The organism is Kosakonia sp. N21, assembly GCF_050587465.1.
Taxonomy (GTDB): domain Bacteria; phylum Pseudomonadota; class Gammaproteobacteria; order Enterobacterales; family Enterobacteriaceae.
On record NZ_JBOBHR010000001.1, the window covers coordinates 228,033 to 343,375 of the forward strand.

At 53.8% G+C, this 115,343-nt stretch carries 96 protein-coding genes, 3 tRNA genes and 3 pseudogenes (2 of these 102 cut by a window edge); 78 read left to right on the forward strand and 24 right to left on the reverse strand.

The genetic code is table 11. From position 1 onward, the window contains the following. Nucleotides 1-1,917 carry the 3' portion of a TonB-dependent receptor gene (locus ACQ3G7_RS01060; protein WP_430888531.1) on the forward strand. It extends 294 nt beyond the left edge of the window, so the window shows 1,917 of its 2,211 coding nt (coding positions 295-2,211); its start codon lies off the left edge, out of view; the stop codon is at nt 1,915-1,917. Nucleotides 1,918-1,988: 71 nt separating this feature from the next. Here the strand turns inward: ACQ3G7_RS01060 and ACQ3G7_RS01065 are convergent, their stop codons facing one another. Continuing rightward, nucleotides 1,989-2,843 carry a LysR family transcriptional regulator gene (locus tag ACQ3G7_RS01065; protein WP_430888532.1) on the reverse strand — a complete coding sequence of 285 codons (855 nt, stop codon included), beginning with the start codon at nt 2,841-2,843 and terminating at the stop codon, nt 1,989-1,991. Between the two features lie 96 nt (nt 2,844-2,939). Between ACQ3G7_RS01065 and ACQ3G7_RS01070 the strand changes: the two genes are divergently transcribed. Beyond that, nucleotides 2,940-3,464 (forward strand): GNAT family N-acetyltransferase, encoded by a 525-nt coding sequence (locus ACQ3G7_RS01070; RefSeq protein WP_430888533.1) that lies wholly within the window; start codon nt 2,940-2,942, stop codon nt 3,462-3,464. Here the strand turns inward: ACQ3G7_RS01070 and ACQ3G7_RS01075 are convergent. Continuing rightward, a complete protein-coding gene (locus ACQ3G7_RS01075) occupies nt 3,461-3,934 on the reverse strand; it encodes an NUDIX hydrolase (protein WP_430888534.1) in 474 nt (157 codons plus the stop codon). The genes ACQ3G7_RS01070 and ACQ3G7_RS01075 overlap by 4 nt on opposite strands. Before the next feature lie 159 nt (nt 3,935-4,093). Between ACQ3G7_RS01075 and ACQ3G7_RS01080 the strand changes: the two genes are divergently transcribed. After that, nucleotides 4,094-4,354 (forward strand): DUF2534 family protein, encoded by a 261-nt coding sequence (locus ACQ3G7_RS01080; RefSeq protein WP_263099934.1) that lies wholly within the window; start codon nt 4,094-4,096, stop codon nt 4,352-4,354. Between the two features lie 305 nt (nt 4,355-4,659). Beyond that, entirely contained in the window at nt 4,660-6,600 is a 1,941-nt protein-coding gene (locus ACQ3G7_RS01085; protein ID WP_430888535.1) for a methyl-accepting chemotaxis protein, read from the forward strand. Nucleotides 6,601-6,642: 42 nt separating this feature from the next. Here ACQ3G7_RS01085 and ACQ3G7_RS01090 read toward each other — a convergent pair whose 3' ends face one another. Then, complete coding sequence (locus ACQ3G7_RS01090) at nt 6,643-7,029, reverse strand: VOC family protein (RefSeq protein WP_430888536.1); 387 nt, start codon at nt 7,027-7,029, stop codon at nt 6,643-6,645. Nucleotides 7,030-7,324: 295 nt separating this feature from the next. Between ACQ3G7_RS01090 and pheP the strand changes: the two genes are divergently transcribed. Further along, entirely contained in the window at nt 7,325-8,722 is a 1,398-nt protein-coding gene (gene pheP / locus ACQ3G7_RS01095; protein ID WP_263099937.1) for a phenylalanine transporter, read from the forward strand. A gap of 124 nt (nt 8,723-8,846) precedes the next feature. Continuing rightward, nucleotides 8,847-9,716 (forward strand): DMT family transporter, encoded by an 870-nt coding sequence (locus ACQ3G7_RS01100; RefSeq protein ID WP_430888537.1) that lies wholly within the window; start codon nt 8,847-8,849, stop codon nt 9,714-9,716. 202 nt (nt 9,717-9,918) lie between these two features. On the opposite strand, the gene ACQ3G7_RS01105 is transcribed toward ACQ3G7_RS01100, so the two are convergent. Then, nucleotides 9,919-11,343 (reverse strand): MFS transporter, encoded by a 1,425-nt coding sequence (locus ACQ3G7_RS01105; protein ID WP_430888538.1) that lies wholly within the window; start codon nt 11,341-11,343, stop codon nt 9,919-9,921. 108 nt (nt 11,344-11,451) lie between these two features. On the opposite strand from ACQ3G7_RS01105, the gene ACQ3G7_RS01110 reads away from it, so the two are divergent. Beyond that, nucleotides 11,452-12,324, forward strand: coding sequence for a helix-turn-helix transcriptional regulator (locus ACQ3G7_RS01110; RefSeq protein ID WP_430888539.1), 873 nt, complete (start codon nt 11,452-11,454; stop codon nt 12,322-12,324). On the opposite strand, the gene ACQ3G7_RS01115 is transcribed toward ACQ3G7_RS01110, so the two are convergent. Next, nucleotides 12,321-12,686, reverse strand: coding sequence for an MmcQ/YjbR family DNA-binding protein (locus tag ACQ3G7_RS01115; RefSeq protein WP_430888540.1), 366 nt, complete (start codon nt 12,684-12,686; stop codon nt 12,321-12,323). The genes ACQ3G7_RS01110 and ACQ3G7_RS01115 overlap by 4 nt on opposite strands. Beyond that, nucleotides 12,676-13,266 (reverse strand): TetR/AcrR family transcriptional regulator, encoded by a 591-nt coding sequence (locus ACQ3G7_RS01120; RefSeq protein WP_430888541.1) that lies wholly within the window; start codon nt 13,264-13,266, stop codon nt 12,676-12,678. Before ACQ3G7_RS01120 ends, ACQ3G7_RS01115 begins: the two co-directional genes overlap by 11 nt. Nucleotides 13,267-13,442: 176 nt before the next feature. On the opposite strand from ACQ3G7_RS01120, the gene ACQ3G7_RS01125 reads away from it, so the two are divergent. Further along, complete coding sequence (locus ACQ3G7_RS01125) at nt 13,443-14,558, forward strand: MBL fold metallo-hydrolase (RefSeq protein WP_430888542.1); 1,116 nt, start codon at nt 13,443-13,445, stop codon at nt 14,556-14,558. Between the two features lie 38 nt (nt 14,559-14,596). Further along, entirely contained in the window at nt 14,597-14,938 is a 342-nt protein-coding gene (locus ACQ3G7_RS01130) for a RamA family antibiotic efflux transcriptional regulator (protein WP_263099944.1), read from the forward strand. 42 nt (nt 14,939-14,980) lie between these two features. Here ACQ3G7_RS01130 and ACQ3G7_RS01135 read toward each other — a convergent pair whose 3' ends face one another. Further along, entirely contained in the window at nt 14,981-15,376 is a 396-nt protein-coding gene (locus ACQ3G7_RS01135; protein WP_263099945.1) for a YfeC-like transcriptional regulator, read from the reverse strand. A gap of 1 nt (nt 15,377) precedes the next feature. Next, entirely contained in the window at nt 15,378-15,737 is a 360-nt protein-coding gene (locus tag ACQ3G7_RS01140) for a YfeC-like transcriptional regulator (protein ID WP_263099946.1), read from the reverse strand. A gap of 219 nt (nt 15,738-15,956) precedes the next feature. On the opposite strand from ACQ3G7_RS01140, the gene ACQ3G7_RS01145 reads away from it, so the two are divergent. The 3 genes from ACQ3G7_RS01145 (at nt 15,957) to ACQ3G7_RS01155 (ending at nt 18,542) form a co-directional block, all read left to right on the forward strand. Then, a tRNA-Ala gene (locus ACQ3G7_RS01145) sits at nt 15,957-16,032 on the forward strand. A gap of 41 nt (nt 16,033-16,073) precedes the next feature. Next, a tRNA-Ala gene (locus ACQ3G7_RS01150) sits at nt 16,074-16,149 on the forward strand. Nucleotides 16,150-16,355: 206 nt separating this feature from the next. Next, nucleotides 16,356-18,542, forward strand: coding sequence for an EAL domain-containing protein (locus ACQ3G7_RS01155; protein WP_430888543.1), 2,187 nt, complete (start codon nt 16,356-16,358; stop codon nt 18,540-18,542). A gap of 48 nt (nt 18,543-18,590) precedes the next feature. On the opposite strand, the gene ACQ3G7_RS01160 is transcribed toward ACQ3G7_RS01155, so the two are convergent. After that, the gene (locus ACQ3G7_RS01160; protein ID WP_263099948.1) at nt 18,591-19,778 is read right to left on the reverse strand and encodes a NupC/NupG family nucleoside CNT transporter; all 1,188 of its coding nucleotides are present in this window, start codon (nt 19,776-19,778) and stop codon (nt 18,591-18,593) included. 353 nt (nt 19,779-20,131) lie between these two features. On the opposite strand from ACQ3G7_RS01160, the gene ACQ3G7_RS01165 reads away from it, so the two are divergent. Next, the gene (locus ACQ3G7_RS01165) at nt 20,132-21,370 is read left to right on the forward strand and encodes an Nramp family divalent metal transporter (RefSeq protein WP_430888544.1); all 1,239 of its coding nucleotides are present in this window, start codon (nt 20,132-20,134) and stop codon (nt 21,368-21,370) included. 57 nt (nt 21,371-21,427) lie between these two features. On the opposite strand, the gene ACQ3G7_RS01170 is transcribed toward ACQ3G7_RS01165, so the two are convergent. Continuing rightward, complete coding sequence (locus ACQ3G7_RS01170) at nt 21,428-21,754, reverse strand: DUF2502 domain-containing protein (RefSeq protein ID WP_430888545.1); 327 nt, start codon at nt 21,752-21,754, stop codon at nt 21,428-21,430. A gap of 124 nt (nt 21,755-21,878) precedes the next feature. Next, nucleotides 21,879-22,877 carry an L-glyceraldehyde 3-phosphate reductase gene (gene mgrA, locus ACQ3G7_RS01175; protein WP_430888546.1) on the reverse strand — a complete coding sequence of 333 codons (999 nt, stop codon included), beginning with the start codon at nt 22,875-22,877 and terminating at the stop codon, nt 21,879-21,881. 181 nt (nt 22,878-23,058) lie between these two features. Here mgrA and ACQ3G7_RS01180 point away from each other — a divergent pair, with 181 nt between their 5' ends. Beyond that, nucleotides 23,059-24,717 (forward strand): alpha-keto acid decarboxylase family protein, encoded by a 1,659-nt coding sequence (locus ACQ3G7_RS01180; protein WP_430888547.1) that lies wholly within the window; start codon nt 23,059-23,061, stop codon nt 24,715-24,717. Here the strand turns inward: ACQ3G7_RS01180 and ACQ3G7_RS01185 are convergent, their stop codons facing one another. Next, nucleotides 24,718-25,953, reverse strand: coding sequence for an ion channel protein (locus ACQ3G7_RS01185; RefSeq protein WP_430888548.1), 1,236 nt, complete (start codon nt 25,951-25,953; stop codon nt 24,718-24,720). Between the two features lie 180 nt (nt 25,954-26,133). On the opposite strand from ACQ3G7_RS01185, the gene glk reads away from it, so the two are divergent. Next, nucleotides 26,134-27,099: a glucokinase gene (gene glk, locus ACQ3G7_RS01190; RefSeq protein ID WP_430888549.1), complete on the forward strand. Its 966-nt coding sequence runs from the start codon at nt 26,134-26,136 to the stop codon at nt 27,097-27,099. Here the strand turns inward: glk and ACQ3G7_RS01195 are convergent. Together ACQ3G7_RS01195 and ACQ3G7_RS01200 are read right to left on the reverse strand one after the other, a co-directional pair. Then, nucleotides 27,096-27,824 carry a LytR/AlgR family response regulator transcription factor gene (locus ACQ3G7_RS01195; protein WP_430888550.1) on the reverse strand — a complete coding sequence of 243 codons (729 nt, stop codon included), beginning with the start codon at nt 27,822-27,824 and terminating at the stop codon, nt 27,096-27,098. The genes glk and ACQ3G7_RS01195 overlap by 4 nt on opposite strands. Before the next feature lie 12 nt (nt 27,825-27,836). Further along, nucleotides 27,837-29,534, reverse strand: a complete 1,698-nt coding sequence (locus tag ACQ3G7_RS01200) for a sensor histidine kinase (RefSeq protein WP_263099956.1) — start codon at nt 29,532-29,534, stop codon at nt 27,837-27,839. A 389-nt stretch (nt 29,535-29,923) separates the two neighbouring features. On the opposite strand from ACQ3G7_RS01200, the gene alaC reads away from it, so the two are divergent. Further along, nucleotides 29,924-31,165, forward strand: coding sequence for an alanine transaminase (alaC, locus tag ACQ3G7_RS01205; protein WP_430888551.1), 1,242 nt, complete (start codon nt 29,924-29,926; stop codon nt 31,163-31,165). Nucleotides 31,166-31,229: 64 nt separating this feature from the next. Here alaC and ypdK read toward each other — a convergent pair whose 3' ends face one another. Further along, the gene (gene ypdK, locus ACQ3G7_RS01210; RefSeq protein WP_134318594.1) at nt 31,230-31,301 is read right to left on the reverse strand and encodes a membrane protein YpdK; all 72 of its coding nucleotides are present in this window, start codon (nt 31,299-31,301) and stop codon (nt 31,230-31,232) included. Nucleotides 31,302-31,949: 648 nt separating this feature from the next. Here ypdK and hutH point away from each other — a divergent pair. From hutH to ACQ3G7_RS01350, 29 genes and pseudogenes are all read left to right on the forward strand, one after another. Further along, nucleotides 31,950-33,482, forward strand: coding sequence for a histidine ammonia-lyase (gene hutH / locus ACQ3G7_RS01215; protein WP_430888552.1), 1,533 nt, complete (start codon nt 31,950-31,952; stop codon nt 33,480-33,482). A gap of 174 nt (nt 33,483-33,656) precedes the next feature. Continuing rightward, nucleotides 33,657-39,365: a hypothetical protein gene (locus ACQ3G7_RS01220; protein WP_430888553.1), complete on the forward strand. Its 5,709-nt coding sequence runs from the start codon at nt 33,657-33,659 to the stop codon at nt 39,363-39,365. Nucleotides 39,366-39,834: 469 nt separating this feature from the next. Then, a complete protein-coding gene (gene tssB, locus ACQ3G7_RS01225; protein ID WP_263099960.1) occupies nt 39,835-40,332 on the forward strand; it encodes a type VI secretion system contractile sheath small subunit in 498 nt (165 codons plus the stop codon). Between the two features lie 35 nt (nt 40,333-40,367). Next, nucleotides 40,368-41,918, forward strand: a complete 1,551-nt coding sequence (gene tssC, locus ACQ3G7_RS01230; protein WP_430888554.1) for a type VI secretion system contractile sheath large subunit — start codon at nt 40,368-40,370, stop codon at nt 41,916-41,918. An 18-nt stretch (nt 41,919-41,936) separates the two neighbouring features. Then, nucleotides 41,937-43,274, forward strand: coding sequence for a type VI secretion system baseplate subunit TssK (tssK, locus tag ACQ3G7_RS01235; RefSeq protein WP_430888555.1), 1,338 nt, complete (start codon nt 41,937-41,939; stop codon nt 43,272-43,274). Beyond that, the gene (gene tssL, locus ACQ3G7_RS01240; protein ID WP_430888556.1) at nt 43,271-43,924 is read left to right on the forward strand and encodes a type VI secretion system protein TssL, short form; all 654 of its coding nucleotides are present in this window, start codon (nt 43,271-43,273) and stop codon (nt 43,922-43,924) included. The genes tssK and tssL overlap by 4 nt, the downstream gene beginning before the upstream one ends. Nucleotides 43,925-43,927: 3 nt before the next feature. Next, a complete protein-coding gene (locus tag ACQ3G7_RS01245; protein ID WP_430888557.1) occupies nt 43,928-45,643 on the forward strand; it encodes an OmpA family protein in 1,716 nt (571 codons plus the stop codon). Between the two features lie 13 nt (nt 45,644-45,656). Continuing rightward, entirely contained in the window at nt 45,657-46,148 is a 492-nt protein-coding gene (gene hcp, locus ACQ3G7_RS01250; RefSeq protein WP_028019678.1) for a type VI secretion system effector Hcp, read from the forward strand. A 170-nt stretch (nt 46,149-46,318) separates the two neighbouring features. Beyond that, nucleotides 46,319-48,985: a type VI secretion system ATPase TssH gene (gene tssH / locus ACQ3G7_RS01255; RefSeq protein WP_430888558.1), complete on the forward strand. Its 2,667-nt coding sequence runs from the start codon at nt 46,319-46,321 to the stop codon at nt 48,983-48,985. Beyond that, complete coding sequence (locus ACQ3G7_RS01260; RefSeq protein ID WP_430888559.1) at nt 48,982-49,548, forward strand: type IV secretion protein Rhs; 567 nt, start codon at nt 48,982-48,984, stop codon at nt 49,546-49,548. Before tssH ends, ACQ3G7_RS01260 begins: the two co-directional genes overlap by 4 nt. Further along, nucleotides 49,542-50,006 (forward strand): putative T6SS immunity periplasmic lipoprotein, encoded by a 465-nt coding sequence (locus tag ACQ3G7_RS01265; protein WP_430888560.1) that lies wholly within the window; start codon nt 49,542-49,544, stop codon nt 50,004-50,006. The genes ACQ3G7_RS01260 and ACQ3G7_RS01265 overlap by 7 nt, the downstream gene beginning before the upstream one ends. A gap of 437 nt (nt 50,007-50,443) precedes the next feature. Next, a pseudogene (locus tag ACQ3G7_RS24770) lies at nt 50,444-52,057 on the forward strand (type VI secretion system Vgr family protein); the annotation flags it as partial. 171 nt (nt 52,058-52,228) lie between these two features. Next, a pseudogene (locus ACQ3G7_RS24775) lies at nt 52,229-52,951 on the forward strand (DUF2345 domain-containing protein); the annotation flags it as partial. A 1-nt stretch (nt 52,952) separates the two neighbouring features. Then, nucleotides 52,953-53,483, forward strand: coding sequence for a hypothetical protein (locus ACQ3G7_RS01275; protein WP_263099969.1), 531 nt, complete (start codon nt 52,953-52,955; stop codon nt 53,481-53,483). An 8-nt stretch (nt 53,484-53,491) separates the two neighbouring features. After that, nucleotides 53,492-55,396, forward strand: a complete 1,905-nt coding sequence (locus ACQ3G7_RS01280; RefSeq protein ID WP_430888562.1) for a LysM peptidoglycan-binding domain-containing protein — start codon at nt 53,492-53,494, stop codon at nt 55,394-55,396. Next, entirely contained in the window at nt 55,393-56,061 is a 669-nt protein-coding gene (locus ACQ3G7_RS01285) for a hypothetical protein (RefSeq protein WP_263099971.1), read from the forward strand. The genes ACQ3G7_RS01280 and ACQ3G7_RS01285 overlap by 4 nt, the downstream gene beginning before the upstream one ends. A gap of 50 nt (nt 56,062-56,111) precedes the next feature. Beyond that, a complete protein-coding gene (locus tag ACQ3G7_RS01290; RefSeq protein ID WP_430888563.1) occupies nt 56,112-56,795 on the forward strand; it encodes a hypothetical protein in 684 nt (227 codons plus the stop codon). Between the two features lie 29 nt (nt 56,796-56,824). Further along, nucleotides 56,825-57,091 (forward strand): PAAR domain-containing protein, encoded by a 267-nt coding sequence (locus tag ACQ3G7_RS01295; RefSeq protein WP_263099973.1) that lies wholly within the window; start codon nt 56,825-56,827, stop codon nt 57,089-57,091. Nucleotides 57,092-57,094: 3 nt separating this feature from the next. After that, nucleotides 57,095-58,255 carry a KPHS_23130 family T6SS system protein gene (locus ACQ3G7_RS01300; protein ID WP_430888564.1) on the forward strand — a complete coding sequence of 387 codons (1,161 nt, stop codon included), beginning with the start codon at nt 57,095-57,097 and terminating at the stop codon, nt 58,253-58,255. Next, nucleotides 58,242-61,661: an ImcF-related family protein gene (locus ACQ3G7_RS01305; protein ID WP_430888565.1), complete on the forward strand. Its 3,420-nt coding sequence runs from the start codon at nt 58,242-58,244 to the stop codon at nt 61,659-61,661. The genes ACQ3G7_RS01300 and ACQ3G7_RS01305 overlap by 14 nt, the downstream gene beginning before the upstream one ends. Then, a complete protein-coding gene (tssA, locus tag ACQ3G7_RS01310; RefSeq protein ID WP_430888566.1) occupies nt 61,661-63,256 on the forward strand; it encodes a type VI secretion system protein TssA in 1,596 nt (531 codons plus the stop codon). Before ACQ3G7_RS01305 ends, tssA begins: the two co-directional genes overlap by 1 nt. A 74-nt stretch (nt 63,257-63,330) precedes the next feature. Continuing rightward, the gene (locus tag ACQ3G7_RS01315; RefSeq protein ID WP_430888567.1) at nt 63,331-63,705 is read left to right on the forward strand and encodes a hypothetical protein; all 375 of its coding nucleotides are present in this window, start codon (nt 63,331-63,333) and stop codon (nt 63,703-63,705) included. A 51-nt stretch (nt 63,706-63,756) separates the two neighbouring features. Continuing rightward, a complete protein-coding gene (tssF, locus tag ACQ3G7_RS01320) occupies nt 63,757-65,520 on the forward strand; it encodes a type VI secretion system baseplate subunit TssF (RefSeq protein ID WP_430888568.1) in 1,764 nt (587 codons plus the stop codon). Continuing rightward, nucleotides 65,475-66,578, forward strand: a complete 1,104-nt coding sequence (tssG, locus tag ACQ3G7_RS01325) for a type VI secretion system baseplate subunit TssG (protein WP_430888569.1) — start codon at nt 65,475-65,477, stop codon at nt 66,576-66,578. Before tssF ends, tssG begins: the two co-directional genes overlap by 46 nt. Then, on the forward strand, nt 66,559-67,095 hold the full coding sequence (gene tssJ / locus ACQ3G7_RS01330) for a type VI secretion system lipoprotein TssJ (RefSeq protein ID WP_430888570.1): 537 nt from the start codon (nt 66,559-66,561) through the stop codon (nt 67,093-67,095). Before tssG ends, tssJ begins: the two co-directional genes overlap by 20 nt. Continuing rightward, nucleotides 67,088-67,540, forward strand: a complete 453-nt coding sequence (gene tssE, locus ACQ3G7_RS01335) for a type VI secretion system baseplate subunit TssE (RefSeq protein WP_430888884.1) — start codon at nt 67,088-67,090, stop codon at nt 67,538-67,540. The genes tssJ and tssE overlap by 8 nt, the downstream gene beginning before the upstream one ends. A gap of 384 nt (nt 67,541-67,924) precedes the next feature. Beyond that, nucleotides 67,925-69,169: pseudogene (locus tag ACQ3G7_RS01340) on the forward strand (GIY-YIG nuclease family protein). Nucleotides 69,170-69,216: 47 nt separating this feature from the next. Next, nucleotides 69,217-70,593 carry a VasL domain-containing protein gene (locus ACQ3G7_RS01345; RefSeq protein WP_430888571.1) on the forward strand — a complete coding sequence of 459 codons (1,377 nt, stop codon included), beginning with the start codon at nt 69,217-69,219 and terminating at the stop codon, nt 70,591-70,593. Between the two features lie 17 nt (nt 70,594-70,610). Next, on the forward strand, nt 70,611-70,751 hold the full coding sequence (locus ACQ3G7_RS01350; protein ID WP_430888572.1) for a hypothetical protein: 141 nt from the start codon (nt 70,611-70,613) through the stop codon (nt 70,749-70,751). 233 nt (nt 70,752-70,984) lie between these two features. On the opposite strand, the gene ACQ3G7_RS01355 is transcribed toward ACQ3G7_RS01350, so the two are convergent. Next, nucleotides 70,985-71,059, reverse strand: a tRNA-Arg gene (locus tag ACQ3G7_RS01355). A gap of 75 nt (nt 71,060-71,134) precedes the next feature. After that, entirely contained in the window at nt 71,135-72,070 is a 936-nt protein-coding gene (locus tag ACQ3G7_RS01360; RefSeq protein ID WP_430888573.1) for a formate/nitrite transporter family protein, read from the reverse strand. A gap of 316 nt (nt 72,071-72,386) precedes the next feature. Between ACQ3G7_RS01360 and mlaA the strand changes: the two genes are divergently transcribed. Next, the gene (gene mlaA / locus ACQ3G7_RS01365; protein WP_263099982.1) at nt 72,387-73,145 is read left to right on the forward strand and encodes a phospholipid-binding lipoprotein MlaA; all 759 of its coding nucleotides are present in this window, start codon (nt 72,387-72,389) and stop codon (nt 73,143-73,145) included. A gap of 58 nt (nt 73,146-73,203) precedes the next feature. Here mlaA and fadL read toward each other — a convergent pair whose 3' ends face one another. Next, nucleotides 73,204-74,532 (reverse strand): long-chain fatty acid transporter FadL, encoded by a 1,329-nt coding sequence (fadL, locus tag ACQ3G7_RS01370; RefSeq protein ID WP_496353070.1) that lies wholly within the window; start codon nt 74,530-74,532, stop codon nt 73,204-73,206. A gap of 371 nt (nt 74,533-74,903) precedes the next feature. Between fadL and ACQ3G7_RS01375 the strand changes: the two genes are divergently transcribed. The 4 genes from ACQ3G7_RS01375 to sixA all read left to right on the forward strand — a co-directional run bounded on the left by ACQ3G7_RS01375 (nt 74,904) and on the right by sixA (nt 79,503). Beyond that, nucleotides 74,904-75,188, forward strand: a complete 285-nt coding sequence (locus ACQ3G7_RS01375; protein WP_061493867.1) for a YfcZ/YiiS family protein — start codon at nt 74,904-74,906, stop codon at nt 75,186-75,188. Between the two features lie 162 nt (nt 75,189-75,350). Then, a complete protein-coding gene (gene fadI, locus ACQ3G7_RS01380) occupies nt 75,351-76,661 on the forward strand; it encodes an acetyl-CoA C-acyltransferase FadI (RefSeq protein ID WP_430888575.1) in 1,311 nt (436 codons plus the stop codon). Then, the gene (fadJ, locus tag ACQ3G7_RS01385) at nt 76,661-78,808 is read left to right on the forward strand and encodes a fatty acid oxidation complex subunit alpha FadJ (RefSeq protein ID WP_430888576.1); all 2,148 of its coding nucleotides are present in this window, start codon (nt 76,661-76,663) and stop codon (nt 78,806-78,808) included. The genes fadI and fadJ overlap by 1 nt, the downstream gene beginning before the upstream one ends. A 209-nt stretch (nt 78,809-79,017) precedes the next feature. Next, on the forward strand, nt 79,018-79,503 hold the full coding sequence (sixA, locus tag ACQ3G7_RS01390) for a phosphohistidine phosphatase SixA (protein ID WP_061493870.1): 486 nt from the start codon (nt 79,018-79,020) through the stop codon (nt 79,501-79,503). 56 nt (nt 79,504-79,559) lie between these two features. Here the strand turns inward: sixA and smrB are convergent, their stop codons facing one another. Beyond that, nucleotides 79,560-80,111: an endonuclease SmrB gene (gene smrB / locus ACQ3G7_RS01395; protein ID WP_263099986.1), complete on the reverse strand. Its 552-nt coding sequence runs from the start codon at nt 80,109-80,111 to the stop codon at nt 79,560-79,562. Nucleotides 80,112-80,277: 166 nt separating this feature from the next. On the opposite strand from smrB, the gene prmB reads away from it, so the two are divergent. The 7 genes from prmB to ACQ3G7_RS01430 all read left to right on the forward strand — a co-directional run bounded on the left by prmB (nt 80,278) and on the right by ACQ3G7_RS01430 (nt 87,092). Next, nucleotides 80,278-81,210 (forward strand): 50S ribosomal protein L3 N(5)-glutamine methyltransferase, encoded by a 933-nt coding sequence (gene prmB, locus ACQ3G7_RS01400; protein ID WP_430888577.1) that lies wholly within the window; start codon nt 80,278-80,280, stop codon nt 81,208-81,210. Between the two features lie 39 nt (nt 81,211-81,249). After that, nucleotides 81,250-82,335: a chorismate synthase gene (gene aroC / locus ACQ3G7_RS01405; protein ID WP_430888578.1), complete on the forward strand. Its 1,086-nt coding sequence runs from the start codon at nt 81,250-81,252 to the stop codon at nt 82,333-82,335. 3 nt (nt 82,336-82,338) lie between these two features. Further along, on the forward strand, nt 82,339-83,163 hold the full coding sequence (gene mepA, locus ACQ3G7_RS01410) for a penicillin-insensitive murein endopeptidase (RefSeq protein WP_430888579.1): 825 nt from the start codon (nt 82,339-82,341) through the stop codon (nt 83,161-83,163). Then, nucleotides 83,163-83,975, forward strand: coding sequence for a sulfite exporter TauE/SafE family protein (locus ACQ3G7_RS01415; protein WP_263099990.1), 813 nt, complete (start codon nt 83,163-83,165; stop codon nt 83,973-83,975). The genes mepA and ACQ3G7_RS01415 overlap by 1 nt, the downstream gene beginning before the upstream one ends. After that, a complete protein-coding gene (locus ACQ3G7_RS01420) occupies nt 83,972-84,511 on the forward strand; it encodes an elongation factor P hydroxylase (protein WP_430888580.1) in 540 nt (179 codons plus the stop codon). Before ACQ3G7_RS01415 ends, ACQ3G7_RS01420 begins: the two co-directional genes overlap by 4 nt. Nucleotides 84,512-84,538: 27 nt before the next feature. Further along, entirely contained in the window at nt 84,539-84,817 is a 279-nt protein-coding gene (locus ACQ3G7_RS01425) for a YfcL family protein (RefSeq protein ID WP_430888581.1), read from the forward strand. Between the two features lie 358 nt (nt 84,818-85,175). Then, nucleotides 85,176-87,092, forward strand: a complete 1,917-nt coding sequence (locus ACQ3G7_RS01430; RefSeq protein ID WP_430888582.1) for a hypothetical protein — start codon at nt 85,176-85,178, stop codon at nt 87,090-87,092. 52 nt (nt 87,093-87,144) lie between these two features. Here the strand turns inward: ACQ3G7_RS01430 and ACQ3G7_RS01435 are convergent, their stop codons facing one another. Then, complete coding sequence (locus ACQ3G7_RS01435; protein WP_430888583.1) at nt 87,145-87,894, reverse strand: GntR family transcriptional regulator; 750 nt, start codon at nt 87,892-87,894, stop codon at nt 87,145-87,147. 245 nt (nt 87,895-88,139) lie between these two features. Between ACQ3G7_RS01435 and nagE the strand changes: the two genes are divergently transcribed. From nagE to ACQ3G7_RS01450, 3 genes are all read left to right on the forward strand, one after another. Further along, the gene (gene nagE / locus ACQ3G7_RS01440; RefSeq protein WP_430888584.1) at nt 88,140-89,522 is read left to right on the forward strand and encodes an N-acetylglucosamine-specific PTS transporter subunit IIBC; all 1,383 of its coding nucleotides are present in this window, start codon (nt 88,140-88,142) and stop codon (nt 89,520-89,522) included. A 13-nt stretch (nt 89,523-89,535) separates the two neighbouring features. Next, a complete protein-coding gene (locus tag ACQ3G7_RS01445; protein ID WP_430888585.1) occupies nt 89,536-90,465 on the forward strand; it encodes a DUF7916 family protein in 930 nt (309 codons plus the stop codon). An 88-nt stretch (nt 90,466-90,553) separates the two neighbouring features. Next, on the forward strand, nt 90,554-92,635 hold the full coding sequence (locus ACQ3G7_RS01450) for an ATP-binding protein (RefSeq protein ID WP_430888586.1): 2,082 nt from the start codon (nt 90,554-90,556) through the stop codon (nt 92,633-92,635). A 2-nt stretch (nt 92,636-92,637) separates the two neighbouring features. On the opposite strand, the gene mnmC is transcribed toward ACQ3G7_RS01450, so the two are convergent. Beyond that, nucleotides 92,638-94,638 (reverse strand): bifunctional tRNA (5-methylaminomethyl-2-thiouridine)(34)-methyltransferase MnmC2/FAD-dependent 5-carboxymethylaminomethyl-2-thiouridine(34) oxidoreductase MnmC1, encoded by a 2,001-nt coding sequence (gene mnmC, locus ACQ3G7_RS01455; RefSeq protein WP_430888587.1) that lies wholly within the window; start codon nt 94,636-94,638, stop codon nt 92,638-92,640. A gap of 155 nt (nt 94,639-94,793) precedes the next feature. Here mnmC and fabB point away from each other — a divergent pair, with 155 nt between their 5' ends. The 3 genes from fabB (at nt 94,794) to ACQ3G7_RS01470 (ending at nt 98,952) form a co-directional block, all read left to right on the forward strand. Next, nucleotides 94,794-96,008 (forward strand): beta-ketoacyl-ACP synthase I, encoded by a 1,215-nt coding sequence (fabB, locus tag ACQ3G7_RS01460; RefSeq protein WP_430888588.1) that lies wholly within the window; start codon nt 94,794-94,796, stop codon nt 96,006-96,008. Nucleotides 96,009-96,218: 210 nt separating this feature from the next. Then, complete coding sequence (locus ACQ3G7_RS01465; protein WP_430888589.1) at nt 96,219-97,400, forward strand: MFS transporter; 1,182 nt, start codon at nt 96,219-96,221, stop codon at nt 97,398-97,400. A gap of 121 nt (nt 97,401-97,521) precedes the next feature. After that, nucleotides 97,522-98,952, forward strand: a complete 1,431-nt coding sequence (locus tag ACQ3G7_RS01470; RefSeq protein WP_263099996.1) for a 6-phospho-beta-glucosidase — start codon at nt 97,522-97,524, stop codon at nt 98,950-98,952. A 54-nt stretch (nt 98,953-99,006) separates the two neighbouring features. On the opposite strand, the gene flk is transcribed toward ACQ3G7_RS01470, so the two are convergent. Beyond that, nucleotides 99,007-100,014, reverse strand: coding sequence for a flagella biosynthesis regulator Flk (gene flk / locus ACQ3G7_RS01475; protein WP_430888885.1), 1,008 nt, complete (start codon nt 100,012-100,014; stop codon nt 99,007-99,009). Between the two features lie 110 nt (nt 100,015-100,124). On the opposite strand from flk, the gene pdxB reads away from it, so the two are divergent. The 15 genes from pdxB to hisP all read left to right on the forward strand — a co-directional run bounded on the left by pdxB (nt 100,125) and on the right by hisP (nt 114,239). Then, nucleotides 100,125-101,261: a 4-phosphoerythronate dehydrogenase PdxB gene (pdxB, locus tag ACQ3G7_RS01480; RefSeq protein WP_430888590.1), complete on the forward strand. Its 1,137-nt coding sequence runs from the start codon at nt 100,125-100,127 to the stop codon at nt 101,259-101,261. A gap of 64 nt (nt 101,262-101,325) precedes the next feature. Then, complete coding sequence (locus ACQ3G7_RS01485) at nt 101,326-102,339, forward strand: aspartate-semialdehyde dehydrogenase (protein WP_430888591.1); 1,014 nt, start codon at nt 101,326-101,328, stop codon at nt 102,337-102,339. Next, nucleotides 102,339-103,151, forward strand: coding sequence for a tRNA pseudouridine(38-40) synthase TruA (truA, locus tag ACQ3G7_RS01490; protein WP_430888592.1), 813 nt, complete (start codon nt 102,339-102,341; stop codon nt 103,149-103,151). The genes ACQ3G7_RS01485 and truA overlap by 1 nt, the downstream gene beginning before the upstream one ends. A 26-nt stretch (nt 103,152-103,177) precedes the next feature. Continuing rightward, nucleotides 103,178-103,837 (forward strand): DedA family protein, encoded by a 660-nt coding sequence (locus ACQ3G7_RS01495; RefSeq protein ID WP_430888593.1) that lies wholly within the window; start codon nt 103,178-103,180, stop codon nt 103,835-103,837. A 103-nt stretch (nt 103,838-103,940) separates the two neighbouring features. Next, a complete protein-coding gene (gene accD / locus ACQ3G7_RS01500) occupies nt 103,941-104,855 on the forward strand; it encodes an acetyl-CoA carboxylase, carboxyltransferase subunit beta (protein ID WP_263100001.1) in 915 nt (304 codons plus the stop codon). A 69-nt stretch (nt 104,856-104,924) separates the two neighbouring features. Beyond that, nucleotides 104,925-106,193: a bifunctional tetrahydrofolate synthase/dihydrofolate synthase gene (gene folC / locus ACQ3G7_RS01505; protein WP_430888594.1), complete on the forward strand. Its 1,269-nt coding sequence runs from the start codon at nt 104,925-104,927 to the stop codon at nt 106,191-106,193. Next, nucleotides 106,183-106,899 carry a cell division protein DedD gene (gene dedD, locus ACQ3G7_RS01510; RefSeq protein WP_430888595.1) on the forward strand — a complete coding sequence of 239 codons (717 nt, stop codon included), beginning with the start codon at nt 106,183-106,185 and terminating at the stop codon, nt 106,897-106,899. Before folC ends, dedD begins: the two co-directional genes overlap by 11 nt. Nucleotides 106,900-107,152: 253 nt before the next feature. Beyond that, nucleotides 107,153-107,641, forward strand: coding sequence for a colicin V production protein (cvpA, locus tag ACQ3G7_RS01515; protein WP_061493889.1), 489 nt, complete (start codon nt 107,153-107,155; stop codon nt 107,639-107,641). 33 nt (nt 107,642-107,674) lie between these two features. Beyond that, complete coding sequence (gene purF, locus ACQ3G7_RS01520; protein ID WP_430888596.1) at nt 107,675-109,192, forward strand: amidophosphoribosyltransferase; 1,518 nt, start codon at nt 107,675-107,677, stop codon at nt 109,190-109,192. A gap of 93 nt (nt 109,193-109,285) precedes the next feature. Continuing rightward, the gene (locus ACQ3G7_RS01525; RefSeq protein WP_263100004.1) at nt 109,286-109,867 is read left to right on the forward strand and encodes a UbiX family flavin prenyltransferase; all 582 of its coding nucleotides are present in this window, start codon (nt 109,286-109,288) and stop codon (nt 109,865-109,867) included. Between the two features lie 278 nt (nt 109,868-110,145). Continuing rightward, complete coding sequence (gene argT / locus ACQ3G7_RS01530; RefSeq protein ID WP_061493892.1) at nt 110,146-110,928, forward strand: lysine/arginine/ornithine ABC transporter substrate-binding protein ArgT; 783 nt, start codon at nt 110,146-110,148, stop codon at nt 110,926-110,928. Nucleotides 110,929-111,191: 263 nt separating this feature from the next. Beyond that, nucleotides 111,192-111,974, forward strand: coding sequence for a histidine ABC transporter substrate-binding protein HisJ (gene hisJ, locus ACQ3G7_RS01535; RefSeq protein ID WP_263100859.1), 783 nt, complete (start codon nt 111,192-111,194; stop codon nt 111,972-111,974). Between the two features lie 84 nt (nt 111,975-112,058). Beyond that, entirely contained in the window at nt 112,059-112,745 is a 687-nt protein-coding gene (locus ACQ3G7_RS01540; protein ID WP_430888597.1) for a histidine ABC transporter permease HisQ, read from the forward strand. Next, on the forward strand, nt 112,742-113,458 hold the full coding sequence (locus ACQ3G7_RS01545; protein ID WP_430888598.1) for an ABC transporter permease: 717 nt from the start codon (nt 112,742-112,744) through the stop codon (nt 113,456-113,458). Before ACQ3G7_RS01540 ends, ACQ3G7_RS01545 begins: the two co-directional genes overlap by 4 nt. Nucleotides 113,459-113,465: 7 nt before the next feature. Then, nucleotides 113,466-114,239, forward strand: a complete 774-nt coding sequence (gene hisP / locus ACQ3G7_RS01550; RefSeq protein WP_263100007.1) for a histidine ABC transporter ATP-binding protein HisP — start codon at nt 113,466-113,468, stop codon at nt 114,237-114,239. Nucleotides 114,240-114,323: 84 nt separating this feature from the next. Here hisP and ACQ3G7_RS01555 read toward each other — a convergent pair whose 3' ends face one another. Together ACQ3G7_RS01555 and ACQ3G7_RS01560 are read right to left on the reverse strand one after the other, a co-directional pair. Continuing rightward, nucleotides 114,324-114,905, reverse strand: coding sequence for a hypothetical protein (locus ACQ3G7_RS01555; RefSeq protein WP_430888599.1), 582 nt, complete (start codon nt 114,903-114,905; stop codon nt 114,324-114,326). Between the two features lie 40 nt (nt 114,906-114,945). Beyond that, nucleotides 114,946-115,343: the 3' portion of a GNAT family N-acetyltransferase gene (locus tag ACQ3G7_RS01560; protein ID WP_430888600.1), read on the reverse strand. 112 nt of this gene lie beyond the right edge of the window; 398 of the gene's 510 nt are visible here — the last part of the coding sequence; its start codon lies beyond the right edge, outside the window; the stop codon is at nt 114,946-114,948.

Sequence of the window (115,343 nt, forward strand, 5' to 3'; positions counted from 1 at the left end):
GTACAGGATCAGCAGGCGAAAACCGTTGCCGATGTGGTGAGCAACGATGCGGGCGTTCAGGTCGGACAGGGATACGGTAACTTTGCCGAAACCTACCGCATTCGCGGGTTCGAGCTGGATGGCGACGACATGATGATGGGCGGCCTGGCAGGGATTGTGCCGCGCCAGGTGGTGGACACCCAGATGCTGGAGCGTGTCGAAATCTTTAAAGGTTCGAATGCGCTGATGAACGGTTCAGCGTCATCCGGGGTCGGCGGGATGATCAACCTTGAGCCAAAACACGCGGAAGATACGCCGATAACCCGTGTCGGCGTGGATTATTCCACGCGTTCACAGCTGGGTGGTTCACTGGATCTCGGCCGTCGCTATGGTGATAACAACCAGTTTGGCGTGCGCATGAATCTGTTGCACCGCGAAGGCGATGCAACGGTAAAAGATGATCACCGTCGTACTACCGCCGCCTCGCTCGGTCTCGATTACCGTGGCGATCGTGTGCGCACATCGCTGGATCTTGGCTACCAGAAGAAGACCTTCCACGGTGGCGAAATGGGCGTCAACATCAGCGCGGTGGACTTTATTCCCTCTGTTCCGGACACGCGTAAAAATTACAGTCAGCAGTGGGCCTACAGCGATATCGAAAACGAATATGGCCTGGCCCGCGCGGAATACGACCTGACCAATGACTGGACGGCTTATGCCGCGTTTGGTGGTCAACATGCCCATGAAATGGGCACCTACGGCGCGCCGAAGTTATATAACGATCAAGGTGATGCGACCTTCAGCCGTCTCGATACTAACCGTATCAGCGACTCCTGGAGCGGCATGGGCGGCGTGCGCGGCACCTTTGACACCGGCTTCATCTCCCATAAAGTGAACCTGGGCTACTCTGCCAATATCAAACGGGAAAACATCGCCTGGCGGATGTCCGATTCGGCGACCAACCCGACGGTCAATCTTTACAACAGCTCAGCGGTGACAAAGCCGGATAACGCCTCGTTTGGCGGTAACTATTTTGATCCGCTCACCACCGCACGCTATCGTTCGCAGGGCTATACCCTGAGCGATACGCTGGGCGTACTGGATGACACCCTGCTGTTTACGGCAGGTACGCGTTACCAGAAATTGTGGGTGCGTAACTACAGCAATGCCACCGGGGCGGAAACCACCACCGCGCGTTACACCCAGCAACGCTGGATGCCAACTTACGGGATCGTCTATAAACCGTGGGAAACGGTGTCGTTCTACGCCAACCATACCGAAGCGCTGCAACCGGGCGGCGTGGCGCCGAAAACCGCTGCCAACAAGTATGAAAGTGTTGGCATCGCGCACTCGAAACAGAATGAAGTGGGGGTCAAAACGGACTTTGGTCGCATCGGCGGCACGCTGGCGCTGTTTGACATCAAAAAGCCGGTGGGTATCCAGGACAGCACCACCAATATTTATGCGCTGGATGGTGAACAGCGTAACCGTGGCGTCGAGCTGAATGTGTTCGGCGAGCCGGTGCTCGGGCTGCGTCTGAACGGCAGCGCTACCTGGCTGGATGCGGAACTGACCAAAACCAAAGATGGCACCAACCAGGGTAACCGGCCCATCGGTGTGGCGAAATTTTATGGCGTGCTCGGTGCGGAGTATGACATCAAACCGATTGACGGCCTGACCGCAACGGCGAAGGTGAACTATACCGGTTCGCAGTACGCCAACAATGCCAACACCAAAAAACTCGACAGCTATACTACGCTCGATCTGGGTATGCGTTACCGCATGCACCTGAATGAAGAGAAGAACGAAATGGTATGGCGCGTTGGCGTGGATAACGTCACCAACGAGAAATACTGGGCCAGCGTTGAAGACAACGGCACCTATATTTATCAGGGCGAAGCGCGGGCACTGAAAGTGTCGATGAGCTACGACTTCTAAGCCTGCGGGGTATTGCGCCGGATGGCGCTGCGCGTATCCGGCCTCGGCGGTCGCTGCATCAGGGGCGGGTGTTATACCCGCCTTTTTAAACTGTTGAGCACTTCCGTCATTCCTCGCGTGACCACTTTATCCTGGCGCATCACCAGCGCCAGTGTGCGCTGCAAAGGCGGCTGTAACGGCGTGACGCGTAAGCCCAGGCTGTCTTCCTCCGTTTGTACCGCGACGTCCGGCACGATGCTGTAACCCAGCCCGGCGCGCACCATGCGTTTGATGGCCTCAATACTGCCAAGCTCCATCACCGGCGCGGCATGCTCGCCATTGTCCACCAACCATTCATCAATCCGCTGGCGGGTGCTGCTGCCGGATTCAAACACAATAAGCGGTAATGCCTGCCGGGGCTGCCCCTCTGCGGTGATGGCGACAAAGGATTCGTTAAACAGCGGCGAAATGGCCAGGTTGCGACCGCTGGCTGGCATGGTCACCAGCCCGATATCCACCCGGTTCTCCTCAACCGCGCGGAGAATGTCGCTGGTGTTGCCGGTGCGAACGCCCACGGTCAGCAACGGAAAGTCTTCGCGCAACTGTTGCAGTACCGGAGGTAACAAGTGAATGCAGGTTGTTGCGCCTGTGCCAATCGTCACCTGACCGCTGATGGCCTGCTGGTAGACGGCAACGGACTGAACCGCCGTATTCACGGCATTCTCAATGTGCGCGCAGTGCGCAAGAAAGGTTTCGCCCGCCGCCGTCGGGCGGATACCGCGCCCGGAGCGCTCAATCAGGCGGGTTTGCAGCGCCTGCTCCAGTTGCCGTATTTGCAGGCTGACCGCCGGTTGCGAAATCCCCAGTACTTCCGCCGCACCGGTAAAACTTCCCCGGGCGATCACCAGCTTGTACGTGGCGAGTTGATCGAGGCTGAAATGGGACATCGCAAACTTTTCCTTATAGCGGTGATAAGTACGACCCGGTGCCTGTTTTGCCGCATTACAGGTAGCGTGGTGAACACGTCTGACGGGAGCTGGATTATGGACATTATTGAAGCACAAGAACACCACCTAAGCGCGATCACGCAAATTTACGCGCATCATGTGACCTTAGGCGTCGCCTCGTTTGAAACCGAGCCGCCGGCCAGGGCAGAAATGCGCCAACGGTTGGAGAAAATCCGTCATGCCGGGTTGCCGTGGTTTGTCGCCGTGCATGAAGGGCGTGTACGGGGCTATTGTTATCTTTCGCGCTACCGCGAACGCCATGCCTACCAGTACACGCTGGAAGATTCGGTCTATGTGGATGACACGTTCCGCCAGCAGGGTGCCGGGATTGCTTTACTGTCACAGGCGGTGGCGTGGGCGGAACAGCACGGTTACCGACAACTGATCGCCAACATTGGCAATAGCGAAAACGAAGGATCATTGCGGCTGCATGCGCGCGCCGGGTTTACCGTTATCGGCACGCTGAAAAGCGTGGGCATGAAGCACGGGCGCTGGCTGGATACGGTGTTGATGCAGCGCCCGTTAGGGGAGGGCGATAATACGTTGCCTCAGGCGGGCTAAGGCGAAACGGGCATTTTCAGTAACGCCGAGGGGGCGCGTTCGGCAAAATTTTCGCGTACCCAGTTAAGCGTTTTGCGCTGACCGGGAAACGCCAGCATCTGTTGCGCTTCGGCAAAAGTCGCCCAGTGGTATTCGCTGTGCTCATGGTTGAGGGTGATTTCACACCGCTCATCTACATAAGCGACAAAGACCGGAGCAAGGGTGATGGCATCCCGGTGGGCTTCATAAAATTGCTCGCAGCAGTCGGCGGAATAGAGCTCGGTAAGCTGCAAGCCGGTTTCTTCCTGTGCTTCGCGCAATGCGGTTTGCCAGGCGGTTTCATGGTGCTCAATGCCGCCGGCAATTTGACACCACTGGCCGTTGAGCATCTTGCCGCTGCGTTTTAGCAGCAGGACGCGCCATTCATCCGCGGATTTGCGCAGCACAAAAAGTGAAACGGAAAAAGAACGTATCGGGATTTCCTTACTCATTGTTTTCTCCTCATTGATGCCATAAAGCAGCAGTATATGCGGTGGCTAACCGGTTGTCGTTCCCCGGAATTTGCGCGCTTTATTTGAATGATTCACAACAATTAAACAGCAGATCGGTTACACTCGCGGCACAGAAATGCCACATGACAGGAGGTTTCTATGCTGGAAAAATTGCGTACCCGTGAGGGGAAAAAATTCATCGTTGCGGTCGTTATCGTCTTTCTGATTGCGGTGAGCGTCATTTCGAAAGTGACCTTCCAGGGGGTGGAAGATCAGTACAATCTGCCGATGGAGCAGTGGACGACCTCGATGTTTATTATGCAGGGCGCCTGGGTCGCCATTTACAGTCTGATGTTCACCATTATCGGTTCGCTGCCGTTTGGTTTTTACTTCCTTGGTCCAAAAGACGATCGCGGTTAAGTTTTCTTCAGCCCTGGCGATATGTCAGGGCTGTTTGCCCAATCACATTCGCTGAAAATAGTTATCCTCAGACAGGGCAGGATAAAATTCTGTTTTAACTCTCAGAGTCCGATAAGTTAACTCTCGCTACATTCTCCGTCGATATAGGATACATGCGGAACGCTGCCAGTACGCTTTTTTACGCCTTCATAACACTTAATTTAACAATTAAAGATCAAAAAATAAGCGCCGATAGAACTTCTATCAGGGAGATCGTGCTGAAAGGAACATTGATGACGTAAGAGGCTGACTCCAGGAGAGCCGTAATGGCCAGAGAATTCGTGACGAAAAAAATGAGCACCCGCGCACAAATGCTGCTGACGGGCGCCATCACCATCACACTTGGTTTTGTTGTAACCATTGGGGTTCTGAGCTGGCAGTCCAGCAGTGAACAAAAAAGTCTCGCCGAACACTATCTGCAACAGATTGCGCAAAGTGAAGCACTGAAAATCCAACAACAACTGAGCTATGCCCGCGATGTGGCGCATAACCTCGGTCACAGCATGATTGCCCTTCCGGAAGCAGGCATTACCGACCGTAAAGTGGCGGACAAACTGCTGGAATCCGCACTGCATGACAATCCTGACTACCTTTCTGTATCGGTTATTTTCGAAGAAAACGCCTACGACGGACGGGATGCGGAATTCGCCGATAAACCGGATCAGGCGCCAAAAGGGCGCTATGCCTTCTTTGTCGATCATGGCCAGTCCGGCAATTACAACTTGCATCCGCTGACCTCGATCTTTACGCCAGGCCAGGGAGATTACTACCTGCTGCCGCAGAAGAGTCAAAAAGATACGCTGATTGAACCCTATAGCTATGCCTATAACGGTGTGCCGACCCTGTTAACCTCTGTCGCCGCGCCGATCATCAGAGATGGCAAGCTGCATGCGGTGGTGACGTCCGATATTTCGCTGGCCTCTTTGCAGCAGAAAGTGAACGAGATTAAACCGTGGGAAGGGGGCGGCTATGCGGTGCTGCTCTCGACGGCCGGTAAAGTCATTTCCTATCCGGATAAGAAACTGACCAGTAAGCCATACCCCGGTAAGACCAATAACTACAGCAGCGAAGTGGTGGAACAGGACGATCCTGTCCTCGGGGAAAAAACGTTAATCACCTGGCAACCTGTTTCGCTGGGCGAGGGGACGGACAGCTGGTATCTGGGGGTGGTGGCGCCGGTCAGTCAGGTCATGGCGGCGGCGAACCGTCAACTGATGAATGCCATTATTCTCGGCGTGATCAGCATCCTGTTGGTCAGTGCGTTGCTGGGGCTGGTCTTTAGCCGCAAAGTGCTTAAACCGATCGGCGGTGAGCCGGTGGAAGGGGCCAACATTGCGCTGGCGGTTGCTGACGGCAAGCTTGATAACGTCATCGATGTTAAACCGGGCGACCGCAGCAGCCTGTTCTATGCGCTACATACCATGCAGGATCAACTGCGGAGTATTGTCGGGAAAATTAAAGACGCCAGCGATTCAGTGCGCCAGGGGGCGGGCGAGATTGTCAGCGGTAATATCAACCTCTCTTCACGCACCGAGCAGCAAGCTGCGGCGCTGGAGCAGACGGCAGCCAGCATGGAGCAGTTCAGCGCCACGGTGAAACATAACGCCGAAAACGCGCACAATGCGACGGCGCTCACCGCTAACGCCACGAAAATCGCCAGTCGCGGTGAAGCGCTGGTCGGTCAGGTGGTGGATACCATGGCGCAAATCGACGACAGTGCGAAGAAAATCGGCGACATCACAGCGATCATTAACAGCATTGCTTTCCAGACCAATATCCTGGCGCTTAACGCCGCCGTTGAAGCGGCGCGTGCCGGTGAGCAGGGCCGTGGGTTTGCGGTGGTGGCGTCCGAAGTGCGCAACCTGGCGCAGCGCAGCGCCGATGCGGTGAAAGATATCGGCGCGCTGATTGAGGAGTCCAGCAAGCGGGTGGAAACCGGGGTGCAACTGGTGAACGATGCCGGTAAAACCATGCAGGAGATGACGCAGGCGGTGAACTCCGTGCAGTCGATCATCAGCGAGATCGTGAGCGCCTCGGATGAGCAAGCAAAAGGCATCGGTCAGGTCACTATCGCGGTGAACGAGATGGATGGCGTAACGCAGCAGAACGCCTCCCTGGTTCAGCAGATGACCGCCGCGGCGACGTCGCTGGAAGAACAGGCCGAACAACTGGCGCAGAGCGTGCAGCAGTTCCGCTTGCAAGAGTAACGCCGTGCAGGGAGTCCGGATTACCGGGCTCCCTGTTGTTCATTATTCGGCGACCAGTTCGATCCTGTTGCCATCCGGGTCGGTGATCACCGCTTCATAGAACCCGTCGCCTGTCCAACGGGCCGGGCTTGCCAGTCGTCCCTGCTGATGGGCTTTTTGCGCCATCTTATCCACCTGTTCAACATTGCCCACGGCGATAGCGATATGCGCCCAGCCGACGCATTCCGGGTTGGCCGGGGCGTCCGCCAGTTCAGGCAGCGCCATCAGTTCGATGGTGGGCCCGTGCGCCAGCGAGATAAAGTAGGATTCGAAACCTGCCCGGTTTTTACTGACGTATTTCTCGTTACTGGCGGCGGAAAAAAAGTCGCGCCAGAATGTGCGCTGCGCTTCGATATGGCGCGTCCAGAGCGCCACGTGTGCAATGTTCAAGGTCTGCCTCCCAAACGTGATAACAACGGTGACAAAGGTTACGAGATGACCGCACTCTGTGTGCGCGGTTTTGCTCATTAATGTTCATTTATGGCTATTTATAGTAGATTTTTATTGCTCGGTTGTGCAGGTTTTATTGGCTGACACCGGCCTGAATCCCGCAGCGGTTCGCTTGCACGTTAACGTCAGGGGCGGATTTTCTCTGCCGCGTGAAGGGGCGGCTGCGCCATTTCTTGCCAGCCCTGACCTGAGATGTTAAAAGGTGCCCCTTCAATAAAAAACAAAGGGGAAGGACGTGAAAAACGCGTCTCAGGCAGCGGGGAATATCACCGATGCCGCGTCGGAAGCAGGGCCGACACTACAACGGGGTTTGAAGAATCGTCATATTCAGTTAATTGCGCTGGGCGGCGCGATTGGCACCGGGTTATTTCTTGGCATTGGCCCGGCTATTCAGATGGCCGGACCGGCAGTGTTGTTGGGCTATGGCATTGCCGGCATTATCGCTTTTCTGATTATGCGCCAGCTTGGCGAAATGGTGGTGGAAGAGCCGGTATCCGGTTCGTTTTCCCATTTTGCGTTCAAATATTGGGGTCCGTTCGCCGGTTTCCTTTCCGGCTGGAACTACTGGGCGATGTTTGTGCTGGTGGGCATGGCGGAGCTGACCGCCGCCGGGATCTATATGCAGTACTGGTTCCCGGATGTGCCGACCTGGATCTGGGCTGCGGCTTTCTTTGTCATCATCAATGCGGTTAACCTGGTTAACGTGCGCCTGTATGGCGAAACGGAGTTCTGGTTTGCGCTGATCAAAGTGCTGGCGATCATCGGCATGATCGGCTTTGGCCTGTGGATGCTGTTCTCCGGCCACGGCGGCGAGCGCGCCAGCGTTGATAACCTCTGGCGCTATAACGGCTTCTTTGCCACCGGCTGGCACGGTTTGATCCTGTCGCTGGCGGTGATTATGTTCTCCTTCGGCGGGCTTGAGCTGATCGGTATTACTGCCGCCGAAGCCAGCGAGCCGCATACCACCATTCCGAAAGCGGTCAACCAGGTGGTGTACCGTATTCTGCTGTTTTACATCGGTTCGCTGGTGGTGCTGCTGGCGCTCTATCCGTGGATTGACGTCAAAGCGAATAGTAGTCCATTTGTGATGATTTTTCACGATCTGGACAGCAATCTGGTGGCATCGGCGCTGAACTTTGTCATTCTTGTGGCATCGCTGTCGGTATATAACAGCGGTGTTTACTCCAACAGCCGCATGCTGTTTGGCCTCTCGGTGCAGGGGAATGCTCCTGCGTTTCTGACGCGCGTGAGCCGTCGCGGTGTGCCGGTGAATTCCCTGTTTCTCTCTGGCGCTATCACCTCATTAGTGGTGCTGGTGAACTACCTGCTGCCGCAGAAAGCGTTTGGTATGCTGATGGCGCTGGTGGTGGCGACGCTGCTGCTGAACTGGATCATGATCTCGCTGGCGCACCTGAAGTTCCGTGCCGCCATGCGGCGCAAAGGGCGCGACCCGCAGTTTAAAGCGCTGCTCTTTCCGGCGGGTAACTATCTGTGCATCGGTTTTATGCTGCTGATCCTGGTGCTGATGTACACCATAGACGATATGCGCTTGTCGGCGGTGCTGTTGCCGCTGTGGATCCTGTTTCTGTTCGCGGCCTTTAAACTGCTGCGTCGTTCAGGGCCTCGCGCGTAATCCTCTCCATTCCCGCCTCACCGGCGGGAATTTTCTACGCCAGCGCCTGACTTTTCAGGCATGATGCAGCAATGATGTCGCCAGCCGTTCGCGCTGGCGTTTTTATGGCTCCAGGAGTTTTGCCATGACCCGGCAACGACAAGCCGACCTGTTACTGGTTCTCACTACCCTTATCGCCGCCTGTGGCTGGATTTTTTCGCGCGAGGCGATTTCCGGCATGCCGGTGTTTGCTTTTCTCGGCCTGCGTTTTTTTGGCGCAGCGCTGGTGCTGCTGCCTTTCTGCCTCAGACAACGCATTCCGCTGGCGAAACTGCGCCAGGTGCTGATCAGCGGTTTCTGGATGGCGCTTAACCTCTGCTTGTGGATTTGGTCGGTGTCGACCACGCCATCGCTGGGCGAGGGGGCATTTATCATGAGCCTGTCAATGCTGTTTGTGCCGCTGGTGGCGTGGGCGATGATGAATACCCGTCCCGCGCGAGCGTACTGGGAGTGTTTGCCGGTGGCGATTATCGGCCTTGCGCTGCTTAGCTTGCATACACCGATTACGTTTCACCCCAGTCAGGGCTGGTTCCTGCTCACCGCGTTCGTGCAGTCAATTAACTTCTGTTACACCAGTCGCTGTGCCAGAGAAGTGCCGTTGCTGCCGCTGACCGCTGTGCAACTGGCGGTAACCGGCATCGCCGGGTTACTGATTTCTGCGCTGTTTGAGACGTGGACACAACCGTTTACTGCCACGACCGGGATGTGGCTGGTGGCGAGTATTTTTATTGCCACCAGTCTGCGTTTTGCCCTGCAATTGCAGGGGCAAAAATACGCTGCCGTCGCCAGCGCCGCCATCATTATGGTGCTGGAGCCGCTGTTGACGGTCATTGCCGCATCCTTGTGGTACGGCGAGCGCTTGCCGCTGCAAAAAATCGTCGGCGGGGTGTTGATCCTGTTGGCGCAAATTTGGTTCCGCTGGCGCATGGTCGCTCGGCTGCCGTCAAAGATGTAGTGTGCCCGTCAGGACGGTATGCGCTGCGCCAGTCATCAGCACGCGGCCATTCGCTGTCTGCTCCAGCGCCAGAACACTGCCGCCGGGTTGCCGGAAAAAGGACGCGCACTGAACGCGTCCACCTGGTAGATATCGAGTTTCACTGTGTGCTCCCTTTAATAACAACGAGATAACATTATCCTGTTTTCAGGGGAGCGGGTCGTTATGAGTTTGCCGGGCAGCGGGATGCTAACTGCTGACGCGCGCTAAACGCCGCCGCAGCAAGGAGTAGCATCATGACCACTTCGGTGGCCAGAAAACCGCTCAGCGCGGTGCTGTAATTGCCGTGCGACTGCCCGACAAGGTGCAAAAACAACCCACCGAGCAGCGCAGGCCCAAGCCCTAACGTCGCCTGCTGCAATGTGCTGAGCAGAGCGCTGCCTGCGCCGGCGTCACTGGCGGTGATATCGCGCATACCAATGCGATAGAAACTGTTCACAATCAGCGCCTGGCCATAACCAATCAACGCCGTGGAGGGGGCCAGTGCCAGTGCGCCCACCCGTTGGCCGGAAAGCTGCAAGGTTGCGATCAGCGCCAGTAACCCGGCGACCTGGATGGTTAACCCGGTGAGCAGAATCGTTCGCGTGCTGTAACGCGCAATCAGTTTGGGGGCATACCAGGCCGAGACAAAATAGGCGATGCCAAGGGCAACAAAACTGTTGCCGGATTGCGATGGCGTCATCCCCATGCCGGCCTGCAAGGTGAGCGCCATGCAAAACATAAACCCGGACCAGGCGCTAAAGAAGAGCAGGGCAATCAATAAACCAAAACGGATGCTGTGCAGCTTTAGCAGTCGCGGCGGCAGCAGCGGCGTCAGGCCTGCGCGTTGTTGTTGCAGTGCGCTGGCGCGCATCCACACAGCCAGCGGGAAAAGCGCCAGCAACGCTGCCTGCGTTGGCCACGGCCAGTGCAGCTCCGGACCGAGCGCCAGCGGGAACAGCAGACAGCAGAGGATCAGCGCAAGGGCGATCGTGCCATGCCAGTCGATACGCGTGCGCGTTTCACTGTGGGTTTCCGGAATATAATGACGGCTGAGCGCCAGCACCAACAGGCAAATCGGCACATTGATAAAAAAGGCGTTGCGCCAGCCCAGCCCGGCGATATCCGCCGAAACCAGCCAGCCGCCGCCCATCTGGCCGATAATAAAAGCGACGCCGCCAATGCCGCCGTACAGGCTGATGGCGCGGGCATGCGCGGTGCCTTTTAGCGTGACATGGAGGGTGGCGAGGATCTGCGGCACGATCAGCGCCGCGCCCATGCCTTGCAGCGTGCGTGCCGCCAGCAGCGCAGAGACGGAATTTGCCAGCCCGCATAACAGAGACGCAATGCCGAACAGCGTCACGCCCCACAAGAACACGCGCCTGCGCCCGAGGTTGTCGCCCAGTTTGCTCCCCATTGCCAGACAAACGGCAAAGGCTACGCCATACAGCGCCACAATCAGTGCTAACTGGGTGGCAGAGGTATGCAGCGACAGCGTAATGGAGTCGAGCGCCACGTTGGTGATGGAGGTATCGATAAGCGGCAGCATCTGCCCTGTTAACAACAGGATCAGGCCTGCCCGGCCAGGTGAAACAGCAGACGTATTCATGGTAACTCCATTGCGTCATTCATCAGATGGACGTAGCATCGCTGATTGAATAAACGGGTACCAGTTCTTGCCCATACTGGTACTGGCACTACCATGCTGGAGGTGTTTATGACGTTAATGGCGGAACGGCAACCCGTACTGACGGTTCAGGAAGAGAACCGTAAACAACTTGGTGCTTTTCTGCGTGCGCGCCGGGAAAGTCTGGATCCGCAGCGGCTGGGATTGCCGCGTAGCGGGCGTCGGCGCACGCCGGGCCTGCGTCGTGAAGAGGTGGCGTTACTGGCGGATGTGGGCGTGACCTGGTACACCTGGCTGGAGCAGGGCAGAGAGATGAACCCTTCCGCCGGTGTCTTGCAGGCGGTCGCCAGCGCCTTGCAGTGCTCGCCGACTGAAACGCGGCATCTGTTTTTACTGGCAGGACTGACGCCGGCAGAGACGCTCAATGCGCCACAGTGTGAAGGGATCAGCGAAGGGACGCGTCGTTTGCTGGACAGCCTGTTGCCACAGCCTGCCAGTATTCAGAAAACCAATTTTGATATTGTGGCGTGGAACGTCGCTTTTGAGCGCCTGATGGGCGTGAATTTTGGCGAGATGGCGGAAGAAGACCGCAACTGCATTTACCTCTATCTGACCCATCCGCAGTGGCGCAGCCGTCTGGGTCAGCATGAAAGCGTGTTACAAACCTTTGTCGCCTATTTTCGCGCAGCAATGGCGGAACACCGTGGCGACCCGGTGTGGGAAGCCAAACTGGCGCGCTATTGCGCCGCTTCCGCCGAGTTTGAATCCATGTGGCGCAACTATCTGGATGTACGCGGGGTGGAAAATAAAGTGAAGCAGTTTATTCATCCGCAGCTGGGTGAATTTACGCTACAGCAGATGTACTGGTTCTCTGCGCCGCGTAATGGCTCGCGCCTTCTGGTCTACCTGCCGGTGGATGAACAGGGCGAACACGCGTTGAAATGGCTGGCGGAAAACGCTTAAGGGCGCAGGCGTTTTTGATCTTTACGCGGTAGCCCGTCCACCACGCGATCCCACGAGGCCTGAATCAGCGAAGCGAGCAGCGATTCGTCGATCTCCTCGCCGGCAAACACCGAAATCCAGTGTTTCTTGTTCATGTGGTACCCCGGCTCGATGCTGGGGTAGATTTGCTGATTGAGCAGCGACATTTGCGGCTCCGCCTTCATGGTCACCATGGGTCTGCCATGGGCGGTGGTGGTCATCATAAAAATCTTACCGCACACTTTGAACACATCGTGCTCCGGGCCGAAAGGCCAGCAGTGCTCGGTAAAGGGCAACGCCAGCGCAAGACGATGGGCGCTGGCTTGCAGGGTTTTACTGTCCATCTTTTTCCTCTGACGCCAGTGCGCGCCACATGGCATCAAAACCGAGGCGTTTGATCTCTTTCATGCGGGAAGGATCGCGGCCGGCAAAGGTAATGGTGGTATCCGCCATCGACAGGAAGATGGCGTCGCCAAAGGGAGCAAATTCCCCGTCTAAAAAGATGGGCAGCACCGAGCGATGGCAAAGTTCATGGAGTTCCGGGAAGATGTCCGTCACCTGTTGTTTGGTTTCCGGGGTGAGTTTTTCGCTCACCGAGATCTGGCGTACCGCCTGGTGCCCGCAAGGGTGGCGAATGCCCCAGTCGATGTAACTGTTCCAGATAGAGTAGGTATGCTCTTTCGGATCGCTAATGGTGCGATCGAGGTTGTCGAGCATGGTGCCGCAGAGATCGGTTTTCAGGTGCAGGTAAAGCGCATTCAGCAAATCGTCCTTGGTGGCGAAGTAGCGAAACAGCGTGCCTTCAGCGACGCCCGCATTACGGGCTATTAACGCGGTTGAAGCCGCGATCCCTGACTCTGCAATCGCTTTGGTTGCCGCTTCCAGTAACGCCAGTTTTTTGTCTTCACTCTTTGGACGAGCCACTCCACTTTTCCTCACACGCTGTAAAAACCACGATTGAAACACGCCCTCTGTAACGCTGCAACGTCGAATGTCAAATAAAAAAATCATCTTGACGGTTTATTGCTCCTCTCTATAATGAGTGCTTACTCACTCATAATCAAGTTTAACCAGCGTCGTATCCAGGGAAAGGATCGATTTTGTCGGGTCAGGATATGAAGCGTCTTATTCTCAGCGTGGTTCTTGTTATGCTCGTTGCGTCCGCCGCAAGTTTACCGTTTGTTCTGAATGCCGGTTTTGGTCAGTTGCCGCAGGGTGAGCAACTGACGGAAGTCGAAAAATCACCGAACTACCACGATGGCAAATTCCAGAATACGTTGCCTACGCCGGGGTTTACCGGAAAGAAAAATATGCTGGCCGCGTGGTGGGACTTTTTAGTGACCAAACGCGAAAACGCGCGCCCGCAACAACCGTTGCCGATGGTGCACACCGATCTTGCCAGTCTGCCGTTGGCAGAAGATACCCTGGTGTGGATGGGGCACTCCTCCTGGTACCTGCAACTGGCGGGTAAACGCATTCTTATCGATCCGATTCTGAGCGACTATGCCGCACCGTTTTCATTCCTCAATAAAGCGTTTGCAGGCAATGAAGCATGGACGGCGCAAAGCATGCCGGAAATCGATCTGCTGATTATTTCTCATGACCATTACGACCATCTGGATTACGCCACCATCAAAGCGCTGATGCCCAAAATTAAGCGCGTGGTGACGCCGCTTGGCGTGGGTTCGCACCTGCGTTACTGGGGGATGGACCCGGCGATTATTGAGGAGGCGGACTGGCAGCAGAAAGTGGCCATCAGCGATGAACTCGCCGTGCATGTGCTGCCCGCGCGGCATTTTTCCGGACGCGGTCTGAAGCGTAACCAGACGCTGTGGGCGAGCTTTATGTTTGTGACGCCGGAACGCAAGGTCTACTACAGCGGTGATACCGGCTATGGCCCGCATTTTAAAGCCATAGGCGAACAATTTGGCGCAGTGGACGTCGCCATTATGGAAAACGGCCAGTATGACGAGGACTGGAAGTACATACATATGATGCCGGAAGAGGCTGCGCAAGCGGCGCAGGAGCTGAATGCACGTGCGGTTCTGCCGGGCCACGCGGGGCGTTTTGTGTTGGCAAAACATACCTGGGATGATCCTTACAAACGGCTGGCGGCAGCGAGCCTTGGCAAAAGTTATCGCTTACTGACACCGAGACTGGGCGAGCCTGTGTTTGCGGCTGACAGCGCGCAACGCTTCCGCGCCTGGTGGGAATAAACCCGTTTACTAATCGAAGAGCAGAGGGGGAGCGCAGTATGACTATTTCCGCTCAGGTTATCGACACTATCGTCGAGTGGATCGACGACAATCTCCATCAACCATTGCGTATTGATGATATTGCAGCGCATGCGGGCTATTCCAAATGGCATCTGCAGCGGCTTTTCTTGCAGTACAAAGGGGAGAGTTTGGGGCGCTATATCCGCGAGCGTAAACTTTCGCTCGCAGCGCGGGATCTCCGCGATACCGATCAGAGGGTTTACGACATTTGCCTGAAATATGGCTTTGATTCGCAGCAAACCTTCACGCGTATTTTTACCCGCACGTTCAATCAGCCGCCGGGAGCTTACCGGCGGGAGAATCATCAGCACACGCACTGATGGTCAGTGACATAAAAAACCGGCATTGTGAGCCGGTTTTTTTTACTCCTGCACGGTTTGTGCAATACCCAGCCGGTTTAAGAAACCGCAAATGCCTTCACGCGCCAGTAATAGCGCGAGCTGGTGCTGCTCGTCGGGGGTCATATTGTGCAAGACCTTCACAATTTCCTGCAGAGGAGTGCTCTCTGCTGCGCCATACGGCACGGAAGGCTCGGCGATGGAATAGGATGTGGTTCGCTGGCGCATGGTGGGTGTTTTCATAATAAAGCTGCGCACATCTTTGTTGATGTGAATAAGTCTGGCGCGTCCGCCTTTAACACCGGGTAAATTTTCGGTTTGCCAACCCTGTTCACGGATCCAGCGATTCACAGTCTGCTTTGCGACGCCGATAAAATCCGCTAACTCTTCGGTGGTCATTTTGCTGGCTAGTTTCATCATTTTATTTCTGATCGCGGATACCCAGGCGTTGCAATAACCCGGTAATGCCGTCACGTATTAACAGAGAGGAGAATTGCTTTTGCTCGGTGTCGGTCATCTCTTTCACCAGCGTGGTCAGCAACATTTCGAGGGATGTGTCGTGCGACATGGCGCTGGAAAGGGTGTGTTCTTCCGGGCGCTGGGCACTGAGAATAAAAGCGCGAACCTGTTCGTTCACATGGACCAGGCGGGCTTTTCCGCCTTGTACGCCGGGTTTGGGCGATGTTACCCATCCCTCTTTGCGCACCCATTTATTGATTGTCTGGCGGCTGTAGCCGGTGAGGCTTGCCAACTCGTCTGGGGTCATTCGTTCCTTGAGCATGTAATTCCCGAGTGGTTGTAAGGGTAATTAATGACTTATGTTATAGCACCATTTAACGTGAAAATGTGACAGGTTTAACTACTGGTTGCGACCATGCGCGCAATGTCTTTCATTTGCATGCTTTTTCAGCGATTGAATAAGGCGAAGAGATTTTGCCGTTGACACCTGGCAAGGGAATTCATATTATGCCGCCCGTCAACACGACACGCTTTACGCAATGGGGCTATAGCTCAGCTGGGAGAGCGCTTGCATGGCATGCAAGAGGTCAGCGGTTCGATCCCGCTTAGCTCCACCAAACTCCGCACCCAACGGATTTGGCGCGTAAAGAAACATTGTGGGGCTATAGCTCAGCTGGGAGAGCGCTTGCATGGCATGCAAGAGGTCAGCGGTTCGATCCCGCTTAGCTCCACCAAAATCTTAAACCCTCGCGTTTACGCGGGGGTTTTTCGTTTCTGACCGTCTGAAAATCGCATTCATACTGTGGTAACAAATCTTAGGTTGTTAACCTCAGAAAACACTAAGAGTGTTTATTAGCCAGGTAACTTGATTCATAAAAAGAATGAATCTATTATCCGGCTACTTACTATTTCCCCGGTCAGGAGTTTGCACATCATTTTAATGAAGAATAGAAATTACAGTTGTGTGCGAAAATTCCTGTTGGCATTAATCCTTTGTCTTATCGCCGTCCCTGTTTCCCGTATTATTTCGCCGCGAACGATGGTGAATGCCAGTGATATTTATCTGGCCTGGTTGCCATTAAGCGTTATGCTGGCCATTATTTTACTCTTTGGGCGGCACGGTATTGTGCCTGTTATTCTCGGTTTCGCATTGATAAACGAGAGCTTTCTGCATTTACCCGCTGTAGAGGCGGCAGTGCTGCTATTTTGCCAGATATTCTCTGTGCTGCTGGCCTGCGCGGTCGTCCGCTGGCGGCTCGGTTCGCGCTGGCGTCATGGCATTCCCAATAAAGATATGGGGATTCGTATTTTATGGCTGGGATTTATTGCCCCACTCGGCATAAAGTGCTCGATGTATATTGCGGGTATCTGGTTTAACTATCCAATTCATTTGTCGGGATTTTTTAATTCCGGCTCCGTTATTTATTCTATTATTGATATTCAGAGCCTTATTGTTGCGTCGCTAATATTCACCATGATTATATATTTTCCACTAAGGATGATGATTAATCCCCGGTTTTTTCGCACATTCTGGCGACGTAGTATTAAACCCTGGCTCTGTGCAGAGAAGCGTCTGTTTACCCTTTTCTGGATTGCAACGCTGATCGCAATGGTCATTACCCTCTGTCTTTCTTATAAATCAAATTATATTGCCGGCTACCTGGTGCCGGTTCTTTTTATTCTCTTTACGTTTGGCATCAGCAGGTTAAGTTATCCGCTTCTGATGTTGAGCTGGGGATGCGCCGCGTTCGCGTTGATGGTCTATAACGACAGCTTTCTGCACGGCGTACGTTCCGATTATTCGCTGGCGTTCGTGATGTCGGTACTGATTTGTTTCACCATTTCTCTGCTGTATATGATGCGGATTTATACCCGTAGCGAATGGCTGAAAGGGCGCTGGCAGGCGCAGGCGATGACCGATCCCTTAACCGGTTTGCCCAACTTGCGGGCGCTGGAAAAAATGCTCGACGCGCAGCCCTCCTGCATTGTGTGCTGCTTGCATATGCAGAATGTGGAGTTCCTGAGCCGCCATTTCGGCATGATGATGCGCGTCCATGTAAAACGCTGCGTAACGCGCGAGTTGCAACCCTTACTGCTGGAGGGGGAAACCCTCTTTCAGCTTCCCGGAAATGAACTGCTGTTAAAACTGAACGGGCCAGAAATTGCCGGGCGTTTGCAACATATGGTGCGTTACCTCAACAGCCGCCGTATCTACTGGAACGCCACCGCGCTGGATATTGAGTTTGGTATTTCGTGGGGAGAATTACATGCCTCGGGCAAAGCGCTGCATCACACGCTGGGGCAGCTAAGCTGGCTTTCGGAACAGGCCTCCTCAGGGCGGCAGGTGCTGGCGCTCACCCATCGCCTGCAAGAGGTGAGCGACCAGACCACGGATCGGGTCCTGCTGCTTAACAAAGTGACGCGTGCGCTGGATAATGGCGGCATCGCACTTTATGGTCAGCCTGTCGTCAATGCACAAGGTGTGGGGTATCAGGAAATCCTCAGCCGGCTGGTCTGTGATGGTGAGCTGATCACGCCGGATCAGTTTATCCCGGTGATTGCGCAGTTCAATTTGAGCGCCCGTTTCGATATGCAGGTGGTGGAGCGCTTACTGCAATGGATGCAGCAGCACCCGGGCCCACGCGGCGGCGTGCGCTTTTCGGTCAACCTGATGCCGTTAACGTTGATGCAGAACGATTTTGTTGCACAACTGCTCTCTCTCTTTGCCCGTTATGCCGTGGCGCCGCAAGAGGTGATTATTGAGATCACCGAAGAGCAGGCGCTGTCGCACGCTGAAGTGAGTATTCACCATATTCAACGATTGCGCGAAGCCGGGTTCAAAATTGCTATCGACGATTTTGGTACCGGCTATGCGAACTTTGAACGTCTGAAACGGTTGCAGGCGGATATCATCAAGATAGACGGCTGTTTTGTGCGGGATATCCTGAACGACCCTCAGGATGTGATGATCGTGAAAGCCATCTGTGAACTGGCGAAAGGGAAGTCGCTGACGGTGGTGGCGGAGTATGTGGAAAACGAAGCTCAGCGCGCACTGTTGCTGCAAGCTGGGGTCGATTATTTGCAAGGCTACTTATTAGGGAAACCGCAACTGCTGGCTAAGGCATAAAAAAACCGGGGCTATCCCCGGTTTTCAATAGTGTTGGCCATCCGGCAATCAGATAACCAGCGCCGCAATTGCAGCAGACAGCACGCTCACCAGCGTAGAGCCGTAAACCAGTTTCAGACCAAAGCGGGAAACCACGTTGCCTTGCTCTTCGTTCAGGCCTTTAATCGCACCGGCGATGATACCGATAGAAGAGAAGTTCGCGAAGGAGACCAGGAATACAGAGAGGATGCCTTCTGCACGCGGAGAGAGGTTGGCCGCGATTTTCTGCAGATCCATCATCGCCACGAATTCGTTGGAAACCAGTTTGGTTGCCATGATGCTCGCCACCTGCAGCGCTTCGTGAGCCGGTACGCCCAGCACCCAGGCGATGGGGTAGAAGATATAGCCCAGAATGCCCTGGAAAGAGATACCAAAAATCGCCGCGAACAGCGCGTTCAGACCAGAAATCAGCGCGATAAAGCCAATCAGCATCGCCGCAACGATAATCGCCACTTTGAAGCCCGCCAGAATGTATTCGCCCAGCATTTCAAAGAAGCTCTGACCTTCGTGCAACTTCGCCATTTGCAGGTTTTCTTCGCTCTCTTCCACGCGGTACGGGTTGATCAGCGACAGTACGATAAAGGTACTGAACATGTTCAGCACCAGCGCCGCCACAACATATTTCGGCTGCAGCATGGTCATGTACGCGCCAACGATGGACATCGAAACGGTGGACATCGCCGTCGCCGCCATGGTGTACATGCGGTTGCGCGACATTTTGCCGAGGATATCTTTATAGGCAATAAAGTTCTCGGACTGACCCAGAATCAGGGAGCTGACGGCGTTAAATGACTCCAGTTTGCCCATGCCGTTCACTTTAGACAGCACCGTCCCGATGGCGCGAATAATGATTGGCAACACGCGGATATGTTGCAAAATCCCGATCAGTGCAGAAATAAAGACAATCGGGCACAGCACTTTCAGGAAGAAGAACGCCAGGCCTTCGTCATTCATTTTACCGAATACGAAGTTGGTGCCTTCGTTGGCGAAACCGAGCAGTTTTTCAAACATTTCGGAGAAGCCTTTAACGAAGCCCAGGCCGATATCAGAGTTCAGGAAGAACCAGGCCAGTAAAACTTCAATCACCAGCAATTGAATAACAAAGCGGATGCGGATTTTCTTGCGATCGCTGCTCACGAGCAAGGCAAGCAGCGCCACGACAGCAAGCGCCAGGACAAAGTGCAGAACACGGGACATATTTGCTCCAAATATGAGACGGGTAGAAATTTCGTGCACATTCTATGTAACAAGCCAAAAGAAAACGAGATCAAACACACACTATATTAATGGCCTGTGACCAGACTCAAAATTAGTGATCCACCATACATTTCTGTTATGTTAAGTAAAGGAGTGAAAAGTTGCGTCGTGATGCTAAACTCTTAACATAACGCTGCGGCAGTTCCTGTTGCCGCCGTCACCATACTGGACATTCAGCCCTTCTATTGTTTCTGGCTATCAGAGAAATCAGGTAAACCCATCTAAATGAACTTGATAATCATTCTCATTTTGGTAGCATGAAACATAGCAAAGGCTATATTTAAGGGCATAAAATGAACAGTAGTCGCGTTGAGAATAGCAGTGGGCGTGCAGCGCGCAAGCTGAGGTTCGCGTTAATGGGACCGGCGTTCATTGCGGCGATTGGCTATATCGATCCCGGCAACTTTGCCACCAACATTCAGGCGGGGGCAAGTTTCGGCTACCAGCTATTGTGGGTTGTGGTGTGGGCCAATTTAATGGCGATGCTGATTCAGTTGCTCTCCGCCAAACTCGGTATCGCCACCGGCAAAAACCTGGCTGAGCAGATCCGCGATCACTATCCACGCCCGGTGGTCTGGTTCTACTGGGTACAGGCGGAAATTATCGCCATGGCCACTGATCTCGCGGAATTTATTGGCGCGGCTATCGGTTTTAAAATGATCCTCGGCGTTTCGCTGCTGCAAGGCGCAGTGCTGACCGGCGTTGCCACCTTTTTGATTTTGATGTTGCAACGACGCGGGCAAAAACCGTTAGAGAAGGTGATCGGCGGGTTATTGCTGTTTGTTGCAGCGGCATACATTGTTGAGCTGGTGTTTTCTCAGCCGCGGCTGGCGGCGCTGACGAAAGGGATTGTGATTCCCAGTTTGCCGGGAACCGACGCCGTCTTTCTCGCCGCTGGGGTGTTGGGCGCGACCATTATGCCGCATGTGATTTACCTGCACTCTTCCCTGACGCAGCATTTGCACCAGGGAACCCAGCGTCAGCGCTATTCAGCCACCAAATGGGATGTAGGAATTGCCATGACCATTGCCGGTTTTGTGAATCTGGCAATGATGGCCACCGCAGCCGCGGCTTTCCATTTTAACGGTCATACCGGGATTGCCGATTTGGATCAGGCTTACCTCACGCTGGAGCCGTTATTGAGCCACGCGGCCGCCACCATTTTTGGTCTGAGCCTGGTGGCGGCAGGTCTCTCTTCGACGGTGGTGGGCACGCTGGCGGGACAGGTGGTGATGCAAGGGTTTGTGCGTTTCCATATTCCGCTGTGGGTTCGTCGCACTATCACCATGATGCCCTCGTTTATCGTCATCTGGCTGGGGCTGGATCCTACGCAAATTCTGGTGATGAGCCAGGTGTTGCTGAGCTTCGGTATTGCGCTGGCGTTGGTGCCGCTGCTGGTGTTTACCAGCAATCATGCGCTGATGGGTGAACTGGTGAATTCATCGCTGATTAAGCGTACCGGCTGGGTGATTGTGGTACTGGTGGTCAGTTTAAATGGCTGGTTGTTAGTGGGGACCGCGGCAGGGTTATAGCGTTCTGCTCACCAATCACCACAAAGAAAAAAGGAGCGCATGCGCTCCTTTTTCGTATCAATGATGACGCCAGCGACCGCCTCCCGGCCCGCGGTGGTCATCGCGATCGTTCCAGCCTTCGCGGTAGCCGCGCTCATAGGCATCGCGTTTATCCCAACCGCGATGCCATCCGCGGTCGTGTTTATACCAGTGGTTGCCGCGCCATTCATAGTTGCGACCCCAGTAGTCGCGGTCGCGCCAGCGTCCGCCGTCCCAGTAGTTACCGTAATTATCACGATCGCCAATTTGTAATTTTATAGACGGCAACAGGGTGATTTCGCCAGCATTAGCGACCAGGGGGGCTGAAGCCATTAACACTGCTGCCAGAATCAGTGACCTGAACATACTCTTCTCCTTCACGATCGGGGCCGAAACGGCCTGTTACAACAATCTTACGGGGCGGTAAAACCCCGTATTATTGGCGGAACTCCTAAATCATGAATGGCAGCACTTTTTGCTAAAAATGATGTTATTTTGCACCGCTGAGAATGGCGTCGATCTCCTCGCATTCTGCTGCGCTGAAATCCCGATTGGCCAGCATGCCAACGGCATCGTCCAGTTGCCCGATCTTACTGGCGCCAATCAGCACCGAGGTCACTTTGCCGCCGCGTAGCACCCAGGCCAGCGCCATCTGCGACAGTTTCTGTCCTCGCCGTTGAGCTACCGCATTCAGCGCGCGTACAGTCGCCAGTTTTTCATCGGTAAGCTGGTCCGGATTCAGAAACCGGCTGCCGCTGGCCGCGCGCGAATCCGCCGGGATGCCGTGCAGATAGCGGTCCGTTAATTGCCCACCCGCCAGCGGGGAGAAGGCAATGCTGCCAACCCCTTTTTGCTGCAAGACTTCCAGCAGCTCGGTTTCCACCCAGCGTTCAAACATGGAGTATTTAGGCTGGTGGATCAGGCACGGCGTCCCCAGGTCGTTGAGGATGTCGATAGCTTCACGCGCCAGCGTGGCCGGGTAGTTAGACAACCCGACGTACAGCGCTTTACCCTGGCGCACAATATGATCCAGCGCGCGCATGGTCTCTTTCAGCGGCGTTTCCGGGTCCGGGCGATGATGGTAGAAGATATCCACGTATTCCAGCCCCATCCGGCGCAGGCTTTGATCGAGGCTGGCAATCAGGTATTTGCGCGAGCCCCAGTCGCCATAGGGGCCATCCCACATGGTGTATCCGGCTTTACTGGAGATAATCAGCTCGTCGCGCCAGGGGAGGAAATCTTCCCGCAGGATGCGGCCGAAATTGCTCTCCGCTGAGCCGGGAGGCGGCCCGTAGTTGTTGGCCAGATCGAAATGGGTAATGCCAAGATCGAATGCATGCCGCAGTAATTGCCGACTGTTTTCCAGCAGGGTGGTGTCACCAAAGTTATGCCACAGCCCGAGTGAAATCGCCGGGAGTTTTAGCCCGCTGTCACCGCAGCGCTGGTAGACCATTTTTTCGTAACGTGCGGAATCCGCCTGATAAACCATGCCGTTGCCCCTTTTAAGTCATCTTCTCTTCAGTGTATGCGTTTACATCGCTGGACCAATGAGAGTACACCGGGCGTTATCGTAAAGCTTGCTTTCCACCCCCGATATGGCGCGTATCCTGGACTCTCATCACAGTTCTTCAATACTCAGTGAAGAACCAAAGTCTGGAAGGATCAATGTCATGCAAACCGATTACTCTGTTGCCGACTATCTGCTGGACAGGCTCGCTGGCTGTGGCATTCACCATCTGTTCGGCGTGCCGGGCGACTATAACCTGCAATTTCTCGATCACGTGATTCAACATCCAACAGTCCACTGGGTTGGCTGCGCCAACGAACTTAACGCCGCCTATGCTGCCGATGGTTATGGGCGTTGCCGGGGGGCTGGCGCATTGCTTACCACCTTTGGCGTGGGGGAATTAAGCGCCATTAACGGCATTGCCGGCAGTTTTGCTGAGTATGTGCCAGTGCTGCATATTGTTGGCGCGCCGTGTAGCACGGTGCAGCAACGCGGAGAACTACTGCACCATACGCTCGGCGACGGGGATTTTCGCCACTTCTGGCGGATGAGCGAGCCGGTTACCGCCGCGCGCGCTATTTTAACGGCGCAAAACGCCTGCTATGAAATCGACCGGGTTATCAGCACCATGCTGGCGGAGTCCCGCCCCGGTTATCTGATGTTACCGGCTGATGTTGCCAAAATGGCGGCAATACCGCCTGTAAACGCTTTCACGTTTCCTGCCGTTCAGTCCGACGAAATGCGCCTTGATGCGTTTCGCCGTCATGCGCAGGCGCTGATGTCGGGTAGCCCACGGGTTGCGCTACTGGCGGATTTCCTTGCCCGTCGCTTCGGCGTACAGAAAATGTTGCAATGCTGGATGCGCGATTTCCCTGTACCTCATGCCACGATGCTGATGGGGAAAGGGCTGTTTGATGAAACGCAACCCGGGTTTGTGGGCACTTACAGCGGTGCGGCAAGCCCGCCGACCGTACGCGAAGCCATCGAAGGTGCGGACAGAGTGGTTTGCGTGGGCGCACGCTTTACCGATACGCTGACCGCCGGGTTTAGCCAGCAATTGCCGCGGGAGCGCACTATCGACATTCAGCCGTTCGCCGCGCGGGTAGGGGAAACCTGGTTCAGCGGCGTGTCGATGCGCGACGCGGTGAATACGCTGATTTCGGTGTGTCGCCATCATCCGCGCAACCCGCTTAAGCCGGTTAATCACACTGACGCGCCGCACCGCGTGCATCAGGGGACGCTGGATCAGTCAGCACTCTGGCAAACGCTGCAAGATTTTATCCGCCCTGGCGATATCATTCTGGCCGATCAGGGAACCGCTGCGTTTGGCGCGGCGGGTTTGCGCTTGCCTGCGGAGGTCGATTTTCTGGTGCAGCCATTATGGGGATCGATCGGTTTTTGTCTGCCCGCCGCGTTTGGCGCGCAAACAGCCTGCCCGGAACGGCGGGTGATTTTGCTCAGTGGCGATGGTGCGGCTCAGTTAACCATTCAGGAACTGGGGTCAATGCTGCGTGACGGCCTGCGGCCCATCATTGTCTTGCTTAATAATGATGGCTATACGGTGGAACGCGCCATTCACGGCGCGCAGCAGCGTTATAACGACATTGCGCGCTGGAACTGGACGCACATTCCGCATGCACTCAGCCATGATGGCCAGGCCGAGTGCTGGCGGGTCAGCGAAACCGTGCAACTGGCCGAGGCGCTGGAAGCCGCCGCCCATCATCACCGCCTCGCGTTGATTGAAGTCATGCTGCCGAAGACCGATCTCCCTGATTTGCTGCGCGACGTCACCCGATCGCTTGAGGCGCGCAACAATCAGTGATCACTTGTCCCGCCGGGGAGCAACCATCATTGGCTTCCCGGCCAGCAGCAGCCAGGCAGGAAGCATCACGATGCATAACAACGGCAGCAGCGTGGTGTCCGGCACAACGACCGCGGCAAGAAACAGGCTTAACCAGCCATCCCGTGTGACCACCAGTACCAGGCCGAGCACCGCACAGGAGACGGTCACCGCTGCCGGTACCGCGTCTACATGCTGGTGCAGCATCAGACCCAGCGCCACCCCGACGAACACCGCCGGGAAAATACGCCCACCGCGGAACCCACAGGCCGTTGCCACCACCAGCGCCGCCAGTTTTACCACCGCAAACAGCAAATAATCGCTGACGGTGAATGTCTGCGCAAAGGCCAGTTGCTGCATCTCATCCAGCCCTTTAAACAGCGTGATATTACCGCCAATAATGCCCAGAATACCGAGCAGAAACCCGCCAATGCCCAGCACAAGCACCGGGTTTTTTAGCCGCTGCATAAGCTGGTGCAGGCGAGGTAAACACCAGACTGCAACCATCCCCAGCGCGATGGCGAACGCGGTGACGACCGCACCGCTGATGATATCGACGATGTGCAACTGCGGATAATGGGGAATCGGTAAGGTGAAATGGGGATGCGACAGCACCGTGGTGGTCAGCGCGCCCGCGGCGGCGGCCATCAGCGGGGCGAACAGACGATCCCACAACGGTACATCGTTACTGGCGGTCAGCGTTTGTGAAAAGATCAGCGCCGCGGCGACCGGAGTGCCAAACAGTGCGCCGAGCGTGCCAGCAGAGGCTAAAATCGTCCAGTCCAGCGGAGCGACTCGCGGAAATGCGCGCGCGCCAATCGCCACTGCCAGCGCAATATTCAGCACCATCACCGGGTGTTCAGGCCCGAGGCTGACGCCGCCCGCCAGCCCAAGGATCAACGCCAGTACCAGACCCGGCAGCGCATTGACGGCAACGGGCGCACTGATCAACGGTTCGGTCGCCGGATCCGGGCCGCCATGACCGGCGCTAAAGCGGATCACCAGCCCCACGGCAACGCCCGTTAGCGTCAACATCAGCAGGGTCCAGCCGGGAGAGTCCGGATCGACCCCCAGCCGCCAGGGAATGCCGAACCATAAAATGGATTGCAGCAGGGTGGCGATTTTCATCACCAGCAGTAATACCAGGCTTGAGGCTATGCCGATCGTCAGTGCGGGCAGCGCCAGCAATAACAGGGTTCTGGCTCGCGGATGGAGCATGCTTATGTCCTTTTACCGGAAGAGGGTCGCAGTGGCTGCTAACAGAGCCGAAACCACGGCGTTAATCTGTGACGAAGATCGATAATCCTGGGGCGCTCGTGTTATGGTCATTGTCGTTAAAGCGCCTTGAATTTACAGTGTGCCAAAGATTTATTCTGACTTTAGCGGAGCCGTAAAAGAATGACAAAATATGCTTTAGTGGGCGACGTAGGCGGCACCAACGCGCGCTTAGCGTTGTGCGATGTCGACAGCGGCGTCATCTCCCGGGCCAAGACATACTCCGGCCTCGATTACCCAAGCCTGGAAGCCGTGGTGCGTGTGTACCTTGATGAGCACGGCGTGAGTGTGGAAGACGGCTGTATCGCCATTGCCTGCCCGATCACCGGTGATTGGGTGGCGATGACCAACCACACCTGGGCTTTTTCCATCGCGGAAATGAAGAAAAACCTCGGTTTCGCGCATCTGGAAATCATTAACGATTTTACCGCTGTGTCGATGGCGATCCCGATGCTGAAACAAGAGCATCTGATCCAGTTTGGCGGCGCGCAGCCGGTGGAAGGCAAGCCGATCGCCGTTTACGGTGCAGGCACCGGTCTTGGCGTCGCGCATCTGGTGCATGTGGATAAACGCTGGGTGAGCCTGCCGGGCGAGGGCGGTCATGTGGATTTCGCCCCCAACAGCGAAGAAGAGGGGATTATCCTCGAAGAGCTGCGCGGTGAGATTGGCCATGTTTCCGCAGAGCGCGTGCTGTCCGGCCCCGGGCTTGTGAACCTCTACCGCGCGATTGTGAAATCCGACGGGCGTCTGCCGGAAAATCTGCAACCGAAAGACGTAACCGAGCGCGCGCTGGCGGATAGCTGCATCGATTGTCGCCGTGCGCTGTCGCTGTTCTGCGTCATTATGGGGCGCTTTGGCGGCAACCTGGCGCTGAACCTTGGCACCTTTGGCGGCGTCTACATTGCTGGTGGCATTGTGCCGCGCTTCCTCGATTTCTTTACCGCTTCCGGTTTTCGCGGCGGCTTTGAAGATAAAGGCCGCTTTAAATCCTACGTCGAGGATATTCCGGTTTATCTTATCGTCCACGATAATCCGGGGTTGTTAGGCGCGGGCGCGCACCTGCGCCAGACGCTGGGCTACTATCTCTAGAGCGCCATTAACTGCCGGAACTCTTTTACCTTACTGCGGCTGACGGGCACCTGAAACTCCAGGTCGCGCAGCCGCAAAATATAGGTATTGTTAAACCATGGCTCTATTTCGCGGATCTTATCCAGATTGACACAGTAGGAGCGGTGGCAACGGAAGAAATGCGCCGCCGGCAGTTTGCTGCAAAACTCGGTGATGTTCATCGGCATCACATAAGACTCCCGCTTCGTGTAGACGAAGGTCATCTTTTCATGCGCTTCCGCATAATAAATATCGTGAATGCTGGTGACGATAATGCGTTCGTCTTTCACCAGATTGATGGTCGCGTTTTCCCGCGGTTGCGGGTTAGCGGCTGTGCCGGTTTGTTGTTGCCACGCGTTTTCCAGCTTTTGCAACATGCTGATAATGCGTGATTCCTGATAAGGTTTGAGGATGTAGTCAAACGCTTCCAGCTCGAACGCTTCGACCGCATGCTCTTTCCAGGCGGTGATAAACACGATAAACGGTTTATGGGCGAACTGGCTGATGTTCTGCGCCAGCAATACACCGTCCAGCGACGGGATGTTGATATCCAGAAAAATGGCGTCGACTTTATTGTGTTGCAGGTACTTCAGGACATCGAGACCGTCGTCGAACGTGCCGACAATCTCCATCTGACTGTGTGCTTTAATCAGCCAGCTTAGCTCCTGTTGCGCCAGGATTTCATCTTCAACAATGATGACTTTCATTCACATCTCCCGTTAAGGCAACAGTGCGGCAATCGAGGGCGTGGGCGTCGACTGGCGCGGCACGTAGAACGCGATTTCCGTTCCCGGCGTCAGGCGGCGGATATGTAACCCCTCGCCGTAAAGCAATTTCACTCGCTGGTGAACATTCAGCAGACCAATTTTATTGCCGGGCATTTCATCGGCTTCTACGCGAGCGATCATCTCCGGCGAGATGCCATTTCCGGTATCACGCACGGCAATGCGTACGCGGTTGCCGCACTCTTCTACGCTAATGGTCACCACCCCTTTGCCTTTACAGGGCTGAATGCCATGCACGATGGCGTTTTCCACCAGCGGCTGAATCAACAGGCTGGGGATCTCGCAACCGATCTCTTCGTCAATGTCATAAATGACCGTCAGTTTGTCGCCAAAGCGCGCCTGTTCAATCGCAATGTAATCTTTAATCTGGTACAGCTCTTTTTTGATATCTATCTGCTCATCGTCTTTTAATTCAATGTTATAGCGCAAATAACGCGACAAATTGAAAATCAATTGCCGGGCGGTGTCCGGATTAAGACGAATGGATGACGAGATGGCATTCAGCGCATTAAAGAGGAAGTGCGGGTTAATTTTGCTCTGCAATGCGCGCAGTTCTGCCTTATTTGCCATCTCACGCAACTGTTCGGCGCGGGACACTTCCAGTTGGGTGGAGATAATTTGCGATAACCCGACTGCCATCTCCTGTAGCGATGAAGTGATCTGGTGAGCGTGGCAGTAGTAGATTTTCAGCGTCCCGGTGACGATGCCTTGCTCACGCAGCGGGATCACCAGCATGGAGTGAATTTCCGGCGTGCGGTGCGCTTCATCATTGTTTTTAATGATGATTTCGCCGGTATTGATCGCCTGATGCGTGGTAGGGCTGATGATGTCGTCACTGTCGCGGTAATTATTTTCCCCAACGCCGACATAGGCCAGAACATGGTCAACATTGGTAATCGCGACCGCGTCGGCGTCGATATCACGGCGAATGATATCGCACACCTGGCGCAGAGATTCGCTGTTAACGTTACGGAACAGCGGCAGCGTTTTATTGGCGATATCCAGCGCCAGTTTCGCCTGACGCCCGGCAATGGCCTCTTTTTCTCCTTCAACGCTCTGCACCAGCAGCACAATAAACCCGATACAGACGCTGCCCAGGATCATCGGCACGCCGATTTTGGAGACGATATCGAGGCCAAGCGCGGTGGACGGCGCCCATACCACCACCAGCATCATGGTGAGGCTTTCGCAGATCATGCCGCCGATAATCCCCACGCGCCAGTGTTGCGCTTTCGGGATCTTGCGGTTAATCACCCCGGACATAATCCCGGCAATAATGCTGGTGATAAAGCAGGGAATCGCCGTAACCCCACCAATATCAATCAAGTAGCGATGCACCCCGGCAATCACGCCGGTAATGATGCCGACCCACGGGCCAAACAGAATGCCGCCGGACATCACCGCAATGATACGCACGTTGACCAGCGAACCTTCCACGGGAACGCCAGACCAGGTACTGAACAGTGCGAACATTGAGAAGATGGCGGTTACGCCCAGTAACTCTTTGAAGGAGTGGGCGGTTTTATGCAGCAGCTCGCGAAACAGGCGGATACGGATCAGGAAAAACAGGCAGATCAGCATCAACGCCGCGCGATCGAAAACCGCCAGCAACATGTCGAATATTTCGTGCACGGGAAACTCATGTGAAAGGCGTCAAAAAGCTATGATAAAAAACTGCGGCCCGGATGACCAGCCGGGACATTCATTGAGTGAATGAGGAAAAACCACTATTTCAAAAGGGGATTAATAAGCGTCGAAAGCGTGTAAGCGAAGACAGAGCGTTGATGAAAATGCACAGTAATTTTATTGATATCATATTGTTAAAATATTTATCTGATTTAGTAATAAGGGGGTGGTGTTGCATTCATAACAGGTTTTTTGTGTTCCCCTTTTTCGCCAGCGGATTATTTTTTTCTTTCCCTCTCGACAGCAGGAAATTTTTCGGGCTATGTTCTTAGCACGCCGCAATCGCGGCGACGTCGCTCGGACGGTCCGGGCGCTCACGTTATCCCGAGGAATCTATGGCTGACTTCAGTCCTGAACGCCGTTTTACGCGTATCGATCGTCTTCCCCCTTATGTTTTTAATATCACGGCTGAACTGAAAATGGCTGCGCGTCGGCGCGGCGAAGACATTATTGATTTCAGCATGGGGAATCCGGATGGCCCGACGCCACCGCATATTGTCGAGAAACTCTGTACTGTGGCGCAGCGCCCGGATACGCATGGTTACTCCACTTCGCGCGGTATACCGCGTCTGCGTCGGGCGATTTCCCGCTGGTATCAGGATCGCTATCAGGTGGATATCGATCCGGAAACCGAAGCCATTGTGACAATTGGCTCGAAAGAGGGACTGGCGCATTTAATGCTGGCCACGCTGGATCATGGCGATACGGTGCTGGTGCCAAACCCAAGCTACCCCATTCATATCTATGGCGCGGTGATTGCGGGCGCGCAGGTGCGTTCTGTGCCGCTGGTGGAAGGCGTCGATTTCTTCAACGAACTGGAACGTGCCATTCGCGAAAGTTACCCGAAGCCGAAGATGATGATCCTCGGCTTCCCGTCCAACCCGACGGCGCAGTGTGTGGAGCTGGAGTTCTTCGAGAAAGTGGTGGCGCTGGCAAAACGTTACGATGTGCTGGTGGTACACGATCTGGCTTACGCCGACATTGTTTATGATGGCTGGAAAGCGCCGTCAATCATGCAGGTGCCCGGCGCACGCGATGTCGCGGTCGAATTCTTTACCCTGTCGAAAAGCTACAATATGGCGGGCTGGCGTATTGGCTTTATGGTCGGCAATCCGGTACTGGTTAACGCGCTGGCGCGTATCAAAAGTTACCACGACTACGGTACGTTTACGCCGTTGCAGGTGGCGGCTATCGCGGCGCTGGAAGGGGATCAGCAGTGCGTACGCGACATTGCCGCGCAGTACAAGCGCCGCCGCGACGTGCTGGTGAAAGGCTTGCATGAAGCCGGCTGGATGGTCGAAATGCCGAAAGCGTCCATGTACGTATGGGCAAAAATTCCGGAGCCGTATGCCGCAATGGGGTCGCTCGAATTTGCCAAGAAGTTGCTGAAAGACGCCAAAGTATGCGTGTCGCCGGGGATTGGTTTTGGTGATTACGGCGATACCCATGTGCGTTTCGCGCTGATTGAGAACCGCGATCGTATTCGCCAGGCGGTACGGGGTATTAAGAGTATGTTCCGCGCTGATGGCCTGCTTGCGGCCGTGCCTAAAAGCACTGCGGAAGACATTGAACCTTAAACCGAATCAATAAAAAAAGGAGCCGAAAGGCTCCTTTTTCTTTTTCTGCATCAATAAGCTCAGGTTAGATCATCAGGGCGAATGTGCCGGCCCAAACAATGACCATCATCGAAATGCCCATAAAGAAATATTTCACGTTCATCGCTCCGCATACATTATGTATGCATTCATGACCTATCAGGACTGAGTATAGAGAGGTGAAACTACGCCAAAACGAAAATGAGAATTTTCTCCCTTTCGGCCACAGCTCCATCTCAGAATCTTGGGTGATTCCTCACCAAACGGGGCTAATGTACGCTTAATTTTTTGCCCTTACAAGAGGGTTTTTTTTATTTAATTTTAGTGAGTTACGTTGTGTCGGGCTTTGGCGACACATTAATTTCACTGCTAAATAAATTGCGCTTGAGCGACGGATAAAATCCTTGCTGAAACGCTTCATTTCCGCCTGATTTATAAGGCTAATTTTTTGAACTATCTCACACTCTCCGGCAACCAGGGTTTTCGGGTCTTAAAAGTGCAATAAAAACGACATGCAAAAAAATGCACAAACACCCGCCTGCCTGGGCACATATCCACTGCGTTTATGCGGACGGTTTTTATGCCGGTATGCGAGCAACCGTGAAATCGTGATTACTGGCGCACTATAAAAAAATTGTATCTTTTATGTTAAATCATGACTTGCGTGTATTTGTATAGACAAGTATATGTGTTTATATACTCACCGTGTTTTTCAGGTGCGCCGCACGCAGCCTGAAAACGCAGCAACTCAGGGACTTTACCAGGCATGAAGAATCTCACCCTTATTCCCGGCCAACTGACACTGGCGCAACTGCGTGATATTTATAGCCACCCGCTTCATCTTACGCTGGATGAAAGCGCGTTTGCCGCCATTGATGACAGCGTGGCTTGCGTGAATGCCATCATGGCGCAAGGGCGTACAGCCTATGGCATTAACACCGGTTTTGGTTTGCTGGCGCAGACGCGTATTGCCAGTGAAGATCTGGAAAACCTCCAGCGTTCACTGGTGCTTTCTCATGCTGCTGGAGTAGGTGAACCGCTGGACGATGCCATGGTGCGCCTGATCATGGTGTTAAAAATTAACAGCCTGGCGCGTGGTTTTTCCGGTATCCGGTTGCCAGTGATCCAGATGCTGGTGGCAATGGTTAATGCGGGGGTTTATCCGTGGATCCCGGCGAAAGGTTCGGTAGGCGCATCCGGGGATCTGGCGCCGCTTGCCCATCTGTCGCTCACGCTACTCGGTGAAGGTAAAGCGCGCTGGCAGGGCGAATGGTTACCGTCTGTTGAGGCGTTGAAACACGCCGGACTCTCGCCGTTAACGCTGGCGGCGAAAGAGGGACTGGCGCTGCTCAATGGCACGCAGACCTCTACGGCATTTGCGTTGCGCGGGCTGTTTGAAGCGGAAGATCTGTTTGCTGCTGCGGTCGTGTGTGGATCATTGACCACGGAAGCGGCACTGGGATCTCGCCGCCCGTTTGATGCCCGTATTCACGAGGTGCGCGGGCAACGCGGGCAGATTGACGCTGCGGCGCTTTATCGCCATGTGCTGACTGACGATAGCGCCATTTCGCAGTCGCATCACAATTGCAATAAGGTGCAGGATCCCTATTCGTTGCGCTGCCAGCCACAGGTGATGGGCGCGTGTCTGACACAGTTGCGTAACGCCGCCGATGTTCTGCTGACGGAAGCTAACGCGGTGTCGGATAACCCGCTGGTGTTTGCGGCGGAAAACGAGGTGATATCAGGCGGCAATTTCCATGCGGAACCGGTGGCGATGGCGGCGGATAATATTGCGCTGGCGATTGCGGAAATCGGTGCGCTGGCGGAGCGGCGCATAGCGTTACTGATGGACAGCCATATGTCGCAGTTACCGCCATTCCTTGTGAAAAATGGCGGTGTAAACTCCGGTTTTATGATTGCACAGGTAACCGCTGCGGCGCTGGCGAGCGAAAATAAAGCGCTAGCACATCCGCACAGTGTGGACAGTTTGCCGACATCAGCGAATCAGGAAGATCACGTGTCGATGGCGCCGGCTGCCGGTCGCCGCTTATGGGAGATGGCAGCCAACACCCGTGGTGTGATTGCGGTGGAGTGGCTGGCTGCCTGCCAGGGACTGGATATGCGCGAAGGGTTAACCAGCAGCCCACTGCTGGAACAGGCGCGCCACCTGCTGCGCGAACAGGTTTCGCACTACGAAAAAGACCGTTATTTCGCGCCCGATATCGAAAACGCCACGGCGCTTCTGGCAGAGCGCCATCTGACGCAACTCCTGCCTGCCATCGTATCCGGTCAGAGATAACTCTTCTTCAGCCGGGAGGTGTTCCCTCCTGGCTACTCTCCACCCTATTTATATTGATGAAACCTCTGAATTCCCGGGCTGCGGTATAAGCGGCGTTACCCCCATTGCTACCCTTGATCACATGATTTCATCATCGGCAGGGTTTCTCCATGCCAGTGATCTGAGGAATGCGTGATGCCCAAATCCGGAACTTTTACTGACGAGGAACAGACTGCGACAGGAGCACGTAAAAAAAACCGGACCAGACGGGGCCGCAGGCAGGGTGAAAGACCGGCGGTAAGTGCAGCCGACGATGAGTGGCAGCGCAGCGGCGCAGAACTTCGCGCGGCTGTTATGGCAATAGAAGCCGAACGCGGCGGGCTTCCGCCACTCCCTGAATTGCATACGCGAAACCTGCGTGAACGTATGACCGCCATGCTATATCTGCTGGGGGCGAGTGGCACCAATCTACAAACGCTGCAAGATACTCTGCCGCCCGAACCGGCGCAGGAGGACGAAGCGCTTTCCATGCCCCCTCATAACGAGATACCCGAACCTCCGGCACACAGTGATGCTGAATTTCAGGCCGCTCCGCCTGCCACTTCCGCTGCCGGTAATAGTCAGGAGTATATCGAGTTGCCGATGTGGGGGGCGGCAGCCTCACTGAGTTATCAGGCTGCCCAGGCGGGAGGAGAGGGGATGCTGAACTGGTTTGCCAGAGCCGGCAGAGGCGTTGGCACGCAGGCCAGCAACCTGGCCCGCTCTGGCGGTATTCTGCTGGCTGCAGCGTCGCAGGTGTCTCCCCGTGGGGCGGCGCAAACCGTCGGCGCTACCGCACTGCTGGCAGGGTTGTCATATGCCTGGTATTCGATGTTTGGTCGCAGCGGTGATGAGAATGCCGCCGCTTATGAGCGTCTGGCTGAGCTGACCGGCATGTTAACAGAGGATGAACGGGCGCTAATAGACTCGCTGTTTCCGGAGCGACATGCTGCTCCGCTGGCGGAACCCGCATCGCCATTCAGCGCCAATGAAATCGCAGAGCTGGAAGCGATAGTCGCCGAACTGGCTGACAATGACATCTCATCCGCATTCAGCAGTGATGATATTGCCAGCCAGCCGTCGGAAAGCGCGACAGCGATGGCAGAAGAATCCCCCCTGGCTGTGAAATCTCGCGCAAAAAGGTCGCTTCCGATGAGGGAGTCACTGGTTGCGGGTGAGACCGGAGTGAAAAGGGTGCAGGTAGAACCGTCCGTGACGACGGAGGCAGCAGCGTCAGCCAACGCGACCGTGGAACCCGAACCACGAAGTGCCTACTGGGCTGAAGAATACAAAGCGGCCAAAAATGGCACCTTAGAACAATCGATATTTTTGATGCTGAGCGCAGGCCCAAAACCGGGTGAACGGGGCAGTCTGTATGTGCCGAGGGAGAGCTTTCCGCTGGCGGATGCGTGGTTCACGCGAATGGATGAACTGAAAGTCGGGACCTTCAGGCAGGAGTTTCAGCAAGAGATTGAAGAGGAGTCCATTGCAAGCATCTACGACCCGCATTCAAGCGCGACGTCTGCAGAATTACCCGATGAGCGTTGGCTACATCTGGGGCGTTATTACCTTCAGTTTTACCGGAGAGCACTGTATGACTGGGGCATGGGACTGCTTCATATGAATGTGGATGAGGCCAGAGATGAGGAAGTCCTTGTACAGCGCCTTGAAGTACTGACCAGTAAGCTGAACGATGACTGGGATGGCAAAGCGATGGATGCGGATGAATTGGCTAAGTATAAGGATAATGCCAAAGCATTTGCAGAACGTACCGCTAAGATGAACACATTCATCGCCCACAAACCGGCAGCGGATACACTAAGAAACCCGGCATGGCCTTACAGCGCCGACATTCCTGCTTCAGAAGTCTTCTGGGGTGAATACAGCCTGTCCTACATCGAACTTATTGATCGATCCCGATTTTCCGGGACATTTCCGGAGGTGCTTAAAATTCTGCTGGCTAACACAGTGGATTATATGAAGGACAGCTCAGGGGCGGTCGATTTGGTCAGACTTTATACCTCACTGAGTATCTTGTCGGTAAAACGTATGCTCGATGCATTACAAAATCGTGGGATGGCGGAGGCCTATAATTACGCCGTGCTGGATGAAGAACTGCGCAAGATAATCCGCCAGCATGTTAGCTTGTTCTGGGATGAGAAAACCCAGTCTGCGTATCTGGACGATTACAACAGCGTGATGGAGGAAGTGCTGCCGCTGTGGAGAAAAAAACAGGATGAGTTGCGCAAACAGGAAGCCACTACGCCCACTGTCGCTGCGGAGAACTCAACTGCAATACCGTCTGGCGACGCATCGCCGGAACACGCGTTGCTCGCCGGAGTGAACTGGGAAAATATCCGCCAACAAGCCGAACAGGCTGAACCGATGCCAGAGCGTTTCAGCGCCGACAAATATTTGCTGGAGACGCTGAAAGATAAACTGGATCTGCAGATTGGCGATTTGACCGGCTTTTTGAACGAACGGATCCTGCATCCTGACCGCTATATGGGCGCTTTTGTCAGAGAATCGTTGCGGATATATGGGCTGGGAGATAAGTGGTCCGATCAATCCGTCCTCAAATCCCGTCCGGTTGTGCTCAAAGCTGGGGTAGGTATGGATGTCGGGGGGAAGTTGTCAACCACTATCCCTTCCCGTAGCTATACGTTAGTCGATATTGCCAGGGGAGTGCCGCGCAGGGATTACGGGACATCCTATACCGACGATGTGATTGAATGGCCCTCCTCGTTTCCCGATGCACTGAAGGAGCGTTTGGGGAATATGGGGGATTACGCTGACTGGCGGATTGAGAATCAGTTCGACCCTAATAACTCAGAGGGCGGGCAAAGGGCCAGGAGAGTCTATAAGTTTATGGCGACTCGCGCGGCACTGGCCTATATCGGCAGAAAAAACCGCGTACCGAAGGCCTCCCGAGGAGAGTACCACCAGCGCTATAGCGATGCGGTTGAAAGTTATCTCGCAGGCGAGACCAAGGGGAAAAGCGTTGAATGGCATGGCACTACCCTTGCTGATGTGATTTTTATTCCGGTTTCAACTTCCCTGGTTTACAGGCAAAAGGAAATCGGCGTGCTGCTGTCGCTATGGAACAATGATTATTACGAAGTGCCGTGGCCTGGTTTTTCCGGCAAAGTGCATAAAGAAGGGAATCGGAGAAAGATTCCCCCAGGGATACTGATTGAAAAATCCCCCGCACTGAAGGCCTTTATGGAGAAACACCGGACAACCCGGACAGGGAAGGCGCTGGCGAAAGTGAGCGACAGTTATGGCTATCGTGCTGAGCACTATGATGCACCGGCATACTCTATGGACATGACCTCTGAGGTGTCCTCATCGGATTATTACCCTCCTTTTATCACCTATGCAAAAACGCCGGACGTACTCTTCGACAAGCTTATCGATATGCATCGCAAAGACCTGAGTGATCTTTACGATGAACTTATTTACTCGTCTGCGGAGCATAAACGCGCCGTTGCCTTTGAGCTGATTAATACACTGGCCATTATCTCCGGGGTGCTGCTGATGGTCGGCGGCACACTACTGGGCGGCCCCGCCATGGCGTGGGTCGCGGCATCGCTGGCGGTAACACTGTTGGGCGAAATTGTGCCGACGGCTGTTCTGGCCTCACTGGCGGATGATAAGGAAGAACGCGAGTTGTACATCCGCTCGATGGTGATGGCTGCGGCCTTTGAATTGGGGAGCAATATGGTTGCTCCCGTAATGAGCGGCCTGGCGAAAGGCGTCCGGCGGCTGGCGCGCCTGGGGAACACGGCGGTGCAGGAGACGCTGCCCGACTTGTACCGGTTAGTGAAGGAAAAGTTGATGCAGGTAATGACCCAAACCGGTATCCGGCGTCTGCGCAAAGTACCGGAAACGGTGGAGGCGATCAGCAAAGAAACCCGTAGCGATCTCGATAAGATGGTCGAGTCGCTTAAAACTCCGGACACGGCACGCCCCTCCGGGAAAACGAAATCGTCTGCCAAAACGGAACCTGCGGCCGGATCATCGAAACAGCAGACCGACGCCGGCACTGCGGGAGAAAGTTTGCTGAAGCAATCAAAAACGGCCAAAAAAGTCATCAGTAAAATGCGCGAATTGGGATTTAAATCTGATATTCGCATCCTTACCCGTTGGAAGAAAGGGAGCACAACGGATGAAGTTATTAACCAATATTTTGTGCAGGGGAGACGAGGGGAGGAACGGGTGGTGGTGCAGATGTTTACCGATAACAACGAATTTTCATATATCTATTTTGATGAGAATGAGTGGCTTCAAATGATGATTAAGAAAAGTGAGCATGCTGATAATGTGGCTGGCTATTATGATGTCAAAAATGATGCTGATTTTTCAGAGTTGTTTGATGAGTTTGAACCTATGACGGAGGCGGTCAGCAATTTACCGCTAAAAGATTATCCTGTGGATGGTGTGCTGATTTATACCTCGCAAGAGTATAAAAATAGCGTGAAAAATACGGGGCTGGATTTCGATGATATGCAGGAGTTTTTTGAGAAAACGCTTGGCACGGAAAAAGGCGCGGAAGCAGAAACATCGCTTTCTGGCGCCATCCGGCAAGCGTTAAAAGATAATCCAGAGTTACAGTCTTCTCTGAAAAACCTGCCATTTTTTGCAGATGTGCCGATTAATTTATCGCAAGGCGATTTCATTATGAAATATGCCGCTTTACTGAAAGATATCGGTCCGGATATTACGAAGTTCAGGCCCATTATGCAAGATCTGGCGCTAAATCTCAGGGATCCAACTAAAATCAAGAACCTGACAAATTTTTATAACTATGAATTACAGAATAGTGGTTTTCAAATCGCTGCACCTGATTTTATAACCTATAAAGCAAATGTGGGTAAAAAATGGTGGGGAAGATTTGTACCCTCGAAAAATATTTCCAAGGTCGAAACGGCATTTAATAAAACATACACCCGTGCGAACCAACTTTCTGCGCTACTTAATCAGGCGAAAACTTCACCGGAATTTCGCAATGAGGTTCTCGTGGTACTGGCAAGATATTTAAATACGCCTGATGCAACTATTCTTGGTGAAGCTTATCAGCGACTTGATGAACTCTCGCGTCGGCTTTACCAACAAGCACATTATCATGTGAAAGAGACCAAACTCAGCCGTGTTATTCCCGTTACAACAAGTGATAGTGATATCTCGCAAACGGTGGCTTTTGTTTATGAACGAGACCCTTCAGCACGCATTATGTTAGTTTTTCCCACCGTATTAGAAGAAAAAGGGATAAAAAACACGCTTCTGCATGAGATGACCCATCATGCCGTTGGGTCAGAGGACTATGCCTATATCGCCGACTTAGGGAAAAAATTCCCCGATTTAAAACAGCATCATTTTAGATTCGGTGAATCCAGATGGGAAACATTTAGCCCGCATGCGACATTAGGTCGTACCGCACAAACCTCTGCCGAGTATCTGGTCAATGAACTTCCGCCATTAAATACCCTGGATCGGGCAATAGCGCAGGCCAGAGCGCTATTTCTGGCTATGGAGCGGGCCTACACCAAAATGAATAATGCAGACTCATTGGTCGTACTGATTAATGAACTGCTCAGTCGTTTCAAATTTAAGTGGGTTGGTGATGAGAAGACCGGGGACTGGGTGATTACACTGGCTGCTGGCAGCAGAACACGGCGTTCAACAGAGGAAGAAGATATCTTTATACTCGAACTGGAGGATAACTTGATGGCTGCGCAACTTGCACAGGCGCTTGATTTTAGCGTTTCCGGTATCTTTACTGATGAAGAGATTAAAACATTCGGTCTTGAACTGACCAACGCCGCCGGGACGAACACGACACAGGCAACCACGCCGAATGCCTGATGCATTCGTGATAATCCACCATGGGAAGGGATCATATGCCGGAAGATCTCTAAATGTGAATGGCACGATTATGCGGGATACCTACAAGAAGACCATTCCCTTATATAAGATGCCGGATGAGTATTTCATGATATTTTTGTATATTTCATTTTGGATTATTCAGGCCGCAATTCGATCTTTTTAGGAGTTTTCACGTAAAAATTTGCTGGTAACGCATGAGTGAAAATTATTAGTTTATTGGATAACGATTTTAATGTTATTTAAATAAATGCGTGAAGATGCCTTTGAAACCAGTCAATATGTGGTATTTAAATAGTGCTTAATTATTGAACTCTGGTCCTGGAGTGTTATTTCCGGTTTGTCTGCTTTACGTAATGGTAATTCACTGGTTAAAATAAAAAAGCCCCGGTTTTTAAATGGTGACACCCGGTCCGGCAAAGGGACTAATTCATTTAGGAGATATATGTTTATGTCTGAATCATTTCAGAACGAGATACCTTGCGCGCGCGTAAATATAAAATTGGATCTGGTCACTGGGGGAGCCCAGAAGAAGGTTGAACTCCCCCTGAAGCTTCTCAGTGTCGGTGACTACAGCAACGGCAAGGCGGAAGGGACGCTTTCGGAACGCGAAACAATCAACATCAATAAAAATAACTTCAACAGCGTTCTCGCTGATCTCAATCCCGAAGTAAACCTCACTGTTAAAAACACCCTCGCCAATGATGGCTCAGAAGAAAACGTGAAACTGGCCTTTCAGAATATGAAGGATTTTGAGCCAGAAGCGGTTGCGCGTCAAATTCCTCAGCTCCGTGCTATGCTCGCTATGCGTAATTTACTGCGTGATTTGAAATCCAATCTTCTGGATAACGTCACTTTCAGGAAAGAACTGGAGATTATATTAAAGGACCCTGCGCTTTCGGATGAACTGCGTAGTGAACTGAATGCACTTGCGCCGGCCCAGAATTAATTTCTGGAAACTTTTAACGGAATAAAGACGAGTAAATGCTTATGTCAGTGAATAATGAATCTCAGAATCAGGCGGGCACCACCACCATTGAAAAAATACTGCCTGCAGGCGGTGTGTATGCGTCGCTGTTCGACAAAATCAATTTAACACCGGTATCGAAACTCGGTGAACTGGATGGCTTTGAAGATAACACCGTGATGGCGGAAACCTCTGCCGATGCGCGCGTGACCGCCGCCGTTCAGGTCTTTATGCAGTGCCTGAAAAAATCAGGCCAGGCCGTCGACAAGCTCGATAAAGCCCTGCTTGACCATCATATTGCCGAACTGGATTTCCAGATAAGCCGTCAGCTTGATGAAGTGATGCACAATGATGAGTTCCAGAAAGTAGAATCCGTCTGGCGTGGGCTGAAATCACTGGTCGATAAAACCGACTTCCGCCAGAACGTGAAGCTGGAAATTCTCGACCTCTCCAAAGACGAACTGCGTCAGGACTTCGAAGATTCTCCGGAAATTATCCAGAGTGGCCTCTACAAGCAGACGTACATTGCGGAATACGACACCCCGGGCGGTGAACCTATTGCCGCGGTCATCTCAGCGTATGAGTTTGATGCTTCAGCCCAGGACGTGGCGCTGATGCGTAATATCTCCAAAGTATCTGCCGCTGCCCATATGCCGTTTATCGGTTCAGCGGGGCCGAAATTCTTCCAGAAGGAGTCGATGGAGGACGTCGCGGCCATCAAAGACATCGGTAACTACTTCGACCGCGCGGAGTACATTAAATGGAAAAGTTTCCGTCAGACTGACGACAGCCGCTACCTGGGCCTGGTCATGCCACGCGTGCTGGGTCGTCTGCCATATGGCCCGGACACCGTCCCGGTGCGCAGCTTCAACTACATCGAAGAAGTGAAGGGGCCGGATCACGACAAATACCTGTGGACCAACGCTTCCTTTGCGTTTGCGGCCAACATGGTGAAAAGCTTCATCAACAACGGCTGGTGCGTGCAAATTCGCGGTCCGCAGGCGGGCGGCGCAGTACAGGATCTGCCTATCCATCTGTATGATCTCGGTACCGGTAATCAGGTGAAGATCCCGTCCGAAGTGATGATCCCGGAAACCCGCGAATTCGAATTCGCCAACCTCGGCTTCATTCCCCTGTCGTACTACAAAAACCGCGACTACGCGTGCTTCTTCTCCGCCAACTCAACGCAGAAACCAGCGCTGTATGACACCTCTGATGCCACTGCGAACAGCCGCATCAACGCGCGTCTGCCGTACATCTTCCTGCTGTCACGTATCGCGCACTACCTGAAGCTGATTCAGCGTGAAAACATCGGCACCACCAAAGACCGCCGTCTGTTGGAGCTGGAGCTGAACACCTGGGTGCGCGGTCTGGTGACTGAAATGACCGATCCGGGCGACGAGCTGCAGGCTTCCCACCCGCTGCGCGACGCGAAGGTGATGGTGGAAGATATTGAGGATAATCCGGGCTTCTTCCGCGTGAAACTGTTCGCTGTCCCGCACTTCCAGGTGGAAGGCATGGACGTCAACCTGTCGCTGGTTTCCCAGATGCCGAAAGCCAAGTCTTAAGGCGAGGGACAATCAGGGATGAAAATATATCGCCCACTATGGGAGGACGGGGCTGCTCTGGCCCCGCAACAGTTCCAGCAGCAGGCTCGCTGGGACGCGCACATTGCCGATACGGTAGCAGGGATGGGGATTTCCCATCCCTGGGGCGTGGTAAGTGCTGAATTTGACGACGCCGCCCTGGCGTTATCACGGCTCAATGCCACCCGTCTGGTGGTTCGTTTCCAGGATGGCACGACGGTTGATACTGAACTGGCAGACAATCTTCCGCCGGTCTGTGATGTATCTGCTGCACACGGCAACGAGGTCGTCGACGTGCTGGCAGCACTGCCGTTGCTGAGTGCCAGCGGCGGTAACCTGGATAACGGTCTGGACAGCGAGCGCCCGCGCCGCTGGAAAGCTGAACGCGTTGTGGTTCAGGAGTTGGCCGGGTATGAAAGTGGTGAACTGGCTATTCTGCGTAATGCCATCACGCTGCGTTTGTCCACGCAGGAAAACACCGCATACCTGACCTGTCCGGTGGCACGCCTGGTACGTAACGCGCAGGGACAGTGGAGCCGCGATTCCTCCTTTATCCCGCCGATGCTCTCGGTTGCGGCAAGCCCTGTGCTTGTGGCAGAACTGGGCGACCTGCTGGTCCGCCTACAGGCGCGGCGTAAGTGCCTGATGGCGATGCGGCGTGAAAGTAACGAGCGTCTGGCCGATTTTGCTGTGGCCGATGTTTCCCTGTTTTGGCTGCTTAATTCCCTGAACAGCGCCGAGCCGGTTCTGATCGAACTGCTGCAGACCCCGGGTCGTCATCCTGAGCTGCTTTATCGTGAACTGACCCGTCTGGCGGGCAGCCTGCTGACGTTTTCGCTGGAGCACGACGCCGGCGATATTCCTGCTTATCAGCACGATGCACCGGAACGGGTATTCCCGCCGTTGCTGGCTCTGCTCGATAAGCTGCTGGAAGCGAGTCTGCCGTCGCGGGTGCTGAGCATCCACCTGGAGCATCAGGATCAGATCTGGAAAGGTGCCCTGCACGATGCGCGTCTGCGCGAAGGGGCAGACTTCTACCTCTCCGTACGCTCCTCCATGCCAAACCACGAACTTCAGACGAAATTCCCGCAGCTGTGTAAAGCGGGCAGCTTTGATGATGTGTCCGACGTGGTGAATGTGGCCCTGAGCGGGATGGTTATCAAACCGCTGACCCATGTTCCTGCCGCTATCCCGTTGCGCCTTGAGAACCAGTATTTCTCGCTGGATCTGAGTACTGAGGCGGCTCGCGCAATGCTTGTGATGGGCAACTGCACCTTCTACACCCCGCGCTCACTGGGGGATGTAAATCTTGAACTCTTTGCGGTGCTGCGCTCATGAATAAATCCGAACTCAGCCAGATAGAACGTATTTTCTACCCGGGCTGGCTGATGGCTAGCCAGTTGCGCGGCGGTCAGGAAGTCCGTGACGGGGAGGGGCTCTACCGCCGGGCCTGCCGTCTGGTACAGGAGGCAAAAGCGGCGCTCACGGAGGCAGGTTACAGTGACATCAGTCGTGACCATATGGTGTATGCCCTGTGTGCACTGCTTGATGAGAGTGTCCTGAACCGGGGAACCACCGACGATGGCTATCTGGCCTGGCGCCGTGACCCGCTGCAGGCACACTTCTTTGGCACCCTGAACGCCGGGGAGGAACTGTGGGAGCGGATCCGCAACCTGCTGAAAGAGTCCGCACCGGACACTGCCGTGCTGACCTGCATGTACCGAACCCTGCAACTGGGGTTTGTCGGCCAGTACCGGGCACAAGATGACGAACGCCGTGAAGACGTGGTCCGTGCGCTGGGTGAACGGGTGCCCGCCTTTACGCTTGCACAGGATGCACCCATCGTCGTCAGGGCTTCTCGTTTGCGTAGTGGTCATCGCTTGTACTGGCTGTCTTGGATCCTCGGGGCGGTGGTACTTGCTGCGCTGTGGTTCTTCCTCTCTTCCTCCCTCACCGAACTGGTGAGTCAGACGGTCAGACCGGGGTAAAGGATGCGTGATGTTTACCTGAGTCTGTTAACCGCCCTGGCGGGTGTGCTGGCGCTGTGGCTCATTCTGGGCTTCTGGCCGCTGTCGGTCGGGAGCCGTGTGGCGCTCAGCCTGCTGGTTGTTCTGGCGTGCGGGGCGATGCTCTGGTGTCAGCACCGGGCATCACAGCTGCGGGCGCAGGCGCTCAGGGAGATTGTGGACGAGAGTCTGCCTCCGGAAGATTTCCAGGGCGCAGTTATTCTGGTGTGTGGTGATAACAGTGCGCTGTTTGCTGAGTCTGCACAGCATCGTGAAACCCGTCAGGGCTGGTATCTGCGGATAAAAGACGCAGAACAGCTGCCCTTGCTTGCCCAACACCTGAGTCAGATCCGCCCGGCGTTGGTGTCACAAATCTCTGTGTTACTGGCGATATTGCCTGAGCGCCATACCTCCGACGTCGATTTCACCCAGAGCCTGCGCGGCTGGCAGCGTGCGGTGGTGCAGTGCCGCGCCGCTCTTGACCGACTCCCGCCGCTGTGGACTGTGACCTGGCTGTCACCGCCAGCCGTCTGTGCTGACGCGGAACCGGTCTGGTTTACCACGGTCAGCCAGCGGAGTGGTGTTCAGGTATATCAGCCCGGTCAGGGCAATGTGTCACTGATGGAGTGGATCCGGGTGACAGGATCAGACGGACGCCTTTCGCGCCTGAGTCAGGGCCTGTGGCTGGACAGTCTGCTTGCCTGGCAAAACAGCGCGGTGACTGACCTGCTGTCGGTACGACAGGGCGAACCGCCGGTGATGAAGTCCTGCGTGCAGGGTATGTGCATGGTGCCGGTGAGTGGTATCGCGGGCAATCTCTGGCAACAACACATCACTTCCGTGACGGCGCTGCCACCGGATGCCGTTGTCACCACAGAGCCACTGCCGTTGCCTGAACTGCTGCTGCCGGCGTTACCGCGCCGACGTGGCGTAAGCCGCAGAATGGTGTTCTGGCGTTATGCCGGATTACTGGGCGGGATTTTCCTGGCACTCGCCATGCTGGCGTCGTGGGTGAACAACCAGCGCCTGATCCGCAGTGTCGGCGACCATCTTGCCTTATACCACCACCTCACCGGCACGCCGGTTGCGCCGAAACTCCGTGCCCAGCAGCGTCTGCGCGCCGATGGCGCACTGCTGGATGATTGGCAGCGTCGCGGGGAGCCTGTGCGCTATCGCCTCGGGCTGTATCAGGGGCTGCGTCTGGTGCCTGCTGTTGAAGCGGCCGTGAATGATTGGGCTCCGCCACCGCCACCCTCGCCAGTTATCAAAAAGATCGTACAGGGGCCAAAGACCATTCGCCTCGACAGTATGTCGCTATTCGATTCCGGTCAATCGGCGCTGAAAGCGGGCTCCACCAAATTGCTGGTCAACTCGCTGGTGGGCATCAAGGCCAAACCGGGCTGGCTGATTGTGGTCGCCGGTCACACCGATAACACCGGCAACCCGCAGCTGAACCAGACGCTCTCTCAGAAACGTGCCGAAGCGGTGCGCAACTGGATGCGTGACACCGGTGACGTGCCGGAAAGCTGTTTTGCGGTGCAGGGCTATGGCGCAAGTCGCCCGGTCGCAACCAACGACACCCCGGAGGGCCGTGCGCTCAACCGCCGTGTCGAAATCAGTCTGGTACCGCAGGCCAACGCCTGCCAGATACCGGGCCACACCCAGGCGTCATCGCAGGATGATGACGTTTCTCAACATTAATGGAGTAAATCCGATGGCAATTCCTGTTTATCTTTGGCTGAAAGACGACGGCGGCGCGGACATCAAGGGTTCTGTTGACGTACAGGACCGCGAAGGCAGCATCGAAGTGGTTGCACAGCAGCATAACCTGTACATCCCGACCGACAACAACACCGGCAAGCTGACCGGCACCCGTATCCACACCCCGTTCCTGTTCACCAAGGAAATCGACTCCTCCAGCCCGTATCTGTACAAGGCGGTGACCACCGGTCAGACCCTCAAGTCTGCGGAGTTCAAGTGGTACAAAATCAACGACGCGGGCCAGGAAGTTGAGTACTTCAACACCAAACTGGAAAACGTGAAAGTGGTGAAAGTGAACCCGGTGATGCACGACATCAAGGATCCTTCTTTCGAGAAGCACAACCACCTCGAGCAGATCGAACTGCGTTACGAAAAAATCACCTGGACCTACAAAGACGGCAACATCATTCATTCCGATTCCTGGAACGAACGCGCCACGGCGTAAGCCCGATGCGGACAGGGCCCTGTCCGCTTTTTTGCTGAGCGTTTGTTAACACGGGCGCTTTGCAAAGAATCACGCAATCTGCCTGCCTGACCTGATGCGCTTTGGGTTCCTGATGAACAGGGAACAGCGAAGGGCGGTAGCGTGCCCGGGAACCAACAAGAGAGAGAAAAATGGAAAACTCAGCCGTCCTGTTACGTCGCCTCAATCCCTACTGCGCCCGCGGGCTGGAAGGTGCCGCCTCCCTGTGCCAGACCCGCACCCATGCCGAAATCCTGCCGGAGCACTGGCTGCTGAAGCTGTTTGAGCAGGGCGAAGGCGACCTCACCGTGCTGGCACGGCGTTATGAGTGGGATATGGACGGCATTTGGCAGGCGCTGCTGGGCTGGCTGGATAACCTTCCGCGCTCAGTGCGCAGCCGCCCGCAGCTGGCGGAATCTCTCAACTCGCTGCTGAAGCAGGCATGGATGGCCGCCTCATTACAGGGTGAAGAACAAATCCGCAGCCAGCATTTGCTGATGGCACTGATTGAAAGCCCGAAGCTGATCCACTGCGATGGCCTGTGGCCGCTGCTGACCCTGGGACAGAGCCAGCTTGAGCGCCTGCGTCCGCTACTGGATGCGCAGTCCGACGAGCGCCCGGAAGTGCAGCAGGAAGCTGAGCTGGTACAGTCCTCCGGTGGTGATGTGGAAATGATTGGCCGCCCGGCGGGTAGCGAAGTGAAAGAGGGCGAACTCAGCCCGGCATTACAGAATGCGCTGGATAAATTCACCCTCGACGTCACCGCCAAAGCGAAAGAAGGCAAGATTGATCCGGTGTTTGGCCGTGAGACTGAAATTCGCCAAATGGTAGATATTCTCTCCCGTCGTCGCAAGAACAACCCGATTCTGGTCGGCGAACCGGGCGTCGGCAAAACCGCGCTGGTAGAAGGCCTTGCACTCAGAATTGCCGAAGGCAACGTGCCGGAATCTCTCAAACCTGTCGTGCTGCGCACTCTGGTCCTCGGCCTGCTACAGGCGGGCGCAGGCGTGAAGGGCGAGTTCGAACAGCGCCTGAAAAACGTCATCGACGCCGTGCAGCAGTCACCTACTCCGATTTTGTTGTTTATCGACGAAGCGCACACCATCATTGGCGCGGGCAACCAGGCGGGCGGCGCGGATGCGGCTAACCTGCTGAAACCGGCACTCGCCCGCGGCGAACTGCGCACCATCGCCGCGACCACCTGGTCCGAATACAAACAATACTTCGAGCGTGATGCCGCCCTGGAACGCCGCTTCCAGATGGTGAAAGTGGACGAGCCGGACGGCGATACTGCCTGCCTGATGCTGCGTGGCCTGAAGTCCCGCTACGCCGAGCACCATAACGTGCATATCACCGACGATGCGGTACGCGCTGCCGTCACGCTTTCCCGCCGTTATCTGACAGGCCGTCAGTTGCCGGACAAAGCGGTCGATTTACTCGATACCGCCGCCGCCCGCGTGCGCATGAGCCTCGACACTGTGCCGGAACAACTGACCCGCATCCGCTCGCAGATCACTTCTCTGGAGATGGAGAAGCAGGCGCTGCTGGAAGACATCGCCGTCGGCAGTCAGAGCCACGGCGAACGCCTGACGGCTATCGAGCAGGAAGAGAACGACCTGATTGTTGAACTCGGCGAACTGGAAACCCAGTACGGGCAGGAGCTGAAACTCACCGAACAACTACTTGAAAGCCGTCAGGATATATCCCGCCAGAGCGAGACCCACGCGCTACAACAGGAGCTGAACGGCATGCAGCACAGCAATTCGCTGCTCTGCGTTGATGTGGACGTGCGCACAGTCGCCACCGTGATTGCCGACTGGACAGGCGTGCCGCTGTCTTCCCTGATGAAAGACGAACAGACCGAATTGCTGACCCTGGAAAATGAAATCGGCAAGCGCGTAGTCGGGCAGGATGTAGCACTGACCGCTATCGCCCAGCGCCTGCGCGCGGCGAAAACCGGCCTCACTTCCGAAAACGGTCCGCAGGGTGTGTTCCTGCTGGTCGGCCCGAGCGGCGTGGGGAAAACCGAAACCGCGCTGGCGCTGGCCGACGTGATGTACGGCGGTGAAAAGTCGCTGATTACCATCAACCTGTCTGAATACCAGGAGCCACACACCGTTTCCCAGCTGAAAGGCTCGCCTCCGGGCTACGTCGGCTACGGTCAGGGCGGTATTCTCACCGAAGCCGTACGCAAGCGCCCGTACTGCGTAGTACTGCTGGATGAAGTGGAAAAAGCCCACCGCGATGTGATGAACCTGTTCTATCAGGTGTTCGACCGCGGCTTTATGCGCGATGGCGAAGGCCGCGAAATCGACTTCAGAAATACGGTCATTCTGATGACCTCTAACCTCGGCAGCGACCACTTAATGCAGCTGCTGGACGAACATCCGAAAGCGACAGAAGGTGACCTGCACGAACTGCTGCGCCCGATATTGCGTGACCACTTCCAACCGGCGCTGCTGGGCCGTTTCCAGACCGTGATTTACCGACCACTGGCGGAAGCCGCGATGCGTACCATCGTGGAAATGAAGCTCGCCCAGGTGAGCAAGCGCCTGCATCGTCACTACGGCCTGACCACACATATCGACGAAAGCCTGTATGACGCACTCACTTCTGCCTGTCTGCTGCCGGACACCGGTGCACGCAACGTCGACAGCTTACTTAACCAGCAGATTTTGCCGGTGCTGAGCCAGCAGCTTTTAATGCATATGGCGGCGAAACAGAAACCGCACTCCCTGACGCTCAGCTGGAATGATGAAAAAGGGATTGGGCTTGAATTTTCAGGTGCGGCTGAACGCGAATCCGGAGGCAAGGAATGACCATTCATGATGCCCGCAAGAAGAAAAAGAAGGACGACAAGAAGCAGGACGATGATTCCGTCAGAAAGCTGACAACCGAGGAAATCGCCTTAGCCAGAACGGTATTCGGTAACCGGATCGATTACGAGAAGGTAAAAATCCATCGCGGTAGCTATCTGCCATTTGGGTTGCAGGATGAACATACCGCAATGACACCTAATGGTGAAATATATTTCCGGTATTGGTATCGCGATGACTTCTCAAAAAGTTTGCCATTTTTACGGCATTTATTTATTCATGAAATGAGTCATGTTTGGCAGAGAGAGCGGGGAATGAACGTCATTGCCAGAGGATTGATAAGCTGGTTGGTGAGCTATCGGTATGTGCTCGATGGACGACTGTTAAGCGAATATCCAATGGAACAACAAGCACAAATAATTGCAGATAACTTTGCTTTGCAAAGTGAAGGGTATTACGGCTGGTTAAAGCTGAGGATTGACCAGAGTATAACGTTGGATGGCGATATTTCTGAGTCTGTCATTAAACAAGGGTATAAAAACGCGTTAAGAGGATTTCCATGGTAATTCCGATAATTTTTCGGGTTCTGCGAATAAGCCTGCTTGTTATTATATGTTTGCAAGCCTTAACCGGATGTCCGGGGTCTGGCGACAGACTGGAGCCAGATGAAGAGGGACATATCATTTTTAATAATGGGAGTGTTTGCTTCTCTGTCAATGGTGGCGATGACTATGTCTTAAAGTACATATCTATTAATCCTCGGGGAACAAACCCCAAAGATGAAAAGATAATATTCAGCCCACAGTTACGGATAAGTAATAAATTGCTTTGTATTCCACCATCGTTTTATAAGTTCAATAAAGATGGCCAGTATTTCATTCAAGCCAGCTTTGCCTCTTTAAGGCATGCAGACCGTCCTCGACGTATTGTTTCAGCGCTGGAGGTGAGTAAAGGCGTGGTTCATAGCATACGACCCAACGATATGGAGATCCTAAGGCCGTATGATGAAATGATTAAGAATTGATGAATAGCAGTATCGGAGGTAAGTAATGAAAGTAACTTACTTTATTATGCTCGTTATTGCCGTCGTTCTGTCTGTTTTGGATAGCTTTATATTCAAGCTGTTAAGCACGTAATACCGATTAGCAATGATGGCAAATACAGCATGAACAATTTTGAAATGACCGTATAACTGATTAAAGCCCTTGTTACGCTCGCTGTCGGGGCTGGAATTGTAATAACTTTTTTCGTACTCGCTGAGTACTTAAACCTGTTACTTGCCCCTCCGGCAATAAAGTCATGGACTGCAGGTTATCCCATGGAGTCAATATCATGAGTCTGACAGATACGCTTAAGAACACCCTGTCTGCGCTAACTGAAGGCGGACTGAACCGCTACCGCCTGGATATTCCGTCCTGCACAGCCTCACTGGATGTGGAAGAGTTTAACGGTAAGGAGTTCATGAGTGAGCTTTATTACTACGAAATTATCTTTACCAGCAGCGATCAGAATATCAGTTCAGCGCAACTGTTGACCCGGCCTGCCACGCTGACCATGGGAACAGGGCCACTGATGGGGCTGACCGGGCAGAAAGTGGTGCATGGTGTGGTGACGCATTTTAAGCGTATCAGTGGTTCACGTGACCAGGCGACGTACCAGATTATTATTGAGCCGTTCATGTCTTTGCTGCGCAAGCAATTCCGTACCCACCGTTTTTTCGTCAACAAGTCGGTACCGGAAGTCGTCACCGAAGTATTGCAGGAGCATGGTCTGAAAGGCTGGGAGTATGAGTTTACCCTCAAAGCCGACTATCCGAAGCGTGAACAGATTAACCAGTACAAGGAAAATGACCTCGCGTTTATTGAGCGTCTGCTGGCCGAAGTGGGGATTTTCTACTTCTTTACCCTGCAACCTGACACCCAGACCGAAGTGGTGCATTTCGCAGACAAGCAGAGCGCATGGACGTTCGGTAAGTCTCTGCCGCTCAGCAGCCCATCGGGAATGAGTGACAATGCAGCGGACTCTGTATGGGGGGTAAACGTCCGACAGAACGTGGTTGAGCGCTCTGTCACTGCCAGTGACTATAACCATCGTGAAGCTCAAAACATCCTGACTTCTGTACCGGCGGACATGACCCGTGGCGACGGTGACGGTGTTACCTATGGTGAGGTCTATCACTACCTGCCGCGTCATCTTGAACGTGGCGATAAAATCACACCTTCAGCAGAAACTGGCAACTTCTGGGCTCGCCTTGAGCACGAGCGTTTTCTGTCCGGACAGACGGCAATCAGCGGGTTCAGCAATGATGCCCTGCTTTCACCGGCCCAGGTGCTGACCATCAGTGAACGTGTGGTACCGCCGACACTGCCATCAGAAACGGACAACGGCATAATCATTACCCGCACGGGCTATATAGCCAGTCGTAAAGATGCCCTGATCGTGATGTGGGAGGGGATGCCTTACTACGAGAACCGCTGCTGGCGTCCTGCCGCTAAAAAGCGCCCGGTGGTCAGCGGCACGCTGATGGCGCGCGTGACCAGCGCCAAAGATAACGATATTTACGCATGGCAGGATGCATCCGGCATGTACCGGGTTAAGTTTGATGCTGACCGTGACGATAAACGCCAGGGCATGGAAAGCATGCCGGTGCGCTTTGCCAGGCCTTACGGTGGTGATAAGTACGGCTTCCACTTCCCGCTGATCCAGGGCACTGAAGTCGCCATTGCATTCCATGAAGGCGATCCCGATCGCCCGTATATAGCTCACGTTCTGCACGACTCCCGCCACGTTGACCACGTCACTGAGGCCAACAGCACACGCAATGTTATCCGCACCGCAGGCCTGAACAAGCTGCGGATGGAAGACAAGCGCGGTGAAGAGCACATCAAGCTCAGTACGGAGTATGGCGGCAAAACCCAACTCAATTTAGGCCACAACGTGGATGCCTCCCGCGAACTGCGCGGTGAAGGTGCTGAGCTGCGTACTGACCGACATGTTTCCATCCGGGGTGGTACCGGGGTGTTTATCACTGCAGATAAGCAGCCGTTTGCCGGGGACAAAATGCTTTCCATGCAGGAGGCGATAGCCCAGCTCGAGAATGCACTGAGTATTGCCCGAAGCATGTCAGACGCGGCTGAAACTGCGCAGGCGCTACCTGCTGATATTCAGAGCCAGGTGAAGTTGACTGATGCCCTCAAAGATCTCGCGCAGCCAGGGATGGTGTTAAATGCACCTGAAGGTGTAAGCATTACCAGTCCGCAGGCAGTGCGTATGGCCTCGGGAAGCGCCAGCGTCGGGATTATGTCACAACAAAACACTGATATCAGTGCACTCAAGCGTTTTACCGTGGCGGCGGGGGAAGCCGTAAGCATGCTGGCCCGTAAGGCCGGGATGAAACTTTTTGCCGCTAAGGGAAAAGTTGAAATTCAGGCACAGGATGATGCGCTTGATACGATAGCCAAAAAGGATGTGACCGTAACCAGCACGGAAGGGCGAGTTGAAATCACGGCGGCGAAAGATGTCGTGCTGAAAAATCTGGATGGGTCGTTCATCCAACTTCAGGGTAAGAATATTATTCTGGGCTGTGAAGGTAATATTCTGTGGAAATGTGCCAATGCGCAGAAAATGGGTAGTGTAAGCATGAGTAGTGTTATGCCCCAGTTTCCATCTGGATATAGTGGGAAATTTACGGCATCGTCTGATGCAGGTGTTCCAGTTGCAGCTGCGGCATACATGCTGACATCGAGTAATGGGCAGAAATTATTTGGTAGAACAGACGAGAACGGTGAAACAGTCCCAGTTTACTCATCAAACCCGAATGAGCCTTTTGAACTTGAAATGATTCAAAGTGATTATTGGTACGATAGTGAGAATATTGTGGATAGAGTACATTGTTCATCATTTTCAGATATGTCATTCCTGGATGATGGTTGTCAATGCAGTGATTGTGAGGGAAATAAAAGTGTGTGATATGGCTTTTAAGTTTAAATCTTTGTTATGCATGTTGCTGGCTCCATTTTTTTCTTTTGCTAGTGGCACATGGAATGCTAAATCAGCACAAATGCAATGTGGCTCAGCTTTGGTAACGGTCAGTGCTGAATGCCAGGTGAATCAAAAAAGCCGAGCGGAGAATATATGCAAAAATTATCAATTGGAAATAAAAAACGGTACGAATAATAAAGAGTTTTCTTTGCCATACATCCCGAATAGCCAAAAAGTCCTCCTGGAAGGACAGGGTTATTCCTTTAATGATGTAGTTAAGCCTGGTGATTGGGTCCCCTCCACAATGAAATGCTATGACAATGAAAATATTGTGATCGGATACCATCTAGGGTTGGATGAAGAGGAGAGCGTAAAGGGTTCATTGTTGTCCTATATTGACGCCCCATTTATTGATCTTTCAGGTAACTTTATTACAGGTAACAAGCTTTCTGAGCTTAGAACTCGAGAGATAAAAAAACCATACGATAATACAAATATAGACTTTATTAACAATCGCTGAGGTATGGTATGTCTGATTTATATGAGTATTTAAATGCCAAGAAGGGAAAAGCATATTTTGATGATCAGATTAAGCCATTTTCGCTAATCTCACTCTATCCGGATATAGATACATCCCGAAAGCTAAGAGGTAACAGCCGTACAACAGGAGATGTTGATAAAGATGTTCAGGATGCTATTATAGATATGATAATTACCATAGCTGTCCGCTATGGATTAAGTTATAAAGAGATATCATATATATTATTAACAACTAAAGTCGAGTCCGGGTTTAACCCCGATGCGGCAGCAGGGACTACTAGCGCAGCTGGTTTAGCACAAGGAACAGTTGGTTTTATCAAGGATGCATTGACACAATCTGAAGACATTCTTGGTTTTCAGCTAGATCTTCGTAATGAAGAAGTTTTTGAAGCTGAAAAAGGATGTTATGCGGTAATTTATTCCTTTTTACTTAACAAATCGAAGGTGATGGAGAGCTACACATCAGATCAAAGTGAATACTGGGAGTGGCTTTATTTACTGCATCATGATGGTGCCTATAGCTTAGGGAAATATCTTGATGGTACACGTGAGAAAAGTGCAGATGGCAAGAAGTGGGCGCTTTATATAACTAAGCGTTTATCAGCTGTGGAAGGGTTGCTAAAAAATACTGAAGTTAATACTAAATTTAAACTGTCTACGGGAAATAACACAGCATTCAAGAACAAAAATTATATTGCTGCAATCTCTCCATTTCCAAGTTCAACATGCCCAAATTTAGTGTCAGACTATGAGAAATCTCTGGTTTTTATCAAAGGTGTGACTGATGCAAACGGGATGACTGAATCAGTCAATGCTATCGCAGGTTCAGAAATTGTGTTTACTATTCTTGCTGATAATTACAAAGATTTAGCTAAAGCAACTGGTGGAAAAGACAACGATGAAAAGCATAAGACTCTAACTTATACCGTTAAGAAAGGTGACACTTTATCAGCAATAGCTAAGAGTCATGGCGTATCAGTTGAGAAGCTAGCAAGAGTTAATAAGATTCATAACGTAAACATGTTACGCGTGGGTGCTAAATTGAAAATGCCTGACGGTAATCAAAACCATGGGTATGTTAGCCGCTATGTTTCTGAACAAACCAAAAAGGAGATTCTCAAAAATGTTGGAATTGAAAATGCTAATGCTAAAGCAGCTATAGAATATTCAAGAAGTCATGTTGTGTTGCCTAAAGGAAGTAAGTCTGCGGACTCGGAAAAGAAAAGCAATGTAATTCATATTAAAACTACGACGACGGACAAGTCTGTTGCTCGTAGGAGTAAAAGTGATCCAGAGAAGCATCAGACTACTTCCGATGGGAAAGCTAAAAATGTTTCTGTTGATAAAGACTTTGAGCCGGTTGTGGATTTTTCTAAAGATATTCCTCTCAGCTTGAAAAATCTGGTAACCAATCATTCTCTTGATATTATAAAAGGAATAATGAAATCGTCAGGGGTTCATAAAATCATGATAACTAGTACGTTACGTTCTGTTGAAAAACAAGTGAATGCGATGTACGGTAATATGCAAAGCAAGGGGATAGATTCACAGTTAGCATATTATGCTAAAGCTGGGAGAGAGGTCATTAAAGCGGCCATAGATGCCGGTGGGAATGATCATAGCAAAACAGCAGCAGTTAAAGCCGCTATGACAGAAAAAGTAATTCAACTTCAAAGCGAGGGGCGATTAGTATCACGTCACTGTGTTTCAGAAGAAATGTATGCTGAGAGAAATGTATTTGATATTAGTAAAAACCTATCAAGTAAACGAAGTGTGTTATTAGCCTTTGATAAGGCTCTTACGGAATATGCTGCCAATAATGATGGTTTTAAATACATCAGCCCGTTTTTGCATAGCGGCGAGCCGGCGTTCCATGTGGAGATTGTACAATGAAAATATTTTTAGCGATTTTTCTGTTTCTTTTTCCTTTTTTTTCAAATGCAAGTGATTTTTCTTTAGAACCTGGATTATACCATCTCGAATGGGCATATGGACCTAGTGATAATTATAAAACTGTAGCTGGCGTTGTTGGGGATATTGATGAGGTTGACGGGTTTTATTATTTAAAAAATAAAATTGATGACCAGTCCAATGATGAAGTATATATTGTAATCAATAAGGGTTCTGGCGCTGTTTTCTTCAAGCATGAAGAAATTGAAGGTGGGCCAACTATTGGGTGGGCAAACATTCAATTGAATGATGAATCGATATTAATTGATACTCCAACCACGAAAAATTTTTATGATAATACCGATGGCGATAGTGATCGTGACATAAAATATAAGGTGGGTGTTAAATTTGCGGGGAATAAGAAAACTAAAAACACATCTGAAATTGCTCCTATAGAAATTTTAAAAAATGATGTTTTCAAGATCGACTGTTCTGAATATTTTAAATCAAATGAAGAACACGGAAGTAAAGTGAAAAAAAATGATCCAATGGAAGACTATAGTAGTAGTGTTTTATTGAGTAGTGATGGATTGTGTAACGCCACTTTAAATAAGAATAATAAAATTGAAGTGTTAAATGGTTGGATGCTTTTCAAAAGAATTAACTAAATTATCTATCCGTAAAGTATGCGCGGCTCATTCTATATTGAGATGGGGTTATGTTTAAGTTAATGTCCTTCCTTGCTTTGTTTTTACCTGTCATTGCATTCAGTAATGGCATCAAAATAAAAGATGGTTTGTATTATGGTTACTGGGTTTATAAAAATAAGGGGGAGTTAAAAGAATACGGTGTCTTGGCTAACAATCCAAGAAAAGATGCTGGTGAATACATTTTAAGTCCCGTACCTGAACTTTCCGCTACTGATGAAATATACATTCAAATAAAGAATAATGTACCTACTATATTCTTTTATCATGAAAGTAGCGATGCCTATTTAAATGTTGTAGGGTGGGCGGGTGCTAAGTTTTCAGGGGGCGAAATGATTGTTTCAGCAAACACTATTCTCTTTTTAAAAGAAGATTCGAAAGAACGTATTTCTGTTGGCGATAAATTCAATGGTAAAGTTGTTCGCCTTGATATTGGAGAGAAGGCATCGATAAAAGATATCAATGGTAAAGGGTTTAGAATTGATTGTAATCAATATTTAAAAGCTAATAATTATGTGAAAACGGGACTTCCTAATGTTGAGGAGCCAGATCCATCAGGCAGGAAAGATATATTGGTCGGATATCCTGCTACAGTTTTCGCCGTCGGTGAACTCGGCATCTGTTCTGCATTCCTCGATAATGATGTTGTTCCACAAATCAAAAAAGGGTGGATTCAGTTCCGTCGACTCAATTAAAACATATAATCTAATTTGTTAGGTGTGATATGTCCAAAGGATTTGTATTACTCGGAGATAAAACTACTCACGGCGGCGAGGTTACTTCTGCATCTTCGACCATGATCGTTAATGGAAAAAAAGTGGCACTTGTTGGAGATGAAGTTAATTGCCCTGTCGAAGGGCATGGTGTCAATACCATTATCGAAGGATCACCGGAATGGATCTCTGATGGGAAGTCCGTTGTTGTTGATGGCTGTGAATGTGAATGTGGTTGTCATGTTATCTCCAGTGCACCGGATTGTTCAGTAGGATAAGTTATGAGCTGGGAGCGTCAGAAAGCCACAATTACCGCAGAACCAGATGAGCCTTCTCTGGTTTTGTGGCTGATTGCAGGCCTTATTGCTGTTATTGCTGGAGTATTACTCTTTGTTCTCCATGCCAATCAGTTTTTGGGAGCATTACAAGAATTCAATCTCTGGATTGTTTCCGGAGGCCCTCTTTTTATCTGGTTCGTTACGATTTGCATTCGCGGCTGGATGTATAACCACGCAATGGACCGTCATCAGTTTGAATCCGATGAGGCAGACTATGCACAGCAGCAATGGACTTCCTGGGCCGGGCGTTATCTGGCGGTTCTGTATAGCCGGGTTATCCTGCCTGATGACTTGACGCCATCCACATTTCTGCAGGCCCCCAAAGATCTCGAGCAGGGTAGTTCTCTTTCTCGGGGAATAGTGCTACCTGTTGGCGAAGATGCTTTTTCAGCATTGATTGGGGGCCTGGACATATCAGAATTACAGCGCTTGTCTGACCTCCCTTTCCACGCAACCTTACTGACTGATTCACACGATCCTGATGAGACATTGCAGAGAGAATTTTCAGCATGCTGGCTCCAGTTAGTTGGACAGGCGTATCCCGTACCATTACTGACGATTCTTAAAGACCGGGTCTTCGATTGGGTGGGCGAACGCCTGAAAGCCCCGATTCTGGATGTTGAGCTTATGTTGATTCACCAGACTCAGGGAGGGAATGAGTACAGTGATTCGCTCTCGGCTTTAATGTTGACCTCTGATGATGTAGCAACGAAGTATCAGCTAACCCATCACGCTCGCCTGCTTCGGCCTATGTCGCTTGAATCAGCCCAAATGCTGAGTGAAGAGCTCGATACCTTTTTCTCAACCCAGTCACAGGCTATCGCTGCGCATGCAATAGTGGGCGACAGCATGAAGTGGGGTGGTGATTTTTCCACTCTTCTGGCCAGTGCAAAACAATATGAGGGCAGCTGGAAACCCCAGCAATGCCATTGGCTGGAGAAATATGCCGGACTCAGCGGTCCTTTCTCACCGTGGATTATGGCCGCCGTCGTTAGTGATATAGCCATGCTCACAAAAGAAGATTGCCTGATGCTTTCGGGTGACAAAGAGCAGCGATTTGCAAATACCGTAACTACAGGGAATCTGATGAATGGCGAAGGATAACTCAGTGTGGCGTGGTAACTGGGGACGCATCAGTATCACTGCGCTGATTGCAGCTGCGGTAGCGTTGGTTATCTGGAAAAAGGGTGATACGTTCGGACTTACCAGTAATGGCCTTAAGCTGTTGGTGTTTGTGGCGGTGATAATCCTTCTGCTACTTGTCCGCCATGGCAAAACTATTAGTCTTGCGATTAAACAACAGTGGTCGCGTTTTCAGGCAAAACGCAAAAATGTTCTGCCCGTCGATGAGGGGCGCGTTGAGCAGACTGCCCCCCGTAACGTTACCGTTGACACCATCCGTGACGCCATGCGTAACCTCTACGGTCGACACTGGGGACGTAAAACCCGCATCCTGTTGATAACCGGTACTGCCGTTGAGGTGGAGCAACTGACCCCGGGTCTTACGGCTCAGCTATGGCAGGAAGACCGCGGCACGCTGTTGCTGTGGGGCGGTGACCTCAATACGCCAGCAGACAGTGCCTGGCTGACCGCGCTGCGCAAACTGCGCCGCCGTCCGGTAGATGGGCTGGTGTGGGTTACCTCGGCCTTTGACCAGCTCTCCGCGCCTGGGCTGGAACAGCCGCTGCCGGTACCGACTGAAAGCACCATGGATTCACTCTCTCATGCCATCAGCGTGCGTATGGAAACGCTTGGCTGGAAACTCCCACTGTATGTCTGGTCCCTGCATCCGCGCGCCGGTAAGCCGGAAGGGCGTATTACGCAGGCGACCGGCTGTCTGTTGCCTGCCGGTTGTCGTACCGAAGGGCTGGCAGAGCAACTCTCCGCCCTGACGCCAGATTTGACCTCACAGGGTTTGCAGCAGACCTGCAGTGAAGTGAAACATAACTTCTTATTGACGCTGGCTGACCAGCTCATTCGCGAGCCACAAAGCGTGACTGCGCCGCTGTCGGTGATGCTCAACCCGTACCGCCCGCTGCCGCTGGCTGGGGTGGTATTCAGTCAACCTTCTGCCGGTGCTGAACGTGCCGTGTCGCACCACTGGGGCATGGATAAGCGCTGGGGTGTTGTGCCTGTGTCTGTCCGGACACTCCCAGCCGGACTGCGTCCGCGCAAGCCGGGCTTTCCCTGGCGCAAGGTTGTGGTGTCTGTTGTCGCCCTGGTGATGGTGGGCTGGGCTGCGTGGATGAGCATCGCGTATGTCACCAACCGCAGCCAGATTGACGGTGCGAATGCCCAGGCTGCACTTGCCGCCCGACAGAATCAGTCGCTGGAACAACGCCTGCACGCGCTGTCTGAACTGCAGAAAACGCTGGTCCGTCTGCAATACCGTTCTGAGCACGGTGTGCCATGGTATGAACAGGCCGGGCTGAGTCAGAACGATGCGCTGTTGGCCGCACTCTGGCCACGCTATCAGGACTGCGCGCTACCGCTGTTGAGGGATGCGGCCGCAGACCATCTGCAGAAGCAGGTCAGTGCCTTTAACGCGCTGCCGCCGGGCAGCCCGCTGCGTGAGCAGATGGCAAAAAATACCTATGACCAGCTCAAACTCTACCTGATGCTGGCCCGCCCGGAAAACATGGACGCAGCCTGGTTCAGTCCGGCACTGCTGCACGACTGGCCAAAACGTGATGGCGTGAAAGACAGTGTCTGGCAGGGCGTGGCCCCGTCACTGCTGTCATTCTATGGCGCGCAACTGGTGACGCATCCTGAGTGGAAATTGCGGGCTGATGAAAGCATGGTCAGCCAGGCGCGTTCCCTGCTGGTTCGCCTGATGGGCGTACGTAACAGTGAATCGACCCTGTACCAGAAGATGCTCTCCCAGGTAGCGCACTTGTATGTCGATATGCGCCTGGAAGACATGACCGGCGATACCGATGCATCCCGTCTGTTCAGCACAACGGAAATTGTGCCGGGCATGTTTACCCGTCAGGCCTGGGAGCTGGCCGTGCAGCCGGCCATCGAGAAGGTGGTGAAGGCGCGTCGTGACGAGCTCGACTGGGTACTGACGGACAGCAAGCGTCAGGTGAATAAACAGGATGAGACCTCGCCGGAAGCCCTGAAAAAACGCCTGACGGAACGCTACTTCTCTGACTTTGGCGGGGCCTGGCTGGAGTTTCTTAACAGCCTGCGCTGGAACCGGGCCACCACGCTGTCCGATTCCATTGACCAACTGACCCTGATGGCCGATGTGCGCCAGTCACCTCTGGTAGCACTGATGAACACCCTCAATGTGCAGGGGCGCACCGGGCAAACCGGCGAGGCAATTTCCGATTCCCTGGTGAAATCGGCCAAAAACCTGCTCGGCGGTGATAACAACGATGCCATTGACCAGAGTGCCGGCGTTCACGGCCCGCTGGATGCGACCTTTGGTCCGGTGCTGGCGCTGATGGACAAGAACCGCACGGGAGCACAGGAGCAAAGTCTGCAGTCGTTCCTGACCCGCGTGACGCAGGTGCGTCTGCGCCTGCAGCAGGTAACCAATGCTGCTGACCCGCAGGCCATGACCCAGACCATTGCCCAGACCATATTCCAGGGTAAAGCCGTTGATCTGACCGAAACCCGCGACTATGGCAGCCTGATTGCCGCCGGTCTGGGTCAGGAGTGGAGTGGCTTTGGGCAGACGGTGTTTGTGAACCCGATGGAGCAGGCCTGGCAGCAGGTGCTGACTCCGGCGGCCGACAGCCTCAATGCTCAATGGCAGCAGGCGGTGGTGGCTGAGTGGAACAGTGCCTTTGGTGGCCGTTATCCGTTCAATAACTCCAGTAGTGATGTTTCCCTGCCGCTGTTGGCCAAATACCTTAACGCGGATTCCGGGCGTATCGCCCAGTTCCTGCAGACCCGTCTCAAAGGCGTGCTGCACAAAGAGGGTAACCACTGGGTACCGGACAGCATCAACTCGCAGGGGCTGGCGTTCAACCCGGCGTTCCTCAACGCCATCAACACCCTGAGCCATATCTCGGATGTGGCCTTCACCGAAGGTAATGCCGGTATGAACTTCGAGCTGCGCCCGGGCACTGCCGATGGCGTGATGCAGACCGACATAATTATCGACAGCCAGAAGCTGACCTACGTGAACCAGTTGCCCGCATGGAAACGCTTCACCTGGCCTGCAGATACTGAGGCCCCGGGTGCGAACCTGAGCTGGATTAGCACGCAGGCGGGCACCCGCCAGTACGCCGATATTCCTGGCGCATGGGGCTGGATCCGCCTGCTAGATAATGCTGCGGTCAAGGCTTACCCGGGCGTGGGAAGCAGCTACAGCCTGAGCTGGAAAGCCCAGGACGGCCGCACGCTCAATTACACCCTGCGTACCGAAGCCGGCGAGGGGCCGCTGGCGCTGCTGAAGCTGCGTAATTTCCGCCTGCCGGAGACTATCTTCAGCACGACAGGGCCAGCACTGTCAGGCCAGGTTGCCAGTGCAGGGAATGATGCAGAGGAGGTTTACTGATGAGCACCCTGAATGCCTTACTCAGCGCCTGTCAGGCCGAGCAGGAGCCACTGCTTGCCGCCACCCGTGAACGCGTGGCTCAATGGGATAACTGGCTACAACCGTTGCCTGGACCATCAGCCGCTGGTGAAGACCCGGGTTACGACGATGACTTCCAGCAAATGCGTGAAGAGGTCAACAAACTCTCCGGCGCGGATACCGAACTCATCTGCCGGCTGGCCGAAAAGCTGCTGACCACCACCGCCAAAGACATTCGCATGGCGACGTACTACTGCTGGGCGAAGCTGCACCGTGAAGGTGAGCAGGGACTGGCAGAAGGCCTCGAACTGCTGGCCGGTCTGCTTGAGCGCTTTGGACCACAGCTGCACCCGCAGCGTGACCGCAGCCGTAAGGCGGCACTGGAATGGCTGGCCGGGTTGCGCATGACTGACTCCCTTTCTCTGTACCCGGAAGTGGTCAGGATCGATGCGATGCGTACTACCGGGGCGCTGCTGCTGATAGCCGGACTGACTGAAAACGAGCCGGATGAAACCCGCCCGGAACTCAATGCGCTGTACGGTGCGCTGGAAAGCCGTTTGCAGAAAGCGGGGGGCGTGGATGCAGTGGTACCGCAGAACGCCAGTACCAGCGAACCCCCTTCGACAGCCAGTCACAGAGATGCCCCGTCAATCGGGCGGATCACGTCCGGTCAGGATTTGCTGGCTCAGGCCCGCACCCTCACCGAATACCTGCGCGAGCAGCCAGACGGCTGGTTGTCGGCACATCATCTGATGAAAAGCCTGCGGCACGATACCCTGCGGGCCATTCCGGCGCCGGATGCACAGGGACGTACCCGCATCGAGCCGCCAAGGGCGGATCAGCGCGCGTTACTCAAACGCCTCTATCTGCAGCAGAACTGGGCTGAAATGCTGGAAACAGCCGACAGCACCTTTTCCCGCGGTGCCAATCATCTGTGGCTGGATTTGCAGTGGTATATCCACCAGGCGCTGACGAAGTCCGGTAAGGATACACTGGCCGATATTGTTGTCGCTGATCTGAAGGGGCTGCTGGCCCGGTTATCCGGGCTTGAAACGCTGGCATTCAGTGACGGAACACCGTTTGCGGATGAAGTGACATTGAACTGGATCCAGCAGAGCGTGCTGGACACCGTCGGCGGTTGGGGTAATGAAACACCACCCACGCCGGTCACCGCCGGTAACGATGACATTCTGGCGCTGGAGCCGGAAGTCGTGGCGCTGGCCGACAGTGAAGGCCCGGATGCGGCGCTGGGCTGGTTACAGACCCGGCCGGGTATGAGCACCGATCGTCAGAAGTGGCTGTTGCACCTGCTGATGGGACGTATTGCCGAGCAGTACGGTAAAAACGAGCTGGCGCTGCACCTGTTTGCTGAGCTGGGTGAGCGTGCCCGTGTAGTGACCCTCAGTGACTGGGAGCCTGAACTGTTGTTCGAGGTACAGGCTCGCCATCTGAAACTCCTGCGCCTGAAAGCCGGTCGCAGTGAGGCGGACAAAGTACGCCTTACACCGGTAATGGACCAGTTACTTGCTGGGCTAATTGCTATCGATCCTGCCCGGGCTGCGGTCCTCTGTGGATGATGAAAATGCTCTGTGAGGCTGAATTTTCCAGGACATCACACCCATAACTATCACTCAAGAAAGGCATACGCATTATGTTTAAGTATCTTATGGCTGTTTGTTTTTTATTTGCACCACTGGCGCATTCATTTGATGGATTTTCAGTGTTTTATCTTAAAGGCGGTTTTCACCGGATTGATGAAGTCACAGACCCGATGGGTAAAACTACATATACAAATGAACTCGGACAGGTGCTCGGAGCCTCGATAAAGGAAAGGGATGGCAGTACAACTTACCGTAACAAGTACGGACATCTGGCAGGCACATCCACAGCAGAAGCCGGTAAACAAATAATATACAAGGATGAGACAGGAAATATCATTGGAAGCGCGACATTAACCGACGCAGATGGCGGTGCCATTTACCGTGACAATGATGGAAACGTTCTGGCTACGGCCTCCCATGATTAATCTGCCCAACACTGGTCAGTCTTTCCGTTTTAACTCACTACCGGGAATCACATGGAAGATTTAACCCTGCGCTATTTCGATGCAGAAATGCGCTACTTGCGTGAAGCCGCGAAAGAGTTCGCGCAAACCCATCCCGATCGTGCAGCTATGCTGGATCTGGATAAGGCTGGTACACCTGACCCGTATGTCGAACGTCTGTTTGAAGGCTTTGCCTTCTCGATGGGGCGGCTGCGTGAAAAGATTGATGACGATCTTCCGGAGCTCACCGAAGGGCTGGTCAGTATGCTCTGGCCACACTATCTGCGCACCATTCCGTCGCTCTCAGTGGTGGCACTGATTCCGGCTCTGCATGCCATAAAAATGGCGGAAGTGGTGCCCGCAGGTCTGGAAGTATGTTCCCGTCCGGTGGGGCCAAAGAACACGGTCTGCCGCTACCGAACCACGCAGGATGTGATGCTTAATCCTCTTAGTGTTTCGGGTGTCACCATGACTACCGAACCTGACGGTCGTTCGCTGCTGCGGATGCGCTTTGCCTGCAGCACCCAGGCGGACTGGTCCCATGCTGACCTTAGCCACCTGAGTCTCTATCTCGGCGCGGATGCACCCGTCAGCAGCCAGCTGCACCTGATGCTGACCAAGCGTCAGGCCGCCCTGTATATGCGCCTGCCCGGGCAGACCGACCGTATTCGGCTTGACGGGTATTTCTCGCCGGGCGGTTTTGCCGAGGAGGACGGGCTGTGGCCGAAGGGTGATACTGCCTTCAGCGGCTACCAGCTGCTGCTGGAGTATTTCACCTTCCGCGACAAGTTTATGTTCGTCCACCTCCACGGGCTGGACGGTATTACGCCACCTGCCGGGGTGGAGTACTTTGATATTGAAGTGGTCTTTAAGCAGCTGTGGCCGTCTGACCTTCCGGTCACTGATGATGCGGTTCGTCTGCACTGTGTGCCGGTGATTAACCTGTTCACGCTGGAAGCTGATCCGCTCACCATCACCGGGCTTGAAAGTGAGTACCTGCTGCGCCCCAAACGACTGCAGGACGGACACACCGAGATTTATGCCGTGGATTCGGTCACCGGCTCAAACCGGACCAACGATGCGGAGTATGTCCCGTTCAGCAGCTTTCGCCACAAGGGTGGGATGATGCGGCGTCATGCGCCACCGCGTTACTACCACACCAGAGTGAAGCGGAGTGTGACCGGGCTGTATGACACCTGGCTTATTCTGGGCGGCCATCAGTGGGAAGATGACCGGCTTATCGACCGCGAAGCCGTGTCATTGCAAATTACCGGGACCAACGGCCAACTGCCGCGCCGGGCGCTGCAGAGCACGCTGCTTGACCGCTGTGAGCAGGTGGTGGATACGCAGCTTTCGGTGCGCAATCTTTGCAAGCCCACGCTGCCGGTTTACCCGCCTGCGGAGGATCGTTTTCACTGGCGGGTGCTGAGTCATCTCGGCTCCGGTTTCCTTAACATGATGAGCACGGCCGAAGTGTTGCGCGGGACGCTGGCGCTCTACAACTGGCAGGAAGACGAACTGAACACCCGCCGCCTGGAGGCGATTCAGCATGTCGAGCACCACCGTCTTCAGCGCTTTGAGCAGGGCTACCTGCTGCGGGGGCTGGATATTGAGGTAACCCTCGACAGCAACGGGTTTACGGGCGAGGGCGATATCCACCTGTTTGGCGAAATGCTCAACCGCTTCTTCGCGCTCTATGCCGACATGAATCAGTTCAATCAGCTCACCCTCATCGTTCAGCCAGAAGGAAAATGCATCCGATGGAAAGAGAACCACAGTCCACGCCTGCCCGGCTGATAGTGCAACTGGGTGACCGGCTGCCGTACATAAACTTTTATCGCTTCTGTCAGCTGCTGGAGCAGAGCCAGCCGGATAAACCGGTTATCGGCAGCAGCTGGCAGGTGCGCCATGAGCCGGTGCGCTTCAGGCCCCATCCGGGCATGGGCTTCCCGGCCTCCGAAATCAAAGGGAGTGAGCCGCCTGAGCATCCCCATCTGCCGCCGACGGTGCGCATCACCTTTATGGGACTCTACGGCGTGGAGTCCCCGCTGCCGACGCACTATATCGATGACATCACTCAGCGACGGGAAGGATATGAAGCCACGGCAGATTTCCTCGATATCTTCAACCACCGGCTGATTGCCCAGTACTACCGCATCTGGCGCAAATATTCTTACCCGGCGAGCTTTGAAGCCGGCGGTAAGGACAATATATCTCAGTATCTGCTGGGCCTGGCAGGCCTTGGCATTGAGGGCTGCACGGACAGCATCGCTGCCCCCGCGTCACGTTTCCTCGCACTGCTGCCGGTGATGTTGCTGCCGGGGCGAACGGCAGAAGGACTGGCTTCCCTGGTGCGCCTGCTGGCACCTGACACACAGGCGAAAATCTGGCATCACGATAAACGTCGCGTGCTACTGAAAAAGCCGCTGTCCATGAGCGTGCGCCAGCCTGTAACCCTGACAAACCGTCCGGTGATGGGCAACTATGCCACTGACGTGAACAGCCAGGTGCTGATGCGCCTGACCACCACAGATCCGGCTGAAGTTCAGGGCTGGTTGCCGGGCGGCGAGCTGCACACCGACCTGATGGCGCTGCTGCATGTCTATCTTGGCTCCCGCCTCGATGTGCGGTTACAGCTGTGTGTCGACCGTAGCCTGCTGCCGGATGCGATGATGAGCAGTAAACCTCGGGCAGGCGCCGTGCAGTTGGGCCGCACTGCCGTGATGCGACCGCTGAATGCGACTAAGACCGCATCACACCCCAAAACAATCACCATTAATCTGGGCCGCTATGAGCGGGTTCAGGAAAATCTTCACCGCAGGGAGACCGATGAACATGGCGAGTACCGCTGGTAAATTCCCCCTGGTTGCGCTGGTCGCAGGTATCACACTGATGCTCGCAGGCTGTGGGCTGACCCAGAGCGTCACGGACGGCACCGTTGCCGTGACCAAATCAATTTTTTATAAGCAGATAAAGACCCTGCATCTGGATATTCGGGCCCGTGAGGCCGTAAACAGCAACGCCGGCGGCGTGGCACTGTCGACGGTGGTGCGCATTTACCAGCTCAAGGACCGCAAAACTTTCGACAGCACAGACTATCCGTCGTTGTTTAAGGCTGACAGCCAGGCCATCAAGGCAGACCTGGTGGCGGAAAAAGATATTCGCCTGCAGCCGGGTGGGGCTGTAATGGTTGATATGCCGATGGAGGATAGTACCCAATATGTGGCGGCGGTCGGGATGTTTATATCGCCGGACCAGACGAACAACACATGGCGTGTTGTGCTCAGTCGGGATGAGCTCGATCCAGATAAAGCCCGCGTCATCGAGGCAGGCAATAACCGGTTAACGCTGGTGCCGGTAAAGGATAAATGAGATGCCGCGTCCTTCTCTCTATGAAACCCTTTTCGGCAACTTCACCGGTGGCCTCGATCTTAATCAGATCAACGAGCAGAACCAGGTCATTTTGTCCGTGCTGGATAATATGCAGCGTATTCTCAACTGCCGTGCCGGCACGCTGGCGCATCTGCCGGACTATGGTTTGCCGGATATGACCAAAATCCTGCAGGGGATGCCAGGGACCGCGCATGAACTGATGGGAACCCTGTCGGCCGTCTTACTGAAATACGAGCCGCGGCTGAAAAAGATTGCGGTGGTACTGCTTGAGCCGGACATTCCGGGCGAACTGCGTTATGCCATTGATGCTGAACTTAAGGGAGGTGACCTGGTGCGCTACGGCACGGAATTTATGCCTGAAGGTCGCGTGCTGATACGTCACCTCAAACAGCAGCAGTATCTTGACGCTCAAACCCGTATGTAAGGCCAGATAACACCATGTCAGCAAAATCACAGTTTCTCAAAAAACTGCAGACCAGACAGCCCGCTCCGGCTTCGCCAGTCGGTAAGATCCCGGCCGGGACAACGTTTTGATGAAAACTCGTTTTCGGACTGATTTTAGCGCTACTGTCATAGCGGAATCGGAATAAGTAGCAGTTATTTTTGCCTGTCAGTCATTGCGTATTGACCTGGCGAAACAGTCAACAGTTGATGGGGAACAGAGCCCCAAAATAACGAGATAAATCACGGATACATCTATTTACCGATTTGCTCTGGAAACCAATATTAATCTGTTATGGCAAAGATCCCTTGCCCGTTATTCAGACTCAATAATCAGGATTGAAAGAAGAAAGGAAAGAGATAAAACATGGCACGAAGAAAAAAAGATGGCAATGCAGCAGGTATCATCCTGGTTATTCTTGGCGTAATTGCCTGGGGTGTTTATGTCTCGGTAAGAGCATTAATTAATCTTAATGAGCGGTTTATTGAATCTGTATCTAATCCGGCGGGTGTCATTGGCCTGTTCTTTGGTTTATTGATTGCCGCAGCGCTGATAATGCGGGTTTCCATTTACCGGGGATTCAGGAAGAAAACAGCTGAGCTTGAACAGGCTGTGTCGGACCTGGCACAGAAAGAGAAAGCCTTTGACGAAACCGTCAGTACTGAAGTGGCTCGTGGTCTGTATCAGGAAAAGAAACAGCTTACTGGTCAGTGGGATGAATTTCACAATGCCAGAAATAAAGCCTCCCGGGCACTGCAGCGCATAGTGGACTCCGCGTATAAATTTAAGGTGAAAACTCTGCTTTCCGGTACCACGGTAAATAACTGGCAAAGTAAATACGACCAGCTCCGCAAGGAAAGAGAAGCTTACGCAGTTATCAGCGAGAAAATTACCTTTCTGTAACTCGACGATAATGCCGACTGGGAGGGAGTAAAACAGCAGTTTCTGGATAAGGTCGCCCTGCTGGAAAAAGCGCAGGAAGAAAAAGAGTATCAGGCTGAGCTTAAGCGTCAGATGCGGGAGGAAAAACAGCGTCAGGATGAGTTGGACCAGCAGCAGCGTGAAGCGGAAGAGGAGGAGCAACGCCTTGCTGAGCAGCAGCGTTTACTGGAAGAAGCCCTGCTCGAAGCAGAAGGTGCTCACAGGGAAGAGCTGGAAAGACAGCGTCTGGAGCTTGAGCAGAAAATTCAGGACGTGCATCAGCAGTATGAGCGTGCCAAATCTATGGCCCAGCTCACGAAGCAGGGACATGTATATGTGATTTCGAATATCGGCTCTTTCGGTGAAAACGTCTTCAAAATCGGTATGACCCGACGGCTGGAGCCTATGGAGCGCGTGAAAGAACTAAGCGGGGCAGCCGTGCCGTTTGATTTTGACGTCCACGCCATGATTTCCTGTGATGACGCCCCGGCGCTTGAAAAGACACTGCATGACCATCTGGAAAGCTACCGGATTAACAAAATAAACCTGCGTAAGGAGTTTTTCAGGGTTGAACTCAGCAGAATTATCGATGAAGTGGAGCGTCATCATGGGCAGGTTGAATATATTGCCGACCCGGTGGCGCTACAGTATCTGCAGAGCCTCGAATATGCAGAAAGTGAAGCTGCATAAACGTTAATCCCCCATATTCCCGAATGCGTCAGAATGGACAACTGATCATGCATGATATTACCCAACGTAAAATAAAAACCGGCGGTGACCCGCGTACGCTACCGGATTATGCCGCGCTGCGTGATGAACTGAGTAAACTGGCACATCCGGCTCGCCCGGATGTGAACTGGCAGCATGTCGAAAAACTCTGTCTTTCACTTTTTGAGCAGAGCGGTGTGGAGCTGCAAACGGCAGCCTGGTATACGCTTGCGCGTACGCAATTGGCCGGCTTATTCGGGCTTAATGAAGGGCTGGCGATACTCGAGGCACTGATAAGCCATCAGTGGGGCGCACTCTGGCCGCAGCCAGTACATGTTCGCATGGAAATCCTCAGCAGCCTGAGTCAGCGCCTGCAGCAGCGGATGCGCTCGCTCCCGCTAAATTACAGCGACCTCAGTCAGTTGTATCGGGCAGAGCAGCTGCTTGCCGGTCTGGGAGAGGTGCTGCAGCGCCTGGAACTTAAACATCTCAGCCAGCTCGATACGTTGCGTACTCTGATGCACAACAGTGCGGTCAGGCTGGAAAACCGCGATGACACTACCATCACCGGGCCGAACATTCAGTCAGGAATCGTGTTGCCTGCCACCGTGATGAATGATGCAGCAGCCCCGGGAGGCCTTGCTGGTAGTCTGTCTGAAAATACGCCAGACAGTGCAGTGAAGTGGGTGTACGTTGCGCAATCGGAACACCACGCGAAGATAGAGGTACTGGCGGCAATGCCCACTCCGGTCAAAACGTGGAAATCCTTCAGCGCTGGGATGTGTACCATGCTGATAATAAGTGCAGTCGCAGTGTGGAGTTGGCAGTTTCTTCACCGGCCTGACCCGTTACAGACTCAGCTTGCTGCTTCACTGGCTCCGTTACCCGCAACACTCACGCCTGAACAGCTGGATATGTTGCGTCAGCAGTCTCCGTTACCACAAGCGGTCATCACGCAAACACAGCAGCAGCTTGCCGGACTGGATAAGTTGCCGCCTGACTGGAATATTGCATACAGCAAAAAACTCATCGAACAGGTTCAGGCGTTGTGGCCGGAGCAGGCTAAGCCTCTGACACAGCAGTGGCAACAACAGATTAATGTCTCATTACTTTCTTTCGATACAATAAACGGCTGGCATGAAGGTATGACGCAGCTTCAGGCTCTTGCCAATAAATTGAATGCGCTTGACGGCCAGAAAGGAAAATATATCACTGTCAGTGAACTTAAATCGCAGGTCTTTGGCATGCTGACAAGCTTCCGACAAAACGTCCCGGTGGAAGAACAGCTTCGTCAGTTAAATCAGTTGCCTGAAGGCTCACAGCAGCGCCAGCAGCAGGTCCGGCAGGCCGAGCAACGCCTCCGGGCTCAAATCTCTACGCTGGCGCAGGAAAAACAACGTGACTAATTCCAGGGAGGTCTGACATGGTGGATAAAACGCAGCGTCACCAGAATCACACCAGGCACAGTGGACGGTCGCCGAAATTACGTTTGTGGAACAACACGATGGTCAACTGTCTGCCCGTGAAATCGGAGAGCGGCCTGGCCGGTCTGCCAATGGGGTAGCCCGGATTGTTCTGCTTTCAGGTCTGTCCGGGGCGTGGCGTCACCTTGGTCGGAAGAGGCGCAGGTATTGCTCCGGACCCACTATACAGAAGGTAAATTGCCGCCAGACTGGGCAGAAGCGTCAGTGCGGTTAGGGCGGCAGTGGTCCAACTTGACCCTGGAACGTGTCAACGCTATTCAGGACGGGTCAATAGGGGGGTATTGACATTGGTAGATTTCAGGAGAAGTGCGTATGGTGTCCCCTGCAGGAATCGAACCTGCAATTAGCCCTTAGGAGGGGCTCGTTATATCCATTTAACTAAGGGGACAAGGCGGCAGGAGTATAACGTCATTTGCGCGCCACGTTAAGCGCGCAGGCCGCCAAGTGATTAAACTGTCACCGTTTATGCTTCTTTTTCCGCTGCATTGCGTTTTTGTTCTTCGGCTATGGCTTTCGCCTTTGCCTTACGAGCGTTGATCATATCGTTGCGGATCTGCGCATGACTGAGCAGGGCGAAAATAAACGTTCCACCACAAATATTCCCCGCGAGCGTCGGTAGCGCGAATGGCCAGATAAACTCGCGCCAGTGCAGTGTGCCGTTAAATACCAGATAAAAAATCTCTACCGCCCCCACCACAATGTGCGTGGTGTCCGCCAGTGCGATAAGCCAGGTCATCAGAATGATCACCACGATTTTAGCCGCGCCGGCCGCCGGAAACATCCACACCATGGTGGCGATGATCCAGCCGGAGATAATCGCGTTGGCGAACATTTCGCCCGGCGTGTTTTTCATCACATCCATACCGATTTTGACGAAAGCGCCGCGCGTCTGTTCATCAAAAATCGGCATATATTCAAAAGCCCAGGCCGCAATGGCTGTACCGACGAGATTCCCCAACAGCACCACGCCCCACAGGCGCGTCATCAAACCAAAATTCACCCAACCGGGGTTTTGCATCACCGGCAACACAGCTGTCACCGTGTTCTCAGTAAACAACTGCTGACGCGCCATAATGACGATGATAAAACCAAAGGTATAACCGAGGTTTTCCAGCAAGAAACCGCCGGGTACGCCATCAAGCTGAACGTGAAAAATACCTTTTGCCAGTAGCGATGCACCCATTGATAGCCCGGCAGCAATCGCCGACCAGAACAGTGCCATCGCATCGCGTTCCAGCTCTTTCTCGCCATCCTGACGAATATGTTCATGAATGGCCATGGCGCGCGAGGGGAGTCTGTCCTCATCCAGTTCGATTTTTTCGCCGCGCTTTTTTTCGTCGCTCTCGACAGCGATCTCCTTGCTCTGCGTGTTGATTTTCTCTTCTTTTATTGCGTCCACAACAACCTCGCTCTTTCTCTGCCTCTGCGGATGACATAAAGCGTAGCGAGTTTCTGATGCGATTCGTGGCGGTATCGTCCGAAAGTGCGGGGAAAAGCAACAATGGTGATACGTCGCCGGGGAAGTATGTATAAAATTGTTAACGCAGCGCTCCGCTGAATGCAGGCTATGCTGAAACAAAGGCTGTTCGCTGCGTAGACATCATAAGACGCGCTGATACAATGCGTGGCATGTTGCGGGCGCAAATCCGGGCATTTTGCGTTTGCGCCGTTATGGATGGCATTCACCGATGGCCATATTCTTCAGGGAGACACCTATGAAATACCGCCTGTCGGCGCTTGCGCTGGCTACCACTGTGCTGGTCGGCTGCGCCAGCTCCGGTACCCGAGAGTCGCAGGGGCGTTCAGACCCGTTCGAAGGGTTCAACCGCACCATGTACAACTTCAACTTCAATGTGCTGGATCCTTACGTTGTCAGACCTGTCGCCGTTGCCTGGCGAGATTATGTGCCGCAACCGGCGCGCAACGGTCTGAGCAACTTTACCAGCAACCTTGAAGAACCGGCGATCATGGCGAACTTCTTCTTACAAGGCGATCCCTACCAGGGGATGGTTCACTTTACCCGTTTCTTCCTGAACACCCTGCTGGGCATGGGCGGCTTTATGGATGTCGCCGGGATGTCGAACGCGAAATTGCAGCGCGTAGAACCGCACCGCTTCGGCAGTACGCTGGGTCATTATGGCATCGGTTACGGTCCGTATATGCAGTTGCCGTTCTACGGCAGCTTCACGCTGCGTGAAGATGGCGGCGATGCGGCGGATACGCTCTATCCGGTGCTTTCCTGGCTGACGTGGCCGTTGTCCGTCGGTAAATGGACGCTGGAAGGCGTTGAAACCCGCGCGCAACTGCTGGATTCCGATGGCTTACTGCGTCAGTCTTCCGACCCGTATATTATGGTGCGCGAAGCCTACTTCCAGCGTCATGATTTTATCGCCAACGGCGGTAAGTTGAAGCCACAGGAAAACCCGAACGCGAAAGCGATTGAGGGAGATTTGAAAGATATCGATTCCGAGTAAAGACGGAACAAACAAAAAAGGTGAGCCGGGGCTCACCTTTTTTATTGCGGCTTGTTTATCAGAAGGCGTAGTTAAAGTTCATGCCATACAGCCATGCGCGACCGCTAGACTCGAAGGTATACGGGCCTTCGGTGAACTTCACTTTCTGACCATGCATATAGGAAACGCCGACGTCGACAGAGGCGTCTTTGTTAAATGCATAGGTCGCACCGGTGCTCAGCCACAGGCGATCCTGGTCCGGAATGGAGATAGAGCGCTTGTCGGCCGGAACCGGGCTGTCGTCATAGGCGATACCGGCGCGGAAGGTCCAGTTATCATCCATATAATAGGTGGTGCCCAGAGCGATGCGGTACACGTCTTTAAAGCTTTCATCTTTATAGAACAGCGTTTGACCGTTGCTGCCGGTGGCTTTCAGCTCCTGGAACTGGCTCCAGCTGGTGTAGGTCAGGCTGTAGTGGATAGCCCACTGCGGATCGACTCGGTTATAACCTGACAGTTCCCACATCTCCGGCAGGTTCAGGGTCAGTGCGCCATTGACCGTGGAACCGGCAGTCGCATAAGGCAGGTTGTTAAGACCTAATGCAGGTGCCAGCGCATTCACGGTTAACGGCAGATTGCTGCGATAGTCGCCATCAAAGTCGATTTTAACTTCTGAACGATAGGTCAAACCGTAACGGTTATTTTTATCCAACTCGTACAGGATACCGGCGTTCCAGCCAAAACCCCACTCATCACCCTTCAGGCGTGCAATTTGTGTGTTTGCCGGAATAGCACGGGATAAGTTATAAACGCCGCGCGTTTGTGCATCTACCATTTGCGGCAGATCGCCCGCGTAGCGCTCAACTTTTGCTTTTGCATAGACGGCGTCAAAACCAAGACCAAAGCTCCAGTGGTTGTTCAGACGATAGGCGCCGCTGAGGTTCAGGTTCAGGGTTTCGAGGTCGGTTTTCCCGCCCATCGAACCGGCTGTGTAATCATCGTTAAATTCGGTAGCCAGACCATAGTTGGAGGTTACAGACGCGCCCCAGCCAAACTGCTCATTAATCGGCGCAACAAAGTGCAGGTTCGGCACCCAAGCGGTTGGCGCAATGTTGTTCTGGCTTGCATCATTCCCGATAGCAGAGCGGCCGGTAACGTTGACATCCGGATCGATAAATACCGCACCGCCGGAAAACATCGGGCGGTCGTACATCATAATCAATGCAGGGTTGCGGCTGGCGTTGGCCGCATCATCTGCGATAGCGCCTTCACCTGAATAGGCCCGACCAAGGCCAGAGGAAGAAAACTCATTGAGTTGAAAGCCTGCGGACCAGGCCTGGGTAGAGACGATTGCCACTGCGACTGCCAGAGCAGACTTGGTAAAACGGGTTTTCTGGCTCATGACCATAACCTCATTCGAAATCGAGTTATTTTTATTCAAACTATGTTACATGTCGTAACGGAGCGCGAAGTGTAGGGTCTGAGGTACTTCAGACAAATCAGACCAGTGGCGGAAGTATAGGTCTGACCAGAGGGAATGTTGCAAGTTTGTATATAAGTTTTTTCAATTGTGATCTTCGAAACGGGATCTGCGTGGCAAAAATGCGGTAAGTCTTAATCAGTCGATTGGATGATTTTTGTTTTAGATCATTTTTAAGTGTGATTTCGGTCACTTATGACCACGTGTGGAATTAACAACTGGAGAGGCTATTCGCCGGAGCGTAAAATAATCACATCGTTTACCTGGCACCTTGGGTGCGAATTCAGAGGAAATCAACAATGAGTAAATGCAGTGCTGATGAAACCCCGGTTTGCTGCTGTATGGATGTTGGCACCATTATGGACAACTCCGATTGCACCGCCTCTTACAGTCGTGTGTTCAGCAATCGTACCGACGCTGAAGAAACGCTGGCTGCGCTGAGCGCAAGAGCCCGCAGCGTAGAGTCCGATCCTTGCCAGATCACCTCTTCCTTTACGGAAGTGGCGGGCGGTGTCCAACTGGATATCGACTTTGTTTTCGCTTGCGAAGCGGAAACCCTGATTTTCCAGCTCGGTCTGCGTTAATTTTCCTGCCTGCGCTCCCGTTCTTCGGGAGCGTTTTGTTAAGTTTCTCTGTGCCTTAGCTCTCACTTTTTTTCTCCTCCCATTGGCTAAATGTAAAAAATTGGTTAAGACTGTTATCAGGTCAGACCACTTTGCGCATTACGCTGTTAACAGGGGAGTGTTATGAGTCAGGCATTACCGCTTGTTACCCGTCAGGGTGACCGCATTGCCATTGTCAGTGGGTTACGAACACCTTTCGCCCGTCAGGCGACCGTGTTTCACGGTGTACCGGCTATCGATTTGGGCAAAATGGTCGTGGGAGAGATGCTGGCGCGCAGCGAAATTCCCCCCGATGTGATTGAGCAACTGGTCTTTGGCCAGGTCGTTCAGATGCCGGAAGCGCCCAATATCGCCCGCGAGATCGTGCTCGGCACTGGCATGAACGTCCATACTGATGCCTACAGCGTCAGCCGCGCCTGCGCTACCAGTTTTCAGGCCGTGGCGAATGTCACCGAGAGTTTGCTGGCGGGCACTATCCGCGCCGGGATCGCCGGTGGTGCAGATTCTTCTTCCGTCCTGCCTATTGGCGTCAGCAAAACCCTGGCGCGTACGCTGGTGGATGCCAACAAAGCCCGCACGCTTGGGCAAAAACTGAAACTTTTTTCTCGTCTTCGCCTGCGCGATTTACTGCCGGTGCCACCGGCTGTGGCGGAGTATTCCACCGGGCTGCGTATGGGGGATACCGCCGAGCAGATGGCGAAAACCTACGCAATTACCCGTGAACAGCAGGATGCGCTGGCGCATCGCTCGCACCAGCTTGCCGCGCAGGCGTGGTCAGAAGGCAAACTGGCCGATGAAGTGATGACCGCATATGCGCCGCCGTTTCGCGAACCCGTCGGGCAGGACAATAACGTGCGTACTCAGTCCAGCCTCGCAGATTACGCAAAGCTGCGTCCGGCGTTTGATCGGCGGCATGGCACGGTGACGGCGGCAAACAGCACACCGTTAACTGATGGCGCAGCTGCGGTGATCCTGATGACCGAATCCCGCGCAAAAGAGTTGGGCTTAACCCCGTTGGGTTATCTGCGCAGCTATGCATTTACCGCCATTGCCGTGCAGCAGGACATGTTGCTGGGCCCGGCATGGGCGACGCCGTTGGCGCTGGAGAGAGCCGGGCTGACGATGGCGGATTTAACGTTGCTTGATATGCACGAAGCCTTTGCCGCACAAACCCTGAGCAATCTGAAGCTGATGGCCAGCGATCGGTTTGCCCGCGAAGTACTTGGGCGCTCGCAGGCGACAGGTGAAGTGGACGACAGCAAATTTAACGTGCTGGGCGGCTCTATTGCGTACGGGCATCCGTTCGCCGCCACCGGGGCGAGGATGATCACCCAAACACTGCATGAACTGCGCCGACGCGGCGGCGGTTTTGGTCTGGTGACCGCCTGCGCAGCAGGTGGGCTGGGTGCGGCCATGGTTCTGGAGGCTGAATAATGACATTCACATCCGCATTCACGCTCAGCGTGCGCCCGGACAATGTGGCGGTTGTCACCATTGATGTTCCGGACGAAAAGATGAACACGCTGAAAGCGGAGTTTGGTGCTGAAGTGCGCGCCATCTTAAAGCAGATCCGCGATAACAAATCGTTGCGGGGTGTTGTTTTTATCTCCGCCAAGCCGGATAACTTTATCGCCGGTGCGGACATCAACATGATCGCCCGCTGTAAGAGCGCAAAAGAAGCGGAAGATCTTGCCCGTCAGGGGCAGCAGGTGATGGCGGAAATCCACGCGCTGCCCATTCCGGTGATTGCCGCTATTCATGGTGCTTGTCTGGGGGGCGGCCTTGAACTGGCGCTGGCGTGCCATCGTCGTATCTGTACCGATGACGATAAAACGGTGCTGGGTCTGCCGGAAGTCCAGCTTGGTCTGTTGCCTGGCTCCGGTGGCACACAACGTTTGCCGCGGCTGGTGGGGGTGAGTACTGCGCTGGAGATGATCCTGACCGGTAAGCAGCTTCGTCCGCGCCAGGCGTTAAAGGCCGGGCTGGTGGACGATGTTGTTCCCCGCTCGATTTTGCTGGATGCCGCAGCGGAACTGGCAACGCAGGGGCGTCCTGCCAGCCGCCGCTTGCCGGTTCGCGAGCGCATTCTCGCCGGGCCGCTTGGTCGCACCCTGTTATTTCGCATGGTGGCGAAGAAAACGGCACAAAAAACGCAGGGGAACTATCCTGCCGCACCGCGTATTTTATCGGTGATTGAGAACGGGCTGACGCACGGGCGCAGTAGCGGTTATGACGCCGAAGCGCGCGCTTTTGGCCAACTGGCGATGACGCCGCAATCTCAGGCGCTACGGCATCTGTTCTTTGCCAGCACCGAGGTGAAAAAAGATCCCGGCAGTGCGGTTGAACCGGGGCCGTTAAGTACCATCGGCGTGTTAGGCGGCGGATTGATGGGCGGCGGCATCGCTTATGTGACTGCCAGCAAAGGGAGATTGCCGGTACGCATTAAGGATATCAACGCGAACGGCATTAACCACGCGCTGAAATATAGCTGGCAAGAGCTGGATAAAAAAGTCCGGCGTCGCTATCTCAAACCCGCGGAACGTGACAGCCAGATGGCGAAGATTTCTGGTTCGCTGGATTACCGCGGTTTTGCCCATCGCGATCTGGTGATTGAAGCCGTGTTTGAAGACCTGGCGCTGAAACAACAAATGGTGCGGGAAGTTGAGGATAATTGCGTCCTGCACACTATTTTTGCATCCAATACCTCTTCTATACCGATTGGCGATATTGCAGCGCAGGCGCAGCGCCCGCAGAAGGTTATCGGATTACATTTTTTCAGCCCGGTGGAAAAAATGCCGTTGGTGGAAGTGATCCCCCATGCCGGAACCGATGAACAAACCATTGCCACTACCGTTAAGCTGGCGAAGAAACAAGGGAAAACGCCGATTGTGGTGGCAGATAAAGCCGGGTTTTACGTTAACCGCATTCTTGCCCCCTATATTAGCGAAGCTATGCGCCTGCTCAGCGAAGGGGAGCGTATTGAGGCGATAGATCAGGCGCTGGTGAAGTTTGGTTTTCCGGTCGGGCCGATTCAACTGTTGGACGAGGTTGGCATTGATACCGGAACGAAAATTATCCCGGTGCTGGAAGCGGCCTATGGAGAACGATTTAGCGCCCCTGCAAGTGTTGTCAGCGCAATTTTGAACGACGATCGCAAAGGCAGAAAAAATGCCCGCGGTTTCTATCTTTACCCGGTGAAAGGGCGTAAAAGCAAAAAACAACCTGATCCGGCGATCTACCGCTTAATCGGCGCCTCTGGCAACGGCACATTGCCCGCAGAACAGATAGCAGAACGCTGCGTCATGTTGATGCTTAATGAAGCAGCGCGCTGCTTTGATGAGCAGGTGATCCGCAGTCCGCGTGATGGCGATATCGGCGCCGTGTTTGGCATCGGTTTCCCTCCATTTTTGGGCGGGCCATTCCATTATATGGACCGGCTCGGCGCACGGGATGTGGTGGTGGCGTTACAGCGGCTGGAGATGCAATACGGGCCACGTTTTCGTCCCTGTGAAAGATTGTTACGGATGACGGAGCAGGGCGAGACTTTTTGTCCGGCAAAAGAAACTGATTCTGTAAAGTAAGGTCTAAATATTTAAATCTGTTATTGCTCATGGCGTTTGCGGTTATTTTGTAAACAATGATTGACTACACTTACGCCATTGAGGTAAAAAACAGCGTTTCATTCAGAGAATGAATCAGGCACAATGCCCGGCCATTGATATTTCCCGTCGTTGCGAAAGGGTTTCGCAGTGGAACTATTAATGATTCTGGTTAACAAAAGCGGTGCAATATGCAAGTTTTTATCATGCGTCACGGCGACGCTGCCCTCGATGCAGCCAGTGACTCGGTTCGTCCCTTAACCCCTTGTGGCTGCGACGAATCCCGTCTGATGGCAACATGGTTGAAAGGTCAAAAAGTGGATGTTGAACGTGTTCTGGTCAGCCCTTTTTTACGTGCTGAACAGACGCTGAAAATGGTGGGAGAGTGTGTAAACCTGCCTGACAACGTGGATGTCCTGCCGGAACTGACGCCTTGTGGCGACATTGGCCTTGTTAGCGCTTATCTCCAGGCGCTGGCGAACGAAGGTCTCTCCTCTGTGCTGGTGATCTCTCACCTGCCGCTGGTGGGCTACCTGGTGTCCGAGCTCTGCCCGGGTGAAGCACCGCCGATGTTTACCACGTCCGCTATCGCCTGCGTTACGCTTGACGAGAACGGTAAAGGTACCTTTGACTGGCAAATGAGTCCCTGCAACCTGAAGATGCGTAAAGCCATCTGATTCGCCGGACCATGGTATTCAAGAGCCGCATTGTGCGGCTCTTGTCGTTTGTGGTTTCAGGGAAGTTCAGGCGGCTGCCACTCTTCCACTTCAATCAGCACCAGGATGGCGGCATCGCCACCGTACTCTTTCGGTGCCTGGTGAAACGCCATTACGTGCGGATGCTGCGCCAGCCACAGCGGCGTTTGTTGCTTGAGAATATGTTTGCCGTGACCGTGCATCACACACGCGCAAAATACATGTTCGCGGCGGCAGGCGGCAATCAGCGCCCCCAGTTCCTGCTTCGCCTGCTGCTGGGTTAAGCCGTGCAGATCGAGAAACAGCTCCGGTGAATAATCGCCCCGGCGGATCTTCTTCAGCTCAAAATGGCTGACATCTTCGCGGACATATTTCACCGGGCCTTCGGTGTTCAGCAGCGGCTGAAACTCATCGGAAAAGTAATGGCTATTATCAGCCTGCTCCTGAAGCAGCCTTTTCACCGGTACTTCGTTTACCTTCTTGCGAGCCGGGCGGTGTATCACGGTGTCCTGCTTGAGCTGACGTGTCCCGGTCATCAGCTGTCGGAACAGCGTCTGTTCCTCCTCGCTAAGCGATGGTTTCTTTTTCATCTGTACATCTCATCTCTTCTTTCCCCTCAGTGTACCCGACTCACTGCGGCTGCGGTGTAGCAAAATGCATTTTTACCCCGCACAGCGCGAGACGATGCTGATTTATCGCCGTCTTCATGGCAAACTAGCCGCCGAATTTAATGCGAGCATGGGCCTGGGGGATACTATGGATAAAATTTTCGTTGAAGAAGCAGTGAATGAGCTGCACACCATTCAGGACATGCTGCGCTGGTCGGTCAGCCGGTTTAGCGCTGCCAATATCTGGTACGGTCACGGCACGGATAACCCGTGGGATGAAGCGGTGCAACTGGTGCTGCCGACCCTTTATTTACCGCTGGATATTCCGGAAGAGATGCGTAATGCGCGCCTGACCTCCAGCGAGCGTCACCGCATTGTTGAGCGCGTTATCCGCCGCGTTAATGAGCGCATTCCGGTGGCCTATCTGACCAATAAGGCCTGGTTCTGCGGTCACGAATTCTATGTCGATGAGCGTGTGCTGGTGCCGCGTTCGCCCATCGGCGAGCTGATCAATAACCATTTTGCCGGGCTGGTTCATGCGCAACCGCAGCATATTCTTGATATGTGCACCGGCAGCGGCTGTATCGCTATCGCCTGTGCTTACGCCTTCCCGGAAGCGGAAGTGGACGCCGTGGACATCTCAACGGATGCGCTGGCGGTCACCGAGCACAATATTGAAGAGCATGGCCTGATTCATCACGTTACGCCGATCCGCTCTGACGTGTTCCGCGAGCTGCCGAAAGTCCAGTACGATCTGATTGTGACTAACCCGCCTTACGTGGATGAAGAGGATATGTCTGACCTGCCGTCAGAATATCGCCACGAGCCAGAACTGGGCCTGGCGTCCGGTAGCGATGGCCTGAAACTGACGCGCCGCATCCTGGCGGGTGCGCCGGATTATCTCTCCGATAATGGCATCCTGATTTGTGAAGTGGGTAACAGCATGGTACATCTGATTGAACAATATCCGGATGTGCCGTTTACCTGGCTGGAGTTTGATAACGGCGGGGACGGCGTCTTTATGCTGACCAAAGCGCAACTCATCGCCGCGCAGGAACATTTCAGCATTTATAAAGATTAAACGACGCTCAACAACACAAACAACGACAACGGAGCCGTGATGGCAGGAAACACAATTGGACAACTCTTTCGCGTAACCACCTTCGGCGAATCGCACGGCCTGGCGCTGGGCTGTATCGTTGATGGAGTGCCACCGGGCATTCCGCTGACCGAAGCGGATTTGCAGCACGATCTGGACAGACGCCGTCCGGGGACATCGCGCTACACCACGCAACGCCGTGAGCCGGACCAGGTGAAAATTCTCTCCGGTGTGTTTGAAGGCGTGACCACCGGCACCAGCATTGGTTTGTTGATTGAAAACACTGACCAGCGTTCGCAGGATTACGGCGCGATTAAAGATCTGTTCCGTCCGGGGCATGCCGATTACACCTATGAACAAAAATATGGCGTGCGTGATTACCGCGGCGGTGGTCGTTCCTCGGCCCGTGAAACCGCCATGCGCGTTGCCGCAGGTGCTATTGCTAAAAAATATCTGGCGCAGAAGTTCGGCATCGTTATCCGCGGGTGTCTGACCCAGATGGGTGACATTCCGCTGGCGATCGAAGACTGGGATCAGGTTGAGCAGAACCCCTTCTTCTGCCCGGAACCGGGCAAGATCGACTCACTGGATGAACTGATGCGCGGCCTGAAGAAAGAGGGCGACTCTATCGGCGCGAAAGTGACGGTGGTGGCGGACGGCGTTCCGGCAGGCCTGGGCGAACCCGTGTTCGATCGCCTGGATGCAGACATCGCCCACGCGCTGATGAGCATTAACGCGGTCAAAGGCGTTGAAATCGGCGACGGTTTTGAGGTGGTGAAGCTGCGCGGCAGCGAAAACCGTGACGAAATCACCAAACAGGGCTTCCAGAGCAACCATGCAGGCGGCATCCTGGGCGGCATCAGCAGCGGCCAGCAAATTATCGCCAATATCGCGCTGAAACCGACATCCAGCATTACTGTACCGGGGCGTACCATCAACCGTTTTGGCGACGAAGTGGAGATGATCACCAAAGGTCGCCACGATCCCTGCGTTGGCATTCGCGCAGTGCCGATCGCGGAAGCGATGCTGGCCATTGTGCTGATGGATCATTTCCTGCGCCAGCGTGCGCAGAACGCCGATGTCACGACCGATATTCCACGCTGGTAAACAATGAACAACACGGCAATAGCGCTGTTTGCGCTGCTGATAAGTGCCGCCGCGACGGCGGCAACTCCCTGGCAAAAGCTGACTCACCCCGTTGCCGGTAGCCCACAGTCTATTGGCGCATTCGCCAATGGCTGCATTGTCGGCGCGCAGGAATTGCCGCTGCAGGCGGATAATTATCAGGTGATGCGTACCGATCAGCGCCGCTATTTCGGCCACCCTGATCTGGTGTTGTTTATTCAGCGCCTGAGCAACCAGGTACACAATCTGGGAATGGGGACGGTGCTGGTCGGCGACATGGGGATGCCTGCCGGTGGGCGTTTTAACGGCGGCCACGCCAGCCATCAATCCGGCCTGGATGTGGATATCTTCCTGCAACTGCCGAAAGCGCGCTGGAGTACCGCGCAATTGCTGAAACCGCAGGCGCTGGATCTGGTCTCCCGCGATGGTAAGCAGGTGGTGCCTGAGCTCTGGAAGCCGGAAATCAGCAGCATGATTAAACTGGCGGCGCAGGATAACGACGTGACGCGTATCTTCGTGAACCCGGCTATCAAACAGCAACTCTGCCTGGACGCGGGCACGGACCGCGACTGGTTGCGTAAAGTGCGCCCGTGGTTCCAGCACCGTGCGCATATGCATGTGCGCCTGCGCTGCCCGGCAGACAGCCTCGAGTGTGAAGATCAACCGCTGCCGCCGCCCGGCGATGGATGTGGCACAGAATTGCAAAGTTGGTTCGAACCGGCGAAACCCGGCAGCACCACGCCTGAGAAAAAGACGCCGCCGCCTTTGCCGCCGTCTTGCCAGGCTCTATTGGATGAGCACGCATTGTAATGGAAACTTTTCAACAACTGTTTATGGTGTCACCGCTGGTCATGGTGGCGCTTTTTTTTGTCGCATTACTGGCCGGGTTTATTGATGCGCTGGCAGGTGGCGGCGGGTTACTGACGGTTCCGGCGCTGATGGCAGCGGGGATGTCTCCGGCACAGGCGCTGGCGACGAATAAGTTGCAGGCCTGCGGCGGTTCGATCTCCGCCACGCTCTATTTTATTCGCCGCAAAGTGGTGAACATTGCCGATCAGAAACTCAATATTCTGATGACCTTTATCGGTTCCACGACCGGGGCGTTGTTGGTACAACACGTGCAGTCCGATGTGCTGCGCCAGATCCTGCCGGTGCTGGTTATCTGTATTGGTCTTTACTTTCTGCTGATGCCAAAACTGGGCGAAGACGATCGTCAGCGTCGTCTGTACGGCCTGCCTTTTGCGCTGGTGGCTGGTGGTTGTGTTGGGTTCTATGATGGCTTTTTCGGCCCGGGCGCCGGTTCTTTTTATGCGCTGGCCTTTGTCACCCTGGCGGGGTACAACCTGGCGAAGTCCACCGCACATGCCAAAGTGTTGAACGCGACCTCCAATATCGGCGGGCTGCTGCTGTTTATTATCGGTGGCAAAGTGGTGTGGGCTACCGGTTTTGTGATGCTGGCCGGGCAATTTCTCGGCGCGCGCATGGGCTCGCGCCTGGTGCTCAGTAAAGGGCAAACGCTCATTCGCCCGATGATTGTGATTGTCTCGGCGGTGATGAGCGCAAAACTTCTCTATGACAGTCACGGCCAGGAGATCCTCCAGTTTCTGGGGGTGAACGTATGACTCATCACTACCAACAGTTGATTGATATTTTTGATAGCTGCTTTGCAGACGATTTTAATACCCGTCTGATTAAAGGCGACGACGAACCGATCTATCTTCCCGCAGACGCGGATGCGCCTTACAACCGCATCGTCTTTGCCCACGGTTTTTACGCCAGCGCGCTGCATGAGATTTCGCACTGGTGCATTGCCGGTGCGGAGCGCCGCAAGCAGGTGGATTTCGGTTACTGGTACTGCCCGGATGGCCGCGATGCGGCGACTCAGGGGCAGTTCGAAGATGTTGAAGTGAAACCCCAGGCCTTTGACTGGTTGTTTTGCGTGGCGGCGGGCTTTCCGTTTAACGTCAGTTGCGACAACCTGGAAGGGGATTTCGAACCGGATCGTATTGTTTTTCAGCGCCGTGTCCATGCGCAGGTGATGACTTACCTGGAACAGGGCATTCCTGCCCGTCCGGCGCGGTTTATCAGCGCATTGCAGGACTATTATCAGACGCCGCCTTTTGCGGCAGAACAGTTCCCGTGGCCGGAAGACCTGTAAGGCCATGTTTTCAAAAGAGGAAGAGAGATGATCGCGGAGTTAGAATCACGCATTCTGGCGTTAATTGACAATATGGTGGAAAGCGCCAGTGATGATGAACTGTTTGCCGGCGGTTATCTGCGCGGGCATTTGACGCTGGCGGTGGCCGATCTCGAAAGCGGTGAGGACCACTCGCACGAAGCGGTGTACGCCAAAGTGACCCACAGTGTGGAAACCGCCATTCAGGCGGGCGAACTTTCGCCACGCGATCAGGCGCTGGTGCTTGGCATGTGGGAAAGCCTCTATCAGCAGGCGAAAGCACACTAAGTTGTTGATCCTCTTTCTCGCCAGAGGAAGGGGATGTTTTCTTCAGTATCAGTAACAAGAAAACTGACCTCTTTCTTCAACATTAGCCTCCGATCTTTTTACGGCTCTGCGGTATATCAGCTCTCATTTTGTCAGGTGAAATATCTTAATTTCACGGATATCCTTTTTCATTTGGTCCAGACTATGCCAGGTTTTTAGTATTAACCTGAATGACTGGCAATAATATCAGAAAACTTCTCTGTTAATTCAGAGTGCGGTAGCGTGTGTATTTTATAACGTTGTTTATCTTAGTGGAAATGTATATGGAGCTTCACTATCTGTTTTAACTAAGTTTTACTGCTTTTTAACTCAGGAGACTATGATGTATAAAATGGCAACGTCGTCTAAGTCTCGGGCAAATTTATCAGACTCAGATGACGAAGAAGAATTATTCAGGCGTGAAGAGGCTGTGGGCGGAAAATCAACCGTATTACTTGTTGGGTATTCGCCAACGGGTGGTGGGCATACCGGGCGCACCTTAAATATCATTGATGAGTCCCTGAATCAGGGAACACTTGCCGAAAATGATATGGTTATTTTTTATGTTCCTCCACATTGGGAAGGTACAAAACGTCCAGCACAGTTGAGTGATATCGCCGGGAAATTAACCGCGCGCAATATCGATGTTAAATTTATAGAATCAGAAAAACCCGTTTACGGATATTTGGATAAAACAACCGGTGGTTCTGATGATGCAAGAATTCTTGAACGCATTGCATTACATCCATTACGTAATACTTCTCCCAAAGGTAAGTACAAGTTTTTGGCGAATTATTTTACTAAAAAACCAAGAGAAGCTAGTTTTGAAAATATTGAAAAATTTTCTTCTGGTAGTTCACAGTTTAATCTGGATGAACTGCCCAGAATGTCAGCGCCGCAATTAATTGACAGTGTTGCGCAAGTTTATGGGCTTGGAAATATCAAAATACTTTCTGACATGGATCCGGCTTTGCAAAAGGCTGCGCGTAACGCAGGTATTGCGGAGTCACAACGGTTGGACCAACAGAATCATGCCATTCTGTTGAATCGAAGTGATCGAGAGAAAAATGTTAGTATGGATAAAGCCGTACTGGCGAAGGTGTTGGGCGGCCGCGGTGAACATATATCGCACATTAGCCTTGGTGGCAAAAACACGTTAAGTGGCACCAGCGGTATTTTGAAAAACTTAAATATTACAGGCGGAGAGACGATTTCTTCCGTTAAGAGAAAAATAATGCAGTTGTTCCTTTGGCATGCTCACGGTATTGACGACATTGAGAATAAATTTCAGAAAGATGGCTATAGTGGCGTACTAAAAGGGAATAGCATTGAGAAAGTGGAAGATATTGGAAAGGCTATATATATTTATGCTCATAAAAAAACACCCATAATTGCTTCGCATATTATGGAAAGAATCAGAAATAATGATGCTGATTACAAGGATAAAATATTTATTTTCTGTGGTAAGAATGCTGTGGGTAGTTATAATGCCATGCATCTTGCCTATTTGGTGGATGCCGATGGAATAACAACTTCTGGCGCCGGGACGAGTGGTGAATTTGTTTATTTACATCGTGTTGCTGGCGCTAAATCGACACTGCTCAGTTTACCTATTGAAGGGCATAATGAACAAGAGGCCATTACTGATGCCTTACTTCAAGATCCCTCAACCAGGGATTATACATTACGTCTGGAAGCTGGCGAAACACTTAATGATGGCAAAAAAATTGACGCGCTTGTTAAGAGACCACAGATAACAGCAGGTAATGATGTGACGACTTATCAACAATTTATTACCGCGCTGGGTGATGAACAAACCTATGTCGGTCAGGCTCATAATATATTATTCAGGCAACAGTCTCTTGATCAGGAAACCGCCGATTTTCAGGATATTCAGCGTATTATGTACAGCAATGTTAATTTGAAAGCCACCCGTAGTTATTTAAAATTTATCTTCCAACTGTTTAATATTCTGAAACTATCAAGGAAAGGTTCGCCTGTTGTTATAAGGTTCAAAGAAAGCGGGCGCGAACTCTCCTTATCAAATGTCGAATCGATAAGGGAATTTATCAATGATGATGAAAAGCTAAAAACTGCATTTGGTGTCAGTAGCTCGCAGAAAGTCCAGGAATTGCCACTACTCAGTGAAGTCCGCACCATGCTTAACAGTGATGTTGATTTTTCTTCAGAGGCCGGAAGCCAGCTATTTATACGTCTAAAAGACAAACTGGGGCATCATATGACCACCGGTTTCTGATTCGTCGCCAGTGGCGCTGCCAACGCGGGTGGCGAAGGCAGATTGTTTATGGTCACGGCGTATTCTTGTGCAGTTCGATCGTGAAGTCGTAATAATCATTCAGGCACCAGGTTTTGGTGAATTCGACCGGAATGTTGTTGTGGGTGTAACCCTTACGGGTTACCAATAAAAGTGGTTCGTTTTCTTTGATATTAAGATGATGTGCCAGCTTGCCATCAGCAGCTACGGCGCTAAATCGTTGGGTAGCACATAAAACGGGTGAACCCTTTTTTTCCAGGTGCAAGTACAATGACTCATCCAGTTCATTAATTGTACTCAGCAGTCCAGCTGGCAGAACGGCCGTCTGGAGCGATACAGCAATACCATTAATTTTTCGCAAACGGGTCAGTTCAACAACTTCGCTTTTATCATTGTTCATTTGCAACGTCCCACGCTCTTCTGCGGTTGCGATCCGGCGCTGGTAACCCACCAATTCACTCTGCGCTTTACCACCGCTTGCATCGGCCATCTCACTGAAGCTTTCCAGCAACGGCAGGGACTGGCGAACATGAGGAGCGACAAAGGTGCCCGACCCCTGATTGCGAACCAGTATTCCCTCTTCAAAGAGTTGCTGAAATGCTTTACGCACCGTGCCGCGTGCAACAACCAGCTTTTCAACCATTTCTCGCTCAGATGGCACAGCATCGCCTGGACGCAATTGTCCGGAATCGATAGCCGCTTTAACAGTATGAACCAGTTGCAGATACAAAGGCATACTACTGGAACCGTCAAGATGAAACATATTCAACAACGTTGTGGACATTAATCCTCCGGTAATGTGCATTCCTGTTTACCTGATTGTGGACCAATTGTGAACCTGTGTATCACGATTGTCACCTGAAAACTGGGAAAGTTACATAAATTATGTGTTGATGATCGCGAAAATCCGCTGTTCACGTGATTCATTTCTCATATATTCATAAAAAGTACACAAGTGGTACACTATTGGTGTATTAATGAGGTCGAAGTGGTGTACCAACCAGACTGAGAAATGTTCAAGGTGAATTTATGAAAGGTAATTTTTTCGTCATGATGCAGCGGCTGGGTAAGGCATTAATGCTGCCCATCGCCGTGCTACCTGTTGCCGGGTTATTGTTGCGATTGGGACAACCCGATGTTTTTAATATCGATTTTGTCACTAAAGCCGGGCTGACGCTGTTCGAGAATCTGCCCTTGCTGTTTGCCATCGGTATCAGCGGTGGAATCGCAAAAGATAACCACTGCGCCGCCAGCCTGGCAGGAACCATTGGCTATCTGGTGCTGACCTCAGTGATGAAGGCCATCAACCCGGACCTGAGCATGGGCGTATTGGCGGGTATCCTTACCGGTGTACTCGCCGGTGTACTGTATAACCGTTACCAAAATATCAAGTTGCCGGAGTATCTGGCTTTCTTCGGAGGCAAGCGTTTTGTTCCTATTGTCACCGGACTGCTATGCCTGCTTCTGGGGATCGCACTGGCCTGGGCATGGGCGCCAGTGCAAGCGGGCGTGAACGCAGCTGGTAACTGGCTGGTGACCTCTGGCCCTGTCGGTCCATTTGTTTACGGTATTCTGAACGTCATTTTCCGCGTCGTTGGTTTGCACCATATTGTGAACTCGTTGGTTTGGTTCGTATTTGGTTCATTCACCACGCCAGAGGGGACTGTTGTTACGGGTGATATTCACCGCTTCTTTGCTGGCGATCCTTCTGCCGGGGCATTTATGGCTGGGTACTTCCCGGTCTTTATGTTTGCTTTACCTGCCGCATGTCTTGCGATGTATCACGCGGCGCCAAAAGATAAACGACCAGCTGTCGCGGGCCTGTTTTTATCCCTGGGGCTGACTACCTTCCTGACGGGGATCACTGAACCTGTCGAGTATACTTTCCTGTTCCTGTCTCCTCTGCTTTATGGCATTCATGCAGTCCTGACCGGGGTTTCCATGGCAGTATGTCAGTTACTTGACATTAAGCTTGGGTTTACGTTCTCTGCGGGGTTAATTGATTACGTATTGTCGTTTGGGCTTGCCTCTCATCCACTGCTTATGTTGCCGGTAGGTATTTTCTGGGGCGCAATGTATTACTTCCTGTTCCGTTTCTTTATCCGCCGCTTCAATCTGGCGACGCCAGGAAGAGAGGATAATGATGACACTGGAGCCTCAACAGCGGATCCTTCTCAGCTGGCGACTGGCTATCTGCACGCGTTAGGCGGAAAAGAAAACCTGACCAGCATTGATGCCTGTATCACTCGCTTGCGTCTGGAAGTGGTCAATATGGATGTGATCGATGAACCGGAACTGAAAAAGCTGGGAGCAATGGGATTGGTGAAACGTGGGGCTACCGGGTTGCAGGTCATTGTTGGCACACGCGCTGAAATCATCGCCGGTGAAATACGTGAATTAGCTAAGCAATAAGGACATGCCCGACATGGAAAATAAACGATTACTGGATTGTAGCGCCTCTGACTTTGCCCGTATGGATAAAGCGGCGTTGTTGTACGCTATCCGCGCCAGCGAAGGGCGTGTGATGGTAAGCGAGTCGATCGCAATTGTTCAACCGTTACTGAATACAGTCACGAATGCGGAACTCGCGGCTTCGCAGGGGGCAGACATATTGTTGATCAATATGTTCGACAGTGAAAACCCGGTTATTCAGGGGCTGCCTACAGGCGTTGCACCCGAGCAGAGCTTACAGGAATTACAGCGGCTCACCGGGCGTATCATCGGGGTCAACCTGGAAGCCGTGGATGCCGAATTTGCTGTCGCTCACGACGATATCTGGAAGATGAAACCCGGGCGTGCAGCAACGGCGGACAATGCTAAAAAAATGGTATCAATGGGCGCGAAAATTCTGGTCTTAACCGGCAACCCGAACAACGGCGTCAGTAATCGTGCCTTAGGGCGCGCAGTAGAAGAGATCCGTGAGGCGGTAGGTGACACCGCTTTGCTTATCACCGGAAAAATGCACGGGGCCGGAGTGGTAAGGGAAAGCGGTAGCGAAATCATTACGGAAGAGGAAGTCGCCTGGTTTGCTGCGCAGGGCGCGGACATCGTTCTGGTGCCTGCTCCGGGTACAGTTCCGGGGATGACTGTGGAAAAGGTATCATCGCTGATTGCTTGTGCTCATCAAAACGGTGTTCTGGCAATGACGGCGGTCGGTACTTCTCAGGAAGGGGCTGATGTTAATACGATTCGCCAGATTGCGCTGATGAGTAAGATGGCAGGTGCGGACCTGCACCACATTGGTGATACCGGCTATTTAGGTATGGCGTTACCGGAGAATATTCTGGCTTATAGCATCGCCATCCGTGGTATCCGGCATACTTACGCCCGCATTGCGAAGTCTATCCTCCGCTAATATCTGGAGTGGTCAGTGAAAGCTGGCCACTCTCTTAGCCTCATACATATCCCGTCATTTGGCCATTCAATAACCTGAAGGAAACATTATGTCTCTCTATTCCGGGTCCGATGGTGTGTCTATAGATGATGCGAGCAATGACGACGATAACTTTTATTACAGCCTTGAACGGGTTGACCTGCTCTTTCAACAGGCGTATCTGCGGAACAATGGGAGGATACCTGAAAACCTTTCCGCTTATTTCTTATCACAAGAGACGGTGGACTCGCGTTTGATCTTTTTGCAGGGGGAACCGGGTTGGTTATCTCTTTCCTCCTGCTATTTACCGGCTTCTTGCTCTGCGCTTACGAAAAAAATGAACAGTCTGATAGGCCGTTTTGACTTAACGCTGACCGAGCGCGATATTTTGCTGGCGTGCCTGTTGCCGCGGCTTAGCAGTCACTATGCGGCTTTGCCTGATAGCGGCATCAGAGAAGGGATGAGTGAGCAACTATTGATGCAGATGCTTGGCGCGTCCTGTACGGAATATCAATTGTTGCTATCGGCTTTGCACCCTTCATCACCGTTATTCCAGTTTGCTTTGTTAATTAAAACGACGACCAAAACCAACAAAGCCCCGGCGACAATTTATACGGTCAGTGAGTCGGTGTGGCATTTCTTTTGTGATAATGGGGCGCTGGCAAAATACAGCTTCCCCTATCCCCGCCAAATCGAAGCTGATGATCTTGCGTGGTACCCCGATTCTGTCAGTGAACAGGTTTACCGCTTGTGCCTGAATCCCGAAGTCGGAATTCCCCCCGTCATTGTGCTTGAAGGACATGAGTTGGATGGAAGCTCGCAGGCGCTCGCCAATATTCTGACAAAATATCACCTCGCGCTGTTGCGCCTGGATGTTCTTGAAATGGCGTCTCTTTCTGCATCACAACAGCAACAAACGATGACCGAGATCATTCGCGATGCTTTGCTTGATAATGCCGCATTGCTATTGGGAAACTGGTCAACAGATGAGGCAGTGAATCATCGCGTTGCCCGTACCCTGGACAGACTGCTGCCGCTGACCCATTTACCTGTTTTTGTTTTACCCGACTTTTCCACCGCACTCTCCTCTCTACAGGCAGTAGCCTGCGTTCATTTCGCCGCGCCACAGGTCACGATCGCAGAAAGAGCAGATAGCCTGCATCTTGGTTGGCCAGACACGAATCATGATGGACGGGATAAACAGGCTCTTCTGGCGTTAGCGGAGCGTTATGCTTTTAATCCTGCCGACATTCCCTTACTGATGGCTGAGGCGGAATATTATCGTCAGATTAGGGATAAAGGGGCGTCGTTAGCGACTGAGGACCTGCGCAAGACATTGCTTTTTCGTTCACGGAAAAACTTTGGCAAGTTAGCGCAGCGCGTTGTGCCTGTACGTGGTTTCAACGATCTTGTGGTCGCACCATCGGTGAAAAAACAATTAAACGAAATTCTTGCCGCCATCCGGCTGCGGGAAAGTATTACGGTTACACATTTCGCTCACAAAACGGGGGGGAAGACAGGTATCAGTGCGTTGTTTTATGGCGAATCGGGGACCGGGAAAACGATGGCCGCAGAAGTACTGGCGCAGTACCTGGGCGTGGATCTGATTAAAGTGGATCTCTCTGCTGTGGTCAGCAAATATGTGGGGGAAACGGAAAAAAACCTGTCGCAGGTTTTTGATCTGGCGGAGACAGACAGTGGGGTCCTTTTTTTTGATGAGGCAGATGCACTGTTTGGCAAGCGTAGTGAAACTAAGGATGCGCACGATCGTCATGCGAATATTGAAGTCTCCTACCTGTTGCAACGGCTGGAAAGTTACCCGGGGCTGGTGATCCTCGCCACGAACAATCGGGGGCATCTCGATCCGGCTTTTAGTCGGCGTTTCACCTTTATTACGCACTTTACCTACCCTGATGTGGCTGTTCGCACGCAGATATGGCAGACAATATGGCCAACAACGCTGAAGGTTGCAGACGATGTGGATTTCACTGAGCTGGCAATTCGTGGTGATCTCACTGGCGCCAGTATTCGCAATGTTGCTTTACTGGCTGCCGTGCTCGCAGCCGATGAACAGAGCGATGAGATTCAGCTCTATCATATTGAACATGCCATCAAACGGGAATTGAGTAAGCTGGGGAGGGTGCTCCTTTGACCTTACTTCACGCCTTTGCCCTTCAATAACTTTCTCACCCATAATCGGTTTGGATTGAGGGCCGCCAGTGTGTCGCCGTCCAGTGGGATCGGCTCATCGCTCATCTGCGATGCCAGGATTTCAGCCGTCAGCGGGGCGCTGCATAAACCGCGCGAGCCGAGAGCTCCTAACATAAACAACCCGTCATAAACGGGCGCGCTGACGGCGTTTTCCGGCGCTTCGGCAAGTTGTGCGTAGACGGCCAGCGTGGCGTCGTAATCAGCAACGTTGCCGACCATCGGCAAGTGATCACGCGTGGCGCAGCGCACACCGCAACGGGCTTCTCCGCCGTTGACGTCCACCTCTTGTGCCCACGGAGCCTGCGGGAAGCAGTCCAGCAAGCGCTGGCGATTTTGCTGTTGATCCGCTTCGCTATACGCCGCCTGCGCCTGCCCACGATGATAACTGGCACCGATGCAATGATGATGATTAAGCGGGTTTTGCGGCGTCAGATAACCGTCGTAACAGAGCACCTGGCGCAATTGCCCAAGTGCAGGCGTGGTCGGAATATGGCTGACCTGCCCGGCAACCGGATAGACCGGCAGGTGTTCCGTCTGCGCAAACTGGCTGATGCGGTGCCCGTTAGCCAGAACCACCACCGCATGTTGCTGTACCTCGCCGTGGTGAAAATGCAGTTGCCAGCCATTATCCGCAGGCGTGAGCTGCTGTACGTCATGTTCGTAGCACACCCGCAAACCCTGTTCACAGGCCAGCGCGATCGCTGCCGCCGTCAATTGAGCCGGGCAGAGCCAGCCGCCAGCCGGATAGGTGATGCCGCCACAGCCGGTGTCAACGCCGGTCAGTGTCTGAACGGTTAACGCATCAACACCATGGGCCAGCGTACCCGGTAAATCCAGCGTCAGCATCTGATCTACTTTCTGCTGGCTTTTCTCATCCCAGGCCAGTTGCGTTACACCGCACCACTGGTGGTCAAACGTGACCGGCAGAGCATCGTAACGTCGGCGGGCAAAAGTAAAGGCGGCGGGGAAGAAGTGCGCCAGCGCCGGATCATGCGCGCTAAGCAGCGGGTAAAGCGCCCCCTGGCGGTTGCCGGATGCGCCTTCTGCCGGAGCACTGTCGGCGCAGTAGAGCGTCACCTGCCAGCCGCGGCGCAACAACGCCAGCGAAAGCAGGGCGCTGGCTACACCGCCGCCAATCAGTGCCACTTCGCGCGCACGGGCGGCGCTTCGGGCAAACCATGGCGCGCGGGGCGTGGAGGTGAGCGCCTGTTCCATCACCCCGGTCAGCATTTCGCGCTTACGGCCAAATCCCTTGCGCTTGTGCATGGTAAACCCGGCATCTTGCAATCCGCGGCGCACAAAACCCGCAGAGGTAAAGGTCGCCAGCGTACCGCCGGGTCTGGCGAGGCGCGCCATGGCCTGAAACAGTTCCGGGGTCCACATATCCGGGTTTTTCGCCGGAGCGAAACCGTCGAGGAACCAGGCATCCACGCGCTGGTTTAACGAATCGTCCAGCTTATCCGTCAGCGTGTTGATATCACCGAACCAGAGATCCAGCGTAACGCGCCCCTCATCAAGCAACAAACGGTGGCAGCCCGCAAATGGCAGCGGCCACTGCGCCTGCAACTGCTCCGCCCAGGGGGCAAGCTCCGGCCAGTGGGCATGGGCTTTACACAGATCGTCTGCGGTCAGCGGAAATTTTTCAAAACTGATGAAATGTAATCTTTCCAGGGTAGCGTCGGGGTGTGCTGCGCGAAAGGCCGCGAACGCCTGCCACAAGGTCAGGAAATTCAGCCCGGTGCCAAACCCGCTCTCCGCCACGATAAACAGCGGGCGGGGATGCTCCGGAAAACGCTGTTCAAGCTGGTTGCCGCCGAGAAAAACATAACGCGTCTCTTCCAGCCCGTTATCATTAGAGAAGTAGACATCGTCGAAATCTCGGGAAACAGGTGTACCCTCAGCGTTGAATTCGAGGTTGGCGGATTGTATAGCGGTTTGTTTCACGTAAGTTACTCGTCCATCAGGCAGTGGCACGATCTTAACGGTCGTCAAGGAAAGGCGCAAATTTCCTCACAAATTGTCTGATCGGACTTGTTCGGCGTACAAGTGTACGCTATCTTGCGACACGAAACTTAATTAGTGCGACTTAGGGGTATTGAATGAAACGTGCAGTGATTACTGGCCTGGGCATCGTTTCCAGCATTGGTAACAACCAGCAGGAAGTCCTGGCATCTCTGCGTGAAGGGCGCTCAGGGATCACATTCTCTCAGGAATTCAAAGATTCCGGCATGCGCAGCCACGTATGGGGCAACATTAAACTGGACACGACCGGTTTGATTGACCGTAAAGTGGTTCGTTTCATGAACGATGCCTCTATCTATTCCTATCTCTCCATGCAGCAGGCAATTGAAGATGCTGGCCTGAAAGAAGAGGTTTATCAGAACAATCCGCGCGTGGGCCTGATTGCCGGTTCTGGCGGTTCTTCTAAATCTCAGGTCTTTGGCGCTGACGCAATGCGTAGCCCGCGTGGTCTGAAAGCGGTCGGTCCGTATGTGGTGACCAAAGCGATGGCGTCTGCGGTATCCGCTTGCCTCGCAACGCCGTTCAAAATTCACGGCGTGAACTACTCGATCAGCTCTGCATGCGCCACGTCTGCGCACTGCATCGGTAACGCAGTAGAACAGATCCAACTGGGCAAACAGGACATCGTTTTTGCCGGCGGCGGCGAAGAGCTGTGCTGGGAAATGGCCTGTGAGTTCGACGCAATGGGTGCACTCTCCACCAAATACAACGAGACGCCGGACAAAGCTTCCCGTACTTATGACGCGCACCGCGATGGTTTCGTTATCGCAGGCGGCGGCGGTATGGTCGTGGTTGAAGAGCTGGAACACGCACTGGCGCGCGGCGCGCATATCTATGCAGAAATCGTCGGTTACGGCGCAACGTCCGATGGCGCTGACATGGTGGCTCCGTCAGGCGAAGGCGCAGTTCGTTGCATGAAGATGGCAATGCACGGCGTGGATACGCCGATCGACTACCTGAACTCCCACGGTACTTCCACGCCGGTTGGCGACGTGAAAGAACTGGGCGCTATCCGCGAAGTGTTCGGCAACAACAGCCCGGCAATTTCTGCGACCAAAGCGATGACCGGTCACTCCCTGGGCGCTGCCGGTGTACAGGAAGCCATCTACTCATTGCTGATGCTGGAACACGGCTTTATCGCGCCGAGCATCAACGTGGAAGATCTGGATGAGCAGGCTGCTGGCCTGAACATCGTGACCAAACCGACTGAGGCAGCGCTGACGACGGTCATGTCCAACAGCTTCGGTTTCGGCGGCACAAACGCCACGCTCGTTATGCGTAAACTGAAGTAACAGCGCGCAAATTGAAAAAGGGAGCCTGAGGCTCCCTTTTTTATGCGTTGACAACCTGTCGCTGCGGCAGGCAAACTCCACCCCGCAACATTATCACTGCGATAATGCGTAAGCGTTTAACGTTATCCAACGCACCTTAATCCTGACACTCAGGTAGAGGGGGCGTGGGCACTTCCAAATCCCGCCTTACTCTGCGTTATGGAGTAATGCATGTCTGTAGAAACACACTCTGTTCGTTCCTCTTCAGCGAATGTCTCGCTGTTTCGCATCGCTTTTGCGGTATTTTTGACCTATATGACCGTCGGGCTGCCGTTACCGGTGATCCCGTTGTTTGTGCACAATGAGCTGGGCTATGGCAACACCCTGGTCGGCATCGCCGTTGGTATTCAGTTTCTTGCCACCGTGCTGACGCGCGGCTATGCCGGCCGCCTGGCGGACCAGTTTGGCGCTAAGCGTTCAGCGTTGCAGGGGATGTTTGCCTGTGCGCTGGCGGGTGTTGCCTGGTTGCTGGCCGCGTTATTGCCGGTGGAGCCGATGGTGAAATTCGCGCTGTTGGTTGTCGGGCGTCTGATCCTGGGGTTTGGCGAAAGCCAGTTGCTGACCGGCACGCTGACCTGGGGCATGGGGCTGGTGGGGCCTGCGCGTTCCGGCAAAGTAATGTCGTGGAATGGCATGGCGATTTACGGTTCGCTGGCCGCCGGAGCACCGCTGGGGTTGTTGATCCACAGCCATTTCGGTTTTGCGACGCTGGCGGCGACCACCATACTGTTACCGTTTGTTGCCTGGGCGTTTAACGGCAGCGTACGCAGCGTGCCTGCGCATCCCGGCGTTCGCCCGTCGTTATGGAGCGTCGTGGGGCTTATCTGGCAGCCGGGCCTGGGGCTGGCCTTGCAGGGCGTGGGTTTTGCGGTAATTGGTACGTTTGTCTCGCTCTATTTCGCCAGCCAGGGCTGGTCAATGGCCGGTTTTACCCTGACGGCTTTTGGCGGCGCGTTTGTGCTGATGCGCATTCTGTTCGGCTGGATGCCGGACCGTTTCGGCGGGGTGCGGGTCGCCATTGTCTCTTTGGTGATTGAAACCATTGGCCTGCTGTTGCTTTGGCAAGCGCACGGCGCGTGGATGGCGCTGTTGGGGGCAGCATTAACCGGTTGCGGTTGTTCGTTGATCTTCCCGGCGCTGGGCGTCGAAGTGGTAAAACGCGTGCCGCCGCAGGTGCGTGGTACGGCACTTGGCGGGTATGCTGCCTTTCAGGACATCTCGTATGCCTTTACCGGCCCGTTGACCGGTCTGCTTGCAACGTCTCTGGGCTATTCTTCAGTGTTCCTGGCCGGGGCGATCTCTGCGGTGACTGGCATCGTGGTGACGTTAATCGCTTTCCGTTCACATAAATAATTGCGTACTGACCACGCGGATTACTCTCTTTGCAACCGGTTTCACAAAACGCGACAGCGGTGATGTTATGTCACCGCTGGCTTGTTTATTCTTTCAGCACCATTAGCGAAAGGAGAGTGATATGCCCGGGTTTAAAGCGGATTTTTTATGGGGTGGTGCGGTAGCGGCACATCAGCTGGAAGGTGGCTGGAAAGAGGGCGGTAAAGGCGTCAGCGTTGCCGATGTTATGACCGCCGGCGCGCACGGCGTACCGCGTGAAATTACCGATGGCGTGCTGCCCGGTAAAAACTACCCCAACCATGATGCCATCGATTTTTACCATCGCTATAAAGACGACATTAAGCTGTTCGCAGAGATGGGGTTTAAATGCTTTCGTACCTCGATCGCCTGGACGCGTATTTTCCCGAAAGGGGACGAACAGGAGCCAAATGAAGCGGGGCTGCAATTTTATGATGACCTCTTTGATGAGTGCCTGAAATACAATATCGAACCGGTCATTACCCTTTCTCACTTCGAAATGCCTTATCACCTCGTCACCGAATATGGCGGCTGGCGTAACCGTAAAGTGATCGATTTCTTTGTGCGCTTCGCCAGCACCGTTTTCACCCGCTATCGCGGCAAGGTGAAATACTGGATGACGTTCAACGAAATCAATAACCAGGCCAACTACCACGAAGATTTTGCGCCGTTTACTAACTCCGGGGTGAAATATCAACCCGGTGAAGATCGTGAAGTTATCATGTATCAGGCCGCGCATTATGAGCTGGTCGCCAGTGCGCTGGCGGTGGAAGCCGGGCATAAAATCAATCCGGATTTTAAAATTGGCTGCATGATCGCTATGTGCCCGATTTACCCGTTAACCTGCGATCCTAACGATATGATGATGTCGGTGGTGGCCATGCACCGCCGTTACTGGTTTACCGATGTACACGTGCGTGGTTATTACCCGCAACACCTGCTCAATTATTTCGCCCGCCGGGCATTTAAACTCGATATTACTGACGATGACCTGCAGATCCTGACGCGCGGTTGCGTCGACTATATCGGCTTTAGTTATTACATGTCCTTCGTCACCAAAGCGATGGAAGATAATCCACAGCTGGACTATGACGAAACCAAAAGCCTGGTGAAAAACCCGTATGTCAAAGCGTCGGACTGGGGCTGGCAAATTGATCCGGTTGGCTTGCGTTATTCGCTCAATTATTTCTACGACCTTTACCAGCTCCCGCTGTTTATTGTGGAAAACGGCTTTGGCGCCATTGATCAGCCGGAAAGCGACGGTATCGTCAATGACCAGTACCGTATTGACTATATGCGCAACCATATTAGTGAAATGAAAAAAGCGGTGGTGGAGGATGGCGTCGATTTAATGGGGTATACGCCGTGGGGCTGTATCGATCTGGTTTCGGCGGGTACCGGCGAGATGAAAAAACGGTACGGCATGATTTATGTCGATAAAGACAATGACGGTAACGGTACGCTGGCGCGCAGCCGGAAAAAATCGTTCTGGTGGTATCAGGATGTGATCAAACAAAACGGCGAGAATATTTAAGCTAAGCCGGATAAGTCTACAGGCCCGATACGCGTGAGCGCATCGGGCCTTTTTTTAGCTCACCAGCCAGAACAGGAACGCGACGACCAGCAGCGCAATGAAAAACAATCCCGGTCGGGTGGAAATGGATTTAACCGTCTCGATAATTGGCGCGACAAAGGGGCTGTAGATCGGCTGAATATTGCGGATCTCCAGCGCTTCTGGCGAACGCTCGGTGCGGCGTAAAAACACCTGATTGAGAATATCCTGCACTTGCGCGGTGGTCAGAACCGTTTGCGGCGTCGCCTGCCAGTTTTGCTGCGCATATTCCGTAATCGTGCGCATCTCGACGGGATCCAGCGGCTGTTTCAGCGCCGTTTGCACCGTGTGCAGCGTCGGCGCGGGGTGGGTGCTCAGCGTCTGGCGCGCCTGTAGCCACGTCATCAGCGGTGCGAAGTGTTTTGCCGGGATCAGTTCACCCGTTTTCACCCCGGACAGTTCCAGCATTGACTGCCAGATAAGCTTCCCGGATTCGCCTGTCGCTGCCGCCAGTTTGGTCACCGCCTGGTTAAGTGAATTGTGTTCCGCAGGCAGTAACGGGCGCTCGGTGGCCGGGCGCTGCTGCGGTTGCGGAATGGCGATCTGGTTGTTTTGCAGCATCGTCAGCACGGTTTTCAGTTGCTGCGGCGTCAGTTGACTGAGCGCCGTCTGACCAAACTGCTGGCGAATAAAATCGCTCACCGCCTGGCGGTTATTCCCCTGGCCCAGCAGTTCGGTCAACTGCGAGATTATCTGCCGGGTGGTATGGTTTTGCGTGGCGATTTCCACCCGCTGATTCAGATTTTGCTCCGCAGCCGGAAAGTGGCGGGAAAGCAGCGGCGCATCATTCTTCAGCCCTAAATCGTGTTTCACGCCAGCCCAGACTTCTGCGCTCTGTTGCTGGGTCAACGCGATCAGGCGAATAACCAGGCGTTCCAGCACCGTGCGTTGCACGCTGGACAAGGGTAGTTCACCGGGAACGCTGCCGGTTTGTAGCGGCTCCTGCCCGGGAGGGCGCGCGGGGGCACCCTGAATGGGTTGCATCATGAAAATCCTCTTACTCTCGCGTGGCGTTGTCGGCATTGCGGGTATGCCTGGCCGCCAGATTATGGCACACTTGCGCGCTCAACTCCCGTTCTCAAACAGGTACTCTAGTGAAAATCCTCGTTGATGAAAATATGCCTTACGCCCGCGATCTTTTCAGTCGTCTGGGTGAGGTCAAAGCTGTTCCGGGGCGCCCGATCCCGGTGGCGGAACTGGCGGATGCCGACGCATTAATGGTGCGTTCCGTTACTAAGGTAAATGATGCCTTATTGCAGGGAACGGGGATCAAATTTGTCGGTACGGCAACCGCAGGTACCGATCATGTCGATGAAGCCTCGCTTCAACAAGCGGGCGTCGCCTTTTCTGCTGCTCCCGGCTGCAATGCCATTGCCGTTGTGGAATATGTGTTCTCTTCACTGTTAATGCTGGCGGAGCGTGATGGCTTTGCGCTGAAAGATCGCACGGTGGGCATTGTCGGCGTGGGTAACGTTGGCGGGCGCTTGCAGGCGCGTCTGGAAGCCTTAGGCATCCGCACGTTGCTGTGCGATCCGCCGCGTGCCGATCGCGGTGATGCGGGCGATTTCCGTAGTCTTGATGAGTTGGTGCGTGAAGCGGATGTGCTGACTTTCCATACGCCACTGTTCAAAGATGGCCCGTATAAAACGCTGCACCTGGCGGATGAGACGCTGATTTCTCGCCTTAAGCCTGGCGCTATTCTGATTAATGCCTGTCGCGGACCGGTGGTGGATAATGCCGCGTTATTGCAGCGACTACAGGCCGGACAGGCGCTGAGCGCGGTGCTTGACGTGTGGGAGCCGGAGCCCGATCTGAACGTGGCGTTGCTGGACCGCGTGGACATCGGCACGGCACACATCGCCGGCTATACGCTTGAAGGCAAAGCACGCGGTACAACGCAGGTCTTTGAAGCATATAGTGAATTTATTGGTAAACGCCAACAGGTAGCGCTGGATACGCTGCTGCCCGCGCCGGAATTTGGCCGCATTACGCTGCATGGCGGGCTCGATCAGTCAACGCTAAAAAGGCTGGTTCATTTGGTGTATGATGTGCGCCGCGACGATGCATTGCTGCGAAAAGTGGCAGGCACACCGGGTGAGTTCGATAAATTGCGTAAAAATTACCTTGAGCGCCGCGAGTGGTCATCACTGTTGGTTCAGTGTGATGACGCCAGCGCCGCTGCGTTGCTGCACCAACTGGGCTTCAACGCCGTTCATACCCCGGTACGTTAATGTCTTCTTAATGCTCCTTGTCGGAAAATCCGGCAAGGACGCTTTTTTTCTGGAGTAATTCACCATGTCTGAAGGCTGGAATATTGCCGTTCTCGGCGCGACTGGCGCTGTCGGAGAAGCCTTGCTCGAAACGCTGGCAGAGCGCCAGTTCCCGGTAGGCGAACTGTATGCGCTGGCAACAAGCGAAAGTGCCGGTGAGAACCTGCGTTTTGCCGGTAAAACCGTGCGTGTGGAAGACGCGGCTGAGTTTGACTGGACGCAGGCGCAACTGGCGTTCTTCGTGGCTGGCGCGCAGGCGTCCGCCACCTGGATTGATGACGCGACGAACGCCGGTTGTCTGGTTATCGACTCCAGCGGCTTGTTCGCTCTGGAGCCGGATGTGCCGCTGGTTATGCCGGATATCAACCCGTTTGTGCTGGCGGATTACCGCAACCGTAACATTATTGCCGTGCCGGACAGCCTGACCAGTCAGTTGCTGGCGGCACTGAAACCGCTGATAGACGAAGGCGGGCTGTCACGTATTGCGGTGACCAGCATGCTGTCCGTTTCGCGTAACGGCAAAAAGGCCGTCGATGCACTGGCAGGGCAGAGCGCCAAGCTGTTGAACGGTATCCCGATTGATGAAGATGACTACTTCGGTCGCCAACTGGCATTCAATATGTTGCCGTTGCTGGCTGACCGTGAAGGCAGCGTGCGCGAAGAGCGCGTGATTATCGATCAGACACGTAAAATTTTGCAGGACGATGGGTTAATGATCTCCGCCAGTTGCGTACAGTCGCCGGTGTTTTACGGTCATGCGCAGATGGTGAACTTTGAAGCCCTGCGTCCGTTGGCGGCAGAAGAAGCCCGCGATGCGTTCGGTCGTTTTGAAGATATTGCATTGTCGGAAGAGAACGACTTCCCGACGCAGGTGGGCGATGCCTCCGGCCAGGCGCACCTTTCCGTGGGCTGCGTGCGGAATGATTACGGCATGCCGGAGCAGATCCAGTTCTGGTCCGTGGCGGATAACGTTCGCTTCGGCGGCGCGCTGATGGCGGTGAAAATCGCCGAAAAACTGGTGCAGGAGTATCTGTACTGATGCAGGACGAGCTGAAAGCGCCGGTCTACAAAATCGCGCTTGGCATTGAGTACGACGGTAGCAAGTATTACGGCTGGCAGCGTCAGCAGGAAGTGCGCAGCGTGCAGGAGAAGCTGGAAAAGGCGCTCTCGCAAGTTGCGGATGAACCGATCACCGTATTTTGCGCCGGGCGTACGGACGCAGGCGTGCACGCAACCGGCCAAGTGGTGCATTTTGAAACCACCGCGCTGCGCAAACCGGCGGCCTGGACGCTGGGCGTAAATGCGAATTTACCTGGTGACATCGCGGTACGTTGGGTGAAAGATGTCCCCGATGATTTTCATGCCCGTTTCAGCGCAACGGCTCGCCGTTACCGCTACGTCATTTATAATCATCGCTTGCGTCCGGCGGTGTTAGGCCAGGGCGTAACGCACTACTACCACCCGCTGGACGCAGAGCGGATGCATCGCGCCGCACAGTGTCTTATCGGTGAAAATGACTTTACCTCGTTTCGCGCGGTGCAGTGCCAGTCGCGCACGCCGTGGCGCAATCTGATGCACATTAATGTCAGTCGTCATGGCCCTTATGTGGTGGTCGATATCAAAGCCAATGCCTTTGTACATCATATGGTCAGGAATATTGTCGGTAGCCTGATGGAAGTAGGCGCCCACAACCAGCCGGAGAGCTGGATAGCAGAGTTGCTGGCGGTAAAGGACAGAACGCTGGCAGCAGCAACGGCGAAAGCGGAAGGGCTGTATCTGGTGTCGGTAGATTACCCGCAGCGTTTTGACCTTCCCTCTACGCCAATGGGCCCGCTGTTCCTGGCGGACTAGTCGCAATTGAAAAAGGCATAAGCATAATGGACTTAATACGCTTTCTGATTGATTTCATCCTGCACATTGACGTTCATCTGGCGGAACTGGTGGCGCAATACGGCGTGTGGGTGTATGCGATTCTGTTTTTGATCCTGTTTTGCGAAACCGGGCTGGTGGTCACGCCGTTTCTGCCGGGGGATTCCCTGCTGTTCGTCGCCGGTGCGCTGGCGTCGCTGGAAACTAATGATCTGAATGTTCACACCATGGTGCTATTAATGCTGATTGCGGCGATTGCCGGTGATGCGGTGAACTACACCATTGGGCGGCTATTCGGCGAGCGATTATTCAGCAACCCGAATTCGAAGATTTTCCGTCGCAGCTATCTTGATAAAACCCATCAGTTTTATGAGAAACACGGCGGTAAAACGATTATTCTGGCGCGTTTTGTGCCGATAGTGCGTACTTTCGCGCCTTTTGTCGCGGGTATGGGACATATGTCTTATCGCCATTTCGCCATGTTTAACGTCGTGGGCGCGCTGCTGTGGGTACTCCTGTTTACCTACGCCGGGTATTTCTTTGGCACCATCCCGGCGATCCAGGAGAATCTTAAGCTGCTGATTGTGGGAATCATCGTGGTGTCTATACTTCCCGGTGTATTTGAGATTATTCGCCACCGTCGCGCCGCAGCGCGACAGGCAAAATAAGAACTCAACGGCGGTTCGACCACTTTTTTATCCCAAGTTGCGAACTGTTATGTTTTAATGTGCACCATTTATGGGCTACCAGGTTCATGTATAAAGGTTATCAATGAGCTGGATTGAAAGAATTAAGAGCAACATTACCCCCACCCGTAAGGCAAGCATCCCTGAAGGTGTGTGGACAAAATGCGATAGCTGCGGCCAGGTGCTGTACCGCGCCGAGCTGGAGCGTAACCTTGAGGTCTGCCCGAAATGTGACCACCACATGCGTATGACAGCGCGTAATCGCCTGCATAGCCTGCTGGATGAAGGTTCACTGGTGGAACTGGGTAGCGAGCTTGAGCCGAAAGACGTGCTGAAGTTCCGCGACTCCAAAAAATACAAAGACCGTCTGGCATCAGCCCAGAAAGAGACCGGCGAGAAAGATGCGCTGGTGGTCATGAAAGGCACGCTGCACGGCATGCCGGTTGTTGCTGCGGCGTTTGAGTTCGCCTTTATGGGCGGTTCAATGGGTTCCGTGGTGGGCGCGCGTTTCGTGCGCGCAGTTGAGCAGGCGCTGGAAGATAACTGCCCGCTGATCTGCTTCTCCGCTTCCGGTGGTGCGCGTATGCAGGAAGCGCTGATGTCGCTGATGCAGATGGCGAAAACCTCCGCTGCGCTGGCAAAAATGCAGGAACGCGGTCTGCCGTATATTTCTGTACTGACCGATCCGACCATGGGTGGTGTTTCCGCGAGCTTCGCCATGCTGGGCGATCTGAACATCGCTGAGCCGAAAGCGCTGATCGGTTTTGCCGGCCCGCGCGTCATTGAACAGACCGTGCGTGAAAAACTGCCGCCGGGATTCCAGCGCAGTGAGTTCCTGATCGAAAAAGGCGCGATTGATATGATTATCCGCCGCCCGGAATTGCGCCTGAAACTGGCACGTATTCTGGCGAAGCTGATGAATCTGCCGGCGCCGGATCCGGACGATACGCATGTTGGCACGGTGATCCCATCGGCGCCAGTTCAGGAAGGCGACGCCTGATAATACCGAAGGGCAGGGCCACCAGGCACTGCCCTTTTGTTTTTCAAACCGTACATATCAACGGGCATCATGGAAACTAAACGCATTCCGCAAGCCACGTCGCCCCTGGCCGCGTGGCTTTCTTATCTGGAAAATCTGCACAGTAAAACCATCGATCTGGGCCTTGACCGCGTAAGCCAGGTCGGGGCGCGTCTGGATGTGCTGCGCCCCGCGCCGTTTGTCTTTACGGTTGCCGGCACCAATGGCAAAGGCACCACCTGCCGTACGCTGGAGTCTATTCTGCTGGCGGCGGGCTATCGGGTGGGCGTTTACAGCTCCCCGCATCTGGTGCGTTACACCGAGCGCGTGCGCGTGCAGGGGGAAGAGCTTGCCGAATCCGCACACACGGAGTCCTTCGCGGAAATCGAAGCCGTACGCGGCGACATCTCATTAAGCTATTTTGAATTCGGTACACTCTCCGCGCTGTGGCTGTTTAAGCAGGCTGCGCTGGATGTAGTGATCCTTGAGGTCGGTCTTGGCGGCCGTCTTGATGCCACCAATATGGTGGATGCCGATGTTGCCGTGGTCACCAGTATTGCACTCGATCACACCGACTGGCTGGGGCCGGATCGCGAAAGCATCGGTCGGGAAAAGGCCGGTGTTTTCCGCGGCGGTAAACCCGCCGTGGTTGGCGAACCGGATATGCCGCACACCATTGCCGATGTGGCGCAGGAAAAGGGCGCATTATTAATGCGTCGCGGTGCGGAGTGGCGCTATACCGTTAATGCCGACGGCTGGAACTTTAGTGATGCGCAGGGTGACCTGAACAATTTACCGTTGCCACAGGTGCCGCAACCCAATGCGGCGACCGCACTGGCAGCGCTGCGGGCCAGCCGACTATCAGTCAGCGAGCAGGCGATACGCGACGGGATTGCGAAGGCCATTCTGCCGGGACGTTTCCAGATTGTGAGCGAGTCGCCGCGTCTTATTCTTGATGTCGCGCATAATCCTCATGCGGCGGGTTACCTCGCCGGGCGACTGGCTGCGTTGCCGAAGAAAGGGCGCGTGCTGGCAGTTATCGGCATGCTGCATGATAAAGACATCGCCGGGACGCTTGCCTGTCTGGAGCCGGTGGTCGATAGCTGGTATTGTGCCCCTCTGGAAGGGCCGCGCGGCGCAACGGCAGAGCAGCTGCTGGCGCATTTGACTTCTGGCCGCGCATGGCCGGATGTGGCGCAGGCCTGGCAGGCGGCAATGGCGGAAGCCGACGCCTGTGATACTGTGCTGGTGTGTGGATCGTTCCACACCGTAGCGCATGTGATGGAAGCGATGGACGCGGGGAGAACCGGTGGCAAGTAAGTTTCAGAACCGTTTAATGGGCACTATTGTGCTTGTCGCGCTCGGGGTGATCATTCTTCCTGGGTTGCTCGACGGGCAGAAAAAGCATTACCAGGATGAGTTCGCGGCGATCCCATTGGTGCCGAAACCCGGCGATCGCGACGAACCCGATATGATGCCGGCTGCAACGCAGGCGCTGCCTGCCCAGCCGCCGGAAGGGGCTGCGGAAGAGGTGCAGGCAGGCGATGCGGCTGCGCCTTCACTGGATGCCTCCCGGCTTGCCGCCAGTGGCAATACCAATCCGGAAGTGACCACACCGCCGGTGACAAAACCTAAACCGGTTGAGAAACCGCAGCCAAAACCGCAGGCGCAGCAACAGACCCAACCGCAGGCCACGCGTGATAAAACCAGCGAACAACTGGCGATGGCGAACGAAGAGCCTGCCGCGCCGCCAAAAGCGCAGGATGAGAAGCCAACGCCTACCGGCAAAGCGTATGTGGTGCAGCTCGGTGCGCTGAAAAATGCCGATAAGGTCAATGAAATCGTTGGCAAATTACGTGGCGCAGGGTACCGCGTTTACACATCGCCGACCACGCCGGTTCAGGGTAAAATCACCCGCATTCTGGTCGGGCCGGACGCGTCGCGCGATAAGCTGAAAGGCTCGCTTAGCGAACTCAATCAGCTGTCAGGGTTAAGCGGTGTGGTAATGGGGTATACGCCAAACTAAGTGTTACGCCCCCTTAACCCGGCCTTCAGCCAAAGCGGAGGGACCCGTTCCTCTCTCCTCCGGGGAGAGGATCAGGGGGAGGGGAAATAGCCTGAATAACGACCAAAGACAGGCGATCGGAACCGTGGCGTTGAATATTTTTTCAGCGCCATTTTTATTTACGCGCGGGAAGGAAATCCCTACGCAAACGTTTTCTTTTTCTGTTAGAATTCGCCCCGAACTGGACGACAGGGCGTAAAATCGTGGGACACATATGGTCTGGATTGATTACGCCATCATTGCGGTGATTGGTTTTTCTTGTCTGGTAAGCCTGATCCGCGGCTTTGTTCGTGAAGCGTTATCGCTGGTGACATGGGGCTGTGCTTTCTTTGTCGCCAGTCATTACTACACTTACCTGTCTGTCTGGTTCACGGGCTTTGAAGATGAACTGGTGCGCAATGGGATTGCCATCGCCGTGCTGTTTATCGCAACGCTGATTGTTGGCGCCATCGTTAACTACGTGTTAGGGGCGCTGGTGGAGAAAACCGGCCTGTCGGGTACAGACAGGGTGTTGGGGATCTGTTTTGGCGCGCTGCGTGGCGTGCTGATCGTCGCCGCCATTCTGTTCTTTCTTGATACGTTTACAGGCCTGTCGAAAAGCGAAGACTGGCAAAAGTCGCAGCTTATCCCGCAATTCAGCTTCATCATCAGATGGTTCTTTGACTATCTGCAAGGCTCGTCGAGTTTCTTGCCCAGGGCATAACCCCTGAGATGTGGCTTAACGAGGAAAAGACGTATGTGCGGTATTGTCGGTATCGCCGGTGTTATGCCGGTCAACCAGTCGATTTATGACGCGTTAACGGTGTTACAGCACCGTGGGCAGGATGCAGCGGGTATCATCACCATTGATGCGAACAACTGTTTCCGTCTGCGCAAAGCGAACGGTCTGGTAAATGATGTTTTTGAAGCCCGCCATATGCAGCGTCTTCAGGGCAACATGGGCATTGGCCACGTGCGCTATCCCACCGCTGGCAGCTCCAGCGCCTCGGAAGCTCAACCTTTTTATGTCAACTCCCCGTATGGCATTACGCTTGCGCATAACGGCAACCTGACCAACGCCCACGAGTTGCGTAAAAAGCTGTTTGAAGAAAAACGCCGCCACATTAACACCACATCTGACTCTGAAATTCTGCTCAATATTTTTGCCAGCGAACTGGATAACTTCCGCCACTATCCGCTGGAAGCAGACAATATTTTTGCCGCCGTTGCCGCCACTAACCGCCAAATCCGCGGTGCCTACGCCTGCGTGGCGATGATTATCGGCCACGGTATGGTTGCCTTCCGCGACCCGAACGGTATCCGTCCGCTGGTGCTGGGCAAACGTGATGTCGGTGACGGGCGCACGGAATTTATGGTGGCCTCTGAAAGCGTGGCGCTGGATACGCTGGGCTTTGAGTTCCTGCGCGATATCGCGCCAGGCGAAGCGGTGTACATCACCGAAAAAGGCCAGCTGTTTACCCGCCAGTGTGCGGATAACCCGGTCAGCAATCCGTGCCTGTTTGAATACGTCTACTTTGCGCGCCCGGATTCCTTTATCGACAAAATCTCTGTCTACAGCGCCCGCGTCAACATGGGCACAAAGCTGGGTGAGAAGATTGCCCGCGAATGGGAAGATCTGGATATCGACGTGGTCATCCCGATTCCGGAAACCTCCTGCGATATCGCGCTGGAAATCGCGCGTATCCTCGGTAAACCATACCGCCAGGGTTTTGTGAAAAACCGTTACGTTGGTCGTACCTTTATCATGCCGGGTCAGCAACTGCGCCGTAAATCCGTGCGCCGCAAGCTGAACGCCAACCGCGCGGAGTTCCGCGATAAAAACGTCCTGCTGGTGGATGACTCCATCGTACGCGGCACCACTTCTGAGCAGATCATCGAGATGGCGCGCGAAGCCGGAGCGAAGAAAGTTTATCTGGCTTCCGCCGCACCGGAAATTCGCTTCCCGAACGTGTACGGCATTGATATGCCGACCGCGAACGAGCTTATCGCGCACGGTCGCGAAGTTGATGAGATCCGCCAGATTATCGGTGCCGATGGCCTGATCTTCCAGGATCTCAACGACCTGATTGATGCAGTACGTGCGGAAAATCCGGATATTCAGCAGTTCGAGTGCTCGGTATTTAACGGTGTCTACGTGACCAAAGACGTTAACCAGCAGTATCTCGACTATCTTGATTCCCTGCGTAATGACGATGCCAAAGCCGTGCTGCGTCAGAACGAAGTGGAAAGCTTAGAGATGCATAACGAAGGTTGATCCTGTCGCGCCCCTCCGCCAGCGAGGGGCGCAATCTGTTGCAACGCCCTCTATAATCAGGCAAAGTTCTCGCACAAAAGAGGGGCGACAATCATGAAACGACTTATTGTGGGGATCTCCGGCGCCAGCGGCGCTGTCTACGGCGTGCGTCTGTTACAGGTGCTACGCGATGTGGCGGAGGTTGAAACCCACCTGGTCATGAGTCAGGCTGCCCGTCAGACCCTCTCCCTGGAAACGGACTTTTCGCTCCGCGATGTGCAGTCACTGGCGAATGTGGTGCACGACGCCCGCGATATCGCCGCCAGTATCTCGTCCGGCTCATTTAAAACCGCAGGCATGGTTATTCTGCCGTGTTCGATTAAAACCCTCTCCGGCATTGTGCACAGCTACACCGACAGTCTGCTCACGCGCGCGGCGGATGTGGTGCTGAAAGAGCGCAGGCCGCTGGTGCTTTGCGTACGGGAAACCCCGCTGCACCTTGGCCACTTGCGTTTAATGACCCAGGCCGCTGAGCTGGGTGCGGTGATTATGCCGCCGGTTCCGGCGTTTTATCACCGTCCGCACTCCCTTGACGAGGTGATCGATCAAACGGTCAACCGCGTGCTGGATCAGTTTGCTATCGACCTGCCGCAGGATCTTTTTACCCGCTGGCAAGGGGGCGATGCTGCAAAATAGTGCGTTGCTGCAGGGTGTGCGCTTTTTTGGGGCAATTCTGCAAGCGCGATCATATCCTCAACATTTAATCCCTCTTTTCCCCGCTTAACGCTCCGGTTCGTTCGGCAGACCTGCTATCTTTCATCACTAAGGTGAATCCGCAACGTTTTATTAACAAATTTAACGCGGTAATTTATGCACTGCGGGAAACTGGCATAAGACATGCAAGGTAACTGGCAGCAACACAACACACAACACAACGCAATACAAAATAAAAACAGAACACTTGAGGGTAATGTATGAAGAAGACGGTTCTCGCTCTGTCTTTAATGCTGGGTCTGTCCGCGACCGCCAGCGTTTATGCAGCGCTTCCCCAGACGGTGCGCATCGGCACCGATGCGACTTACGCGCCGTTCTCATCCAAGGATGCGAAAGGGGAGTTTGTGGGTTTCGATATCGATTTGGGTAACGAGATGTGCAAACGCATTCATGTGAAATGCACGTGGGTCGGGAGCGACTTTGACGCGCTGATCCCGTCGCTGAAAGCGAAGAAAATCGACGCGATTATCTCTTCCCTCTCCATTACGGAAAAACGTCAGCAGGAGATCGCCTTCTCTGACAAACTCTACGCGGCCGATTCCCGCCTGATTGCGGCAAAAGGTTCGCCGATCCAACCGACGCTGGATTCGCTGAAAGGCAAGCACGTTGGCGTGCTGCAAGGGTCAACGCAGGAAGGTTATGCCAACGACAACTGGCGGACCAAAGGCATCGATGTGGTGGCGTATCAGAACCAGGATCTGATCTACTCTGACCTCGCTGCGGGTCGTCTTGATGCTGCGTTCCAGGATGAAGTCGCTGCCAGCGAAGGCTTCCTGAAACAGCCCGCCGGTAAAGGGTTCGCCTTTGCTGGCCCGTCAGTGAAAGACAAAAAATACTTTGGCGACGGCACCGGTATTGGTCTGCGTAAAGATGATACCGAGCTGAAAGCCGCGTTCGATAAAGCGTTTGCCGAACTGCGTAAAGACGGCACCTACGACAAACTTGCCAAAAAATACTTCGACTTTAACGTCTACGGCGAGTAAGGCTGCATGGCCCGGGCTACCGGGTCTGAGGGAAAGTGCACCACGTCAATTAAACGGCGTGGTGCAGAGATACGGTTGATGTCCCATTGTGGTGCATTACGTGCGCCATAATAGTGCATGGATGCATAATTACGCATTCAGGATGCAAAAAAAGCCACCGTGCGGGCAGAATCTTTTGCCATGCCGGGGCATATGATGGCACGATAACGGCACCGTATTGTTCAGCTAATTCCCTTAGGAAAGACAGTCTGTTGAGGATAATGATGAAAAAACTGGTGTTATCTCTTTCTCTGGTGCTCGCTGTTTCCAGCGTTTCTACTGTGTTCGCCGCTATCCCACAAAAATTACGTATCGGTACCGATCCGACTTATGCGCCGTTTGAATCGAAAAATGCGCAGGGCGAATTAGTGGGTTTTGATATCGATCTGGCGAAAGAACTGTGCAAACGCATTAAAACGCAGTGTACGTTTATCGAAAACCCGCTGGATGCGCTGATCCCGTCGCTGAAAGCGAAAAAAATCGACGTCATCATGTCGTCGCTCTCCATTACGGAAAAGCGCCAACAGGAAATCGCCTTTACCGACAAGCTTTATGCGGCGGATTCACGCCTGGTGGTCGCCAAAGATTCCGACGTTCAGCCGGAGCTGGATAAGCTGAAAGGCAAACGCATTGGCGTATTGCAGGGCACCACGCAGGAAACCTATGGCAACGTGAACTGGGCGCCGAAAGGTGTCGAAATTGTCTCCTATCAGGGGCAGGACAATATCTACTCTGACCTGACCGCAGGCCGTATTGATGCGGCGTTCCAGGACGAAGTGGCCGCCAGTGAAGGTTTTCTGAAAACGCCGCAGGGCAAAGCGTATAAATTCGGCGGCCCGTCCATTAAAGACGAGAAGCTGTTTGGCGTCGGTACCGGCATGGGGCTGCGCAAAGATGAAAACGAACTGCGTGAAGCGCTGAACAAAGCGTTTGCTGAAATGCGCGCCGACGGTACTTACGAAAAACTCGCGAAAAAGTATTTTGATTTTGATGTTTACGGTGGCTAATCCCACCCGTGCTTAACGTGCGGCCCCTCCCGCTGCGGGAGGGGAAAAGACACGGCAAACACCACACACGACAGGACTGGCTGCATGCTGTACGGGTTTTCACAAGTGATATTACACGGTGCGCTGGTCACACTGGAACTGGCGCTCAGTTCCGTGGTGCTGGCGGTACTGATTGGCCTGGCCGGGGCGGGAGCGAAGCTTTCGAAAAACCGGGCGCTGGCATTAATCTTTGAAGGCTACACGACGCTTATCCGCGGCGTGCCTGATCTGGTGCTGATGCTGCTGATCTTTTATGGTCTGCAAATCGCCCTTAACGGCATCACCGATGCCATGGGGCTGGAGCAACTGGATATCGACCCGATGGTGGCAGGGATTATCACCCTCGGTTTTATCTACGGCGCTTACTTCACCGAAACCTTTCGCGGTGCCTATATGGCGGTGCCGAAAGGGCACATTGAAGCGGCGACTGCCTTTGGTTTTACCGGGCGACAAACGTTTCGCCGTATTTTGTTTCCGGCGATGATGCGTTATGCGTTGCCGGGCATTGGCAACAACTGGCAGGTGATCCTCAAAGCCACGGCGCTGGTCTCCCTGCTGGGACTGGAAGATGTGGTGAAAGCCACCCAGCTCGCCGGGAAAAGCACCTGGGAGCCGTTCTATTTCGCCATTGTCTGCGGTGTGATTTACCTCGTTTTTACAACGGTTTCCAATGGTGTGCTGCTTCTTCTCGAACGTCGCTACTCCGTGGGTGTGAAGAGGGCTGACCTGTGATCGAGATTATTCAGGAGTACTGGCAATCCCTGTTATGGAGCGATGGCTACCGCCTGACCGGTGTGGCCATCACCCTGTGGTTGCTGATTTCATCGGTGGCGATGGGCGGCGTAATGGCGGTTTTTCTTGCTATCGGGCGCGTCTCCAGCAATAAATTCATCCGTTTCCCTATCTGGTTATTTACCTACGTTTTTCGCGGGACGCCGCTCTATGTCCAGTTGCTGGTGTTCTATTCCGGGATGTACACGCTGGAAGTGGTGAAAGGCACCGAACTGCTGAACGCGTTTTTCCGTAGCGGTCTCAACTGTACGGTACTGGCGCTGACGCTGAACACCTGCGCCTATACCACCGAGATTTTCGCCGGGGCGATCCGTTCGGTGCCGCACGGTGAAATTGAAGCGGCGCGGGCCTATGGTTTCTCGTCGTTCAAAATGTACCGCAGCATTATTCTGCCGTCGGCGCTGCGTATTGCGCTGCCCGCCTACAGTAATGAGGTGATTTTGATGCTGCACTCCACGGCGCTGGCGTTCACCGCCACCGTGCCGGACCTGCTGAAAATCGCCCGGGATATTAACTCCGCCACTTACCAGCCGTTCACGGCCTTTGGCATTGCGGCGGTGCTGTATCTGATTATCTCTTATGTGCTGATTAGCTTATTCCGCAAAGCGGAAAAGCGCTGGTTGCAGCATATGAAACCTTCTTCGACGCACTGAGAACACGATGTCTGAGAATAAATTAAACGTTATCGATTTACACAAGCGCTACGGCGAGCATGAAGTGCTGAAAGGCGTGTCATTGCAGGCCAATGCGGGTGATGTGATCAGCATTATTGGCTCTTCCGGCTCCGGCAAGAGTACGTTTTTACGCTGCATTAACTTCCTCGAAAAACCGAGCGAAGGATCGATCGTCGTCAACGGGCAGAATATCAACCTGGTGCGTGACAAAGACGGTCAACTGAAAGTGGCCGATAAGCACCAGTTGCGCCTGTTGCGTACCCGCCTGACCATGGTATTCCAGCACTTTAACTTGTGGAGCCATATGACGGTGCTGGAGAACGTGATGGAAGCGCCGATCCAGGTGCTGGGCTTAAGCAAGCAGGAAGCCCGCGAACGTGCGGTGAAATACCTGGCGAAGGTTGGCATCGACGAGATGCAGCAGCAAAAATACCCGGTGCATCTCTCCGGCGGCCAGCAGCAGCGTGTATCCATTGCCCGCGCACTGGCGATGGAACCGGAAGTCCTGCTGTTTGACGAACCGACTTCAGCGCTGGATCCGGAGCTGGTGGGCGAAGTGTTGCGCATTATGCAACAGCTGGCGGAAGAGGGGAAAACGATGGTGGTGGTGACCCACGAAATGGGGTTTGCACGCCATGTTTCCACCCACGTTATCTTCCTGCATCAGGGCAAAATCGAAGAGGAAGGCGCGCCGGATGAGGTGTTTACCAACCCGAAAAGCCCGCGGTTGCAGCAGTTCCTCAAAGGCTCATTGAAATAACATGCAAGACCGCCGCCGGCGGTCTTTTTTTTACGCGCCGTCACCGCTGCGCCTTCCACGACCAGCAACGCGCCGGATGAGGCGTTATCTGGCCCGTGATGGAGGTGTGACGGGCCACCATCCCTGTGGGATGCCGGAAGCAGAAATAAAGCGATAGTGGGTAAATACTGCCCCCCTGGCGGTGACGCGCTTTTCCAGTTGTACGGTGCGCGCGCCGGGTGGCACGATATCGTCACGGGTGCAGAGTTCTACCGGGCGTTGTAACCATGCATCATAAAAACGCAGACCGGCTTCGCAGTGTTGACTGCGCGTCACCGGCGGGCCGGGATGCCCGATGCTGAACGTCACTTCGCTTTGCACGCGCTCGCTGGCGGTGGCACGCACCCAGGCTTCCGGCGCATGCCACAAGGTTAATGCGATAAACAGGAATACCCCTGAGAACGTCAGCAACAGCGATTTGAACCGCCACCCTTTTTTAGCGAGACGCCAGGCAACGAGCAGGCCAGCCAGTGCGGCGATCGCCATCATGACGCCGGTGTCTGGCGCATCGGCTTGCAGGTAGGCTTTATGGCTGAGTCGACTGGCGAAAATCAGCCAGAACAACCACAGCAGGGCGAGTACTCCAGCCAGGATGAGCCGCGTTTTGGTCGAGGTAAACAATGTCATTTCCAGTGATGAAAGGGGAGGGTAAAACGTTGCCGGGTAGTTAACGCGCCTGCGCGCCTTTTTCCCGCCGGTACACCCAGTCGTCGTAATATTCGCCCTTCAGCAGATAGGCTTTTTCCAGCACCTGCACCCGCTGAAAACCGCTCTTTTCCAGTACCCGCACGGACCCCTGATTCTCTGCCAGCACCCAGGCATTCAGCGCCTGCACATTGCGTTTATCGAAGGCGAACTCGCACAGTGCTTGCAGCGCTTCTGACGCCACACCGCGGCCCTGCGCTGTGGGCATGATGGAATAACCCACATCCGCTTCCTGTGGATTATGCACGCTGGGGCGCAGGCCGATATCGCCGACAGCGGTATGCTGCACATCGCGGATCACAAAGGCGTTGTCATCCAGCAGGCGATTATCAAATAACGTGCGGATCTGCCCTTCGGAGG

What these genes read in the sequence shown, in the direction of transcription:
- ACQ3G7_RS01065 (WP_430888532.1), bottom strand. Translation starts at nt 2,843, where the DNA reads ATGTCCCATTTCAGCCTCGATCAACTCGCCACGTACAAGCTGGTGATC.
- ACQ3G7_RS01070 (WP_430888533.1), top strand. Translation starts at nt 2,940, where the DNA reads ATGGACATTATTGAAGCACAAGAACACCACCTAAGCGCGATCACGCAA.
- ACQ3G7_RS01075 (WP_430888534.1), bottom strand. Translation starts at nt 3,934, where the DNA reads ATGAGTAAGGAAATCCCGATACGTTCTTTTTCCGTTTCACTTTTTGTG.
- ACQ3G7_RS01080 (WP_263099934.1), top strand. Translation starts at nt 4,094, where the DNA reads ATGCTGGAAAAATTGCGTACCCGTGAGGGGAAAAAATTCATCGTTGCG.
- ACQ3G7_RS01085 (WP_430888535.1), top strand. Translation starts at nt 4,660, where the DNA reads ATGGCCAGAGAATTCGTGACGAAAAAAATGAGCACCCGCGCACAAATG.
- ACQ3G7_RS01100 (WP_430888537.1), top strand. Translation starts at nt 8,847, where the DNA reads ATGACCCGGCAACGACAAGCCGACCTGTTACTGGTTCTCACTACCCTT.
- ACQ3G7_RS01105 (WP_430888538.1), bottom strand. Translation starts at nt 11,343, where the DNA reads ATGAATACGTCTGCTGTTTCACCTGGCCGGGCAGGCCTGATCCTGTTG.
- ACQ3G7_RS01110 (WP_430888539.1), top strand. Translation starts at nt 11,452, where the DNA reads ATGACGTTAATGGCGGAACGGCAACCCGTACTGACGGTTCAGGAAGAG.
- ACQ3G7_RS01115 (WP_430888540.1), bottom strand. Translation starts at nt 12,686, where the DNA reads ATGGACAGTAAAACCCTGCAAGCCAGCGCCCATCGTCTTGCGCTGGCG.
- ACQ3G7_RS01130 (WP_263099944.1), top strand. Translation starts at nt 14,597, where the DNA reads ATGACTATTTCCGCTCAGGTTATCGACACTATCGTCGAGTGGATCGAC.
- ACQ3G7_RS01135 (WP_263099945.1), bottom strand. Translation starts at nt 15,376, where the DNA reads ATGATGAAACTAGCCAGCAAAATGACCACCGAAGAGTTAGCGGATTTT.
- ACQ3G7_RS01140 (WP_263099946.1), bottom strand. Translation starts at nt 15,737, where the DNA reads ATGCTCAAGGAACGAATGACCCCAGACGAGTTGGCAAGCCTCACCGGC.
- ACQ3G7_RS01155 (WP_430888543.1), top strand. Translation starts at nt 16,356, where the DNA reads ATGAAGAATAGAAATTACAGTTGTGTGCGAAAATTCCTGTTGGCATTA.
- ACQ3G7_RS01160 (WP_263099948.1), bottom strand. Translation starts at nt 19,778, where the DNA reads ATGTCCCGTGTTCTGCACTTTGTCCTGGCGCTTGCTGTCGTGGCGCTG.
- ACQ3G7_RS01165 (WP_430888544.1), top strand. Translation starts at nt 20,132, where the DNA reads ATGAACAGTAGTCGCGTTGAGAATAGCAGTGGGCGTGCAGCGCGCAAG.
- ACQ3G7_RS01170 (WP_430888545.1), bottom strand. Translation starts at nt 21,754, where the DNA reads ATGTTCAGGTCACTGATTCTGGCAGCAGTGTTAATGGCTTCAGCCCCC.
- mgrA (WP_430888546.1), bottom strand. Translation starts at nt 22,877, where the DNA reads ATGGTTTATCAGGCGGATTCCGCACGTTACGAAAAAATGGTCTACCAG.
- ACQ3G7_RS01180 (WP_430888547.1), top strand. Translation starts at nt 23,059, where the DNA reads ATGCAAACCGATTACTCTGTTGCCGACTATCTGCTGGACAGGCTCGCT.
- ACQ3G7_RS01185 (WP_430888548.1), bottom strand. Translation starts at nt 25,953, where the DNA reads ATGCTCCATCCGCGAGCCAGAACCCTGTTATTGCTGGCGCTGCCCGCA.
- glk (WP_430888549.1), top strand. Translation starts at nt 26,134, where the DNA reads ATGACAAAATATGCTTTAGTGGGCGACGTAGGCGGCACCAACGCGCGC.
- ACQ3G7_RS01195 (WP_430888550.1), bottom strand. Translation starts at nt 27,824, where the DNA reads ATGAAAGTCATCATTGTTGAAGATGAAATCCTGGCGCAACAGGAGCTA.
- alaC (WP_430888551.1), top strand. Translation starts at nt 29,924, where the DNA reads ATGGCTGACTTCAGTCCTGAACGCCGTTTTACGCGTATCGATCGTCTT.
- hutH (WP_430888552.1), top strand. Translation starts at nt 31,950, where the DNA reads ATGAAGAATCTCACCCTTATTCCCGGCCAACTGACACTGGCGCAACTG.
- ACQ3G7_RS01220 (WP_430888553.1), top strand. Translation starts at nt 33,657, where the DNA reads ATGCCCAAATCCGGAACTTTTACTGACGAGGAACAGACTGCGACAGGA.
- tssB (WP_263099960.1), top strand. Translation starts at nt 39,835, where the DNA reads ATGTCTGAATCATTTCAGAACGAGATACCTTGCGCGCGCGTAAATATA.
- tssC (WP_430888554.1), top strand. Translation starts at nt 40,368, where the DNA reads ATGCTTATGTCAGTGAATAATGAATCTCAGAATCAGGCGGGCACCACC.
- tssK (WP_430888555.1), top strand. Translation starts at nt 41,937, where the DNA reads ATGAAAATATATCGCCCACTATGGGAGGACGGGGCTGCTCTGGCCCCG.
- tssL (WP_430888556.1), top strand. Translation starts at nt 43,271, where the DNA reads ATGAATAAATCCGAACTCAGCCAGATAGAACGTATTTTCTACCCGGGC.
- ACQ3G7_RS01245 (WP_430888557.1), top strand. Translation starts at nt 43,928, where the DNA reads ATGCGTGATGTTTACCTGAGTCTGTTAACCGCCCTGGCGGGTGTGCTG.
- hcp (WP_028019678.1), top strand. Translation starts at nt 45,657, where the DNA reads ATGGCAATTCCTGTTTATCTTTGGCTGAAAGACGACGGCGGCGCGGAC.
- tssH (WP_430888558.1), top strand. Translation starts at nt 46,319, where the DNA reads ATGGAAAACTCAGCCGTCCTGTTACGTCGCCTCAATCCCTACTGCGCC.
- ACQ3G7_RS01260 (WP_430888559.1), top strand. Translation starts at nt 48,982, where the DNA reads ATGACCATTCATGATGCCCGCAAGAAGAAAAAGAAGGACGACAAGAAG.
- ACQ3G7_RS01265 (WP_430888560.1), top strand. Translation starts at nt 49,542, where the DNA reads ATGGTAATTCCGATAATTTTTCGGGTTCTGCGAATAAGCCTGCTTGTT.
- ACQ3G7_RS01275 (WP_263099969.1), top strand. Translation starts at nt 52,953, where the DNA reads ATGGCTTTTAAGTTTAAATCTTTGTTATGCATGTTGCTGGCTCCATTT.
- ACQ3G7_RS01280 (WP_430888562.1), top strand. Translation starts at nt 53,492, where the DNA reads ATGTCTGATTTATATGAGTATTTAAATGCCAAGAAGGGAAAAGCATAT.
- ACQ3G7_RS01285 (WP_263099971.1), top strand. Translation starts at nt 55,393, where the DNA reads ATGAAAATATTTTTAGCGATTTTTCTGTTTCTTTTTCCTTTTTTTTCA.
- ACQ3G7_RS01290 (WP_430888563.1), top strand. Translation starts at nt 56,112, where the DNA reads ATGTTTAAGTTAATGTCCTTCCTTGCTTTGTTTTTACCTGTCATTGCA.
- ACQ3G7_RS01295 (WP_263099973.1), top strand. Translation starts at nt 56,825, where the DNA reads ATGTCCAAAGGATTTGTATTACTCGGAGATAAAACTACTCACGGCGGC.
- ACQ3G7_RS01300 (WP_430888564.1), top strand. Translation starts at nt 57,095, where the DNA reads ATGAGCTGGGAGCGTCAGAAAGCCACAATTACCGCAGAACCAGATGAG.
- ACQ3G7_RS01305 (WP_430888565.1), top strand. Translation starts at nt 58,242, where the DNA reads ATGGCGAAGGATAACTCAGTGTGGCGTGGTAACTGGGGACGCATCAGT.
- tssA (WP_430888566.1), top strand. Translation starts at nt 61,661, where the DNA reads ATGAGCACCCTGAATGCCTTACTCAGCGCCTGTCAGGCCGAGCAGGAG.
- ACQ3G7_RS01315 (WP_430888567.1), top strand. Translation starts at nt 63,331, where the DNA reads ATGTTTAAGTATCTTATGGCTGTTTGTTTTTTATTTGCACCACTGGCG.
- tssF (WP_430888568.1), top strand. Translation starts at nt 63,757, where the DNA reads ATGGAAGATTTAACCCTGCGCTATTTCGATGCAGAAATGCGCTACTTG.
- tssG (WP_430888569.1), top strand. Translation starts at nt 65,475, where the DNA reads ATGCATCCGATGGAAAGAGAACCACAGTCCACGCCTGCCCGGCTGATA.
- tssJ (WP_430888570.1), top strand. Translation starts at nt 66,559, where the DNA reads ATGGCGAGTACCGCTGGTAAATTCCCCCTGGTTGCGCTGGTCGCAGGT.
- ACQ3G7_RS01345 (WP_430888571.1), top strand. Translation starts at nt 69,217, where the DNA reads ATGCATGATATTACCCAACGTAAAATAAAAACCGGCGGTGACCCGCGT.
- ACQ3G7_RS01350 (WP_430888572.1), top strand. Translation starts at nt 70,611, where the DNA reads ATGGTGGATAAAACGCAGCGTCACCAGAATCACACCAGGCACAGTGGA.
- mlaA (WP_263099982.1), top strand. Translation starts at nt 72,387, where the DNA reads ATGAAATACCGCCTGTCGGCGCTTGCGCTGGCTACCACTGTGCTGGTC.
- fadL (WP_496353070.1), bottom strand. Translation starts at nt 74,532, where the DNA reads ATGGTCATGAGCCAGAAAACCCGTTTTACCAAGTCTGCTCTGGCAGTC.
- ACQ3G7_RS01375 (WP_061493867.1), top strand. Translation starts at nt 74,904, where the DNA reads ATGAGTAAATGCAGTGCTGATGAAACCCCGGTTTGCTGCTGTATGGAT.
- fadI (WP_430888575.1), top strand. Translation starts at nt 75,351, where the DNA reads ATGAGTCAGGCATTACCGCTTGTTACCCGTCAGGGTGACCGCATTGCC.
- fadJ (WP_430888576.1), top strand. Translation starts at nt 76,661, where the DNA reads ATGACATTCACATCCGCATTCACGCTCAGCGTGCGCCCGGACAATGTG.
- sixA (WP_061493870.1), top strand. Translation starts at nt 79,018, where the DNA reads ATGCAAGTTTTTATCATGCGTCACGGCGACGCTGCCCTCGATGCAGCC.
- smrB (WP_263099986.1), bottom strand. Translation starts at nt 80,111, where the DNA reads ATGAAAAAGAAACCATCGCTTAGCGAGGAGGAACAGACGCTGTTCCGA.
- prmB (WP_430888577.1), top strand. Translation starts at nt 80,278, where the DNA reads ATGGATAAAATTTTCGTTGAAGAAGCAGTGAATGAGCTGCACACCATT.
- aroC (WP_430888578.1), top strand. Translation starts at nt 81,250, where the DNA reads ATGGCAGGAAACACAATTGGACAACTCTTTCGCGTAACCACCTTCGGC.
- mepA (WP_430888579.1), top strand. Translation starts at nt 82,339, where the DNA reads ATGAACAACACGGCAATAGCGCTGTTTGCGCTGCTGATAAGTGCCGCC.
- ACQ3G7_RS01415 (WP_263099990.1), top strand. Translation starts at nt 83,163, where the DNA reads ATGGAAACTTTTCAACAACTGTTTATGGTGTCACCGCTGGTCATGGTG.
- ACQ3G7_RS01420 (WP_430888580.1), top strand. Translation starts at nt 83,972, where the DNA reads ATGACTCATCACTACCAACAGTTGATTGATATTTTTGATAGCTGCTTT.
- ACQ3G7_RS01425 (WP_430888581.1), top strand. Translation starts at nt 84,539, where the DNA reads ATGATCGCGGAGTTAGAATCACGCATTCTGGCGTTAATTGACAATATG.
- ACQ3G7_RS01430 (WP_430888582.1), top strand. Translation starts at nt 85,176, where the DNA reads ATGATGTATAAAATGGCAACGTCGTCTAAGTCTCGGGCAAATTTATCA.
- ACQ3G7_RS01435 (WP_430888583.1), bottom strand. Translation starts at nt 87,894, where the DNA reads ATGTCCACAACGTTGTTGAATATGTTTCATCTTGACGGTTCCAGTAGT.
- nagE (WP_430888584.1), top strand. Translation starts at nt 88,140, where the DNA reads ATGAAAGGTAATTTTTTCGTCATGATGCAGCGGCTGGGTAAGGCATTA.
- ACQ3G7_RS01445 (WP_430888585.1), top strand. Translation starts at nt 89,536, where the DNA reads ATGGAAAATAAACGATTACTGGATTGTAGCGCCTCTGACTTTGCCCGT.
- ACQ3G7_RS01450 (WP_430888586.1), top strand. Translation starts at nt 90,554, where the DNA reads ATGTCTCTCTATTCCGGGTCCGATGGTGTGTCTATAGATGATGCGAGC.
- fabB (WP_430888588.1), top strand. Translation starts at nt 94,794, where the DNA reads ATGAAACGTGCAGTGATTACTGGCCTGGGCATCGTTTCCAGCATTGGT.
- ACQ3G7_RS01465 (WP_430888589.1), top strand. Translation starts at nt 96,219, where the DNA reads ATGTCTGTAGAAACACACTCTGTTCGTTCCTCTTCAGCGAATGTCTCG.
- ACQ3G7_RS01470 (WP_263099996.1), top strand. Translation starts at nt 97,522, where the DNA reads ATGCCCGGGTTTAAAGCGGATTTTTTATGGGGTGGTGCGGTAGCGGCA.
- flk (WP_430888885.1), bottom strand. Translation starts at nt 100,014, where the DNA reads ATGCAACCCATTCAGGGTGCCCCCGCGCGCCCTCCCGGGCAGGAGCCG.
- ACQ3G7_RS01485 (WP_430888591.1), top strand. Translation starts at nt 101,326, where the DNA reads ATGTCTGAAGGCTGGAATATTGCCGTTCTCGGCGCGACTGGCGCTGTC.
- truA (WP_430888592.1), top strand. Translation starts at nt 102,339, where the DNA reads ATGCAGGACGAGCTGAAAGCGCCGGTCTACAAAATCGCGCTTGGCATT.
- ACQ3G7_RS01495 (WP_430888593.1), top strand. Translation starts at nt 103,178, where the DNA reads ATGGACTTAATACGCTTTCTGATTGATTTCATCCTGCACATTGACGTT.
- accD (WP_263100001.1), top strand. Translation starts at nt 103,941, where the DNA reads ATGAGCTGGATTGAAAGAATTAAGAGCAACATTACCCCCACCCGTAAG.
- folC (WP_430888594.1), top strand. Translation starts at nt 104,925, where the DNA reads ATGGAAACTAAACGCATTCCGCAAGCCACGTCGCCCCTGGCCGCGTGG.
- cvpA (WP_061493889.1), top strand. Translation starts at nt 107,153, where the DNA reads ATGGTCTGGATTGATTACGCCATCATTGCGGTGATTGGTTTTTCTTGT.
- purF (WP_430888596.1), top strand. Translation starts at nt 107,675, where the DNA reads ATGTGCGGTATTGTCGGTATCGCCGGTGTTATGCCGGTCAACCAGTCG.
- ACQ3G7_RS01525 (WP_263100004.1), top strand. Translation starts at nt 109,286, where the DNA reads ATGAAACGACTTATTGTGGGGATCTCCGGCGCCAGCGGCGCTGTCTAC.
- argT (WP_061493892.1), top strand. Translation starts at nt 110,146, where the DNA reads ATGAAGAAGACGGTTCTCGCTCTGTCTTTAATGCTGGGTCTGTCCGCG.
- hisJ (WP_263100859.1), top strand. Translation starts at nt 111,192, where the DNA reads ATGAAAAAACTGGTGTTATCTCTTTCTCTGGTGCTCGCTGTTTCCAGC.
- ACQ3G7_RS01540 (WP_430888597.1), top strand. Translation starts at nt 112,059, where the DNA reads ATGCTGTACGGGTTTTCACAAGTGATATTACACGGTGCGCTGGTCACA.
- hisP (WP_263100007.1), top strand. Translation starts at nt 113,466, where the DNA reads ATGTCTGAGAATAAATTAAACGTTATCGATTTACACAAGCGCTACGGC.
- ACQ3G7_RS01555 (WP_430888599.1), bottom strand. Translation starts at nt 114,905, where the DNA reads ATGACATTGTTTACCTCGACCAAAACGCGGCTCATCCTGGCTGGAGTA.